Source organism: Synechococcus sp. CCY 0621, assembly GCF_019038465.1.
In the GTDB taxonomy this organism is placed as follows: Bacteria; Cyanobacteriota; Cyanobacteriia; order PCC-6307; family Cyanobiaceae; genus Cyanobium.
On record NZ_JAFKRH010000010.1, the window covers coordinates 53932 to 167652 of the forward strand.

Consider the following 113721-nt stretch of genomic DNA (forward strand, 5'->3'; position numbering starts at 1 on the left):
GGAAGCGGGAAGAACAGGAACATCGCCGTGATCATCACGGGCGTGATCTTGTTGGCCGTGGCCTGCTGGGGGTTGGCGGGCATGCCCATGCCCGAGAGCAGCTGGGAGGCGAACAGGGAGGCGCCGAAGGCTCCCACCAGGATGGCGATGTCCCAGTTGATCGCCCCATCGGTGTAGAAGCCCACCTGGCCGAGGGCCTTGATGAACAGGAAACCGCTGCGTGCCGCCAGGCCTGGAATGCGCGCCTCGACGGTGGCGTCGCCGGGGGCCAGGGCCGTGATGTTGCCCTGGTCATCCACCAGGACCACGCCCTCGCCTTTGGTCACCACCCAGCTGGGGGTGAAGCTGTCGCCGTGCTCCACGGTGCCCAGCAGGGAGGCAAAGCTGGTGCCGTCCTTGCCGTGCAGCTCCACCTTGGTGCTGTCACCGACGCCAAGCTTGGTGCCCCCGTCGAGGCTGGCGATCACGGGAACGTGCTCGGTTTCGCTGATGAAGATGGAGTGGCTGGCGCTGTTGAAGGGCTTGGTTTCCACCGCCGCGATCTCCTCGGCCGGCAGCACCTTGAGGTTGACCGGGTAGGGGACATCGGCGAACGGCGATCCCCGCAGGGTCGCGAACAGGGCGAAGAGGATCGGCATCTGCACCAGCAAGGGCAGACAGCCCGACAGGGGGCTGCCGAACTCCTTCATCAGGCCGCCCAGTTCTTCCTGTTGTTTCTGGGGGTTGTTGGCGTACTTGGCCTTGATTTCCGCCTGGCGCTGCTGCATCACCGGCTGGGCGATGCGCATGCGCCGGGCGCTGCGGATCGAGCCGGCGCTCAATGGGAACAGGGCCAGGCGGATGACCACGGTGAGGGCCACGATCGCGAGCCCATAGCTGGGGACCAATCCGTAGAAGAAGTCGAGGATCGGGAGCAGCAGGTTGTCGGAGATGTAGCCGATCACGGCAGGGGTTCGCTGGGGTGGGGACTCTCGGCAGCCAGTGTGCCCGACCGGGGAGACCGGATGGGGGTCAGGTGCTCAGGCGCTTTCACGGGCCGGGGGGGCGAAGCCGGCCGCACCGGTGCCACCGGGCGTGCGGGGGGCGGCTTTGCTGCGGCTGTCGCGACGCTCTTCGATGTAGGTCTCGAGCTCACGGAAGCGCGGCACCGCACGCATTTCGAGCTTGGCGCCATCGTTGAGGACCAGCACCATGTCGCCCCAGGCGCCGAAGCCCCGTGGGACCGAGCGCACCTCGCGGATCTGGCTGTAGACCACCTGGGTGCGATCACGGCCGAGCCAGCCGCCACTGACGCTGATGCGTCGGCTGGTGATGCGGAACCGCAGCCACAGGGCCCGCACGATGGCTCCAACGGCAAAAGGGATGCCGATCAGCGTCAGGCCGAACAGCAGGTTGATGACCAGGTCGCCCTTGGCGGGTCCTCCTTCGTAGAAGACCGTTTCATTGATCTCAAGCTTGTTCTCCACCCTGTCCTCCGGGGTCAAGGAGCAATCCTGCCTGGCGCAGCAGATGGGTGCATTCTCCCAGCAGCTGGGCCTCGCCGCGTTCCAGGCAACCTGGCTTGAGCGTGATCAGCAGCCAGAGCGGACTGGCCGGTGCCGGGGGGTGGCGCAGCAGCTGGTCGTGAAACAGGCGCCTGAGGCGGTTGCGGCGTACCGCCAGCTTGCTGACCTTGCTGCTGACCACGATCCCGCAGCGCCAGGGGCTGGGGCGTGGCGGTGTGCCGGGCGGGAGCAGGGACGGGTCCGCGGCAAGAATGCGCAGAACCAGGGCCGGGCCCTGGAACCGGCGACCCTGGCGGTAGAGGCGATCAAAAACCCGTCGGCCCCGGAGCCGGTGTTGCTGTGGCAGGGCCATGGCCCCTCACGGTCAGCCTCAGACCGCCAGGCGGGCACGACCCCGGCGACGGCGGGTGCGGATCACGCGACGACCCGTATGGGTGCGCATCCGCACCCGGAACCCGGAAACCCGCTTGCGCTTGCGGCTTGTCCCTTCGAGTGTGCGCTTCGTCATGCTGCTGTCTGCTCAGTGGGTCACCCTATCAGTTGGTGTTGCTTGGCACGATCTGGATCAGCCAGCTGCCCAGGTAGCCGGAGACGGGGATGTCGCCGGGGGCCTGGGCCAGGGCGTTGAACTGATACATGCCGGCGTTGAACGGGTTGAACACGTTCATGTAAACACCGATGGTGTCCTTGTCAGAGACAGGCGTTTCAGGGAAAATGTCGATGGATCTGCCATTCGCCGACACTTCGATCGTGGCAGGGATCGTTTCCAGGCAGCGGGTTCTTTTCAGCATCCCCCCTTCACTCATCCTGCAGAGCTTGACCTGCTTGGGATCGATCTTGGTGTCGAAGTGGCTGGGAACGCTGATGCTCAACTTCAGAATCGCGGTCTTGCGGTCCTTCGGCCGCAGCATCAGGTAGTACTCCGCTCGCTGCATGCGGACCGTGTCGGTGCTGAAGAAGTAAAGCTTGCGGTAATCCTTGTTGTTCTCCCAGCGGAATTCCATCAGCCCAGGCGTGCCCTGGGCGAGGGCCGGAGCAGTGCCGACAGGGGAGAGGGCGGTGGCGGTGGCGACGGCCAGCGCTCCGAGGGCAGCTGTGCCCAGACGGCCGATCAGGCCCGTGGGATGGGACCGCTCAGGCGGAAAGGAGGGCATGGCTTGGAAGAATGTCATGTTGAAAGTCTCAACACGCCGGCGCGTCTGCCGCGCCTTCAGTGGTCGGCGGGGGAGCTGGCTGGGGCCGAAGGCTGGCCCGCCTCGACCCGATCGGGCCTCAGCCGGGCGGCGTCCCGCAGGTAGGGATGGACCACCTCCCGATGGGCGTCCATCCAGGCGTGGGCCAGCAACCGGATGCAGCGGGGCAGGTCCCCGGCCACCGCCATCTGCTGGCAGTCCAGCAGGGCCACCCGTCCCCAGTCGGCCCGGCGCCTGGCGATCGCGGCCGGGAAGCAGGCGTCCAGATCGGCGGTGACGGAGAAGGTGACCGAGAGCACCCGGTCCCCCACCAGGTCGTTGCGGCGCAGCAGCTCCTCGATCAGCTCGGCCACGGCCTCCGCAATCGCGTCGCCGCTGTTGGCGCTGGCGGTGGTGGCTCCCCGCAGGGCCCTCAGCTCGAGACCAGGCTTCATGACGTCAGGGGCGATGGAGCCAGAGGGGCTGGCCGTTCCAGGCCAGTTCCAGGCTCAGGGACTGGGACAGCTGCTGCAGCAGTGTGGCGCCCGGCAGCAGGCCCAGCAGCTTCCTGGGCGGTTTGCCGAAGCTGACGGTGCGGGTTTTCTCCGGATCCAGCCCCGCCAGCTCCGCCGCCAGCAGGCGAGCACTCTCCTCGTCCCCCAGGACGTCCACCAGGCCCAGGGGTAAGGCCTGGGCGCCACTGAAGACCCGGCCGTCGGCGAAGACCCGCACGGCCGCCTCCTCCAGGCCCCGTCCCACGGCGACCGCGGAGACGAACTGGGTGTAGCTGGAATCGATCAGCTCCTGCAGCAGCAGGCGCTCCGCTTCGGAAAGGGCGCGGTCGGGGGAAAGGATGTCCTTGTACAGGCCGCTCTTGACGGTTTCGAAGCGGATGCCGATCCGCTTCAGCAGCCGTGAGAGGTCATTGCCCCGCAGGATCACGCCGATCGAGCCGGTGATGGTGCCGGGGTTGGCGACGATCTTCTCCGCGGCCACCCCCACGTAGACGCCGCCGGAGGCGGAGATGTTGCCGAAGCTGGCCACCACCCGGCAGCCCTTCTGCCGTAGACGCAGCAGGGCCGCATGGATCTCCTGGCTATCGCCCACGGTGCCGCCGGGGCTGTCGATGCGGAGCAGCAGCGCGGGGCACTCCCGCTGCTGCACCTGCTCAATGGCCTTCAGCACCCGGACGCGGGTGCCCCCGGCGATCGGCCCTTCGATGGCGATGCGCGCCAGGGTTCGTCGGGACTTGCGGCGCCAGGGCCAGGGCATTGTGGAGATGCGCGGTGGCTGGATCTTAAAAAGAAGGCCTGGAAAGGCCTGCTGTCAGGCCTCCCACCCCTCCACCTCCACCGACGCCCAGGTCGCACGCCCCATGCCCCGGACCCTGCGCTGGGTGTTGATGCTTCTGCCCTTCGCCCTGTGGGGCACAGCGATGGCGGCAATGAAGCCGTTGCTGGTGGGGGCGTCCCCGGCGATGCTGGCCAGCCTGCGGCTGCTGCCCGCCGGGCTGGTGCTGCTGCTGGCGGCCCGCCTGCTGGGGCGTTCCTGGCGCATCGATCCCGTGGATTGGCCCTGGCTGCTGTTGTTCGCCGCCGTCGACGGCAGCCTGTTCCAGGGGTTGCTGGCCCGGGGACTGGGCCAGACCGGGGCGGGCCTCGGCTCGGTGCTGATCGATTCCCAGCCCCTGCTGGTGGCCCTGCTGGCCCGCACCCTGTTCGGCGAAGCGATCAATCCGGTGGGCTGGCTGGGCCTGTTGATCGGCCTGCTCGGCATCCTCTGCCTGGGCCTGCCGGGGGAGGTGCTGCGCCACTGGTGGCTGCAGGGGCCCCCGGCCCTGCAGGGGCAGGCCTGGAGCCATGGCGAGGCCTGGATGCTGGCGGCGGCGGCGGCGATGGCGGTGGGCACGGTTCTCTGCCGCTATGCCACCCGGCGCAGCGACCCTGTCGCCATCACCGGCTGGCACATGCTGTTCGGCGGCGTTCCCCTGCTGCTGCTGGCCGGCGCCGAATCCCTGCTGCGGCCTGAGGCTGTCGCCTTCTGGCCCCACTGGAGCCTGGGCCAGTGGGGGCTGATGGCCTATGCGGCCCTGTTGGGCAGTGCCCTGGCCTACGGACTGTTCTTCTGGTTCGCCAGCAGCGGTGATCTCACCGGTTTCACCGCCCTCACCTTCCTGACGCCGGTGTTCGCGGTGCTCTGCGGGGTGCTGCTGCTTGAGGAACGGCTGGGCCCCCTGCAATGGCTGGGTGCCGTGCTCGCCCTGATCTCGGTGCTGCTGATCAACCAGCGCGGCCGGCTCTGGCAGGCGAGCGGGAGGACGGAGCCGGCTTCGCCATGACCCGCACACTCCTGTTTGTTCACCAGAACTTCCCTGGCCAGTACCGTCACCTGGCGCCGGCCCTGCAGCGCCGCGGCGACCGGGTGGTCGCCATCGGCGGCCCCACCAGCCAGCCCCTCCCAGGCTTCCCACTGCATCGCTACGACCCACTGCCGGCCGGTGGGGTGCCCCCCTGCCATCCCTGGGCGGCTGATTTCCAGACCAAGGTGCTGCGGGCCGAGGCGGTGGCCCGGTGTCTGGAGCCCCTGCTGCAGGCAGGCCTGCGGCCCGATCTGGTCATCGGCCATCCCGGCTGGGGCGAGCTGCTGGTGGTGAAGGATCTGCTGCCGGACGTCCCGGTCCTGCACCAGGTGGAGTTCATCTATCAGCTGCAGGGGGCAGATGTGGGATTTGACCCGGAGTTCGCCGACTCCGACTGGCGGCTGCGGGCCCGGTTGCGGTTGCGGCGGGCCCCCCAGCTTCTCGCCCTCCAGGATCTGGACTGGGGGCTGGCCCCCACCCCCTGGCAGGCCAGCACCGTGCCAGCTCCCTACCGCCAGCGGCTGAGCGTCATCCATGAGGGCATCGATACCGCCGCCATCGCCCCGCAGGGGCCCGCCCGGCTGCAGCTGCAGCGCGCCGGTCTGAGCTTCACCCCCGGTGACGAACTGGTGAGCTTCGTGGCCCGGAATCTGGAGCCCTACCGCGGCTTCCACACCTTCATGCGCATGCTGCCTCTGCTGCAGCGGCTGCGCCCCAGGGCCCAGGTGGTGATCGTGGGTGGGGAGGGTGTGAGCTACGGCGCGGCGCCCCCCGGTGGTGGCAGCTGGAAGGAACTGATGCTCCAGGAGCTCGGCGACAGCCTCGATCGCTCCCGGATCCATTTCGTCGGCCACGTGCCGCACCCGGTGCTGCATGAGCTGTTCCGGGCCACGGCCTGCCATGTGTATCTCACCGTTCCCTTCGTGCTCAGCTGGAGCCTGCTGGAGGCGATGAGCTGCGGCGCCCTGGTGATCGGCTCGGCCACGGCACCGGTGCAGGACGTGCTCACCGATGGCCACAACGGCCTGCTGGTGGATTTCTTCGACCACCGGGCCCTGGCCGAGCGGTTGGCGGCCGTGCTGGCCGATCCCTCGTCCCACCATGGGCTGCGGCAAGAAGCGCGCCGGACCGTGGTGGAGCGGTTTGATCTGACCCGGGTGTGCCTGCCCCAGCAGCTTGAACTTGTGGACCGGCTGATCGCCTGACGGGCGACACAGGACCTCAGGGGTGGGGAGCGATAGGTTCCCTCCGATTCGCCCCGCCCGTTTGCCCGCCCTGCCCCGCCCCCAGCGCCGCCGGTTGCTGTTGATCACCTTGCTGCTGGGCTTGGTGCTCTACGCCTGGCAACTGGGCAGCACGGGCCTGGTGGATGAAACGCCGCCCCTGTTTGCGGCATCGGCGCGGGCCATGGCGGAAACGGGCGACTGGCTGATCCCGCGGGTCAACGGCCTGCCCCGCTACGACAAGCCGCCCCTGGTGTACTGGCTGATGGGGCTCGTCTACGCCCTGCCCGGCCAGGACCAATGGAATCCCCTGGGCACCTGGGCAGCCCGGTTTCCCTCTGCCCTGGCCGCCATCGGCGTGATGCTGGCCCTGGCGGACACCCTGCTGCGCTGGCCCCAGCCTCCCTGCGCCGGCCGGGTGCCGGATGCGGTGGCCGTGCGGCCGGGGCTGACGGCCCTCACTGCCGCCCTGGCCTTCGGCCTCTCCCCCCTGGCCCTGGCCTGGGGACGCACGGCCGTGAGCGATTCCCTGTTCAGTGGCCTGGTGGCCCTGGCGCTGTTGCTCTGTTGGCAGGCCTATGCCGACCCGGCGCGGCCTTGGTGGCTGCCGTGGCCCGTCCTGGGGCTGGCCGTGCTGACCAAGGGGCCGGTGGCCGTGGTGTTGCTGGCGATCACCCTGCTGCTGTTCGGCTGGCTGCAGGACGACATCGGTGGGCTCTGGCGGCGGCTGCGGCCCCTGCGGGGCCTGGCGCTCACGGCCCTGGTGGCCCCGCCCTGGTATCTGCTGGCACTCCACAGCGAAGGCCGCCCCTTCTGGGACAGTTTCTTCGGCTACCACAACCTGCAGCGATTCACCGAGGTGGTGAACCGCCACCTGCAGCCGTGGTGGTTTTTCCTGCCGGTGATGCTGGTGGCCAGCCTGCCGGTGACGCCGCTGCTGCTGGTGGGGCTGGCCCGGGCCATCGGCCCGCTGCGACGCGCCTGGTGCCCCACCCTGCCGCAGCCCCCTGCCGCCTCGTTGGCCCGCTTCGCCGCTTGCTGGCTCCTGGCGGTGCTGCTGTTCTTCACCGCCGCCGCCACCAAGCTGCCGAGCTACTGGTTGCCGGCCACGCCCGCCGCGGCCCTGCTGGTCGCCCTGGCGGCCCAGACGGCCTGGACCGGCGGTGGCGGCCGCCCCTGGGAGCGCTGGGCCTGGGGCCTGAGCCTGTTGCTGGTCACGGGTCTGGGGCTGGTGTTCCTTGCGGCCCGCCTCTGGCTGCCCCTGATCAACGATCCAGAGATGCCCACGCTGGCGGCGGAGCTCGACGGCAGCCCACTGGTGCCCCTGGTGGCCGCCTGCTGGCTGCTGGCGGCCCTGCTGGGCTGGCTCTGCCGCCGCCGCCGCCCCCCCCTGCGACTGCTGGCCCTGCAACTGCCGCTGGTGCTGTTCGTTCCCACGGCCCTGCTGCCCCTGTGGAGCGTGGGCGATCGCCTGCGGGGCGAGCCCGTGCGCCGGATGGCGGCGGCCCTGCAGCGCGAGGGCCGTGCCGGCGAGCCCGTGGCGATGGTGGGCGTCCTCAAGCCCTCGCTGCACTACTACGGGCGGCGGGTGGTGATCTACGAGGGCATCGGAGTGGAGGGGCCCATCAACCTGGCGGAGCGGCTGCGCCGGGAGCGACGGGTGGGCCAGCAGCCCAGCACACCGGACGCGCAGCCCACCGTCCTGGTGGTGATCGACCAGACCACCGCCCGCGCCCCCTTCTGGCGCCACCTGGGGGCCAGCGAGATCGCCAGTGCCGGGGTGTATCGGCTCTGGCGCCTCGACCGCCGCCGCCTTGAGGCGTCGGTGGCCCATCTGCGCCGTAATGGCATTGCTCCCGACTGGCAGGCGCCCCGGCCGGAGCGGTACTAAGCCGCCGGCAGGTGGATGTGGAAGCGGCTCCCGACCGCGATCTCGCTCTCGACGTCGATGGAGCCCCCCATCGCCTCCACCAATAGCTTCACCACCGACAGGCCCAGCCCTGAGCCCCGCTCATGCTCGATGGCGTTGCGGCCGCGGTGGAAGCGGTCAAACACCTTGGGGATGTCCTCGGGGGCGATGCCGATGCCCTGGTCCTGGACGCTGATGCAGAGCGTCCCTGCGCCCTGGGACAGGTCGAGGTTGATCGGCCGGCCAGGAGGCGAATACTTGTCGGCGTTTTCGATCAGGTTGAGCAGCACCTGCTGCAGGCGGTCGGTTTCGGCCACGGCCTTGATCGGCCCTTCGGCGGCCTCCTTGGGCAGGGTGAGCAGCAGCGGGCGTGACAGCTGGCTGCGGGCCAGGTCGCAGGCGGTGGTGAGCACCTCATCCACCGCCACCGGCGTCAGCACCATCTGCAACTGGCCGGATTCGCTGCGGGAAAGATCCAGCAGGTCGTTGAGCATCCGGGTGATGCGGTGGGTCTCGGCCTCGGTGGTGGCCAGGGCACGCATCTGCTCCGGATCCAGGTTCTGGCCGCGGCGCTGCAGGCGGCGCAGATAGCCGCCGATGATCATCAAGGGGTTGCGCAACTCGTGCGAGACAAGCCCCACGAAGTGCCGCTGCTGACTCCAGGCCAGGGCCAGCCGGTCGAGGAGGTCATTGAAGGACCCTGCCAGTTCCGCCACCTCCAGGGGGGCCCGCTCCAGCTTGAGGTGGCTGGTGGCGAGGCTTTCCGACGTCACACCAGCCGCCATCAGATGGAGATCCCGCAGGGGCTGGAGGAGGCGTCGCGTCAGGATCGAGATCGCCACCAGGGTGAGGACCAGGCACAGGATCCAGACCCCGAGCAGACCCAGCAGGATGGTGCGCAGCGTGGTGATGTTGGGGCTGATGTCCTCGGCCACCCACAGCTGGCTGCCTTCGGCGGAGCGATGCAGGGGATGGCTGAGGTAGCTGTTGCCCTCAAGATCCTTCACCAGCCGGTAGTCCGTCCCGATCAACAGCGGCGTGATGCTGGGCCCGGGCCAGGGGCCCTTGGGCGCCGCCATGGACTGCTCGACGAGCCCTGAAAAGGCAGTGGTCTGGCTGGAACTGGGCCTTGGCACCACCAGGGAGCCGTCGCTGTGCTGCACCCAGAAGAAGCGCTCCTTGACGCTGAGGCGATCCAGTTCCTGGCGCAGGTGGCTGGCATTTCCAGGGGAGGGGTCGCTGCTGCTCTGATCGAGTGAGAGCGTGAGCGATCCCGCCGTCAGCCGTTGCCCCGCCTGTTGCTGGCGCAGCAGGCACTGCTGATTGATCAGCAGGGTGAAAGCAGAAGCGGCGGTGAATCCAAGGAACACCGACGTGAAGGCCGCCAGCCTGAGCTGGCCGAGCAGGCTGCCGAACAGGCGGTGCCGCCAGCGATGGGCAGGTGACCCAGCCTGGGGGGGGACGGGTGGCTGGGTCGTCACAGGGGACTGTTCTCGCTCCGCTTGGGCAGGAGCCGCTCCAGCAGATCGGGCAGCTTGGCGAGAAGTTCGTGTTTCAGCACGTAGTCGTCGGCGCCGGCCTCCTGGGCCTGTCGGCGCCGTTCGGGATCGTTCAAGGAGGTGAAGATCACCACCGGTACGGTGAAACCGTGGGCGCGCAGATCACGCAGGCATTCGATGCCGTCGCAGTCGGGCATCTGCACGTCGAGGATGACGAGATCGATTCCCCCTTCTCCCAGCACCTTCTGAAGGCCCAGGCCATCGGTGAGGGTGCGGACGTCGCAGCCGGCATCCGCCAGCTCTTCGGCCACCATGGCGCGGATGTGGGGGTCATCGTCGACGATCGAGACGGTGGGTCGTTCGGACGTTGGCCGTTCAGGGCAGGTCATGACCTGGGTGGCGGTGGGGACGATCGCCCGCTGTGCCGAACGACCCTGAAGGGAGAGGGGTGAGTTCATGGCGCCTGGAACCGTGCTTCATCTTGGCGTGATCCGAGTCAATCGGCAGGGATGAAAAGTGGCTGAAAAAAACCAGATCATGCCGCCACCGGTTGGGGGCAGAGCTCCTGGTAAAGCTTCTCCAGAGCGTCAATGTTGCCGGTCAGGGTGTAGCGCTCCAGGGCTCTGTTGCGGGCCCGCCGTCCCAGTTCCGCCGTCAGCACCGGTTGGTCCCGCAACACCGGCAGCAGGGTGCGCAGCTGGGTGGTGACACCCTGGGTGCTGATCACGATGCCCGCACCGCCCTCCAGCACCTCCCCATCGGCACCGGCATCGGTGGCCACGCAGGCGGTGCCGCAGGCCATGGCCTCCAGCAGGGCCAGGGAGAGCCCCTCCACGAGTGAGGGCAGCAGGAACACCTCGGCGAGCTGCAGCAGGGCCACTCGCCTGGCCCGGCTGGCCTCGTAGCCCCACCAGATCACGTCGGCCTCCGTTCCGCTCTGCAGGGAGGAGCGCAGGGGGCCGTCCCCCACGATCACGAGCACACAGCCCTGGGGGCGCACCAGCCGCCAGGCCTTCAGCAGGGCCTCAACGTTCTTTTCCGTGGCCACCCGGCCCATGTAGAGGAACACGCGTCGGCCGCCCACCCTCAGGCGCAGCTGGGCCAGTTCGGGTTCGCTGCCCGGGACCGCTGGCGCCCAGGTGTCGGTGTCCACGCCATTGGGAATCACCGCCAGCCGCTCCCGACGCACCCCCAGGCGCACCAACACCTCGGCCTGCAGCTCGGAGAACACGATCACCCGATCGAACTTCGCCAGGGAGGGCGCGTAGAGCTGGTAGGTCAGCTGCTGGGTGCCCGCGGTGAGGTTGCGCAGCCCGGCGTCGAAGGGGGGATGGAAGGTGGCCACCAACGGCAGCCCCAGCTGCTGACAGAGGTCGGGCAGCCGGAAGTCGAGGGGGGAGAGGGTGAGGCTGGCGTGCACGAGATCGGGCCGCTGCCGCTCCAAAGACTCCCGCAACTCCCTCTGGGCGCCAGGGGAGGGAATCGTGTACACCTGCGACTTCACCAGGTAAGGCAGGGCCACCTCGGGGTTCTCGTCCGGGCGCCCGAGCACGCTGAGCTCGCCCGCCCCCGCTTCCGGCCGGCCCAGGGAGGGGGAGGGGGTGTCGAAGTGAATGAAGCTCACCGAGTGGCCGCGTTGCCGCAGAGCTTCGGTGGTGCTCAGGCCGTAGGTGACGTTGCCGCAGAACGGGGATTTCTTTCCCAACCAGGCAATGTGCATCACCTGTATGGCATCACGCAACAGCCGAATTTAGCAGCGCCATGCGAGCCATCAACTGCTGCGCCAGGGGCGTTCACTCAGGGCGGCGATGGCCGCGATGGCCGCCAGCCCCCACAGCACCGGCAGCAGCCCATAGCGGCTGACCACGGTGCCCGCCAGCACCAGGGGCAGGCTGAGGGCGATGTTGATCAGGTTGTTCTGCAGGCCGAACACCCGGCCACGCTGGTTTTCCGGGGTGTCTTCCTGGATTGTGGTCTGGGCGGGGATCGCCAGCAGGGCCGCGCCCACCCCCAGCAGGCCGCAGAGCAGCAGGGTGAACACCAGGTTGCCGCGCAGCTGGCCCAGCAGCACCAGGCACCAGGCGATGGTTCCCAGTCCCGCACTGGCCAGGCCCCGCCGGCTGAAACGTTCGCCCAGCTGGGCCATCGCCAGGGCCCCCACCGCCAACCCCAGCCCGCTCATGGCCAGCAGCACCCCGAAGCGGGTGGGACCCAGCCCGCCGATCGCCGCCGCCAGGCTGATGGCCAGCACGTAGAGGGCCGCGAGCAGGCTGTAGAGCAGCACCAGCTGGATCATGGCGCTGCGCACTTTGGGACGCTCCCGCAGCACCTGCACCCCTTCGCCGATCTCCTCCCAGACGGAGATGGAGCGGGGCTCCCGCGGCGGTTCAGAGATCTCGATGCCGGCGATGGCCACGGCCGCAGCGCCGTAACAGAGCGGCAACAGCACGAATTCGCCGCCGGGGATGCCCACCTGGGCCAGGAGGGTGCGCAGCAGGCGCAGAATCGGATCACCGAGGGCGAAACCGACGATGGTGGCGGCCATGCTGGTGGCCTGGTACACCGAATTGGCGGCGAGCAGCTGGGGATAGCCCACCAGCAGGGGGATGGCCGCCTGCTCGGCCGGCGCGAAGAACTGGGTCAGCACCGATTCAAAGAACGTCATGACCACCAGGGCCCAGTAGCCCCAGCTGAGCCCCAGCCACATCGGCCCCGGCAGCAGGCACAGGGGGGCCAGCATCACCAGAGCCGCACGCAGGCCGTTGGAGGCCACCATCACGGTGCGCTTCGGCCAGCGGTCGGCCCAGACGCCCGCCACCGTCCCCAGCAGCATCGCCGGCACGGTGTTGGCCACGTAGATGCCGGTGGCCAGCAGGGTGATCATCTGGGCCCGGGTCTCGAAGCTCATCCGGAAGGCCGCGGCCGCCTCGGCGAGGGCCGCGTTGCTCTGCGGCGTGTCCGTCACCCAGTACTGGGCGATCAGGAACACCATCAGCACGATGTAGAACTTGTCCGCCAGCTGGGAAAACACCTGGCCGATCCAAAGCCGCCGGAACCCCGGCAGCGCAAGGACTCCGGCCAGTCCCCTTTCGGTCTTGCCGCTCGGGCTCATGCTGGCTCGGACGGTTGGGAGGGCATGGGGTCGCAGGCGGTCCGCAGCAGTCTGAAGGCTCGGGGTCTCTGACCGAGATGCTCCCCGCACCAGGACTCCACCAGATCCAGCAGGTGCAGCCACACCACCTCCGGCCCCATCAGCTGGCCGTCGCGGCGGCGGGGCGGGGCGGGGCGCGTCAGCCGCTGCAGCAGGGCCAGCTCGGAGGGGTTGAGCATCACCCGGGCCCCCGGTATGGCGCCGATCGCCAGCCCCTCGCTGGGCAGCAGGCTGCAGCGCCAGGCCCAGTCGCCGATCGGCGGCAGCAGCGGGGCGCCACTGCGGACGCAGTGCTGCAGGGGCAGGGCGAAGCCCCCGAGGGCCAGCAGGTGGACGCTTCCCTGCACGGCCACCGCCAGGGCCTCCACCCGCTCAGCGCGGTCGGTCACCACCGCCTCCAGACGCCCCAGCTGGAGCAGCAGGTCGGCGAGCACGCCCGGGGCGGGAGCATCGGCGGGAACGAGTTTCAGGCAGAGCTCAGCCAGGGCCTGGGCGGCGGCCAGGGTCTCCAGCCGCTGGGCCAGGCCGCTGTAATTGCGCAGCATCCGCAGCTGGCGCACCCGCCGCAGGCCACTGCCGCCCCCCACCTGAACAAACAGGTGGGCCAGGGGCACCGCCGCCGCCAGGCTGCTCTTCGGACGGCGTGCCCCCGGCACCGCCAGCCGGGTGAGTCCTTCGGCCTCGCTGAGCAGGGTGAGCAGCCGGTCGTGTTCCCCCAGGGGGCGACAGGTGAGCGCCAGTCCCTCGAGGTGGCCTTCAGGCACCGGCGCGCAGGGCCTGCATCAGGGCCACGCCCCGGCTCGTCCCCAGCCGGCTGGCTCCGGCTGCCACCAGGGCCAGCGCCTGCTCCAGATCGGCAATGCCGCCGGAGGCCTTCACCGCGGCGCGGCCCCGGGCCAGGGCCATCAGCTGGCCCACCTGATCGGTCGTCACCGGGGGGCCGAAACCGCTGCCTGTCTTGAGGTAACGCACGCCGGCATCGATGCTGATCTCCACCAGCAGGGCCAGGGCTTCGGGCTCGAGGCGGCCCACCTCCAGGATCACCTTCACCGGCAGTCCGAGATCGGTGATGGCCGCCAGGTCGTCGAGCACGGCGGTGCCATCACCATCGGCGAGGGCGCCGAAATCCGGCACCACGTCCAGTTCGTCAGCACCGGCGGCGGCGGCCCACTCCGCCTCCGCCCGTTTGATCGCCGCAGGGATGGCTCCAAAGGGGAACCCCACCACGGCGATCAGTTTCACCGCCCCGTCGACCGGCAGCCGTTCGCGGGCCAGCGGCAGCCAGCGCGAGGCCAGGCAGACGCCTGCAAAGCCGAAGTGACGGGCCTCATCGCAGCAGCGCAGGATCGCCTCCTGGCCCCGGTGCGGGTCCAGAAGGGCGTGGTCGATCAGGGGCGCGAGATCGGGACGTTCCGCTTGCCGTTCAGGTGTCACGGGCCTGGATGACGCCGAATCCACCGTGGTTGCGTCGGTAGACCACCTGGATCTGGCCCGTGACCGCATCGCGGAACATGTAGAAGTCGTGGTCGATCAGATCCAGCTGGTGCAGGGCCTCCTCCAGCTCCATCGCCGGCATGGCGAAGTACTTGCGACGCACGCCGCGGTGGGGCACGGCGGGCACGAGACCATCGGTGAGCGAGTCCCCGGGATTGGGCAACGTGGCGGCTCCAGCCTCCTCGGCGGCGGCCGAGCGGTGCACCGGTCCCTGGGTGCGCTCCTGCAGACGGTCCTTGTAACGGGTCAGCTGGCGGCTCAGCTTCGTGGCCACCATGTCGATGCTGGCGTAGAGGTTCTCGCTGCGTTCCTGGGCCCGGATCACCACGCCGTTGGCGAAAACAGTGACCTCGGCCGTCTGCTGCGGAACCCTGGGGTTGCGGGCCACCGACAGATGCACGTCGGCTTCCTTGACGATGCCATCGAAGTGGCTGATGGCGCGGTTGAGCTTGGTTTCGGTGTACTCCCTGATCGCTGGTGTGACGTCGAGGTTGCGGCCGTGGATCAGCAGTTTCATTCGGGTGCTCGTCTCCAGAGGAATTCTGGCTCTGGGACGACCCCAGGCTAGGAACGCAGGTGCATGGCCCCCAACACTCCCGCAATTCTTTTTGAAGCCCAGGGCCCGGTGCCGTTCCCGTTGGCCTGGGACTGGCAGCGCCGTCTGCAGCGCCGCCGGCTCGACGACCCCTCCGCTCCCGACGCCCTGCTGCTGCTGCAGCACACCCCCTGCTACACCCTGGGCCGTGGGGCGAGCCTGTCCCACCTCGGTTTCGACCCTGACCACCCGCCCCTGCCCCTTTACCGCATCGATCGGGGCGGGGAAGTCACCCACCACGGGCCCGGCCAGCTGGTGCTCTATCCGGTGCTCGACCTCCAACGCCACGGCGGTGACCTGCACCTTTATCTGAGGGCGCTTGAGGACGTGGTGCTGGCCGTGCTGCAGGAGCTGGGGCTGGAGGGGGAGCGCCTCGAGGGCCTCACCGGCGTGTGGCTCGAGGGCCGCAAGCTGGCGGCGATCGGGGTGGGGGCCCGGCGCTGGATCAGCCAGCACGGCCTGGCCCTGAACGTCAACGGCTCCCTGGAAGGCTTCGACGCCATCGTCCCCTGTGGTCTGGCCAACCGGCCGGTGGGACGGCTGGCGGACTGGCGGACTGGCCTCACCCCCGAGCAGGTGGCACCGCTGCTGCTGGCGGCCTTCGCCCGCCGCTTCGGTCTGACCCTGCGGCCGCCCGCGCCGGAAGAAGACTGGGAGAATCCTGACCATCCGTTGCCCTGCGCCGGCCGCCCATGAACGCCAGAGCCGAGATCCACTGGAGCGGGAGCGACCAGGACCGCCGCGCCCTTGCCAGCCGCCGCGACTGGAGCCAGCTCAAGGGGCTGGAAGGTCTCTGGCCTGAGCTGGAGCGCCTCTATGGCTCCGAGGTGGCGCTGGATGCGCCCCATGGCCGCCATCCGGAAACACTGCGATTCGACGAGCTGCGCCAGGCGATCGATCGGGCCGCAGCGGCCTTCGCCGATCTGGGGGTCGCCAGCGGCGACGTGGTGGCCCTGTTTGCCGAAAACGGCCCCCGCTGGCTCGTGGCCGACCAGGGACTGATGCGGGCCGGAGCGGCCGATGCCGTGCGCGGCAGCGCGGCGCCGGCCGAGGAGCTGCGCTACATCCTCGAGGACGCCGGCGCTGTCGGCCTGGTGCTGGAGTCGGCAGCCCTGCTGGAGCGGCTGGCCCTCGATGGCCCGGCCCTGGAGCGGCTGCGCTTCGTGGTGCTGCTGGAGGGCGAGGCCCCACCACCCCGGTGGCCCTGCCCTGCCTCACCTGGGCGGAGTTCCTCTCCCGTGGTGCCTCCAGCCCCTTGCCGCCCTCCCCCACGGGGGGGCCTGGGCGGCTGGCCACCCTGCTGTACACCTCCGGCACCACGGGCCAGCCCAAGGGGGTGCCCCTCAGCCACGCCAACCTGCTGCACCAGCTGGGCACCCTCGGGGTGGCGGTGTCGCCGAGCCCAGGGGATCACGTGCTTTCGGTGCTGCCGATCTGGCATGCCTACGAGCGCACGGCCGAATACTTCCTGCTGAGCTGCGGCTGCCGCCAGACCTACACCACCCTCAAGCAACTGCGCGCCGACCTGCAGAAGGTGCGTCCCCAGTACCTGATCAGCGTGCCGCGGCTGTGGGAGGCCCTGCTCTCCGGTTTCGAAGACGCCCTGGCGGCCATGCCGGCCTCCCGCCAGCGTCTGCTGCGCAAGGCCCTGGCCGCCAGCCGGTCCTTCCACCGGCGCCAGCGGGTGGCCCTCAATCTCACCCTGACGCAGGAATCTCCTGCCACCAGGCTGGTGGCCGCGGCGGGTGCCCTGCTGATCTGGCCGCTGCATGCCACGGCCGGGGCCCTGCTCTGGCCGAAGGTGCGCGGCCAGCTGGTGGGGGGGCGGCTGCGCACCGCCATCAGCGGCGGTGGGGCCCTGGCCATCCACGTCGATGGCTTCTTCGAGGCCGTCGGCATCGAGCTGCTGGTGGGCTACGGGCTCACCGAGACCAGCCCGGTGCTCGCCTGCCGCAGGCCCTGGAGCAACCGCCGCGGCAGCGCCGGGCTGCCGCTGCCGGACACCAGCCTGAAGGTGGTGGATCCCGCCACCAGGGCCCTGCTGCCGGTGGGCGAGCGGGGGCTGGTGCTGGCGAAGGGGCCCCAGGTGATGGCGGGCTACCACAACAAGCCCGAGGCCACGGCCAAGGTGCTGGATGGCGAAGGCTGGTTCGACACCGGCGATCTGGGGCTGCTGCTGGCCGATGGAACCCTGGTGCTCACCGGCCGCGCCAAGGACACGATCGTGCTCAGCAGCGGCGAGAACATCGAGCCCGGCCCCCTGGAGGAGGCCCTGGTGGCCTCGCCGCTGGTGGAGCAGGTGATGCTGGTGGGCCAGGACCGCAAGCAGCTGGGTGCCCTGGTGGTGCCGAAGGCGGAGACCCTGCAGGCTTTCGCCGCCGAGGCCAATCTCCCGTATCCCAGCGCCGATCCAGCCCTGCTGCGGGCCCTCTGCCGGGAGTGCAATCGTCTGCTGGCGGCCCGTCCCGGGTCCCGCCCGGACGAGCGCCTCAGCGGCGTGACGCTGGTGGAGCCCTTCAGCATCGACAACGGCCTGCTCACCCAGACCCTGAAGCAACGACGGGATCGCATCGCCGACCGGGACCGGGCCGCCATCGCGGCGCTCTACGGGGAGAGCGGATCCCATGGTTGACCGGATCGCCCGTGGCCTGACAGCCTGACGCCTGCACCTGCAGTCCCATGGCCGACGGCAACAGCCTGAACATCAAGCGATCGATCACGGTGCGAGCCGTGGTGACGCCGCGCTGGAAGGAGGATGCCGAGCGGGAGCTCAGCAATGCGCTCACCAATTTCGACCAGCAGCTGGCCCAGCTGGAGCAGGAGGGGCAGCGGCTGATCGACGAGATCCGCCGCCAGAGCGCCAATCCCCTCGATCCCCGGGTGCAGGAGCAGGTGGGCTCGGTGCAGCAGCAGGTGGCGGCCAAGCGGGCCGAGTTTGAGGAGCAGAAGCGCCAGGTGCTGGAACAGCAGCGCCAGGTGCGGGAACTGGAGATGGAGCAGGTGGTGGAGCAGGGGCAGATCGAGAGCTTCTGCGATGTCCAGGTGGGAGACAACCTGGTGCAGAAGCTGCAGGTGTCTGTGCTGGTGCGGGACGGTGTGATCGAGGCGATTGAGGGGGGCTGATCCTTCCGCCGCCTAAAATCCCCCCCATCACAGAGGCAGTCCCCCGTTGGCCACCCACGAAATCTTCATGCCGGCCCTCAGCTCCACCATGACGGAGGGCAAGATCGTGGAGTGGCTCAAGAAGCCCGGTGAGCGCGTCGAACGGGGCGAGTCGGTGCTCGTGGTCGAGTCCGACAAGGCGGACATGGACGTGGAGGCTTTCCAGGAGGGCTTCCTGGCGGCTGTGCTGATGGAGGCGGGCAGCACCGCCCCGGTGGGTGAAACGATCGGCCTGATCGTGGAAACCGAAGCGGAGATCGCGGCGGCCAAGGCGGCCGCTCCCGCACCGGCAGCTGCCGCCGCGGCGGCTCCGGCTCCGGCGGCGCCTGCTGCCGTGCCCCCCACCCCGGCACCAGCGCCGGTGGCCCCAGCGCCCCCGGTGCCTGCCCCCGTCGCCGCTCCCCAGCCAGTGGCCGTGCCGGCCAGGGCCGGCGATGGCCGCGTCGTGGCCACCCCCCGGGCCCGCAAGCTTGCCGCCCAACTGGGGGTGGACCTGGCTGCCGTGCGGGGCAGTGGACCGAATGGCCGGATCCAGGCCGAGGATGTGGAACAGGCCACCGGCCAGCCCGTCAGCGTGCCGCGGGTGGCTGAGGGCACCGCTCCGGCGATGGCGGTCGCTGCGGGCAATGGCGCCGCCGCCGCTCCGGCCGCGCCAGCGGGCCAGGCCTTCGGCCGCGCCGGTGAAACGGTGGCCTTCAACACCCTGCAGCAGGCCGTCGTTCGCAACATGAACGCCAGCCTGGCGGTCCCCTGCTTCCATGTTGGCTACACAATCACCACCGACCGGCTCGACGCCTTCTACAAGCAGGTGAAGGCCAAGGGCGTCACGATGACGGCCCTGCTGGCCAAGGCCGTCGGCCAGACCCTGGCCCGCCACCCCCAGCTCAACGCCTCGGCCAGCGACGCGGGCATGGCCTACCCGGCCTCCGTCAACGTGGCCGTGGCCGTCGCCATGGATGATGGCGGCCTGATCACCCCGGTGCTGGCCGCCGCCGACCGCACCGACCTCTATTCGCTCTCCCGCCAGTGGGCCGATCTGGTGGCCCGCTCCCGCTCCAAGCAGCTCAAGCCGGAGGAGTACACCACCGGCACCTTCACCCTTTCCAACCTGGGCATGTTCGGCGTCGATCGCTTCGACGCGATCCTGCCCCCGGGCACCGGTGCGATCCTGGCGGTCGCCGCCTCCAGGCCCGTCGTCGCCGCCCTCAAGGACGGTTCAATCGCGGTGCGGCGCCAGATGCAGGTGAACCTCACCGCCGATCACCGCGTCATCTACGGCACCCATGCGGCGGCCTTCCTCAAGGATCTGGCCGACCTGATCGAGAACCGCCCCGAAAGTCTGGCCCTCTGATCCATGGCTGTTGTCGAGGCGTTTCCCTCGGCGGATCCGCCTGACGACCAGTTCGCTGATCCGACGATGCAGGCTGGCGAGTCTGGCCCGACGCGGTCCACCCCCGCGCTGTCCGCTGATCTAGATCCGGATCTGCGGCTCTCCAGCTACGACTTCATCCTTCCTGAGGGCGCCATCGCCCAGCGGCCGGTGGAGCCCCGCCATGCCGCGCGGCTGCTGGCCGTCGAGCCCTCTGGAGTACCGGCTCCCGGGGCCCTGCATCGGACCGTCTGGGACCTGCAGCACGAGCTCCACAGTGGCGATCTGCTGGTGGTGAACGACACCCGCGTGCTTCAGGCGCGGCTGACGGCGCGGCGCGCCTCGGGTGGCTCGGTGGAGCTGCTGGTGCTGCAACCCCGGCAGCGAACCGCCAGCGGAGAGGGCGAGGACAGCTGCTGGCTCTGCCTGGCCCGGCCGGCCAGGCGCCTGAGGCCGGGCGACGTGCTCCAGCTGGAGGCGCCTGGTCAGCCGGCGCTTGATCTGCCCGTTGAGGCTATCGATGCGGCCAGCGGCGGCCGGGTGATCCGCTTTCCGCCCGAATGCACCAACGCCGAGCGCATCGAGGGGTTGCTGGCGCGCTACGGCACCATGCCGCTGCCGCCCTACATCCACGAGCACGACGATTCCGACCGCAGCCGCTACCAGACCCGCTATGCCCAGCGCCCCGGGGCGGTGGCCGCCCCCACGGCGGGCTTGCACCTGAGCGATGAGCTGCTGGCGGTCCTGGCCGATCGGGGGGTGACGATCGCCCGGATCACACTGCACGTGGGCCTCGGCACCTTCCGCCCGGTGGAGCAGGAGGACCTCACGGACCTGGAGCTCCATGACGAATGGGTCGAGGTGGGCCCCGAGGTGGTGTCAGCTGTGGAGCGGGCCCGCAGCGGCGGCCATCGGGTGATCGCGATCGGTACCACCAGCGTGCGGGCGCTCGAAGGGGTGGCAGCCCTTCATGGCGGCACGCTGGCCCCCTACATCGGTCCGGTGAGTCTGGTGATTCAGCCCGGCTTCCGCTTCCAGGTGGTGCAGGGGCTGCTCACGAACTTCCACCTGCCCCGCTCCTCACTGCTCCTGCTGGTGAGCGCGATGCTGGGCCGCGAGCGGCTGCTCGCTCTCTACGGCGAGGCGATCGAGAGCGGCTATCGCTTCTTCTCCTACGGCGATGCCATGTGGATTGCACCGAAGGCGGTGCTCAGCTCAGCCGCTCCACCCCCGCAAACAGGCTGAACGCTGGATCGGTCGTCGCGAGGACCAGCTCCTGCTGCGCTGCCTGGGCAGCCAGGATGCGGTCAAACGGATCCCTGTGGTCGACCTGCCAGAGGCCAGCGCGTAGGGCGGCCTCGCCGCTGATCGGCAGTTCGGTGGCGGCCAGGCCATGAATCGCCTGGTGGTAGTTGTGCACGACAGAGGCCGCATGGGCCAGTTTGCCCAACCGCCATTTGGTGGCGATTTCCCAGGCGCTGGCGGCACTGACCAGCAGCTCGTGGCGGCTGTCCTCAAGGGTCCCGCGTAGGTGGGACGAGAGTTTGTGGGGTTCAAGCACGGCCCAAAGCAGCACGTGGGTATCGAGCAGCAGCCTCATACGCCCCAGCTCTGAAGCTCGTCCTCCGGCAGGGGATCGAAGAAGCTCTCATCCACGGACCCCTGCATGAAGCCCAGCTGGCGTCGGGGTTCGGGGTCGAGAGGAATCAGCTGGGCACAGGGTTTGCCATTGCGAGCCAGGACGATTCGCTCGCCGCTGGCCACCCTCGCCAGCAGGGCCGAGAGGTGGGTTTTGGCCTCCTGCACATTCACGGTCCTGACGGCCGCTGTCCTGTTGGCCGCCTGTCTGTCGGTTCGCGGCCGGGAGGCGGGCATGGATATCTGGTCTGGTTTGTCTGACCAGACTAACTTGGCTTCGGGTCGGAACAGGCCCCGGCAGGAGCGGTGCAAGCGCCCTTGGGCTCCTTCATCAGCGTTTGGAAGCCGCCGAAATCCGCGTCGATCCTGTCGACCGGGGAGCCGATGGGATTGACCGGCGCCATCGCTACAACTCCTGAGGAGAAGGCAAGGGGAGCTGGCTGGTGGTGGAGTTAGCTGATGAGGGAGCGATCGATTTTGAGAATGTCGAAGCTGAAGTGCTGCAGGTAGGAGAGGGAGGCGTAGCCGGTGCCGAAGTCGCCGATGGCGATGCGGATTCCATGCTGCTGGAGATTGTTGTCAAATGAAAAGCCCCTGTCCACTGGACAGGGGCCTGAGGAGATGGGTTGGAAAAGAGGCCGTGATCAGGCGGCGGCCAGGTTCGCCGCCACAAAGTCCCAGTTGACCAGCTTGTCGAGGTAGGTGGTCATGTAGTCGGGACGGCGGTTCTGGTAGTCGAGGTAATAGGCGTGCTCCCACACATCCATGGTGAGCAGGGCCTTCTGGCCATGGGCCAGGGGCAGGTCGGCGTTGGCGGTCTTGGTGATCTTCAGGGTGCCACCATCCAGCACCAGCCAGGCCCAGCCGCTGCCGAACTGGGTGGCGCCGGCGGTCTTGAACTGCTCGCTGAAGGCCTCGAAGCTGCCGAAGTCGGCGGCGATCTTGTCGGCCAGGGCGCCGCTGGGGGCGCCGCCGCCACCGGGCTTGATGCACTGCCAGTAGAAGCTGTGGTTCCAGACCTGGGCGGCGTTGTTGAACACGCCCGCCTTGGTGGCGTCACCGGCGACGGCCAGGATCACCTCTTCGAGGCTCTTGGCTTCGAGGTCACCGCCTTCGATCAGCTTGTTGAGGTTGGTGACGTAGGCGGCGTGGTGCTTGCCGTGGTGGAACTCGAGGGTCTGCCGGGAAATGTGGGGCTCGAGTGCGTCGAGGCCGTAGGGCAGTTCGGGCAGCTGGTGAGCCATGGAAAACGTTTGTGGTGTCGAGGCATTGTAACGATCGTCACCCGATGCCTGGCCGCCGGGCGCCGGTGCTCAGCCCTTGATCTCCAGCAGTTCCACCTCGAACACCAGGGTGGCATTGGGGGGGATCACGCCACCGGCGCCACGCTCGCCGTAGGCCAGATCGGGCGGGATGACCAGCTTGCGCTTGCCGCCCACCTTCATCCCGGCCACGCCCTCGTCCCAGCCCCGGATCACACGGCCGGCGCCGAGGGGAAAGCTGAACGGACCACGGCCGTAGCTGCTGTCGAACTCCTTGCCGCTGGTGAGGGTGCCGCGGTAGTTGACCACCACGGTCTGGCCGCTCTTGGCTTCGGGGCCTTCGCCCAGGGCCAGGTCGGTGATGCGCAGCCCGCTGGGGGTGGTGCGCTCGGTGGGGGAGACGAGCTCCCCGCCCAGGGCCGCAGCGCCGCTGGAGGCCATTTCGGCGCTGGAGGAATCTGGGGCCATGGTGAACAGGGTGGGGTTGGGGACGTCGGGGTCGAGTTCAAGGGGCGCCGCCACAGCGGGGCGGGCCTCCGGTGCGGTGGGGGCAGGGCCGGAGCGGGCCAGCGCCTGCTGAACGCCAGCGTCGGCGGGGGCCGGCGCAGCCGCTTCCACCACCGAGGGGGACACCAGCTGGCTCACCAGGGCGAGCATCAGGCAGGCCACACAGACGAACGAGCTGATCAGGATGTCGCGCATGCGGAAAGTCCCTGGATGGGGCGATTCTGCCAGTGCGATCAGTCGCTGCTTTCGCCGTTGTTCTGGCGCTGTCGCAGGGCCTGTTCCAGGCGATCAATGCGGCCACGCAGTTCGTCCAGCTCCCGCTGGCGGGCCAGGCCCAGGTCCTGCAGCAGCTGGTCGCGGTTGCGCTCCAGCTGGCGTTCCGCCTGCTGTTCCACCTCCGGCGTCTCGCCCCGCAGGGCGCGCATCACATCCTCCACCAGCGCGGAGGCGTGGTTGGGGTCGAGGCGGCCGCTGCTCACCCATTCCTGGCTGACGTACTTGAGCCGGTCGGCCACCAGCGAGGTGGTGCCGAGGCCGCGCAGCAGCAGCATCTGCAGCAGATTGCCCTGGTCCATGAAAAAGTTTCCTTGGAGGAACAGCGTCACTGTCTCGACCTTGGCGCCTCCAGCGCCGACTGACCATGGGCAATGACCGTCGTGCCGGTTGGGCCATCGCCGGGGCCGCCGGGCTCCTGGCGGGGGTGGCCTTGCCGCCCCTGGGCTGGCCCTGGTTGCTCTGGCCCGGCCTGATCGTGCTCTGGTCCCTGACGGCGAGTCGCGGTGGCACTGCACCGTCCAGGTTCTGGCGCGGCGGGCTGTGGGGGCTGGCGGCGGTGCTGGTGAGCCACCGCTGGCTGCTCTGGCTCCACCCCCTCGACTGGATTGGCGTTCCCGGCCCGCTGAGCCTGCCGATCTGCCTGGCGCTGTGGCTGGCCATCGGTCTGACCGCCGGTCTGCTGGTGGGGGCCTGGACGGTGCTGGTGGGCCGACTCGAGCCCGCACGGCCCAGCACGGCGCTGCTGGCGGCGACCCTGTGGGGGCTGGCCGAGGTGCTGCTGGCCCGCGGTCCCCTGTTCTGGCTGGGGCTGGGGGTGGCGTCGCTGCCGGGGGATCGGGCCCTGGCGGGTCTGGCGGCCCTGGGGGGAGCCGGGCTGCTTGCAGCGGTTCAGCTGCTGATCAGCTGGGGGCTGTGGCGCACGGTGACGGCGACGGCCCGACCGCTGCGCCGGGCAGGCGTGACCCTGGTCCTGGTTCTGGCGGCCCATCTCCTGGGCCTGGCGCTCCTCGGCGCCGTCGCCGTCGCGGACGGGCCGGTGGAGCGGTGGCTGGTTCTCCAGCCGGCCACCCCCACCCGCCAGAAGTTTCTGCCGGAGCAGCAGCGGCGCTTGCTGCGCCAGCTGGCCGCGGCCCAGCGGCAGGCCCTGCTCCCTGAGGACGCGCCGGCGCCGATGGCGATCACGGGGCTGCTGCTGCCCGAAGGGGCGCTGGCCCTGGGCCAGCCCCTGCCGGAGCCGGCGACCGTGGAGGTGCTCAGTGGCGGCTTCCGCCGTGAGGGTCTCGAGCAGCGCAGCAGCGTGCTGCGCTTCGCGCCCGGCGCGTGGCTGCCCAGCAGCTGGATCGACAAGCACCGGGTGGTGCCGCTCGGGGAGTGGGTGCCGCTGGCGGGGCTGTGGCGCTGGAGCGGATTGTCGGCGGTGGGTGGGATCGAGCCGGGGGCGGCCTCCCGGCTGCTGGACCGTCCGGGCGGGCCGGTGGGGGTGGCCATCTGCTACGAGATCTCCGATGGTGCCGCCCTGGCGGCCGCCAGCAGGGAGGGGGCCCGCTGGCTGCTGGCGACGGCCAATCTGGATCCCTATCCGTTGATGCTGCAGGGGCAGTTCCGGGCGCTGGCCCAGCTGCGGGCGATCGAGACCGGCCGCTGGCTGATCAGTGCGGCCAATACGGGCCCGAGCCTGGTGGTCGATGCCCATGGGCGGATCGGAGACCAGCTGCCGGCCGGCCGGCCTGGCTCCGGGATCCTCACGGTGCGGCAGCGCTCCGCCCTGACGCCCTACGCCAGCTGGGGAGAGTGGCCCCTGCTGGGGATCGCCGCTGTGGCTGGCCTCTGGCGCTGGCGCTTCTGAAGGACCTCAGGACTTCGGCCGAGCTTCAGGCGGCCTGGGCCTGGGCTGTGGCCCGCTCCAGATAGAGGGTCTGGGTGGGATAGGCGAAGGCGATGGCCTGCTCCTCGAAACGGCTGAGGATGCCGAGGTTGATCTTCTGCTGCAGATCGAGAAACAGCACCATGTCGCCATCGGGGACGAAGAACACGAACTCGAATTCCAGGGCGCTGTCGGTGAAGCCGGTGAAGTGGCAGCGGTCGAATTCGGCGGGAGGATGGTCGTTAACGACCCGGGCCACGAGCTCGGGGATGGCGGCCACCTGCTCCACGGGCGTCTGGTAGACCACGCCGATGGTGTGGGCCACCCGCCGCCGTGGCAGGTCACCGAAGTTGCGGATGGTCTGGGTCAGCAGCTCCTCGTTGCTGATCACGATCCGCTCACCGCTCAGGCTGCGGATGATCGAGGAGCGCAGTCCCACCCGTTCCACCGGCCCGAGCACGTCGCCGAAAACGATGAAGTCGCCGATGTGGAAGGGCTCATCCAGCAGGATCGTGATGTAGTTGATGAAGTTGGTGAACGGGCCCCGCAGGGCCAGGCCGAGGCCGATGCCGGCGCCGGCCAGGGAGGCATAGACGGCCCCCAGCTCCACCCCCTGGTTCTGGAAAAACACCAGCAGGCCGATGATCCAGATGATCGTGCGGATCATGGGGGCCAGCCCATTGAGGGTGGCCAGCTGTTCGTGGCGCCCCAGCCGCAGCATCGATCGATTGAGCAGCAGCAGCAGCGTTCTGTTGACCAGCCGCACCACCAGCAGGATCGCCACCAGAAAAACGGCACCCCCCACGAACCGGTGCGGTCCCTGGTCGAACGTCAGGCCGTCCCAGCCCCTGACGACGGTCTGCCAGCCCCAGAAGAACATGGCCAGATACCCGAGGGGGGCGATGGTGCCGAGCACCAGCCGCATCAGGGTGTCGTCGGTGCTGCTGGCGGTGCGGCGGGTGATCCGCCTCAGGAAGCGCCCCAGCAGCATCGTCACCAGCCAGACGACGGCCGAGCCCGCCACAAACTGGATCGTGGCCGTGAGGAACGTGACGCCGAGGGTCGTCATGGGTTCTTGGTCGGCTCTTGACACCTTTGCACAGGCGGTCGGTGGACCGACGCGCCTCAGGCTTCCGCTTCCGGTGGTGGTGGGGACAGGCGCGCGATCAGAGCGTCGGTGATGTCGGCGGGAAAGGCCACCTGGATCTGCTCATTGCGCAGATGCAGATCCCGCTGGGGGAAAGGGATCGTCAGATCGTGGCGGCGCAGCATGGCTTCGATGCGGAAGTTGAGCTCACTGCGGATCTCATACTGGCGCCTTGGCTGGTTGATCCAGACCAGCAGAAGAAAATCGAGGGAGCTCTCACCGAAGCCGTTGAAGAATACCTTCGGCGGTGGTGCCGCGAGAATGTCGGGGAAGCCCTCGCAGGCGTCCAGCAGGGCCTGGCGCACCAGCTGGCAATCGGAGCCGTAGGCCACGCCCACAGGAATTCTCAGGCGCGAGATCGGGCTGCCGTGACTCCAGTTGACAACGCGGGATTCGAGAAACTCCGCATTGGGAACGATGATCGAAATGCGGTCGAGGGTGACCACCTCGGTGCTGCGCAGATTGACACGGGTCACGGTGCCTTGCAGGTCGCCCACTTCGACGAAATCATTCACCTGAATGGGCCGCTCGAACATGATGATCAGGCCGCTGATCAGGTTCTTGGCGATGCCCTGCAGGCCGAGCCCCACCCCCACTCCCAGGACGCTGGCAAACAGGGCGAGGGAGGTGAGATTGAGGCCCCACAGCTGCAGAAGCACCAGCGTTCCGAGGAACAGCAGCCCGTATTGAAGGATGAAGGCGATCGCTTCCTGGGAGCCCGGTTCGATGCCCGTGCGCTGCAGAACGCGGGTGCGGAGCATGCCCGTCAGGAATGCCACCCCGCGCACCAGCACCAGGAAGAGCGCCACCAGGATGACGGCGTCCAGCACCGAATAGCTGCGTCCTCCCAAGGGCAGGAAGGGGGATCCCAGGCTCTCGGTGACCGCCTCGAACAGGCGGCCGATCAGCAACCGGGTGGCTGGAAAGAAACCGGCGATCACCCGGACCGCCGCCACCCAGACCCCGAACTGCAGCACCACCAGCACCCCGTGCAGCAGCCAGTCCATGCCCCGCAGAGGCCGGACACTGCCGGGCTCGCTGGTCAGCGGCTGGGTGAGGGCCGAAGGCAGGAACCGTTGCCACAGCAGCCGCAGCAGCCGCTGCAAAAGGAACGCCAGCCCCAGGATTCCGACGGACACGGGGATCATCCGGGCCACGTAGGTGGGCTGACGCTGGGCCCGTCCCCGGGCGATGGACGACGCGATGGTCCGGCGCCACAGTTCGGCCTGTTGCCCGACGGCCATGCTCTCGGGAGTATCCCGGCGGGTGACCGTGAGGATCACCTCGCCATCGAGGGTGATCACGGGCAGGTTGTTCAGCTCCCTGACGCCGATCTTTCCCGGCTGCTTCGACGCCACGACCTCCTGCAGCAGCCTGTTGGCCCGCTCCACCCGCTGCTTGGCCGAGTAGTCCTTCGAGGCGGTGACCTCGAACAGACGGTGGCCATCCAGCTCCAGGAACGCCGGGATCTCAGGCCGGGCCTGGGCCCTGGCGCCATGCAAGGGTGCCACCACCAGCAGGGTCGCAAGGGCCAGGAGGCTGGCCAGCCTCACCAGACGCCCCCGGCGGCGACCGGACCAGGTGCGCGGTGCCGGGGGGCTCAGGTGAGGGCCGGCAGGGTGCCCAGGCCCGCCGGCCTGGGCACCAGGATCTTGCGCAGGGCCAGGCGAGCGGTCCCATCGGCCTGATCTTCGCGCCCATCGAGGCCGGCACCGTCCTGCTCGGAGCGCAGATGGTGTCCATCCTCCTCGGTGTCCCGGGGGTCGAGCAGATCGATCACGGCCTGGCGCACCCCCGCCAGGCGCCGCTCCATCCTCTGCCGTGCCCGCTGCTCCTGCTCCAGCTCCAGCAGAAGTGCCTGACGCTGGCGTTCGGCGGCCTCCTCCCGCAGGCGGTCCCGCTCCCGCTCGGCCTCCTCCAGGGCCGCCTGCTCCTGCTCGGCGATGGCCAGCTGCTGGCGCACGGCCTCGTGGAAGCTCTCCACCTCCGCTTCGGCCAGGCGTCGGCCCTCCCGAGCCTCGCCCAGTTCGGCCTCAAGCCTTTCCAGCACCAGCCGGGCCTCCTCCTGCTGGGCGGCCACCTCATGGGCCCTGACGGCGGCGGCGGCCTCCAGGTGGCGCCGGAAACGGCGCTCCTGCTCCAGTTCCTCACGCAGGGCGTCGACTTCGGCGGTGGTGGCAGCGATCAGGGTCTGGGCCTGGGCGGTGAGGGCCTCGACCGCCTGGGTGAAGGAGGGGGACATCGGCGTGCGCAGGGGAGAACGGTGATAACCCTCTAAGTCTGCGAGGGGTGCCCTGTCGGTAGCGATCGGCTCTTCGCATGGGTGGCAGCGTTGCTGCAACCCCAGGTGTTGGTGCGCGACCGGCGCAGCAGGACGGAGGGGGCGATGCCGTAGCGCCGCTGAAAGCTGGCGGCGAAGGAGGACATCTGGACGAAGCCGTGGCGGCGGGCGATGGCGGCCACGGTCTCGCCGGGCTGGGCCCGTTGCAGATCGGCGTGCACGGCGCTGAGCCGCTGGCGCTTCACCCACTGCATGGGGCTGCAGCCGAACCGCCGCTGGAACAGATACTGCAGGTTGCGCTGCGAGTAGGCGCTGCGGCGACTGAGCTCCGTAGGGGTGATCGGCGTGTGCAGATGGGCCTGGATCCACTCCAGCAGGTCGTCGAAGGGGCGATCGCCGCGGTGGTCGGGGACAGGCCGATCCGTCCCCCCGACCGCGCCCGGGCAGACGATCGCGGCCACCAGCCGGAACAGCAGATCTTCCAGCTGGCAGGCCCTGAGTCCTCCCACCGACCGCAGCAGCGGGGCCTCCAGCATCCGCAGCGCCAGGTGGAGATGGCGCAGCAACTCGGCCTGCTCCGATGCGGTGCTGCCATCCACCCGCAGGGCGCGCTCGAAGGCCGGCACCCAGGACTCGGCGCTGTCGCCGAATCCCCCCATGGCGGCGGCGGTGTCGACCAGCCGCCGACGATCGAGGCAGATCATCACCTCCTCGAAGGCCCCGGTGCTGGCCGTGAAGGCGGCGCCGGGCAGATAGGCCGCCATCGGGCCGGCCTCGAGCTTCAGCCGCTGGCCGTCGCTTGTCACCTCGCCAACGCCGGACAGCGGCAGGGTGAGGGTGGCGACCGGGGAATCGTCGAAACCGATCTCCAGGGGGGAGTGGCGGCTGCAGGACACCGCGATCTGCCCCACGTGGAGGATGCCGCTGCGATGGAAGAAGCCACCGCTCCGGGGGGACTCCAGGAAGGCGTTGAGGGGGAAGTCCAGCGCCACCCGATCGAGCAGGGCGGCGGGGTCGTCGACCTCCACCGCCCGTGACTCCAGCAGCGTGAGCGGAACCGTGGCCGTCATTCGTTGACGATCGAGGCCGTGACTTCGACTGAGCCGTCGCCGCATTGCACGATCCGGCCGGTCGGATGGGCCAACAGGCTGCCGAGCACGAGCTGGGGGTCCGCTGGACGGATCTGGCCCGGCTGGATGTTCATGCAGATGATCGTCGTGATTTTGGGATTCTGGGTGGGGGTGAGGAAGGCCGCGCCCACGTAGGCATTGAGCTGACCCACCTTGGGCGACTGGGCTGTAATCACATAGCTGTAGGCCGCTTCGGTGGTGGTGCGAACGGCGTCGTTGAAGGACGCCGGCAGGGTGATGCCGAAATCCTGCTGGATGGTCGAGACCGTGGCGGCGGTCTGTACCTCCGCCGCCTCCTGGCCTGGGTCTGATCTTGGGATGAGTCAGCGTGCCACGTTTCACGCCTTTTCTGACAGGATCCGCGCCGCATTTCTGCGCCGCTGCGACAGTCTTGCCGTCCTGCGTTCATGGGCCGCCGCAGCCCGTGCCAACGAGTGTGTCGAAGGTGATCGATGCGACCCTGAACCGCTCATTGACGCCCCCACAATGCGGGCCGTGAGCCATCTGCGGGCCGCAGCGAATCCTTGCTTGTTCATCGTCCAGAGGCTTGGAGCTTTCCGGTGCTGGCCGCCCTGCTGATCCTGGTTCTGGGGATGGGGGTGGTACTGCTGTGGCCCGCTCCCGCCCCGGCGGCGGAGAGCTGCCCGCCGTCGATGGCCCCCATCCCCGGCGGCCATTACCGCATCGGCGCGGCAGGGCGCCTGCCGGAGGAGGCGGAGGCGCCGGTGCGGCTGCAGCCCTTCTGCATCGGCCGCACGGAGGTGACCAACCGCGAGTTCGCCGCCTTCGTGGCCGCCACCGGCTACCGGACCCAGGCGGAGCGGCCCTTGCCCCAGGATCAGTTCCCGGAGCTCTCCGTCGCCGAGCGCCGCCCAGGCTCGGTGGTGTTCCGGCCGCCCTCCCCAGGGGAACCCCTGCAGGAACTCAGCTGGTGGCAGTGGGTGCCGGGGGCCGACTGGCGCCACCCCGAGGGCCCCGGCAGTTCCATCGACGGGCGACTCGACCATCCGGTGGTGCAGGTGTCCCTGGCGGATGCCGAGGCCTACGCGGCCTGGGCCGGCGCCGCCCTCCCCAGCGAGGCCCAGTGGGAGTTCGCCGCCCGGGGCGGCCTGCGGGATCGGGCCTTCAGCTGGGGCGACCGCTGGCGCCCCGGCCTGGCCAACACCTGGCAGGGGGAGTTCCCCGTCAGCAACACCGGCGAGGATGGCTTCACCGGCACCGCTCCGGTGGGCAGCTTCCCCCCCAATGGCTATGGACTTCAGGACATGACCGGCAATGTCTGGGAGTGGACGGCGGACTGGTACCTCCCTGGTCACGATCGCCTCGCCGGCCAGGACGACCCGGTGCTGGCCGACCCGGCCGCCAGCAGCGATCCGCGGGAGCCCGGGGTGGCCAAGCACGTCATCAAGGGGGGCTCCTTCCTGTGCGCCCCGAACTACTGCAGCCGCTACCGGCCGGCGGCACGGGAAGCCGAAAGCCCCGACACCGGCACCTCCCACATCGGATTCCGTCTCGCTTCCCCTGTCCTGACGACCCATGGCTGAGCGTCCCCTGACCCGTCTGAGCGCCGTGCTCGGCCGCCTGCTGCGGCGCCTGGTGCCGGCGGGCCTGGCCCTGGCTCTGTTGGGCTGGTCGTTCGGCGCCGTGCCGGCCCTGGCCCAGCGGATCACCGGCACGCCGGGAGCCCCCAACGCCACCACCACGATCTCCGGCACCCAGCTGCCGGCCCCGGCGCCCCCCTTCGGCGGGGTGATCCAGGACGGCGCCCAGCAATCGAAGCCCTGGTGGGCGCCGCGGATCACGCCGCCGCCGAGCGCGCCCAACGTGCTGCTGATCATCACCGACGACGCCGGTTTCGGGGTGCCCAGCACCTTCGGCGGCGTGATCCCCACCCCGGCCATGGATCGGGTCGCCAAGGCGGGCCTCCGGTACAACCGCATGTTCTCCACGGCGCTGTGCTCCCCCACCCGCGCCGCCCTGATCACCGGCCGCAACCACCACTCCGCCGGTTTCGGAGTGGTCTCGGAGCAGTCCACCGGCTTCCCCGGCTACAACAGCATCATCGAGCGCGACAAGGCCACGATCGGCCGCCTGCTCAAGGACAACGGCTACTCCACGGCATGGTTCGGTAAGGACCACAACACCCCCGCCTTCCAGGCCAGCCAGAGCGGCCCGTTCGATCAGTGGCCCACGGGCATGGGGTTCGAATACTTCTACGGCTTCGTGGGCGGTGACGCCAACCAGTGGCAGCCCAATCTGTTCCGCAACACCACCCAGATCTATCCCTTCGAGGGCAAGGAGCCCGGCAGCTGGAACCTGGTGACGGCGATGGCCGATGACGCCATCGACTACATGGCGCGGATGCACCAGATCAACCCCAGCAAGCCGCTGTTCATCAAGTACGCCCCCGGGGCCACCCATGCGCCCCACCACCCCACCAAGGAGTGGGTGGACAGGATCCATGCGATGCATCTCTTCGATGACGGCTACGAGAAGCTGAGGGAGCGCATCTTCGCCAACCAGAAGAAACTCGGCGTGATTGCCAAGGACGCCAAGCTGGAACCCTGGCCCGCCGACCTGATCACGCCCTGGGACAAATTGAGCCCGGAGGCCCAGAAACTGTTCATCCGCCAGGTGGAGGTGTTCGCCGCCTATGCCGCCTACAGCGACAACGAAATCGGCCGGGTGATCCAGCAGTTCGACGACCTCGGCAAGCTCGACAACACGCTGATCGTCTATATCAACGGCGACAACGGCACCAGCGCCGAAGGCGGGCCGTTGGGCACGCCCAATGAGGTGGCCTGGTTCAACGGCCTCAGCAAGCTGCCGGTTGAGGTGCAGATGAAGTTCTACGACGTGTGGGGCACCGAGTTCACCTACAACCACATGTCGGCGGGCTGGAGCTGGGCCTTCGACACCCCGTTCAGCTGGTTCAAGCAGAACGCCTCCAGGCTCGGTGGCGTCAACCAGAACATGGTGGTGTCGTGGCCGGCGCGCATCAAGGACAAGGGCGGTCTGCGCGAGCAGTTTGTGCACGTGATCGACGTGGTGCCGACGATCCTGGAGGCGGCTGGCCTGAAGGCGCCGGAGGTGGTGGACGGCTTCCCGCAGAAGCCGATCGAGGGCACCAGCTTCCTTTACACCTTCGATTCCAAGAATGCCAAGGTGCCCTCCCGCCACAAGACCCAGTACTTCGAGATGATGGGCCAGTGGGCGCTCTACGACGAGGGCTGGCTGCTGAGCACGAAGGTGAACCGGGCCCCCTGGGACGCCTTTGGCCCGGCCAACCCGGATCCGCTCAACAACCAGACCCTGGAGCTGTACAACCTCAACACTGATTTCAGCCAGACCACCGACCTGGCGGCCCAGAATCCCGGCAAGCTGAAGGAGATGAAGGCGGCGTTCATCGCCGAGGCCAAGAAGTATCAGGTGTTCCCGCTCGATGCCTCAGTGGCGGCGCGGATCGTGGCGCCCCGGCCCAGCATCGCCGCCGGACGCACCGAGTTTGTCTACACCCATCCGATGGTGGGGCTGCCCCAGGGCGCTTCGCCCATGCTGCTCAACACCTCCTACACCGTCACCGCCGACATCGACGTGCCGGCCGGCGGCGCCGAGGGCATGCTGCTCACCTCCGGCGGCCGCTTCGGCGGCTACGGCTTCTACCTGAAGAACAACAAACCAGTGTGGCTGTGGAACATGGTCGATCTGGAGCGCCTCAAGTGGGAGGGCACCGAGCCCCTTACCCCCGGCAAACACAAGGTGGAGTTCGATTTCGTCTACGACGGCAAGGGGGCCGGCACCCTGGCCTTCAACAACTTCAGCGGCGTCGGCCGCCCAGGTACCGGCAGCCTCAAGGTGGACGGCAAGGTGGTGGCCACCAAGACCATGCCCAAGACCCTGCCGATGATCCTGCAGTGGGATGAAAGCTTCGACGTGGGCTCCGACACCCTCACCGGCGTCAACGATGCCGACTACCAGCCGCCCTTCCGCTTCACCGGCAACCTAGAGAAGCTCACCCTCAAGCTGGATCGGCCCAAGCTGTCGCCGGAAGAAATCAGGACCCTGGAGGCGGCGATGCGCACCAAGGCGGCGAGTGAGTGACCCCGACGCCCAGGCTCCTGTGGTGCCTCAATCCGAGGTGCCTCAGGGCCTGGCTGGGCAGAGCCGCCGCCATTCCCCCAGGGCCTCTCCGGCGGCGTAGTACTTGCGCAGGCTTAGTGCCGCGTCGTAGCGCTGCTTCTGCAGCGAGCCGGCCCAGGTGGCGGCGGGGCAGGGCTGGGGTGTGGCTCCAGTCTTGGGCGGCTGTTCGGCTGCATCCACACCCAGCCGCAGGCGGAACAGGCTTTCCTGGCCGTACTGCTGCCGGAAGGCTTCGCGATCGATCGGCGCCAGGGAACCGTTGCCGGGTTCCACGATTCCCTGCGCCCGGCCGACAGACAGGATGACGGGCGGGACAAGCAGCGCCAGGCCCGCCGCGAGGCCGGCGGTCCGACGTCGCCGCCACGGAGCTCGGGGAGTCAAGGGCCAGTGGCAGGGGATTCGGCCATGCTGTTACCCGCCCCGGGGCCGGCCATTTCCAGCTCAGCCAGCTTGCCCACAGCACCATGGCCGGGAGGCGATCACAAAAGCCCCATGGGGCCGTTTGTAAATGAAATGGAGCCAAGCGGATTCGAACCGCTGACCCCCTGCATGCCATGCAGGTTCTCTATCAGCTCAGACCGCTTGCTGCAGCTTGGCTTAGGGTGATCAGTACGCGGCAGCGTGTGCAAAAACGTGTGTAATGTTCTCGCGGTGGTCAAGTCGCGAGCAGATTAAGAAACTACGAGTGGATGCCATTCAAGCTAGGCCAAGTTTCCTTTTCAGATCTGTGGGGATGTTCTTTGCGCCAGCGAGATTTTCCTTGGGAGGCCAGCTCGTTTGTTCATCCCAGCTGACATTGTAAAGATCGGCATTGATTAGAGTGGCGTTCTTCAGCTTGGCACCAGCGAACTTGGCCGAAGTGAGATCGGCTCCGTCTAGAGTGGTATAGATGAGGCGCGCTTCGGTAAAATTGGTCGCGATAAGAACCGCTTCGGTTAGGTTAGACCCAAATAGATTTACCCCACTTAAGTTGGCAAGAGACAGATCGATCTTCTCCAAAGAAACTGCAACAAGCGAGGCCCCCGCTAGGTTGGCTCCACCAAGGTCGATCTTGAGCTTGTCGAGGATGAAACTCTCAATCAAGAAGCGAATCACACTTTCCTTCCGGTTTGGATCATCTGAGAATCTCTGAAGTACAGAAAGAGTTCTTGCTCTAACTATTGCCTGAGCTGATTCCACAAGATGCTTTTCCTGCTCTGACTTCACTTCCTTGGTTGCAATGGCAAGTGATAGCTTCTCAATGAGAAGTTCAGAAAGTCTATCGATGTAGAGCTGGAGAACTTCTTCCTTCTCAGATTCTTCGGCTTTGGCTCTTTGCAGTTTTGCGTCGGCCTCGATCTTATCGCTTAGGAGCTTTGCATCGGCTGCGGACTTATTGCTCTGCAATTCTAGATCGTCTGCGGCTTTCTGTTGCTGAATGCGCTGAAGAGCATAGCCAAGAATGGCAAGAGTAATAGGTACGCCCAGAAGGCTTAACCAATCCCATGCGGTCTTGCCTTGTTCTACCTTGTAACTTCGTTTGATGATGCTTCCTTGCTTATCTTTCTCAATTGTGGATAGCGACTCACCCCCCTGTATCCCGCTCCCTCCAGGAGATATCCATGGGTTGAGGATCATGACTGCAACAATTGCCACGAGGGCGACCACGATAAAAACCTTTCCTCTCTCAGGGCGTGGGGTTAGCTTCTGCATCCTGGCCTCATCGTCAACGTTGCCAACGTTGCCACCATTCTGTACCAGCTGATAGTGCCCTTGCTGCCTGCCGGTGGGATCGCACATACAACTTCTAGTTTTGCATCCTCCGCCAGTGACTCTGCAATCAATGCAGGGAAGGTTGCGCAACCACTATCAAGATCAGCCCTACTCAAAGATGGAAACGGTTTGAGCGCCAGCCGTGGAGTAGCTATGCGATCAGAATGCGCCACTGAGGTGGGTCGCTTTTATTGGACAGACTGGGCCTCTGACATCGTTAACACAGGGCGGGAGGCAGAAACAGGGTCAGTTTTTACCGTAGACATCATGGGTAGTTTTGCCTCCCAAGGAGCTGTTCGGTCTTACATGGCCATACCTCCAGAAGAAGCGGGCCAGGCTGATCTCGCCTTCCCTAGTGACCATCCGGCACCACAGTGATGGCAGAATGATAGTGATCATCCTATAAGTTATAATGCGATCTTGGTTTGACTTTGCTGCCACACCATCCAGCCAGCCAATCGGTTCAGACCGCTACAAAAGCGAAGTGGCTTTGAGGTTAATATCTAATCGGCGACTATGTCGGCCGCTGACGAAGTAGGGATGCAAGTTCAGCTTCGAAGCGTATGAGCTCTGATAGCTGAGCAGCGAGAGCTTGCTTGGCTGGTAGGTGGATCTTTTCTTGCTGGTCGAGCCATTCACTAAAGGTCCCCGTCATCTCTCCCATGCCGGTCTTCGCCTCGTCCTCAACTTCGGCGGCAGCGCCGCGGAGTGCATCGCGGAGCTTCTGCCTCTGATGAGCCTTCTTCTCTGCCTCTATAGCCGAAAGTACGTCACTACCTATGTCATAGAGTAGCGGACCAAGTTGCTCCATGATTGGACCAACGCTGTCTAATGCCTCAGCCCACTTGACATATTTGCTGGCTTTTTTTGCCACTTCTTCAGTCGGAAAGTTCTTGACATTGTGTGCCTTCCGAAACTCATCCCATCCAAGACCCGACTGTTTCCATTCCCTAACGAACTTTGCTGCTTCTTCAAGGGACATGCTTAGGTCCACACGGGCATATGCCTTGAAGCCATCTCGGAAGGCCCGAGAGAACTGGCTGGCGCGCTTCTTGGCCTTCCCTTCTCCACTGGTCTTTGTCGAATCGGATTCGGCCGCGCCCATCTCGAGTATCAGTTCTCTAAGCCGCCTCATAGCAGGACTTCGACCACGCTCGCTGGCCTCTTGGTCTGCTGACGCAGCAAGGTTCTCGAATTCTGCATAGGCTTGTTCGCTCCATTGATCCAACGCTTCAACCAGTCGAGTCTGTAACGCCTCTGCTGCAGATACCGTTCCTATTCTGATTGCGCTCAATAGCTCGTCCTCCATGAGACGGTGGAGGTCTGCTTCGCACTTGCGCCGTAGCGCGTCGAGACTGGTGCGCAAAAGAGCAACGCGCTCGAGCTCGTTCTCGCACGTTGCTATGGCCTCCTCGCGCAATGCTTGCTCGACTTTCACCATCTGAGTGAAGCTGGTGATCGCATGAGATGCAAAGCGGTACCCGGACAATGTCCGCAACTCGGGGACACTTAGCTGAGCTTGTGTAAGCGCTTCTCGAAGCTCCTCCACCCCGTCCCAGCCAGACCCCATTTCGTAGAGGCTGGCATCCGGCTGCTCGTTCCCAACACTCTGGTAGGGGTCAGCGCTAATAGGGTGAACACCCCATCGGGGGCTTGTTGAACCGATCGCGTCCAAGAGAGACTTGAACTCAGCCTGTTTGCGTGAGCATAGACTCCGGAACCCCTCTGGGTTTTCAGAGGGGTCGATACCTGCTTCGTCGATGCGTGAGATGACGGCGAGGAGCGAGTCTGTGACGTGATCTCCCGTAACACCAAATCTTTCACCGGTCACGATCGCGTCGAAGGTTTCTTTGTTACTCGTGACGAGCTGTGGTGGAAGAACCCAAATAAGCAGGTCCGCGAGATCAAGGCTTTCAAGTGCCTTTATGTCGTGCTCATCATTGCCGCCTGCAAAGCCTGGACTGTCGCGGAATGTCCATGTGGATCCTGTGATCTCGTCAACTGAGAACGTTTCACGGCGACCGGACACCGTGATCTCAGAGGGAACAGCTACTCCATCCTCAAACAGCAGGCGCTTGAGAAGAGAGGATTTACCAGCATCATAAGCGCCATAAATTGCGGCTACCGGTTTTTCCCTGGACTGATGGTCTCGCCAAGCAGACTCAAGCTTATCAACTACATCGCCTGTGGGAATATCGCGAAGAGAAGTCCATACCAAATCGATCCATCCATCTCTGTCTAGATTCATCGTTCCTCCCATAGGTGTCCGCCGAGCGATTGCTCGGCGCTATCGCCGAGTACCGCATAGAGTTCTCTTTGCTTCTCAATCGAAGCAATCTCCTGCATTTTGGCAATCTTCTCTGTCTCAAGCTCTATCGAGTAGGAGTTGAGCAGCCCGATGTATTTACCAGCCGCCATGATCAGACCGCACTCTTCGGCGTCGCCATCAGCAATAGCTGCTACGACGCGGGGTACCGTCTGAGCTAGCCATTCCGCGAGCTTTTTCCGATCTTCTTCGCGCCTCTCATGGAGATGCTCCTCCCAGAAAATAAATGCGATATCTAATACTACTCCTACGACTGACATCACGGCTCCAAGTTTTCCGAGAGATCGAGCGACTTTTACTGCTCCCCACGGCTTGAACTTGAATCCAAGTCCTTTTCCAATGCCATATACCACGTCTCTCGATGCTCCACCTGCGAAACGGCTCGTCTTGTCAAAGGCGTCGTGAAACCACGCCTTACCCTTCGAATCGCTGGGCGATGCTGGACCATCTCCGACTGTGGGATCAGGAAAGGCATGGGCAAACTCTGCTGAGGCGAAGCGTCGGTTAATGACTTCCTCTGTCTGGGTTCGCCAAGTTTCGAGTTCCTTCTGTGCGACTTTTCCCCACTGCTCTAATTCGACCGCTAGAGCCTTGTCCTCCCACCACTTTTGTAAGTTCGAGGCCTTCAGCTTGAGCCGCACTGGATCGGTCTCAGAGAGCACTTCATCCCGGAGAGACGCAGCCTGCTCTTCGACCCGCCGGTGCAACCTTGCGCGATGGTCGTCTGCGAGGCGCTTCCCTTCTCCCTTCTGCTCTGTGACGAGGCTGAGGAGCCTCCCTATGGCATCAGCCTGAGCAACAAGCTGATTCATTACTGCGCCTTGTCGTGCGTCGAGACGAGCTAGTCGGGCCAACCCTCCTTCTAGCAGCGATCTGTCAACACCAGTTTGTAGTAACTCGGCCTCGATCTCTCGGTAGGCCCGCGTGAACTGATCGAAGCCATCCCATGAGCGGTTGGAGTCATATGACTCTGATGTTGCATCCCTTCGATCTCCGACTAGACCAAACGGATCGCTCGCCATGCAAAGAATCCGTTTAGGGGACATCGAGATGCCACGGCTCCCAAGCGCCTCGGACAACTCCCGTTGCTTACGCACTGCAAGCTCCCTGTAGCGTGTTGGGTTGTCCACAGGATCGACGCCAAGTTCATCTGAACGGTTCACGATGAAAAATGTCCTTGAAGCTTTCGGGACAAGAAGTTGATCTCGGCTTCCCTTCAAGACGAGTTGCATAGATGCATCGTCACCAGTCAGTAGATTAGGTTGGAAGAGGTAAAGGATCGCCGAGGCGTCAGGGAATGAGCGACGAGCCGCCTCTGTATGGCTCTCGTGCGAGCTCTGGAAACCTGGAGTGTCTACGAGATCGAGACTTCCCCACTCATAGATTATCTCTTTGTCCGTCGTGGGATTTGCACGGATGTGAAGGTCGGCTGGGACAGGCTGCCCGACGTCCAAGAGCAGCCGCTTAATGAAGCTTGACTTACCTGTGTTGTAGTCACCTACTAAGTGTAATCGTGGACGACCACGAACTGCGATGGCATTGAGTTCCGCGAATGCGGTCTTTGCTAAATCATCACCGGTCAGAGCTTGGTTAGCCTGGTCAAGCCACCTTCTACCTGAACCTGGCTTGACGTCGCTCGTCACGTGTGCCCAGACATCTCTGAAGGTGGAGAACAAGCTTTCAAGGACTCCTGGATCGCTGAATGTGCTTCTCTTATGCTCTCCAAGGTGAAAAGCCTGTTGGAGACCCTCGGGGTCATCGATCCACGAGTCACCGAGCCAGTACTTTGAAGAGACGTTGGGATCACCATCCTCCACCGAACGTTCACTGGCTTCTTTCGCTTCCCACAACAGACGTTGCGGATTTGTCTTCTCCGGCAACTCAGCTTTTATTGAATGCGCACGGAGTGCGATCTTCTCGCCTGCAGATCCAAGACTGCGGAGATCAAGCGCTTGGTTGACAGCTGGTAGGACGACCCTTCCGGCAGAAGAGGAAGCAATTTTCTCCGCTTCTTGCGAGACACTATCTTTGAACTCGTCGTAGACGGTGTAAACACTTTGGCGGACGTTCGCGAGCGCCTCCCGGCGGGCTTTGAGCTTCTGCGCCTCGGCACGCTTTCTGGACTCTCCTCCTAGCCATCCCAGCAACCATGCGGCTCCACTTCCCACTACGGCCACACCAGCCGCTGCTCCTGCAGCCCAACCGAGCGGATTCCAGAAGTTCGTGACCGCCATAGTCCCCAACGATGCCGCGATGCCCCCTAGGACGCCTGCTGCCTTCAGACTCCAGGACCCGTATTTCCATCCCGCACCGGCGTCCCCAGTCACATCTTTCGCATCAAGTAACCGTGCCTTCAGGTCTGCAATGCTGTCTTGGTACGCCAACCGTGTACGGCGACTGATGAATTCATGGGCCTCAGCCAAGACAGACTTGGCTGCCGTCTCCATCTCTGAGGTTGATATGCAATTCTTCCGCACCTGCTCTCCGGTGATTCGTTCTCCTCGATCGAAGGCACTTGCAATAGTTTCCTCGGCGGCGTCTAGAGACTTCGACCTCAGTGCTCCTAGCTCTGCTGTCAGGCGCTGTTGGACGAACACCTTGAACTCCCCGACGCTCGGCGCTTGGAATCGTCCTCGAAGTCTTTCCAGAGCTTCGAGACGATCCACCCCTTCGCAGAAGTAAGCCATTCGAGCAGCATCTGTCACGGGGTAGCCCAGGAGACATAGCAGCGGTTCTATGGTCTGGGCCTCCAGGACACTGGACTCAGCGATGGCTTCTTTAGATGTCGCATCCATGTCTTCGCAAAGTGCGTTAAGAACACCGCGAAGCTGATCATGGAGTGCGCCCATGCGGAGCGCAACAGCGTTTTCTTCGATGCAACGAACGAGAAGCCCTTCGAGGATGGGTAAGTTTGACCACAACTCAAGCTTCTTGGCACCATACTTCTGACGGTGCAATTCCAGTGTTTCGCGATCTGGGCCGTGATAGGGCAATGTGGCCCGTGCAAAAAGTGCACGTTTTGATGCGACCGCCACCACTGGAACTCCAAGCATAGATACACTTGCCAGTTCGTCCTGAATATTGCCAGCGTGCTGAGCTACGGTTCTTGAAAGGCTTGCTCTGGCGCTACCGATTGGCACTCGTGGCGGCAGCCGCCATACCGAGTTGCGATTGTTCAAGACAGCGATTACAGGTTTGTTGAACTGATTTACCCACTCAGCGACTTTTGTGAACTCCGAAGCTTGTTGGCTTTGACTGTCAAAGCAAACAAGTACAAAGTCTGCCACCTCTACTGCGTAACGGGCACGCTGTTCAAGGTCGACTCGTTTGTTCATCCGACCCCATCCATTGACCCCCGGTGTGTCGTACACCTTGCACGATTCCCAGTCCTTAGGCTCCACATTGGTTGTCCAGTCGCTCTCACCATGCGAAACGGGTAGTCCATTTCCTCTTGTGAGTGCTTCGATCAGTGTGCTTTTGCCAGTACCTGTCCGTCCGAACAGAACGATGTTGAAGCTTTCGGCCACACCCGCCTGCTTGGCAAACAGCCGCTCAATCTCTGCTGTTCGCTCTTGAATATGACTTATAAATCGACCAGAAGCCTTATCAGGTGTTGAGGAACTGAGCCGAACGATCTGTTCGTTCATGCTGCTGATCAACGACTGGGCCTCTCGCTGTGTTGACGCAAGTGCCTCCCGACTAGCTTTGACGGCCTCCCGAGTCGATTGTTCCAGGCTCTTCATCTTCATCTTACTCATGCACAATTCTGATCTGCAAATTTACTGGGGATGATTTCTACAGTTAGTTGTGGCAGGCATTCATAAATGGCCATCAGGGTGCTAACCCATCATTTTTAGGATGAGGTGCCCATTGGCCACGGTGTTTCTCCCATGTATTGGTTTTGGTGAGTATTGACTCACGCCAGAGTTGCTTGCGGCTCAAGTTGGAGTTGCTCTTGAGGGGCAGCTGGCCCGTATGCTGCCAGCAGTTGCGATTGTGGTTCACATGGTTGGCAACGTCACCCAAACACCAGACGAGTTGCCTGATGGGATTATCGTTGCGATCCAGACTGAGAATCTTATCGAGTACGAGGGCCTTCACGATCTTAGACTGGCCCTCATTAAACAGTTAGTATTGATCGTGACTGTCAGTAACCAGATTGTGCGCCCGATGCAAGGAGTCGAATTGGGCCAGCCGAACAACACGGCAGCTCTCTTGATGGCTCACTGGTCTGCTCCTTCAGTTGGTTCATCAGGAATTTCAAGCGGCAGCGCCGTCAGGATTCCGCTCTCATAGGCCCCAGTATCAATCCCGATGCGGTGGGGAAGGTGGGCCACCTGGTAGTCGCTGCGAAACGTGTGCCCGTGCACCACGGTGTAGGGCAGGCCATGGGGCCTGGAGAGAAAGGGCTGGCGGATCCAGATCAGATCCACGAAGTCCTGCTCCTCCAGCGGAACCCCGGGCCGCACCCCCGCATGCACGAACAGGTAGTTGCCGCGAATCGCGGTGCCCGGCAGCTGCTCGAACCAGTCCCTGCGCTCGGCGGCAAAGGACACGAGCTCCCGATCGCCTCCACTCCACTCCCACAGATCCAAGCCCTCCTCGGGTGCGGGTTGATCCATGGCGTCCAGCAGCATCTGCTCGTGGTTGCCCATCAGCACCGTTACTCCGGCCAGGCCATAGGCCGCCGGGTTGTGTTGCAGCTGCCACACCCGCTCCAGCACCTTGCGATCGCCGTCCGGTTCGGGGGCCCGATCGATCAGATCCCCGAGGAAGATCAGCTCCACGCCCGAATCCAGGTGCGGGGTGAGTTCCAGCTCGAGCAGCGAGGCGCAGCCGTGCACATCCCCGATCGCTACCACATCAGTCCTGCTCATCGTTTTCCTCATAGACGTTGGCGCTGGAGCGCATCGACTCACGGCTGAGGCGCTTGCGGCTGCGGTTGGGATCGCTTTCAAGCAGCTCCAGCTTTTCGCTGAGAAGCTTTCGTTCTCGGCTCACGCTGGGGCTGGCAGGCATGGCCATGAAGCGGGCGTGCAGGGAGCGCAGGCTGGCACCAGCGGCCATGACATCGCCCCGATCGAGTTCCTCGATCACCCGCCTGCGTTCACGGTTGGCCTTGAAGAGGGCCAGTTGTTCAGCCACCGCCTCATCGGGGTCCAGTGCCCCGAGCTCCTCGCTTTCCATCACCGGCAACTGCAGATGCTCGATCAGCGACTGGCGTTCGCTGCTGCCGGGGGCATCCCAGGCCAGGCGCACGCTCAGGATCTCCTGATTGGGTAGCCAGGCGGGGAGCTTGAGCTGCACACCCACGTTCAGCTCCTGGCCGGCGCGCAGGTTGGGGAGCTGGTGATTGCCGGCGCCGGTGGGCTTGAGGTCGTTGAGCAGATCGACCACCTCGGCACCGTGTTTGCCCCGTAGACCGATGCTGACTCGCCGCCCGATGGTGGTGGCCAGGCCCTGAAGCTCGGAGGCGTAGAGATCCGCCAGCTGGCTGGGAGTTTCGATGTGGGCCAGGGTGCCATCACCTGCAGCGGCCATGGCGCCCATCAGGTCCTCGTCAAAGTCATTACCCAGGCCAAAGGCACTGGTGCTGATGCCCCGCTGGGTCAGGCCCGCCACCTTGTCGGCAATCTCCCCTTGATTGGTGAGGCCCTCGTTGGCCTGGCCATCGGAGAGCAGCAGCACTCGGTTGAGCTGGGTGGGATCGACGTGCTCCGCAACCTGGGTGGCTCCGGCCAGCCAGCCATCGAAGAGGGCCGTGCAGCCACCGCTGTGGATCGTGTTGATCGCGGCGATGAAGGGCTGAGGATCGACTACCGGAGCTGAGGGAACGACCACCTTCACCTCGCCGTCGAAGGTGACGATGGCGAGGCGATCACGGCTGGTGAGCTCTCCTGCCAGGAAGCGGGCGGCCTTGCGGGCAAAGCTGAGCTTGGTACCGCTCATCGAGCCGGAGCGGTCTATCACCAGGGCCAGGTTCAGGGGCGGTCGCTGCTGTCGCTGGGGTTCTGCTTCCGAGGCAGGGGGGGTGATGGTGATCAGCAGGTCGAGGGTGGAGGCGCCATCGGCCGCCACCGCCGGGCGAAGGGGCCGGAAGCGCAGGGTGGGATTGGACATGGGGGTTCGTTGGCGGTTGGGTGCTTGGGAAAAGAATTCAGGGGGAGAGTTCGTCGAGCTGGTCGCTGAGGCGTTCGAGCAGGCGTTGCATCCAGATCCGGCGACGGGAGCCGGCGGGGGGGATGGAGACGGACTCGCGCAGGTGCAGTTCGATGCCGGGGGCGAGGGACAGGCGATGCCAGCGGCTATTGGTATCGCTGGAGCGAGAGGAAGATCCCGAGCGGGAGCGGGAGGAGCGGGTGAGGGAAGAAAGGGGTGTACTGAGCATCCCGAGAACGGGGCTCATGGAGCTGTTTTTTCGTGCGAACAACGGGGGCTCGCTGGCTTGAACGTCGGCGTCGCCGGCTGGAGACGACAGATCCCTCAAGTAGTCGAGAGCCTCGTTGCCTGCTGGAGCGGAAGGGACGATGGCCGTCGCCCCATCCCCGTCCAGCTGCTCCAGCTGCTGCTCCAACTCCGCATCGGCCAGAACGCAGAGGGGAGCAATCGCCGAGAGGCTCAGACCGCGCCGGGCCAGGGCGCGCACCAGCATCAGTTGCAGAAGATGGCGGTGGCTATAGACCGCACTGCGTCCCTCCTTGCCGGGGCGATCGATCAACCCCTGGGTGGCATAGAGACGCACGGTGCGGGGTGAGATCTCTTCCCCCAGCAGGTCGCCCGCGGCCGTGAGGAGATCCTCGAGGCCATAGCGGGCGTCAGCGGTAGCGGAGACCTTCGCCATGAACTAAGTATGCACACTTGCAGTGCAGGTGTCAAGCAACTGTGCAAGTGTCTTTATCGCGTCACTGCTTTGCAAAAGTGCCTGGCCATGGAAGCGGGACGGCCCGCGGCCTCTGCGAAGAGGGGCCTCAGGGTGAAGCCCAGCCAGACTTTTGCGATGAATCGCCTTCCTCTGCTGCTCTTGGGTCTGACGCTGGCGACTTGGCTTAGCTGTGCTGCCAGCAGGGCACAATCCATCCGCGCCACGGTGCTCTCGATCGGCGATGGCGACACGATCAGGGTGCAGCAGGGCCAACAGCGGATCACGGTGCGGCTGGCCTGCATCGATGCACCGGAGATGGCGCAGGCTCCCGATGGTGCCAACGCCCGCCGCTATCTGCAGACCCGCTTGCGGCTGGGCTCCAGCGTGACCCTCAGGCCCCAGACGGTAGATCGTTACGGCCGCACGGTAGCGGAGGTGATCGGGGAGGTGAATCTGAACCTGGCGCTGGTGGAGGACGGCATGGCGTTTGCTTACCGGAAGTACCTGGGCCAGTGCGACGCCAGGGAGTATGTGGAGGCCGAGTCCCGGGCTTCCCGCAGCCGCTACGGGGTGTGGAGGGTGCCGGGTGGCATCACCCGCCCCTGGGAGTTTCGACGTGGCAGAACAGCGGGGCGATCAGCCAGCACCGCCGAATCGATTCCTGGTGGCAGGAGGTTACGTTGCCGAGAGATCGGCTCCTTTGCACGCGCCCAGGAGTTACTGCGCCAAGGCCACACCTACCTGGATGGGGACGGTAATGGCGTGGCTTGCGAAAGCCTCCGCTGATGGGGCGGGCAACCGCCCCTTGTCGCTCTGGCCAACATCGGCATGTTCGTTATGGTCGAGCTAATCGATGCTGCACCAACATGGCCCTCACTGGATCTGACCTGCTGACCAAAGTCAAGGAGCAGGGCGATGCCTCCAAGTCCGACCTGGTCCGGGCTGCTGGCTACGTCAGCACCAAGAAAGATGGCAGTGAACGGCTGAACTTTACCGCCTTCTATGAGGCATTGCTGGAGGCCAAGGGGGTGAGTCTCGGAGAGGGTGGCGGTAACGGTAAGGGTCGCGGTGGCCGCAGCCTGAGCTATGTGGCCACGGTGCAGGGCAACGGCAACCTGCTGGTGGGCAAGGCCTACACCGCCATGCTGGATCTCAGGCCCGGCGATGAATTCGAGATCAAGCTGGGTCGCAAGCAGATCCGCCTGGTGCCGGCCGGAGGGGCTGACGAGGAGGAGTGAACCCTCCGGAAGCAGGCGCTTCACGCCGAGGTCACCGCAACGGCTGACACGACACCAGAAACCCGGTGACATGGTCGGGCCACTGGGCCAGCACCAGTAGCTCACGGGGGTCTCGGGCAAAGCCTTTCTGGGAAAGGGCCGCGAATTGGGCCAGGTTGTCGTGGGTGACCAGCGCCCCACGAGCTTCGGCGACCTCGATGGCATCGAGGAACTCCTGGCCTTGTTCGGCAAGGCAGCGTTGGTAGGCCTCCTCGAAGCTCACCCCCTGCTCCTGCAGCCGCACGAAGGCATCGAACTCCGGTGGACTGTGCTCTAGGAAGGCGGGCAAGCTCCTCACCGGACCGATCGTGATGCCTTCCACCTGGGTGTGGATGATCGCCACCGTGGCGTCCAACGACCAGCTGGGAAGGTCGAGCAGCTTGCCCGCGGCGATCTGCAGATGCCAGCGGTAGTCCTCAGCGAGGTCCTGGTGGGTCCGGGCGATGTCAGCCATGGAACAGGGGATCACGACAGAGCCCGGTGACGAGGCCACCGGGCTCTGAAGGATTCTGGTTGGAGGGGCGGAGTGACTGACGTTTGCACCTGGGGCCAGGGTTCCAATGGGGCTTCCCGATGGGTCCGGGGCACCTATGGCGGTGCAATGGACGGCGACGGCTTGACACGCCAGGGAAGCCAGAGATCCGATGAGAGTGTTTGAGCAGGGGCCGGATCGTCAGCGCGCTCCTGACGCGTGCTGAGGTGGGGTGTCGTCCATGCTCTGGAGCCTCCCGGTTGTTGATGCCGTCACCATCGGACGGCCTGGGGACGGGGGCAAGGCCTGGGACGCGATTAACACCCGTCTTCACCGGGGGCAACGGGTCTTCATGGAGGCGACTTCACGGATGAGGAGACGTCCCTCGTGGTGGGTCAGACATCAGCCTCAGCCGCTTCAGACTGGCCTTGCAAAGCTGCTCACACTTCGAGGCATCAGCAGTGCCAGCGATGGTGATCTTGATGGCAAAGCGCCTTATGCGCTGCCCCTGCTGCACCACCCCCTCAAGCCCTGCCCAGCGGGGAGAGATCTCCCTCCCCTTCACCCCATCCCGCACCGAAAAAGGCTCCCCGCAAAGCGGCATCAATACTGTGACCACAGGAGCTAGGCAAGCTCAAGCTCAACGGTCCTCTGCAACGGCATGAACAATGAGCAAAGAGAATGGAACACGCAACGAAGTCGGCCTAGCAGGGGAGTTCTAAGTCCTTGCTCAGTTTTGCTGGCACGGCTACAGCGCTAATCCAACTCTCGGCAACACCAAAGCGATGGACATCCTCGTCGTGGATGAGGAGTCTGGCCACATGCTCAAGGTGGAGAAAAAGAGCGCATCCGATGCCATGCGGGCGCCCACAAAGCGCCCCTGGTGATGTCGGACTGTTGGCAACAGAGCGGAGAAAATTGGGTCTCATAATCTCGTCTACTTCTTCTTTCAGCTAGTAGCGGTCAGCGCCTTACCCCGTATCCCCCTGGTTCAATACGAGGTGGACGTGGTGTACTGTAAAGAAGAGCATATCAAGTTTTTCGAGCAGGCCGCCTGGAGAACTACGGAAGCGGCTCAACACCTGCATCCCAAACTTCTGACTCTACGGCGCCTATTATAGCCAAAGAACGACTAGGGAGTTTCTGAAGTGGAAGCCAGAAAATCTATCCGCATGAGAAGCAGCTTTGACCCCTGCCAGACAACGCCACTCATGACCATCAAAGTATCCACTGCCATGCTCGCGGAGCTGCACCGGCTTGCGGCCTCGGCCGTCGGTCGCCACTGGTCAGTTGACGACGGGACCCGTGATCACGGATAGTTGAAGGGTTGCAAGCGCAACACAGCCTGGCCAAAAGCCCGACTGGGACTGTAGTTCAACCGGTTAGAGCACCGCCCTGTCACGGCGGAAGTTGCGGGTTCGAATCCCGTCAGTCCCGTTCACTCACCAGCTGAAGAGCCTCACGTGCCGGTTGCCGAGCCTGATCGAGTGCTCTTAGAGCCCAGCCCCACCGCCTCAGCCGCAATGACCCTTACTACCTTCTTAAGGGCACCTAGAAAAAGCCAAACATACGCGATTCCCATTTTGGGATTCCTCTAGACTCATTTTGCTGCAGCAAGTCTACTTTCAAGTCTTCCTGGACTAAGCCAATGTCTTGGGTTTTTCGAGGTGCCCTCAAGCCATAAGCGTTAGTAGTCTTGTGTCATGGCCATGAGCAACGTGGGTGCGTCGAAATATCCAATCGAAGGTTGCCCTGTCTAATCCTCAATGACTTGTCAGTCCCGAGGCGGTGACTTTTGCTCTGGAAGCAATGGCCAAGAGACATCCAGGCGCTTTTGAAGGGTCCAGGGCTTGCAAGATCTTTGTGGTGGTTTTTGCATTCTTCAAATCAGATGACTTTCCAAATTGGCTGATGATTTGGTGAAGGCCCTGAGGTTTTGGGCAATTATCCGCCTTCGTCAATGATCTGCAACTAAGCCGACCATGCCCTTGGATTAGTTAAAGACAGGATTACTCCAAAGGCAGGCGCTGTGGATGAATCTAGCAATCAGAGGCTTGAGCATTCCAGCAGGGAAAGTTTCTCAACCGTATTCTGACGCAGCACAATAGTTGTGAATTGGCCAGATATGGGTAGTTCAATTTATGGCAGATCGCCCAAAGGCAAGGCAGGATGACCAGTGTGACGGCCGAGCCTCGAGCCTCTTCACCCCCATGATCCCGCGGCAGCTCCTTCTACTTCATGAACTTAGCCCTGCTCTTCAAGCTCCGACTGGTGGTGGCTGCCTTGGGGGGAAGCCAGCGTCTCGGCTGGTGGAACGCGGACGTTCTGACTAATACTGGCGAGTACCTCTTCAAGCAGGGCTTCCACCGCTCAGCACCCTTTGCCCAGACCAGGGCTGGCTTCCGGGCGGCCCAGCTGGCCTGCGATGAGGCCCTGGCCATCCAGCCCAGCCCAGGCGGACCGATCACCTGCCACCTGTTCCGGCTGACGCCGGTAATAGAAGACGCCTTCGAGAACGAACGCAACCGCTGGATGGATGAGCCCGAGGCCTGGACAGACACCTTCCAGCAGGCCTGGGCGCTCACGCCTGAGCAGTGGCCTCAGGCCCTGATCGATCTGGCGGGTCTCGGAGCCGACAGTCTGGCCTGGGCGCGCGAGCAAACACCGCAAACCGCTAAGGCGCTGCGGCTGGCCGATCGGGCAGAGATCCATCAGGGGCATCTGGAGAAACTGGCCGCCGGGTTCCTCTCCAGCCAACCAGGCCAGCTGGTGGTGCCCTACTTGCAGGTGGCGGACTGATGACCGTGATCAAAACGGTTAGGCCCAAAGCTACCTCTGGCAAAAACATAGCTAGTCAGGAGAAGTCATTGGCTCTGACAGCAACCACTTCGAAATCCAAGCCCAAGGCGAACAGCAAGCCCAATCGCAAAGAGAAAGCCCCTGCCATCTCCCCCTACAGCAGCTACGGGCTGATCAAGGGCGCCTTGATCGACGACACCCTGCAAATGTTCCAGGGTTGGGAGCTGGAAGCGAGCAAGCAGGTCAACCTGGATCAGGTGCGCGCCAGCAACAGCATCGGAGCCTCCACGCAGGCCTGGCTGAAGCAGGTGTGCAGCACGTTCAGCCGCCGCTTCGACCCAAGCGGTCGGGATCGCGCCCTGGCCCTGGCGGTGCTGACCGCCACCGGCCGGCGTCACTGGAAACCTCTACTGCTCTGGCACATGGCCATCAGCGAGGGCCTGTTAGGCGATGGCCTGTCGTGGGCCTGGACGGAGTTCGAAGCCGGTGGTGATCTGCTCCAGACCCCCCAGGCCCTCGACTGGCTGGAGGGCCAAGCCGGGCATGGTCATCCGGAGGTGACCGACTGGAGCGAAGCCACCCGCAAGCGTGTCGCTGGCGGCCTGCTCAAGGCTGGGGTTGACTTCGGGCTGCTGCAGGGCCGGGTGAAACGCCGCTTCACCGCCTACTACTTGGCCGATGAGCCATTGCTCTATGTGCTCCTACAGGCCCTGGCCAGCAATGCCACTACGGCGGCGGCGCTGGCCGACCCCCGCTGGCTGTGGTTCCGCCTGCCGGAGACAGAGCTGGAGCATCGGCTGTTGCAGCTGCACCAGGCCAAGGTGATCAGCTACTACCGTGCCGGCTCGGTGGTGGATCTCAAGCTGCCGGCTAGCTGCGCTGAGGCCCTAGTCCAGAAGGTGTGGACATGAGCGGCATGGGCCAGAAGGAATGGAATCGCTGCCTGGAGCTGCAGCTCGAACCGGTGCTTATTGCGGCTGACTCCGGCGCGGGCCTGAGCACGTACACCGACATGCCCTTCGGGATCTTCCTCTACCCCCCCGACGACGAGTGGGAGCTGCGCCAGGAACTGCGCAACCTGGTGATCCGCCTCGAGAATGCCGGCAAGACCGTGCAGAGGCTGTCGATGGCCCAGCTGTTGGAGCAGGCCCTCGCTGCCGCGGGGCTGTCGATGGAGGAGATCGCCGACGGGGAGAAAACGGTGGGGCTGGAGATGGTGCGCGACACTATCCGCGACGTACTAAGCGGCAAGGCCGCGGGCTCCACCCCGCTTGATGAGCTGGTGGTCCAGGCTGTGGACGCGTCCAAGCCCACCAGCAGCCACATCGTGTTTCTAGAGCGGGTAGGAGTGCTGTTCGATCTTCACCGCCCCTCGGCGCTGCTGGAGAACCTGCGCACGAAGGTTATCCATCCGGTGGTGCTCTTCTACCCGGGGCAGCGGGATGGCCCTGCGGGCCTGCGCTTCATGGATGAAGCAGAAGCCGACCACAACTACCGCCCCAAACTTTTCGCCTGACCATGCCCACCCAAGCCATCCGCCAGCTTTTCCCCCCCGGCCGGATCGACCGCAAGATCGAGGAGGTGATCAAGGTCGACCAGGACGACGTCGCCATCGTGCGCCAGGAGATCGACGACTACATCCTCACCGAATCGATTGAGCGCAACATGCTGCGCGTGTTGGAGGGCTATCGGGAGGCGCCCAACCGTCCGAGCGGTGACATTGCGATCTGGGTGGCGGGCTTCTTCGGGGCGGGCAAATCGAGCTTTGCCAAGTACCTGGGCCTGGCGATCAGCAACCGCGACCTGGGTGGTGAGAGCGCGGGTGATCTACTGGCCCAGAGGGCCAACAGCTTGCAGATCAAGGCCCTGCTCGGCGCCATCAAAGAGCAGATCCCTACAGAGGCGATCATTTTCGACGTGTCGGCCGATCGCAACGTCAACGCCAGTGAGGCGCTCACCAAGATCTTCTACCGCAAGCTACTCGATCACCTTGGCTACTCGAGCAGCCTAGAGGTGGCGGAATTGGAGATTGAGCTGGAGCAGCAGGAAAGAATCCAAGCCTTCCTGGATGGCTTTGCCGAGCTCTATCCCAACGAAGACTGGGCTGTCGCCAAAACACGCCTACTACAAGCGATGCCCAGGGCCAGTGCGGTGATGCACGCCCTGGAACCGCAGACCTATGCCGAGAAGGACAGCTGGCTGAAAAACGCCCGCGAAGAAAACGTGCCGATCACGCCCGCGAGCCTGGCCGAGCGCACGATCGAACTGCTGGAACGCAAGCACCCCGGCAAGCAGCTGATCTTCGTGGTGGATGAGGTCGGCCAGTACGTGGCGCGCGACATCCAGAAAATGCTTGACCTGCAGGCGATCGTGCAGCAGCTAGGCGTGAAGGGTCGAGGCAGGGTGTGGGTGATGGTCACCTCCCAGGAGAGGCTCTCCGATGTGGTCGGAGCCCTCGACGACAACCGCCCGGAACTGGCCCGGCTGCAGGACCGCTTTCCCTACAAGCCGCTGCTGGAGCCCTCTGACATCGCTGAGGTCACCAGCCGGCGGGTGTTGGGTAAGAGCAGCCAGGGAGAAGCAGCACTGCAGGCGCTGTTTCAGCAACACCAGGGCCGCCTGGCCACCCACACAAAGCTCGACACCAAGATCCGTTTGCCGGAGCTCACCGCCAAGGCCTTCGCCGATCTCTACCCGCTATTGCCGTATCAGATCGAGCTGATCATCATGGTGGTGTCGGGCCTGCGGCTCTCCGGCGGCGCCAGCAAGCAGTTCGGTGGTGCTAACCGGGCGATCATCAAGTTGGCCCAGGAGCTGCTCACTAATCCCCAGAGCGGCCTGGCGGACCAGTCCGTGGGCGAACTGGTGACGCTCGATCGGGTCTACGACCTGCAGAGCAACAACATCGACTCCCAGTACCGGGGGAAGATCAGCGACATCGCCACCAAGGCCAGCCACCCGTTGGCGGCGTCGGTGGCCAAGGCGATCTGTCTGCTGCAGTTCGCCGATCAGGTGCCGGTGAGCGAGCGCAACATCGCCGTGGTGCTGCATCCACGGGTGGATGCCGATTCGCTCGAATCAGAGGTTCGGGAAGCCTGTGAACATCTGGTGGATCGCAACCTGATCCGCAAGGCCGATGGCCAATACCGGATCCCCAAGCCTGAAGAAGAAGACTGGGAGCAGGTGCGCAGCCAGCAGGCGCCTTCCGCCCAGGATCGTCATGGGCTACTGGCTGAAGCGCTCAAGCGAATCTGGGAACCAGTGCCGAGCGCTGCCCTGGGCCATGGTGTGAAGACCTTCAAGGCGGGGCTGCTGTTCCGTGGCACGGAGGAGGTCAAGGGCGATGTGCCTGTGCGGGTGGAGCGGGTGGATGGCAGCGAAGACTTCGACAACCGAGTGGAACAGCTGCGCCAGCAAAGCCAGAAAGACGCCAACACCTTCTTCTGGGCGATGCGACCCAGCCCCGAGCTGGAGCGGGCCCTTGGGGAATGGTTCCGCTCCCAGAAGGTGATCGATCTCAAGGGCCGCGATGCCAGCAGCAAGGGCCAGGTGCAGCTGGTGAGTGAGGAGCGCCGCAAGCTCGATGGCTTCCGCCAGCAGGCCTGCCAGCTGGTGGACCAGGCCCTGATCCATGGGGCAATCCTGCTCAACGGAGGCCCCTGCAACGGGCCGGCCAATCCAGCGGCCGCGGTGGTAGTGATGCGCGAGGTTCTGCGGGAGGGGCTGGCGCAGATCTACGGGCGCTTTTGCGATGCGCCGGTGAACCCCAGCGGCGATGAGCTCACCGATCTGCTCAATGCCGACAACCTCAAAGGGCTCACGGGCAGCATCGAAACCCTGAAGTTATGCAAGGAGGAGGGTGGCCAATGGCTGATCGACACCAGTCGCCCCGCGTTGAAGGAGGTGCTCAACCGCATCCGGCTCAAGGGCGGCCAGAGCGGCAAGGAGCTGGTGGAGTGGTTTGGGGATGCCCCCTTCGGCTGGACATTGGATGCCGTGCGGTTTCTGATGGCAGCATTGCAGCACGCCAACCAGCTCAAGGCCACCCACAACGCCCAGAGCTACGTGGGCACGGCCAATCCACAGGTGCGGCCTCTGTTCACCAACAACACCAGCTTTCGGGCCACGGCCTTCGCCATCCATGAGGCCAGCCTCAGCCACCAAGCAGTGCTGGAAGCCAGCCAACTGTTCAACCAGTTCGCTGGCAAAACGGTGCTCGGTATTGCGCCGGGGCCATTGGCCAAGGAGATCCGCAGCTCAACGGTGGCGCTGACTGCCGAGATCAATGCCGTGAGCCGAGCGATGACTCCGTTGGATCTGCCCGGCCGTGAAGCCATCGATAAGGCAATCGAGCAGCTCTCCACGTGGCAGGACAGCGACGACGAGGAGGTGGTGAAGGGCTTCCGTGCCAGTGCTGCTGCGGTGAAGGAACAGTGGCAGCGAGCTCTCGCGATCAAGGAGGTGCTTGAGGCCCGCAGCACCGACCTCAAACGCGCCCGCCACGCACTGAGCGAACAGCTCTGGGGCCAGCTGCAGAAGGAGAGCGATCTGCCCGCTGAGCTGGAAGAGGCCCACGAAGATCTGAGCGATCGGATGAAGGCCCTGAGTTTCTACGAGAAGTTGCCCGAAATCGATCAGCTCACCAAAAAGCTGGAAGTCGCCTACGACGAGCGGCGGGAGCAGGCCCAGCAGGCGCTAGCGACGGGGGTGCAACAGCGCCTCACCGAGCTGGAGCGGACCCCCGGCTTTGCCGCTCTCGATCCCCAGGTGAAGGAGCAGCTGCGCCAACCTTTGCAGAAGAAAGCTAGCGATGGCGAAGGAATGGATCTGGTGCGGCTACGGGATCAACCGGCCATGCTCGAGGGGCTGCTCCGCCAGCAGAAGGACACCGCTCTGAACATCACCTACCCACCGCAGGAGGTGAGCACCGTGAGTGTGCGGGAGCTGTGCAGGGAACCCTTCGATGCAGAGGGATTGGAGGAGGTGCTCGATCGCATCCGCCAGCGCTGCGAAGAGGAGCTCGGCAACGATCGCAAGGTCTTGCTGCAGTGAGAAGGTCCTGAAGCATGGAGAAAGAACAACGCAACAGGCTGCAGAAAGCCACCCAAGATGCCCGCCGTCTGCTTGAAGACGAGTTCCGCAGCCAGTTGCTGCAGACCTACGACATTGATGTGGAGAAGGTGCGCTGGGCGGAGGAGCCCGGTGCGCACCTGCAGGCTGAACAGCGGTTGATCCGCGAAAAGCTTATGGCCTGGATCGGGCACAAGGAAGCGCAGATCAACGACCGCAAGGAGGCTCTGCTGCTGGCCCTTCGGGAGATGGCGTTCACGGCGTTAAACCGATTTGTGGCGCTTAAGCTGATGGAAGCCCGCGAGTTGGTGCGGCCCTGCGTGAGCAGCGGGCTGGAAAGCGAAGGGTTCCAGGAGTTCACCGCTGTGGCCCAGGGACTGCTGGCCGATCAGGAGGGCAGCTACCGGCTTTACCTGGAAACAATCTTTGAGGATGTGAGCCGCGAGCTGCGGGCGCTGTTTGACCCACGGGATCCAGCCAGCCTGCTGTGGCCAAAGCGCTCGGCGCTGTTGGAGCTGCTGGTGATCCTCAACCGGACCGAGCTGGATGAACTTTGGGAAGAAGACGAAACCCTGGGCTGGGTTTACCAGTACTTCAATGGCGACGCCGAGCGCAAGAAGATGCGTGAGGAATCGGCGGCACCGCGAAACAGCCGCGAGCTGGCAGTACGCAACCAGTTCTTCACGCCGCGCTATGTGGTGGAGTTCCTCACCGATAACACCCTGGGCCGGATCTGGCATGAGATGCGGCAGGGCAATTCAGGATTGAAGGATCGCTGCCGCTATCTGGTGCGGCGACCGAATGAGATCTGGTTGCTACCAGGAGAAAAGGCCCCAGCGGGGGCCGTTGCCGACAAAGCCCTTAGCCAGGAAGAACTGCTCCAGCAGCCGGTGCACACCCCCCATCGGCCACTGAAAGACCCGCGGGAGATCCGCATGCTCGATCCAGCCTGCGGATCGATGCACTTTGGCCTCTATGCCTTTGATCTCTATCTGGAGATCTACGCCGAAGCATGGGAGATCGCGCAGGGTTCAGATGAGCAGGCCAAGCAAGGAGAGGCCTTTGCACCCTTTGTTACCTACGCCGCCAGCTTTGCTGACAAGGTCTCTTTCCTGCGAGAAATGCCGCGGCTGATCCTGCAGCACAATATCCACGGCATCGACATTGATCCACGCGCTACCCAGATCGCTCGGCTCACTCTATGGCTGCGAGCACAACGGGCCTGGCAGGAGCAACAGGTTGAGAATGCTGGACCCGGACGCCCACAAATCACCCGCTCCAATGTGGTGTGTGCCGAGCCGATGCCAGGCGAGCGGGAGCTGCTGGCTGATTTTGTTGACCAACAGTTCCCAGAGGAAGAACGAGGCCTTGTTCAGCAGTTGCTGGAGGCGATCTTCGACAAGATGCAGCTTGCGGGAGAAGCCGGATCCCTGCTCAAGATCGAGGAAGAGATCCGTGATGCCATTGATGAGGCGCGCAGGAAATGGCAACAGCTCGCCATCCAGCAAGGGGATCTCTTCAGTCCTGCCGAATTGGCGGCACTGGGCCAGGTCGGATCTTCGCTAAATACTGATCTTCAGAACCTCACAAAAGATTTTTGGGTTGACCTCGAGAGAAGAATCTACAAAGCATTGAGAGATTATGCCTACCAAGCAGAAAGCCAAGGAAATTTCCAGTCTCGACTGTTTGCTGAAGATGCCGCAGCAGGTTTTGCGTTCATTGAAACAAGCCAAATCCGCTATGATGTCGTATTAATGAATCCTCCGTTTGGGGAGGCGGCGGGAAGGTCTGAAAGCCTATTTTCAGACAGCTACGCTTACTGGGCAAAGAATATACTTTGCGCATTTATTGGCCGATGCTCGGGCATGCTTAAAGCTTGCGGAATGCTAGGAGTTATTGCAGACAGGACAGTCGCAATAAAATCTACATATGAGGAGTTCCGCAAAAAAGTAATTTTAGGCGATTTCCGCCTAGAAACTGTCCTTGACCTTGGATGGGGGGTTCTCGATGCCAATGTAGAAACAATATCGATGACGCTATGCAAATACAAAAATCAAGCAAGCGCTATTTGTATTGACAAGCGAGAGTCGCATGTGAAATCTGAATTAGAGCCTATCATTCACGGTCTACTCTCTACTTCGAATCCGGTTAGCGATACGCAAGTCAGGTTTGCGCAAACCGCATTATTTCATCGCCTTCCAAATTCTGTATTGGGTTTTGATTTCCCTGAATTCCTGGTCCGAGCATTTGGGGCTTTCTCATCGCTTGAAGAGACAGGTTTTCGTGCTTACGGAGGCCATTCATTAAAGGCTGATCGACATAACAGGGTTTGGTGGGAACTCTCGCAGGTAAGCCCGCCAGATCAGCTTTGGCCAATGTTTAACGGGTCCGGTTTTTCCCCATACTCAATCTCATTTAGGGAAGTTGCTATATCCCCATGTGCACTGCAAGACTTCCCAATCGACTCTGCAACGGTCCTAAGAAATACTCAGATCCACGGAAGGCATGGACTTTGTTTTGCAAAGAGAGGCGAGTACTTCTGCGCACATGTTGCTCCCGCAGGCCTATTATTCACGCAAGAAGGCAGACCTCTTCCTATTGCTGACAAGAGCAAAGCGTTGCTGCTGCTAGCCTATCTCAATACACCCCTTATAAGATATTCGCTCAACAAGTACTGTGGCCAACATAAGACTTCTGGCTACGTAAACCTTCTTCCTATTGCCCCAGATTTTAGCGAGATCCGGTCGCAGCTTAATAATGTGATGGAAGTCTGCGCGATCGCAACCGATATTAAGGGCTACGACGAAACTTCGATTGAATATTCGAATTTTCTCTCCACTCTTGCCAGAAACGGCATCTCCCCAATTGAAGCGCTAAATTCAAAACTGGCTAAGTACATAAATATGAGCACCTCGCTAGAGCAGGACTGTGAACAGATGATTGAGTCAATGTACTCCGTCAGTAACCAAGAAGCAGAGCTACTTGAGGCGTTTTCGCGCTATCAGCCTAAGCGACTTCTCCCAATAGAAGACTTAGAGCTTGATGCAGTCCCATCTTTTTATTTTAGGTCTTTAATATCTGAAATGCTTGGCCATGCGTTTGGTCGTTGGAATGTCCAGAACAAAGACGAGGATATTGCACCGCAAGAATTCTTTGACCCTTTTGCAGCGTTGCCATTATTGCCGTCAGTTCAATTAATCAACGGCTTGAGATCTCCTGCCATTCCTGACGACTTGCCAGCTGACTACCCCCTGATTGTACCTTGGGAAGGCATCCTCGTGGATGACCCGAGCCATCCCTTGGATATCGAACTACGCATCCGCGAGGTCATCAACATCATTTGGAATAGCAAAGGCGGTGACAATGCTTTTGCTATCACCAACGAGGCCTGCGAAACCCTTGGAGTCGCAACCCTCCGCGACTATTTCCGCCGCCCTACCAACTTCTTCGCCGATCACCTCAAGCGCTATTCCAAGAGCCGCCGCCAGGCCCCCATCTACTGGCAGCTCTCAGCCGGCAGTGGCAGCTATTCCGTCTGGCTTTACTACCACCGATTCACTACTGACACGCTCTATCAAGTCCTCGGCATAGTGAAACTCCGGCTTGAGGAGGCCGAACGAGAGATAAGCGATCTTGGAGCACATGGCGCCCTCTCAGTTGATGCCGCCAACTGCCTCCAAGAGGCTCAATGCCTGCTAGCAGATCTACGGATACTCAAGAGTGAGCTGGATCTCGTTTCCCCGCTCTGGAATCCCTATCTCAACGATGGCGTGATCATCAACCACGCCGTCCTCTGGCGGATTACGCCTTTCACCCCTTGGCAAAAAAAGTGCAAGGAGTGTTGGGACAAGTTGGTCAACGGCGATTACGACTGGGGCCACCTCGCCTTCCACCTCTGGCCCGAGCGGGTGATCAAGAAATGCCAGTCCGATCGCAGCCTCGCCATCGCCCACGGCTTGGAAGAGCGCCTCTGGCAGGAAACCAACAAGGGCAATTGGCTACCGCGTAAGGTGTCGGAGTCCGAGCTGCAGGCCCTGATCGCCGAGCACAGCAAGCCTGCGGTGCAGAACGCTCTGGAGCGCTTCCTGTCTGCACCGCCACCGGTGGCAGCCGCTCGCATCCGCGCCCCACGGGCAGAGAAGTCGTCCTTCAACGGCACGACCCGTCGATCTCGCGGGTCTGCCACACCAATCGATGCGGAAGCCTCCCGCCAGACCCTGCTCGTGCTCACCGCCGCCCCAGCCGAAGGCCTTGGCAGGAATGCCATCGCCGATCTGCTGGATGTGGAGGCCGCCTCGCTCACGGCTGTGATCAAGCAGCTCAAGGAGAGCGGTCAGATCGAGCAGCTCGGGGCTGCAAAGGGCACCAAGTACCGGCTTACGGAGCAGGGGCGGGCGGCTCTTGCAAGCCAGGCTGGAGAGGAAGACTGATGGCAGCAGAAGCGCCCAACAAGCTCCACCGCCGCCTTTGCCAGGAGCTGGCGAAACAGCTCAGAGACCATCGGGTGCTGCTGGTCTTTGATCCGGGTCAGCAGATGCGCCCCTTCCTTGATGACGTCGCCTCGACCCAGCCCAGCGCTGGTGAACCCGGCGCCCTGAACCTGGGCGAACAGCAGCCCCGCTGGCTGGTGGCCGGATCCAGCTTCTACCAGTTGCGCAGCCAGCTGGAACCCTTTGTGGCCAAGGATCTGCCCGATCCCCTGCTCATCTACCTGCCCGATCGCCAGGAAGCCGAGGGGCGCGACGTGCTGCTGGAACTGATCCGGGCGGGCGCTTGCTTCGACATCCAGCTGGTCAATCGTGCCCGGGTCTACCTGCGCGAGGTGCTGGAGCCCGACAAGGTGCAGCAGCTGCTCCAGCGCCCAGACCTCACCTATCGCGACGTCGCCCTAGCCCTGGAGCAATCCGGGGATGGGGGCTTCAGCCAGCTCAAGGCCCTGTTTCAGAAGGAGCTGCAGCGCAACACCTCCCCCGAGAACGCCGAGCTGGCCCGCTTCTGGCTGGCGTCCGATGCGCTCGATGCCGCGATCACTACCAAGGGCCTGCAGAACGAGCTGCAGGATCTGCTCCACAGCCGTTGGGGTCTCGGCTTTCCTGAAGACACATCCCTGGCCGACTGGCGCCAGCGCGCCCAGCGGGCCCTGCTGCTGCATGAGTTCCTGCACGACTGGCACGGCGATGAGCTCACCTCCTTCGCCAGACAATCGCTTCCGGTAGGCAAGGCCGCCGAAGAAAACGGCCTCGCCGATGTGCAAGGCCTGCGCCGCAGTCACGCCGATGTCTACATCGCCATCGCCTCCCGCATCGAAGCCGAACTGGAACTGCCCGAGCTGATCAGCGGTGAGCGGCCCGGCGTGCTCGGCTCGATCGACACCTTCCCCTGCGAAGAGCAGTTTCTGCTGCGCAGCGTTGATGCCTTCATCGCCAAGGGCGAGGTCGCCAAGGCCAAGGAGCTGGTGGCTGCCCGAAATAACAGCTTCTGGTTGGTGGGTCAGCCCACCGACGAACAGCAGTCGAAGCGCCGGCTGCAGTGGGCCTTGGCCAGCACCGCCGCCTACCTCGGCCTGGCGCTCAATCAGGCGCAGGCACAGCTGCCCAAAGCGGCAGCCCCCGTTGAAGCCTGGTTGGCCTATCAGGCGGAGGTCGCTCATCACGTCGATGGCCTGCAGCGACACCTCGAGCAACAGGTGGCTGAGCTCTCGGCCTCAGAGGTGGAGATCGCCCAGGGGCTGGAGCAGCTGCGGGGTCGCTATGAGGCCCTGCTGGAGCAGCAGACCCAGCGCTTCACCGATGCCCTTCAGCAGGCCGGCTGGTTAATCCCCGGCGCCTTCCCCCAAACGCGCACTTGGGCTGAGCGGGTGCAGCCAGGCGCCGGCAGAGCGGTGGTGTTCTGGGTGGATGCCCTGCGCTACGAGATGGGTGCCACCCTGCACGAGCGCTTCAGCGGCTGGAGCCGCGAGCAGCTCACCGACCTCAAGCTGGAGATCGCCCAGGCGGCCCTGCCCTCGATCACGCCCGTCGGCATGGCGGCCCTGCTGCCCGGCGCCGAACGCAGCTTTGCCGTGGAAGACGTAATTGGCTCCCCCTGCTCCGTGGTGGATGGGGTACCGGTGGGCTGGAGCGAAGGCAAGGCCAAACGCTTGGCCCATCTGCAGCAACGGGTGCCTACAGCCGTAGTGATCTCGTTGGTTGATCTGATCCGCAGCAAGGAGGCCGTACTGATCGAGAAGCTGTCCGGTAGCGGTCCGGTGGTGGTCACCAGCGTCGGCATCGACAACGCTGGCGAGCGCGACACCGACGAGAACCTCGCCAACGTGCGCACCGATATGCAGCGCGAGCTCGACACCATCGAGGACGCCGTGCGGCGCCTGTCAGCCCTGCCGCTTGAGCAGCCGCTGGAGCGTTTCGTGATCACGGCGGATCACGGCTTCCTCCATCTGCCCCTGGGCCGTGAGCCGGCCATGCGCATCGATCCGCCCGACGGAAAGCTGTTCAAGTTGGAGCGCCGCTGTTGGCTGGGTCATCCATCTGCCGTGAAGGCCCCCTGTGTGGAGATCCAGCCCGCTGCTCTGGGCTATGGACGAGAGGGTCTCACGGTGGTGGTGCCGCGCTCCTCAGGCGTGCTCAAGGCCGGCGGCAGCCTCTGCTATCACCATGGCGGCAGCAGTATCCAGGAGCTGCTGATCCCGCTACTGAGCTTCCGTTGCCCCCCGGCTGCGGGAGCAGAAGGAGTTGGAACTGCCTCAGCCACCGGCAGCACGGGCAAGTCCAAAAAGCAGAAGCCCTGGCCAGGAACACTGGTGGAGAAGGTCACCAACCGCATCCTGATGGTGCCGATCGAACTGACCGTCGACCTGCTCAACCAGGGCCACACTCGCCAGACAGTGCTCGCCGCCTACGACTGCAAAACGCAAGAGCTGGTGGCAACCCCCATCCAGGCCATCGGCGCCGAGCTCGACCGCGACACCAACCGCCTCACCCTCACCCCCGGCCAGGCCGCCACCATTGGCCTGATGCTGCCCGCCGAGGTGAGCGCTAAGAAGCTCTACCTGGAGCTCCGTGATGCCGCCACCGATCTGGTGCTGTTCAAGAGCCCCGATCTGGCGGTGGATCTGATCGGGTGATGGCCATGAAGCAGGAGCGACAGCCCCCAGGGGCAGAGAGACTTCCAGGCATGACGCCTGAACCTGTTGGGGCGCTCGGTACAGATCCGTAATCCGCAGGCCCTAGAGGCCACATCGCAGCGTTCCCCTTAATCCCCCGCTCCGTCATGATCCCTGCCCGCGACGCTCTCGACGACAAGGTCAATCAGGTCTTCGCGGGTAAATGCGTCCGCAAGGACCTGGTGCGGGCCGTAAAAGTCGGCGCCAACGTGCCGGTGTTCGTGCTCGAGTACCTGCTGGGCAAGTACTGCGCCTCCTCCGATTCCACTGCCATTGAGCTGGGCCTGGCCGTGGTGCGCGACACCCTGGCCAACAACTACATTCGCCCCGACGAGGCCACCAAGGCCCAGAGCAAGGTTAAGCAAAAGGGGCGCTACACCTTCATCGACAAGGTCAAGGTGCGCCTGGTGGGCTCCACCTATGTGGCTGAGTGCGTGAACTTTGGCAGCAGCAACCTTCGCATCGCCGACGAAGACGTCCATTCCTTTGAGCGGCTTCTGACTGGAGGGGTGTGGGCACAGGTGGAGGTGGAGTGGGATGAGAGCGACAGCAAAGCGCCCTTCTCGATCGGTCAGCTCACGCCCATCCAACTGGCCACCTTCAACCTGGAGGAGTACCGAAAGCTGCGGACTCAATTCACCACCGAAGAGTGGATTGATCTGCTGATCCGCTCGATCGGCTATGAGCCAGCGGAAATGAGCCAGCGGCTCAAGCTCCTGTTTCTCCTGCGCCTGATCCCGCTCTGTGAGCGCAATTACAACTTGGTGGAGCTGGGACCCCGTGGCACCGGCAAGAGCTTTGCCGTTCAGGAGCTCTCCCCTTATGCAGCCCTCCTTACAGGCCCTACCACCGTGGCCAACCTCTTCGGCCACATGAGCGGCAAGGTCAAGGGGATGGTGTCGATCTGGGACGTGGTGGGCTTCGACGAGGTGGCTGACCTCCAGAAAATGCCCAAGGAGGTCATCACCACCATGAAGACCTACTGCGAATCCGGGCAGTTTCAACGTGGTGCCGAGAGCTTTGCTGGCGACGCCAGCATCGCCATGTTCGGCAACACCCAGCAGCCGATCGATGTGATGGTGCAGACCGGGCACCTGTTCGCGCCGATGCCCGATGTGATCCGCGATGACATGGCCTTCATTGACCGGCTGCACTGCTACCTGCCGGGCTGGGAAATCCCGAAGATGCGTAATGAGTTCTTCACCGACCACTATGGCTTCGTGATCGACTATCTCGCTGAGGCCCTGCGAGATCTGAGAAAACTCAACTACACCGAGTTGTGCGATACCTACTTCGGTATGGGCACCCACCTCAATACCCGCGATCGCAAGGCTGTACGTCGCACCGTATCGGGACTCGTCAAGATCATCCATCCCCACGGGGCACCTTCCAAGGAAGACCTGGAGGAAATCCTCAAGCTGGCGATCGAGGGCAGACGCCGCGTCAAGGAACAGCTCAAGAAGATGGGGTCGTTCGAGTACAGCCAAACGTCATTCAGTTATTCCGACAACGAGACGGGCGAGGAGCACTTCGTGGGCGTACCCGAGCAGGGCGGTCAGGACCTCATCGCTGCAGAACCCATGGCGCCCGGTTCCATTTACGCCACCTCCGTCACTGGAGACGGCACCGTCGGTCTGTTCCGCTTGGAGGTATCGATTGCGGCTGGCAGCGGCAAGCTCAAACCCGCCGGAGGCATAAGCGGGGCGATGAAGGAGTCGATCACCCGTGCATTTGCCTATCTGCAGGCCAACAAGCATGCGTTCTCGATCGGCCATGAGGCCGACATCTACGACTTCAACGTTGAGGCCATCGACCTACTGGGCAACAAAGTAGAAGCCGAGGTGGGCGTTGCCTTTTTCATCGCGGCTTTCTCCGCTATTCGTCGTGCCCCGGCTCGCGCCGGCATGCTGGTGATCGGAGACATGAGCATCCAGGGCAACATCAAGGCCGCGCGCTCCCTAGTCGAACCGCTTCAGGTTGCGATGGACAATGGGGCCCGTTGTGCCCTTATCCCCGCTGAGAACAAGCGGAGTTTCCTGGAAGTGAGCACGGATGTGATCGACAAGATTGACCCGATCTTTTACAACGATGTGAAGACGGCGACCTTCAAGGCGCTGGAGATGAACTGAATCTTTCAGGGCTGCCTGGTGCCTGGGTAACGGTGCCTGCATGTCAGATCAGTACAATTAGAATCAAGTAGTCTCTACTTCTATCGCCAACTTCTCACACAAGTCTCCTATTGGCCAGTAGCAGTGTCAAGGAGCCTGGCCCCTTTGCGCATGTTTTCCAATGCTGCCAGCACGCGCAGATTGTCCGGATGATGCATGCCGCCAGCAGCTAGTGGCTGAATGTGATCAACGTGGTAGCTAATGCGCCCCTCCGCCTGGTTGAGGGAGTCCCGAAGACCATAGATGTGGTTCAGCCGCACCTTCTCATCCTCCGACAGTGCCGGCGACTGGGCCAGGATGCGCGCCTTTCTCCGCAGAAGACCGGAGACTCCCTTCTGTCGATTAGCCTCATAGACAGCCTTCGGTTGAGGGCAGCTTTCCTGGCTTACATCAACAACTTGTCCGCTCATCATCCACATCTCTTGCCTGAGCTGGTGGGAGCACCATTGATGGAAGCAACTTTGTCCCTGCAGATCAATGACCTCTCGAAATTGTGTCACCTCATAGACAAAGTCCTGCCCTAGGACCTCTCCCGTCCAGCGCGTCCAGCAGCGGGCTAGATAGCGCATTGGCTTCTTGACCCAGATAAAGAGGGTTGGCAGCTCGAGCTGCTCCTCCCCCTTGGCAGGCTTGCGGCGCGCATAGGTTCGATCGCCCACCTTGGTAAGCAAGCCGTGATCATTCGACTGGATCACCCGAAACTTCATGCAGACTCCAGCTTCTGTTCTCGGACCTTGCGAGGCAAGAGTATTCCAAGATCGCTGGCTATCTGCTCGAAACCTTCCTCGTCGCGGAACGCTTGAATCTCATCCTCCAGGCCCTTTAGCAGTACTTTCTGCTAACTTGAGCTGGACTGGTGGTGCTCTTTGATAAAGGCTTGTGGGAGTGTGAAGAACTCGGGCTCTCTGGCGCCGCTGCTGCCATCGTTTTTGCCGTTGTAATTGCCGATGTTCAGAAAGGGCACCACCAGATAGTCAAAGGCGTCGAGACTCTTGTCCTTCACCGGAAAGCTGCGACCGCAGTCGCTGGCGTACCGGCTTTTCACCTGCACCCGGATCTGCGCTTTCTCGTCAGGCCCCGGTTGATGGCGTGCGTCGGGATTTAGGCAGACCAGGTCGTAGCCCTCATTCCCCGGTGGGGCCTTGTAGGTGAGGATGTTGCGTCGCATCAGATGACCCATTACGAGGTACTCCGAGCCAGCCGAGACCACCGGGAGGCGGAGCCAGTCGCGTTCTCCTGCTGCCATCAACCCTCGAGCGCGCTGGTGCGGATGGTGCGATTCTCAGCTTCCTGATTCGGGTCCTCCTTCCGGGCTCGTTGGATATCCACCCGGGTGATGCGAAAACCCCGCCGGCGGGCGGCAACCACCAGTTCCTGCATGGACCGGGAGTGCCTCAGGGCCCGGGGGAGGTCCCTGTCGTTCTCCGCTTCGGCCACCAGCCGCTCCAGTTCACTCCAGCTCATCAGGCCTGACCGGTGAGCCCACACTGCAGCCAGCCGCGATGGCCCGCAAGGTGCCACCCGCAGGTTTCCAATTTCTGCCAGCCTGGCCCGACGAACCACCCGGTCTGAGACAGCGGTCGATGAAATGAACGATGGATGCGCAGGACCACTTAGGTGGAGAGGGCCTCTCCTCACGGCTCCCCCTACCCAGGCGCCTCCGGACAGATCAAATCCGCCGCCTGCCGCGCCTCGCTGAGCACCTGAAACAGCACCCTGCGCGATTCCTTGAGCAGCTCGACCCAATGGCTCAGATAGGCGGCATGGCTCTCGATCTCGCTGCCGATCTCCTCTTAACTGCTAGTTGGGTAGTTGATTCGGCCGCAACGAAAGCCGGACACGCCGCCAGCTGCACTGCAGCCAACTCACCACCAGCCAGACCCGTCAAGGCGGGCGCACCCGGCTCCGAGGCCCGGGGGTTGGTATTGCCCGCCGGACTCCGACATTCCCGGCCGGGCACCACCACTGATGCCCACCACCGAAACCACCGACCTGGCGCTCCTGCTGGCCCTGGTCGTCGCAGCCATCACAGTCGAGGCCGTAGCCCAGCTGCTCCGGCCCCATGGTGGCCCGCAGCGTGAACCTGCTGCTCAGCATCGCCGGCTGGCGTCCATCCAGCTCCAGGCCCTCCTCATGGGTGCTGAAGATGGCCCCAGCACCACCCACCGCCCGAGCCATCCCTCCGGCATCCATCGCTGCCACAGGTGCGCTCGTCGCCCAGCTAGGAGGCTGCTGAAAAACCATCCCAGCTGCGGGAGAATGGCCCAACGGCACTGAGCGAATGCGCGGCTAGCAGGAACGCACCGGCCCCTTGTTCTCGTACATCTCCACAGAAGACCGGATTCCGTCCGGCCATCCCCTGCGCCAGGTCAGGCGGCTGGCGGATCAGGCCTTGGATCGGCTCAACCCCACCTTCTGCAGGCTCTACCCCGAGGGCGGCAGGCCCTCGATCCCGCCGGAGCAACTGCTGCTAGCCCTGTTGCTGCAGGCGATCTACGGCATCCGCTCGGAGCGGATGCTGATGGAACAGCTGGACTACAACCTGCTGTTCCGCTGGTTTGTCGGCCTCAATCCCGACGACGTCGTCTGGCATCCCACGACATTCACCAAGAACCGCGATCGGCTGCTCAACGAGGAGCTCATGGCGAAGTTTCTGGAGCTGCTGCTGGCCTCACCGGAGGTCAAGCCGCTGCTGAGCTCTGAGCACTTCTCGGTCGATGGCACCTTGCTGAGGGCCTGGGCCTCTCACAGCTCACTGGAGCGGATCGAGGGGATCGACGACGATCCACCACCACCCAGTGGCGGCAAGGGGTTCGGTAGCTCAGCCGGCCAGGGGAAGCAGCGAGCCAAGGGTGATTTCAGAGGACTGCTGCTCTCCAACCAGACCCATCGCTCCGTCACCGACGGGGACGCCCGGCTGTTTCGCAAGTCCGGTGGCACTGGGGCATTCCTGAGCTACCTGGACCACTGCCTCACGGAGAACCGCCATGGTCTGGTGGTGGCCAGTGAGGTGACCCCAGCGGATGGCTATGGGGAGCGGGCTGCGGCCGTGCGGATGGCGCGTTCGCTCCCGGGTGCTCACCAGAAGACGCTGGGAGCCGACAAGGGCTACGACACCAGGGATTTCGTGGCCGACATCCGCTTTGCCGGGATCACGCCGCATGTGGCGCAGAACATCCAGGCCCGCCGCCGCTCCGCGATCGATGCCCGCACCGTTCGTCATCAGGGTTACGCCCGCTCGATCAACGCCAGGAAGCGGATCGAGCAGGTGTTTGGCTGGATGAAACAGGCCGCCGGCCTGCGGCAGCTCAAGGCCCGGGGTCGATCACGGGTCGGCGCAGTGTTCAGGCTGCATGTGGTGGCCTACAACCTGATCCGCCTAGCCAACCTGCTCAGCCCGAGGGAGGTCCTGGCATGAAGGTGGTGGAGCGGGCCGAGCGGCGGAGATCGACCAGCTGGGAATCGATACGGACGCCATGAAGGACCGCCGGATTGGCGGAGCAAGCCTCCCGGCAGGAAAGCCACAAGGCCCACAGGGCCCAATCTGCTCTGGAGGGTCTTGGATTGGAGGCTATTTCAGCAGCCTCCTAGGCCGGAGCCGCCCCCGGCGGGGAGTACCCTCCAGTCCTGGACTGCCACAGGTGGCAACCAGTGATCCCGGTGCTTCACCCCCCGGTGATCGAGATGATTGTCCTTTCCGGGAGTTGGCGCCTGGCGCCGTGATGGATTCTCAGGCTGCCCGTTCCTTCCTTCGCGACGACCGGTCGGACGCCCGCAGGAAGGCGGCGAGTCTGCGGATCACGGGCACCGATGTGAGCGGCGAGGCCTCCGGGGCCAGCTGCGTGATCACCACCGACAGCGAGGGCAGGCGCCTGGCGCGCCAGTCGAGCCACGTGCAGTCGATCGAGCTGCGCACCTACGTCTTCCTGGATTCGCTGCAGCCCCAGCTGGCGTCCTACATGGGCACGGTGTCCCATGGCTTCCTGCCGATTCCCGGCGATGCCTGCCTGTGGCTGGAGGTGTCGCCGGGGATGGCGGTGCACCGGGTCACCGACATCGCCCTGAAGGCCAGCACGGTGCGACTCGGCCAGATGGTGGTGGAGCGGGCCTTCGGTTCCCTGGCGCTCTACCACCGGGATCAGAGCAACGTGCTCCACTCCGGTGACGTGGTGCTGGAGGCCATCGGCAGCCGGGTGGAGCTGCGCAGCCGCTGCGAGGTCACCTGGACCGAGATCATCCGGGCGATCACCCCCGATCACGCCGTGCTGATCAACCGCCAGAACCGCCGCGGCTCGATGATCCAGGCCGGCATGAGCATGTTCATCCTCGAGACCGAGCCGGCCGGCTACGTGCTGATCGCCGCCAATGAGGCGGAGAAGGGCTCCAACATCACCGTGGTCGACGTCAAGGCCGTCGGGGCCTTCGGCCGCCTCACCCTGGCGGGCAAGGAGGGCGATGTGGAGGAGGCCGCCGCCGCCGCCATGCGCGCCGTGGCCCAGATCAACGCCGGCGCCCGCGGCTGAGCCTCGGCACCCGGCCGGCTCAGCCCAGGCCCAGCAGACGTTTCAGCCCCGGGGCCATGGCCCGGGCGGCCTTGCCCCGGCTGCCCAGCCGGCTCCTGAGGTGCTCCCCCATCTCCGCATAGCTGCAACCGGCTTCGCGCACATGGAAGAGCGGGTCATAGCCGCCGCCATGGCCCGAGGGCTGCCGCAGGATCAGCCCCCGGCAGAGCCCCTCCGACTCCAGAACCACCGCGCCGGCGGGGTCGGCCAGGGCCATCGCGCTCACGAAAGTGCCGCCGCGGTAGAGGGAATCGCCGAGTTCGTGCAGCAACCGGTGGATCTTCTCGTGGTCGGTGGGGGCATAGCGGGCCGAATGCAGACCCGGGCGGCCATCGAGGGCATCCACCTCCTAGAGGCCTTTCGAGTCCGTGAGCTGCGCCAGCTGGCCCGCACGGCTGGCCACCGCTCCCTGGCCCGCTCCGGCCGCCGTCAGCAGCTGCTGGAGGTGCTCGCGTGACCCGCCCACCCCGCTACCTGCTGGAGGGGATCCCCGGCCTCGGTGGGGCTTCTCCCAAGGAGTGGGACAGGCCCCAGCTGCAGCTGGCTGACCCATCACAGCAGGGGGTCATCCCCTTCTCAGATGGAAGCCACCTGGGACCGCTGTTCAACACCATCACCGCCACCGAGACCACGCCATGACCACCACCACTCGCTCAGCGGCAGTCCCGCAAACGACCGATACCGGCTCACCCGTTCCGGGGCGAGGCCAACCGCGGCAGTGCAGGGGGTCTGCTGTCCCGTAATTCTGTTCTGATTCGGTTGGGGAGCATCCGCCGTTTGCGGAACTGCATAGGGCTTGCATCGGCTACGGCAGGGTCTCCACCGCCGACCAAGACGCCCAGGCTCAGGTGCTCCGGCTGGAGGCGGCCGGCTGCACCCGCACCTTCACCGAGACGATCAGCAGCAGGATCAAGGACCGGCCGCAGCCACCACCTGCCGCTACCAGCCCCTACGGCTGGCCCTCCACCGGCGGGTCGAGGGGGGAGGGCCGGCCGGCGAGGCCCGCCCGGATCACCCGGCTCAGGTTGTCCAACTGCCGCCGCTGGATCTCCGCCGCCTGCACTTCGAGCTGCTCCAGGTACTCACGGCCGCCCGGCATCGCCCGTACCTGCTCCTCAGCACAGGCGACCACCTGGGCGATGTGCACGGCGATCGGGTCAGGAGGTGCCACCTCCGGCGGCTGCAGACCCGCCCGGATGGCTCGGTCTAGATCAGCCCACGGGTCCGGGGTGCTCACTTGCCGGCCTCCTGCTGCTGCTTCCGCACCTGATCGTCAATACCCGCTTTGTGGCCGGCGGACAGCTCTACCAGGGTTCGATGGATGGCCTCCTGAAGAACTATCCCCATGGCACCCAGATCGCCCTGGCACCGCTTCAGCTCCGGCGGCAGCAGCACCGCCATCCGCTGGAAAGCATCCCTGGCCCGGCGGGTTTCCTCGAAGATCATCCTCTTCATGGCCTCCCGGTCCACCAGGGAGCCTTCCAACCTGCGCAGGGCCAGCCCCTCCTTTTCGGCTAGGTAGAACTCACGCCTGGCGCGACTATCGGCCCAAGGTGGGACTTTCTCCCCGGGATGGGGAATATCCTCCAGGTCGTCGGGGGGGAGCTGCTTGCGGGTGGAACTCTCCGCCTCCGCCATCCGATGCAGCCGCTCCACCGTTTCGGCATTGCCCATCTGTTGCCCCACGATCGATAGGTAGCCCTCCACCAGCCCATCGCGGTGGTACACGGTCCGCTCGTTGCGAACCTCCGCCAGGCCAAGGGCCTGCAGCGTCTCGCGATGCCTTCCCAGGCTCCGCTCGGAGATGCCCAGCAGCTTCGCAGCATCACGGCGGGTGAGTTGATTCAAGGGCCAGAAATGCGGCTCGTCTATTATATCTTGATCCGCCTCGTTATTAGGCGCGCTGCCCGCAGATAGTATGGGGGCCTGGGGGTTCCTGTTGCTGCAGTGGGTTTCGCTGCCCACAAGTAGGACACGTTGGCGCGTCTATCCCAGGCGAAAACATGCGACACGGTGGCCACGGAAGGTTATACACCGGGAAGGACCCTGAAACGCCCCCACCGCGTAGCCGTCCCCCTGGCGCGTAGTGTTGCAGGGGTGAATGGTGTTTCACATAAGAGAATGTTTCCCGCCTCTTCTTCCCTGGGCTCAGTGAAGCGAACGAGAGCACAACGCGAGGCGAGCACCTTTCTTCATGTCGTGAGGCTATTCGTCTAGGTCAGAGAATAGATCGGTTGGGTTTCCGGGAAGGTTTTCGTAATCGTTGAGTGTTTCAAGTGAGTCGGGATGACATTGAAGCGCCAACGCCAACACCCGCAATGCGCCCAACACGTCAGGGTGCATTGTGCGTTCTGTTGATCAACCCGACGCATTCGGTCTGGGTTTAATCAGTGAAAACCATACCGCGAACTACGCCGGTCGGGGGTAATTAGTTGGACATGGCCAGCAGTGGGGACTTGGCCGTGGCAGCCCCGCCCCATGTCGGGGGTGGGAGGGTAGGACCGGCGAGCAGGCGTGCCTGGGCGATGGTGTGTTGGGTTGGCAAGGGGGAGGGTGCCGGTAGAATGGAGTATCTAATTGAAGGGGATTAAAGTCATGCAAGAGAAAAAGCCAAGACGAACCTCTTATAGTTTTACGACAGCCGACAAGGTTGATAATATCGAGATAGGAGTAAGAAGCGGAAAAGATGGGACCCTTGAGGTTTGCCCGGTCACTGAGGTAAAAGAAGCTCATGTCACTACTCAATATGAGAGACCGAAGAAACCAAAAATTCTTACCAAAGTTCCCACTGGAGATCGCCCTGCCAAGGTTAATATTAATGAGGCTATCGCAGACTACGATTTGCTATTGGCAGTAGATACCAATACTAAAGAGGTTGCAGGCTATAGACTATCTGTGACGTCTGTGGTTATGGCAAGGCTTGTTCCTACGCCCAACGCTGGCTTGTCATGCAATTATGAGATACCACTGAGTATCGAATTCACATCAATCCACGGAAACCCAGAGCGAATTGGATGGGTTCTTGCACTGAAGGAGCTTTTGCGCTGTAGTCTCATCAATCAAAGTTCTAGGATTGGAATGGTTGTTGATTCAGAGTTGGGCCTGCTTGCAGAGTTTAATAGCCGAAGACAGCCCCTCTTTGGGTGTGACTTTCTTCTTGGCGGTGTTGAACTAATATACGGCGGCTCCGATGGTGGTGCTGAGCTAATTCCAAACAAGCTCATACGGAAGGCTGAAAAAGCTTCAGCCGCTCTACTTAAGGAAATTGTTGCTGGAGCCAAGCATGGCTCACTGAGAACACTTACTCCTAGAAGTGCTTGTACATCTCTTGCTTTTCATTGGAACAGACCTTCTGCTGGGGCAATCCAGCATCAAGATGCAGTGGGCGGCTCCAATCATGCCTGAAGTGTATGCAGGGCGACTGTCCTCCGCTGATCTTGAGCGATGGATGGCACCCCCACAGACGAAGAGCCCCCCCATCGGCTGATGGAGGTACCCCGTCGCGGGTTAGGGGGGCAGGGTCTCAGACCCAGGCACTTCGAATCGGTGAACCACAGCTACGAACTGGAGGCTGCAGACAAAACCCCTTTCAGCAAGATTGCTTCGGCTCTCACCTGCGGTTACTCTCTCTGTGTTTCACGGAAAGGGAGATGAAGATGCCGGCAGCTCTCGGGACTACCTAATCAATTGCGAAAAAGGCTGCCGAGAACACCTGATTAAGAGTCGACTTGGCATCCTGCAATCCGTTTCCCCACGTCTTTGGACAATCATGACTATCGATCCAATGCTCTCTTTGAGCTTTTCAATGAGTGCAAGCCCCGGAGCCTATGCATTGCTTCTGGGATCAGGCATTTCGAGGTCAGCACAAATTCCTACTGGCTGGGAAATTACACTTGAATTAGTAAGGAGGATTGCGGTAGCAAATGGCAGCGAAGAACCGACCAACCCGGACCAATGGTACCAAGAGAAGTTTGGGACAGATCCAAGCTACTCAGAGTTGCTGGACCAATTGGCCAAGACAAGATCTGACCGTAGTGCTTTTCTGCAGCCTTACTTTGAGCCAACAGAGGACGACAGAGCACAGAATATCAAGATGCCTTCAAGGGCGCATAGAGCAATTGCAAATATGGTCTCCAATGGCCACGTCAGAGTTATTGTAACCACAAACTTTGATCGCCTCCTTGAGCAGGCACTTGAAGATGTATCCATTCGATCTGTCGTTATCTCCAACGGCGATCAAGCTATGGGGGCGCCACCATTGGTCCATGCATCTTGCGTTATCCTTAAAGTCAATGGCGACTATCTTGATAGCCGAATTCGGAACACAGAACAGGAGCTGGCAACCTATGAGCAACCAGTAGATGCACTACTTGACCAAATACTTGATGAATTTGGCTTAATTGTCTGCGGCTGGTCTGGCGACTGGGATATAGCGCTACGAGATGCAATAATGCGATGCCCTAGTCGACGCTACATGACTTACTGGGCGGCTAGGGGTTCTCTTGGACAGCGCGGAAGTGAAATCGTCACGCAAAGAGGAGGCATTTCCTTACAAATTCAGGATGCTGATTCTTTCTTTGAGTCCCTTGAGGAGAAGATCAATGCATTAGATCAGTTCAAGAGGCCTCATCCGTTATCAACAGCAGTCCTTATTGAGTCACTCAAAAAGTACATTGTTGATGAAGCTAGTCGAATCAGACTGCACGATTTATTAGTTCAGGTAACAGATAGAACACTTGATGAGCTTGCAATAGAACTCGGAGATGAGTTCCTTAATCTTCCTTTGGATGAAGCTGGTATAGAAAGCTGCCTAAAGCGCATTGACGGTATATGCACTGATCTTACGGCCGCCTTCGCTACAATTGGGAGATGGGGAAGCCAATCTCATATCCAATGGCTGCGTGATTCCATTGTGAAGATTGCCTCTATTGGGGCAGGACCACAGGGTGGATACGATGTGAATCTTAGTATTAGGCATGTTCCTACTCTGTATATGATCTATGCCTGTGGTCTGGCCCTAATCAAAGCTGGCAACTACGGGGCTATAGAGTCGATCGTTAACGTGCCTATCTCCTTGCCTGTTGGCCAAAAGGTTCCTCTGCTCTCGATTAATCCTCATCTGGCGATCTTGAGGTCAAAACTCTTAACAAAGCTCCCAGACTTCAAAAACAAAATAACTCCACTTAGCGACTATCTATACTCGCAATCGAGAGGATCGCTAAAGCCTCTGGTTGTAAATGAAGAAGACTACGATAGCATCTTTGATCGTCTTGAACTATTGCTCTCCATGATTTACATCAGAAATCGCTTGGATGAAGGTAGGGATGAATCTTGGACGATTCCTGGCAGGTGGGTCTGGAAAGACCGCTTTAGCCAAGGAAATGGACCCTTCGATATTCTTTTGGGTGAATTCACTTCCTTCGGAATCCATTGGCAGCCTTTCAATAGTGGCTTCTTTGACGGAAATCCGGTTCGCGTGCACGAAGTAATCGTACCTTTGACTGCATTCTATCAAACGTGGAGACAGAGAAGTTAATGTGTTGGCGCCGTCTACCTTGCGTCAGTTTAGCTGCTTGCGAAATGCTCCTAAGATTGACATTAGCGTGAGCGGCTTCTGAGTTATTCTGTTCGGGCCACTGGGTACGCTATGGCTGGATGATGGCAAGCGCTGGACCCAAAGAATGATTGAGCTAGTCGCTATCCTTGAAGTTTGCATGAACAGAGATGTGCCGCTGACGATGTCCAGCAAATTATTGGCTGAAGTGCCAATTCAAGATAAAGTCAAACTACGGACAGGGTTTTAAAATATAGCTCCACTCCGTTCTGGCCGTATGAGTTTCTCGGCTCAGCGTTGATTGCTTCGTGTCCAAGGAGGTCATAGCTTCCGCCGAAGCCTTACAGGAATCGATGCCTTTCTGGGGGGTGGTACATCACCAGCTTGGAAGGGTGGCCTCGGACTTGCTCTGCCGCTGATCCACAGGTCAGGCAGCCTGAGGGGCTCTCTGCGGGGAGTCGGTGAACATGAGTCGGAGGGGAGGGCGAGGAGGGCGTCTTAACGGGCCGGGAGATCACGCGGTATCCACACGCTTCGGCCACCACGGATCGTCCAGGTCATCGAAGGCGTCAGCGCCGGAGCCGATGGGGACCGTTGGGGCCAACGGACACGGTCCGTTGGGGTCCGATCGCCCTAGTGCCTCGGTACGGAGGTCCGCTGGGTCCGAAGGGTCCGATGGCTGCTGTGACAGGGGAAAGAAGGATGGATTTCGCTCCGGGTCCTCACGCGAGGGGAGGCCATCGGACCCAGAGGACCCAGCGGACCCGCGATCGGGAGCACTAGGGGAATTGCGCACCCGCTTGAAGGCCGCGAGGCCCTCGGTGGTGGGCCAGAACTCGATCACCTTCCCGCCCTGCCCGGGGCGACTCCGCGCCATGGCATGGAGCAGCCCCCTCTTCTCCAGCCCCCGCAGCCGTTTCATCGCCACCCGCTCAGGGTTATTCCCCTCGCCGCCTTGCAGGACAGCCATGTCTGCGGCGGTGACCTTTTCCAGGCAGTCATCCCATCGCTCGCAGACGGTGCAAAGCGCGTCGTACTGCGTGTCATTGAGGGTCTGGGCGGCCTGTGTGGCGTCCTCCTCCCGGCCGACAGCACCTGTGTCCAGCAGTTCCCAGGTGGCTCCGTCCCGCTGGATCACGAGGGCCTGTGGAAGCCCACCCCGCCCCTGGGTGGTGAGGCGGCGGCGGCGGTCCTCATCGTTCGTTGTGAGGGGTGCCAGCTTCAGGATCTGAGAGGCGGTGGCAGGAAGTGCTGTGCTGCCCCGGCTGGCGCTTGTGGCCCCCTCACCAGCGCGTCCCTTGGAGGCGTGATGGATCAGCACCACCGTCGCCCGGTGGGGCTCGAGTTGTTCCATCAGGTCCTTGATCGGTTCGGCGATCTCGGGTGATTCCTCCTTCAGGCCCAGAGGCCCCACGCATTCGCTGAGGCTGTCGATCAGCACCACCAGGCCGGGATGGGTCTGGGCGATCGCGGCGATCCGGTCAATCCCCTCGGGGTCCAGGTGGAGCGGTCGCCCCTTGGTGTAGAGGCCGACCAGGGGGCCGCCGAGCCTGTTGCAGGAGTCGAGCCAGCCCACGGGGCGCAGCATCTTCTCCCAGTCGGCTCCAGGCTGGTCGGTGCCAACGATCAGCACCGGTGGACAGGGGCCGTTCAGGTTGTGATCCAGAAAGGCCAGTTCGTTGCGGTGCCAGGCGGCGAGCCAGGCGATCACCAGCGAGGTCTTCCCTTGCTTCGGGAGGGCGATCAGGAGGTTCAGGCAGGCCCGCAGGATCAGCCCCTCCCAGGCCCACGGTTCGGGCGTCGATTCCAGAACGTCACCAGGGCGCAGCATGGGGTCGTCGCTGCCATGCATGCGCCGCCTTCGCGCCGCCTGAAACATGGCCAGCAGTTCCTGATCGCGGATTTCCACCCGCAGTCGCTTCGCCTCGGCTCGCAGGAGGGGGAGCCGGTCGGCATAGGGGGCCTTGGCCTCCTGAAGCTGGGCGGCCTTGCGTTTAAGGAACTCCAGAGGAGCAACCACCTCGCCAGCAGCAGGCGGTGCCTCCCATGGCATGGGGCCAGAGACAGCAGCAGGAGAGGCGCCAGGCCGGTTGAGTTGCTGGTCGGGGTGGATGTCGATGTAGGGCCGCTCGCGTTCGGTGTGCCACCTGAACAGCGATCTCTCGCCTAGTCCGCCGTGGGTCTCCGTCCGCACATAGGCCCAGAGGCGCCCATCACGCCCTACGTGGGTCTCCCCTGGTTTCTGGTTCAGCGGTGGCGCGAATGTTCCGCCGTGGAAGCACCAAACGCCCATGCCGTCGGCACCGATGCTGCAGGCGCCGCTGTGATCCCTCCCGCAGACCGGGCACGGCCTGGCGGCGCTGCTATCCCTCCAGTCCCCTGGCACGCTCCACGCTGCGCTCGCCGGTCTGGCGGTGGCGGCTGATGATCCCTTGTTCTTCTCGATCGCTTCCTTCAGCAGCAGCAGGGCATCGAGGAAGTCAACCGGGCAATCGACGATCTGCGCCGGGGTGTTAATCCAGCTATAGAAACCGCCTGATTTAGGATGTTCGCCGAGTACGACAACCTGCGTACTTCTTTCCTCGGCCGGGCTGCCGTAGAAGATTTCCAGCGCGCCCAGTTTCTTCTCGCTCGATGGCTGCGGTGCTCCGTTTTCGTCAACACGCAACCGGCTGGTGTAATGCCCCCCAAACCGCTGGTGCTGCTCCGGAGTGAGGCGCACGGCGATCTTGAACCTGTGATCGGCCTCCGAGAAATTGGTGCGCCCGATGCTCCAGGTATTGGCGAGAAGCACCTTCAGGGGTTCGGCGCCATAGATGGACTGGAGGAATCGGCGAGGGCCGAAGCCGTCGACATCGACGATCAGCAGGCCATACTCCCCCGTGCGCATCCCTGCCGCGATGACATGGCCATTCATGGCGGCAAGGTCGGCGGGGCTGTAGGGCGTGCACGTTGGCCAGCCCACGAAACCACGCCCGGTCAGCGGATCAACCGGCCCCTTGCGATCCTGGCCAGCCCCGATGGGGAGTAACGGCAGGCCAGCGAGGTGGGGTAGGAAGGCGCGCCAGTTGGCCCAGTCGGTGGCGGATGCACCCCCCGGAGTGGGATGCTGCTCCGGTGCGGCGGTCATGACTGCGACTCCTGGTGCTGGCGCAGCAGGTAGCCGCGGCCATTGCGAACCTCCAACCCGACCAGATGGCAGAGATGCTGCGACTGGCTATGTGCTGCCAGATCCCCGCTAATCGCAGGGCCTTGGTACGAGCGGACGAACTTCCGCATCGAACGGACAGTGGATGGGCTCAGCCGGCGGGAGCCGCGGACATCGGGGAGGAACGACAGGACGCCATCCGAATGCCGGAATGAAAGGCAAAGCTCCGGCCGGCGTTTCCCACCGCCACTGCGATGGTGCAGCACCAGCTCTCCTGCGTCATGCAGGACCCGCCCGGCGGCGATGTCAGCCGATGCTTCGAGAGAACACTCCAGATGTGTCAGCTCACAACTGATGAGCGCCATCTCGGCCGCGGGCATCTCCGTGTGCAATCGCGTGGCGACGATCAGGTCTGGCAGCGTGTTGAACGCTCCTCGGAGAACGCCGAAGATCGCTTCAGAGGAGCGCCCAAGGCCGTATGTCCGCAGTTCCCGCTGTAGTTCCGGGCGGTGCAGGATCAGCACCAGCCCGCGACGGAGCATCGACCAGTCGATGCGGGTGTGGAGCCTGTTCCGGCACAGAGTCTGGATTGCACAGAAGGCGGTTACTCCCTCATGCGGGATCACTGCAAGCTGATCGAAGACTCGCCTCAGCAGGGCTCGTTCGCGGGCCTTGCCGGTCCCCATGCCAAGAAGCGCGAGCGCCGACTGGCCGGTGGTGTCTTCGCGGGCGAGGCCGGTCAGCGCAACCCGCAGCCAGGTGCCGGCCAGGGCCTCTGTGTTCTGCTTCGGCGAGAGGGCGGCAAGCCGTGCATGGCTCTCAGCCGCCGTCGGGAAGTCCGTGATGCCGAGGACATCACAGAGAACCGATTCGGCTTCGGATCCAGAGGGGCGCAGCCGGACGGGTTCGGCACCGAGGCGGCGGGCCTCGGCCAGTCGGCTCCCCTTCTTGCCGGGGCGTCTCTTCCTCTGGTGCGGGGGCTGGTGCTGGGCGTAGGCGCGGACGGGGGCAGTTCCCGTAGGCTGGTGAGTAGAAGTGCTTACCTCACCCCGCTCGCCCCGGCCAGGGCTGGTGGGGATTTTCATCGCGCCACCATCGGCAGGCGAAGCTCAGCCCGCATCTCCTGCCGGGCTTGGATGCCGCGGTGGTGGAGCACGGCCCTGCAGGCTTCCACGTCCCAACAGATCGGGCTGTTGGCGTAGGGGCCGGCGGCCCAGTGGACGCCAGGGATCAGGAATCCGGTATCCGGATGCCCGTAACGCTTAAGGGTTCGGATAGAGAATCCGAGGGCGCGAGCCGCTTCAGGGCTCGGCAGCCAGTTGCTATGGGTGGACATTGACCCAGGAGGTCTAGCAGCTGACGCGGTGCTTCCTGCACACCGACGCTGCCGCTTCCTTCAGGTTGGATCGGTGCTCCCCTGGCAGCTGCCCAAGCTGCGAACCGGGCCTTTACGGAAAAAACGAAGCACCCTTTTGAGGCCTCCGATCTTCAGTTCCGCTGGTTCCTCTGGTCAGGTGTCGGGTGCGTCGGCGGCTACCTGCGATCAGTCAGGCGACCCGCTGGCTGCACCGCCATAGGTCCTTTAACTCCTCTCCACGCCGCTGAAGGCCCTATGCGTGGAGAAGCTGCAAGAAGGGCTCCTGAAGGGAACTGCTCTGCTTGCAATTACACTACACATGGCGTCCTGCCGTGTCAACGCCTACCGCCGGTGGTGGTGTGGCGAAGCTGAGCAGTAGGTCCGCCTCTGCCGTCCACCTGCCGTAGTGCCGCAGGTGCGTTGCAGGTGAATGCCCCATCACGGCGGCCAGGTCGCGCAGCGGGATCGGCGGCTGCCGGTGTGCCCCCCGCCAGGCAAACCCATGCCGCAAGCCGTACGGGCTGAGCCCCGGTGTCCGCTCCGCCAGGCCCTGCCAGTAGGGCAGCCGATCCAGCAGCTGGCGGAAGGCATCCCCTACCGCCTTGTGCTCTCCGGTGGCGGCAGCGTTGCGGATCGGCAGGGGCAGCCCTACCAGGCCCGCCTCCAGCAGCGCCAGGGCGCGGGCTCCATCATCACGGCCCGCCCCGCTGGGGTCGGTCAGCTCCAGCGGCAGCACCAGCCGATCAGCCTTCGGGGCCGCGGCCGTCCTGCTGTTGCGCTTGACGGCCCCGACATAGAGCCGGCCCCCCCTCGGGTGGAGCACACCCAGCTCGGCCGGCCGGAGGCCATAGCAACCAACCAGCGCAACCGCCAGCCACAGCTCCGGGCGGGTGGCCTCCAGGTGATCGAGCAGGCCGGCCAGGGCCTCGGGGCTGATCGGCATGGTGGGCTCGCCGTGGCTGGTGCGGGCTCCGATCAGCTCTGCCAGGTGGTCCGTTGGTGGGGGCAGCCAGCACACCGGAGCCCCGCGCCTCTCCACTGCCCACCGCAGAAACCTGGCCACATCGAGCAGCTGTCGCTTGCGGCCCTGACCCCCTGGAGGGCAGGCGGCGAAGTGCTGGCGGGCATAGCCCCGCAGCAGCTCCGCCCCATCACGGGGCACCGGACGGCTGGTGAGGGTGGACTGCATGCGCACTAGCCGGGTCTCCAGATCCCGGTAAGTGGTGGTGCGCAGATCGCTGCGGGCCTCCAGGTGCTCTGCCACCAAGGCGGGCCAATCGATCGGGCCGGTTGGTGGGGCCGCGGCCAGCAGCTCGGCCGCGGCCGCCAGGCTGAGGCCCTGCTGCTCCATCCGATCGCGAAGGCTCGCGATGGTGGCGATCACGACCGAGACACACCCCCGCTCCCAGGCGATCGGCAGGGTGCAGGTCGATCGGCTGCCGGCCAGATCACGGCGGGTGAGGCGCACCTGCCCCCGGGATTCGGCGACGCTCCAGCCTCGGCCGTGTTCATGCCTGAGCGCATCGCGCAGGGTGGCGACCCATGCGGGGCTGGGGCGGCTGGTAGGCACCAGGCGTGTGCAAAAGCGTGTGTAAAACACGGTAGAACGTGTGTCCACAGGCTGTGTCAGGAGGGGAGCGCTTTAGCTCTGATCCCTTGTCCTGACTGGAAAAATTGAATGGAGCCAAGCGGATTCGAACCGCTGACCCCCTGCATGCCATGCAGGTGCTCTACCAGCTGAGCTATGGCCCCATTGATGCGCCGGCTGACCGGTGCTTGAGGAGCTTACAACGTGGCCGATCGCCCCCAGGCCCCCTCAGACCTGGCGCCAGACGGCCACCAGGCGACCCTGCACGCTCACCTGGTCGGCTGGCAGGGTGATTGGTGCGTAGGCCGGGTTGGCGGCCTCCAGGCGCACCTGGGATCCCTGGCGGTGGAAGTGCTTGAGGGTGGTGCCGCTGCCCGGCACCAGGGCGCTCACGATCGTGCCTTCCCTCAGGCGGGAGGGGTCGGCCACGGGCTCCATCAGCACCACGTCGCCATCGGCGATGTGGGCGTCCACCATCGAGTCGCCGTTGACGGTGAGGGCGAACAGGCCGCGGGTGTCGAGCACCGGGGCCAGATCGAGGTGCTCCTGGACGTCATCGAAGGTTTCCACCAGCCCGCCGGCGGCCACGGACCCGAGCACAGGAATGCCTGTGGAGGCGTTCCCGAGCAGCTGCAGGGTGCGGGCCTGGCCCTCCTGCCAGGTGATCCAGCCCTTCTGCTGCAGGTGGCGAAGGCGGCTCTGGATCGGCGCCGGCGAGCGCAGGCCCATGGCCTTCATCATCTGGCGGATCGACGGGCTGTGGCGGTGGCTGCCGATGTAGTCGGCGAGCCAGGCATAGAGCTCCCGCTGGGCCTCGGTGAGCTCCTGGTGGGTGGCGACCACGGGCAGTACGGATGAACCAGTCCCTTTCTGCCATCCCGCGCGCGGTTTGTCCAGAGCCGGGCCGGAGGTCGCCAGGGGCGCGCTCAGTCGCTGACGCCCCCCAGCAGGGTGGCCAGCAGGGCCTGCTGCACGTGCAGCCGGTTCTCCGCCTGGTCGAAGACCCGGCTGGCGGCCCCCTCGATCACCCCGGCGCTGATCTCCTCGCCCCGGTGGGCGGGGAGACAGTGCAGCACAATCGCCCGTGGGTCCGCCTCGGCCAGCAGGTCCTCGTCGAGGCACCAGCCGCTGAAGGCCTGCTCCCGTTGGGCCTGCTCCTCCTCCTGGCCCATCGACGCCCACACATCGGTGTAGAGCACATGGGCGCCGCGGGCCGTCGCCACGGGGTCCTGCAGCACCGTGATCGCGCTCCGCCCGCCGGCGAGGGCCCGGGCCTGCTCCACCACGGCAGCACTGGGGGCGAAACCGTCGGGGCTGCCGATGCGCACGTCCATCCCCAGCAGGGCCCCGACGAGCATCAGCGAGTGGGCCATGTTGTTGCCGTCGCCCACGTAGGCCAGGGTGAGGCCGTGCAGATCGGTGGGCCCGTGGCCGAAGCGCTCCTGGATCGTCAGGGCGTCGGCCAGGGCCTGGCAGGGGTGCTCCAGGTCGGTGAGGGCGTTGATCACCGGAATCGAGGCCCAGTGGGCGTAGTCGACCAGGTCCTCCTGGGCGAAGGTGCGGATCGCCAGGGCATCGCAATAGCGGCTCAGCACCCGGGCCGTGTCGGCGATCGGCTCGCCGCGGCCCACCTGGGTGACGGCCGGGTTGAGGTCGATCGTCTGGCCGCCGAGCCTGGCCATGGCGACGATGAAGCTCACCCTGGTGCGTGTGGAGGCTTTGGAGAAGATCAGCCCCAGCACCCGGCCGGCCAGGTCGATGCGGCGCTCGCCGCCCTTCAGCTGGCGCGCCAGCTCCAGCAGGGCGAGGGTCTGGGGACCGTCCAGGTCGGCCGAGGAGAGCAGGTCGCGGCCCTTGAGGGCGGCGAGTGGGGCTGAGGGGGACACCATGGCCCACGTCCCAAACAACCCTTATGCGAGATCGACCCCCCCCACGTCAAGGGCAGGGGCGCAGGCCGTGGCGCGCCGGCTGCACGGAGCTGGTGCGGGGCAGCAGGACGAAGGGGGCGGAGCGCCAGGCCCCGGGGGCCTCCCAGCAGGCCAGATCGGGGTTGGCCGCACGAAGGGCGGAAAGGTCCCTGTAAGCGTTGTGAAAGCCCAGGAACGGTTGCTCGAGGGGCTCGGCAAAGTCCCGTAACGCCTCCGGCGCCTGCTGCAGCTGGCCCGGCTGGACATAAAGGGGGCTGAGGGCCTCCAGCAGCCAGCCGCTACTCCAGCAGCCCTGGTCGCAAATGCCGCTGCGCTCGACGAAGGCGGCCATCAACTTGTAGTTCTGCAGGGGAGCCCGTTTCTCGGCCAACTCCCGCTGGCCCAGCTGCCATTGCAGCAGCAGCCAGACCGCCAGCAGGGTGGCCAGGGCGAGTCGCCGCGCACGGCAGACGTGTTGCGCGAGCTCCCAGCCATCGCCGCAGAGGTAGGCCAGGGCGGGCAGCACGACGATGTAGTACCTGGCCTGGGACAGGGGCTTGACCAGGTCGATCGGCAGCATCAAGGCCACGAAGCCACCGATCGCCAGCAGCAGGAACCTGGCTTCCCCCTGTGCTGGACTTGGCAGCAAGGGATCCAGGGGCTGCGGGCGCCGCCGCACCGCCGTGACGGCGAACACCAGGGCCATGGCCACCCCCAAGGCGCCCAGCAGCAGCCCTTCCTGTCCCGCGCGGCCAGGCGCCAGCAGCGGCAGGGTGCCGCTCAGGAACGCGCTCAGCGTGCCGCTGATCGGTGTCACCTGGATCCAGTCGAGACGCTCCAACTTGGTCGCGAGCGAACTCGACAACAGATGGACCATCGGCCAGGTCAACACGCCCAGGAGCAGGGGCAGCACCTGCCGGCGTTGATGCCATACCAGGCCTTCGACGCCGACCACCGCCAGCACCACCAGGACGAACAGCAGCGAGACGTAGTGGGTGAGGGAGAGCAGCAGGCAGGAAAGGACGAACAGACCCCGCAGGGCAGGCTCGCCCCAGCGCGCCAGCAGGGCGTTGCTGGAGCCACCCAGGCGCCGTTGTCTCAGCTCCATGGCTGCTCCCAGCAGCACGGCCGACAGGGCCAGGGAGGTGGCATAGCTGCGGGATTCCTGGGCGAAAAACAGAAACGCCGGGCTGGTGCCCAGAAAGGCCACGCTCACCAGGCGGCGGCCTGGACCCCGACCCGACGCGAACAGCGCGGTGGCCATCAGTGCGAGGCCGGCCATCAGCAGACTCAAGCTGCGGGTGGCCCTTTCGCCGCTGCCGCCGCTGCCGATCCAGAGCTTGAGCAGGGTTTGGTAGAGGGGGGGATGGGTGTCGGGAATCAGCCAGTCCCGCAGCATCACGCCCCACTCGGCCCGGCTGGCGGACACCGACCAGAGCTCATCCGACCAGTAGGAATAGTTCTCAGCCAGGCCGCGGCTGGCGGCCACAAGAAAAAAGAGGACCAGCGCCGCACAGATGGCGAGCTGAATCCTCTGGTCAATCAACGAAGACCAACTCCGGGGGGAGTGGCGTCGGTGGGGCTGGTCAGGGATCAGGCGACGACTCCCTCCAGTACCGGTGCATCCGGAAGGCGGCTGGAGGCCAGCAGATGCTTCAGCTCGTCGCCCTCGATCACCTCTTTTTCAAGGATCTTGTGGGAGATGGCCTCCAGCAGATCACGGTTGTGGTGCAGGATCGCCAGGGCCCGGTCGTGGGCCCGATCCACCAGGCCGCGCACTTCCTTGTCGATCTCCAGGGCGGTGGCGTCGCTCACGGCCCGGCGGGGGTTGGAGTTACCCCCCAGGAAGCGGCTGCCGCCCTGCTTGTCGTAGGCGAGGGGGCCGAGGGTTTCACTCATGCCGTAGGTGCCGATCATCTGCTCGGCGATGTCGGTGGCCCGCTGCAGGTCGTTGGCGGCGCCGGTGGTGACCTCACCGAAGACCACCTCCTCGGCGGAACGGCCGCCCAGCAGGGTGGCGATCTGGCCTTCGAGATCCTCCTTGGAATTGAGGAAGCGCTCCTCGGTGGGCAGCTGCAGGGTGTAGCCCAGGGCCGCCATGCCGCGGGGCACGATCGAAATTTTCGCCACCTTGCTGCCGCCGGGCATCAGGTGCCCCACGATCGCGTGGCCCACTTCGTGGTAGGCCACCACTTTCTTCTCGTCCGGCTGCAGCACGCGGCTCTTCTTCTCGAGGCCCGCCACCACCCGTTCGATCGCTTCGTTGAGGTCGGCCTGCTCGACCGTGGTGCGGTAGACCCGGGCCGCCAGCAGGGCCGCCTCGTTGACGAGGTTGGCCAGGTCGGCGCCGGCGAAACCGCTGGTGGCCTGGGCGATCTTGTCGAGATCCACGCCCTCGGCCAGCTTCACCTTCTTGCCGTAGATGTCGAGGATCATCTTGCGGCCGGAGAGGTCGGGGCGATCCACCAGCACCTGGCGGTCGAAACGGCCCGGACGCAGCAGGGCGGCATCGAGGGTTTCCGGCTGGTTGGTGGCCGCCAGCACGATCACCGGTTTGTCCTGGGCGGTGAAACCGTCCATTTCGGTCAGCAGCTGGTTGAGGGTCTGCTCCCGTTCATCGTTGCCTCCCACGACGCCCATGGAGCCGGAACGGCTCTTACCGATGGCATCGAGTTCGTCGATGAAGATGATGCAGGGCGCCTTCTTCTTGGCCTCCTCGAACAGGTCGCGCACGCGGGCGGCACCGGCCCCCACGAACAGCTCCACGAATTCGGAACCGGAGATGATGAAGAACGGCACGCTGGCTTCACCGGCCACGGCCTTGGAGAGCAGGGTCTTGCCGGTGCCCGGAGGGCCCACCAGCAGCACGCCCTTGGGGATGCGGGCGCCGATGTCCATGTAGCGCTGGGGCGTCTTGAGGAAATCGACGATCTCGGTGAGTTCGGTTTTGGCTTCGTCGACGCCGGCCACATCGGCGAACGTGACCCGGGACTCCTCATCGGGCACGTAGACCTTCGCCTTCGATTTGGTGAAGCTCAGGGCCCCCTGGGCGCCGCCCCCACCCATGCCGCTGCGGCGGGCGAAGAACTGCAGCACCAGGATGAAGATCAGCGGCGGCACCACCCAGCTCAGGGCCGTGGTGATGAAGCTGGGCCGCTTCGGCGGGGCGGCGGCGAATTCAACACCGTGCTGCTCCAGGCGCTGGGGCAGCTCCATGTCGAAGATCGGGGTGGTGGAGAGCACCGTGGGGGCCCCTTCCTCTGGAGCCTTGGTGAGCTCGTAGCGGATCTGGTCCTGGGTGATGTAGGCCCGTTTGACGTTGTCGTCGTTCACCTGGTCGATGAACAGGGAGTAGGGCACCCGGGGCACCTGGGTGGCGGGATTGGGCAGGAAATTGCTGAACAGCAGCAGGACGCCAAAACCGATCAGGAGCAGATTGACAATTCCGAACCGCCTTGTGGGGCGGTTGTCGTCCTGACGGATGGCCATGCTGCGCAAAACGGCGTATGGGCCCAAGCTAGGTCTGGTCGTCACCGGCCGTTCCACCACCCGGTCGGGAGAACCGAACGCCCGCCCCTTCGGCTCCCCCCTCCCCCATGTGCGGCCGCTACTCCCTGGCCACCCGCCTCGATCGGCTGCTGCCCCGTCTGAAGGGTCCGATGCCGCCGGGATTTGTCGAGCATTACGCCCCCCGGCCCCAGGTGCGGCCCGGCGAACCCGTGCTGCTGCAGCGCCAGGAGCACGGACGCCTGGAGGTGGCCCTGGCCCTGTGGGGGCTGGTGCCGGACTGGTGCCCCGACCCGATGTCCCGCCGCCGGCCGATCAATGCCCGCAGCGAGACGGTGGGGGAGAAACCCTTCTTCCGGGGCGCCTGGCGCCACCGGCGCGCCCTGATCCCCGCCGATGGTTTCTACGAATGGCAGACAAAAACGGTGGAGGGCCGGTCCTTCAAGCAACCCTGGCTGTTCCGTCGCCGTGATCAGCGCCCCTTCTGGCTCGGCGGGCTCTGGGAGCGTTGGCTGGGGGGGGATGGGGGTGAACTTGAGACCTGCGTCGTGCTCACCACCGCCCCCAACGACCTGCTGGCCCGGGTGCACGACCGCATGCCGGTGGTGATCCCCGACGGCCTGGAGGAGGCCTGGTTGGCGGCCGTCGATGGACCGGAGCTGCGGGCCCTTGAGCCGCTGATGGATCCCTGGGATCCGGCGGCCTGGGAGGCGGTGAAGCTGGAGTTGAGCCAGGAGACGGCGGTGCAGCTGGATCTGCTGTCTCGTCCCATGGACGACGCCGTCAATTGACGGTGATCCGATTCATCACCACCAGCTCAGGGCATGCTCAGCCTCTGGTGGGCGAGCTGAATCTGGAGCGCCACGATGACCAGCGTCAGGAACAGACAGAGCCCTCCGCTGAAACGGTCCCGCCAGGAGACGGTCAACAGCCGGCCCAGCAGGATGGTCACCGCCGGAAGGCAGACCAGAAAGTAGTAGGGCGTGGTGAAGGGAATCAGGGCATCGGCGACACAGCCGGCGGCGATAACGGCAGCGTTCAGTGCGACCAGATAGGCAGCATCGGAGCCCAGGAGCGCAACAAGCCGGGCGCGTCTCCCGCTGGGGCGTCGTCCGGTGCCCTGCAGAAGGGGTCTGAGGGAGATCAGGAGCAGAACCAGCGCCAGCACCACGCCGAAGCCGAGCTGGGGCATGCGGGAGATCATCAGCAGCGGGAAGACGCCGGCCAGGAAGTTGTTGACCGTGCTGATCAGGGGAAACACGTTCACCCAGCTGTTCGCTTCTGCCTGTTGGTCCAGCGTGCCGGTCAGGCTCTGCAGCACAGGCCAGGCGCTGATCAGAACGACGAGCATGATTCCCTTCCACGGTGTTCGCTCGATCCTTCGGCTGAGAACGTCGAGGCCGCAGGCCATCAGGACATAGAGGGTGCCGAAATAGTGCGTGAGCCCCAGGAGGAGTGCAGAGCCGTAGTAGAGCCAAGCCCAGACCCGCCGGTCGTCGGAATCCGATGCGGCGAAGCGGCCCATGAACGGGGCTGGCGGCTCAGCCCCGACGGGTTGGCAACGCCTCAGCTGAAGGGCACTCCACGTCATCACGGTGGCCAGGAGAACCACCAGGGAATAGGGCCGAACGGTGGCCGAGAAATAGGTGAGCAGAGGATTGGTGGCGAACAGCACCAGGACAACCGCCATCTCAAAGCGGGGCTGTCTGCGATAGGCCCAGGCAACAAAGAAAAGTGTGCAACAGGTGAACAGAAAAGAGAGCCAGCGAAGATGCGGAATCGTGGCACCAGTCAGTTCGATCCAACCCTTGGACAGCATGTAATACAAGGGAGGATGATTGTCGTTCTTCAGCACGGTCCCCCAGATGAGCTGGCCGGAGCTGGCCAGCAGCTTGTTGATCGTCCAGATCTCGTCCGGGTGCGGCACCCGCTGCAGACGCAGACCGACCGAGACATGGGCCAGCAACAGCAGCAGCAGCAGGACAGCGGAGAGTATCCCTGACTTCACCAGGGTCTTGGCCACGGAGTTGGATAGGGTTGGGTCCGTGGAATCCTGGCAGGAGCAGGACGCTCTGGCCTCCTGTCGCTCAGATTCCTCCCCGTCCTCCATGGCAAGGTGGACAGGGCACTGCCCCTCCGACGGCCCTCCAGCCTTCCCGCCCATGAGCCTCGCTGACCTCGATGCTTTCCTGGCCCACGCGCTAGGGATCCCTGAACTCAACAGACGTCTGCACGATCATCAGCAACCCCTTGATCTGCCCGCCTTCCTCGAAGTGGCGCGTGGCGAAGGATTCGCCCTCAGCGCCGACGACATCCTGGCCGCCCAGCAGCGGGAGGAGGAGCGACTCAGCGAGGGAGAACTCCAGGAGCGTGCCGGGGTGGAGGCAAGACGATTGCGCCACTTCATCCCGGGCTGAAACCACAGTGGCCCAGGAATGGGGGAGAGCCCGATGATGGAGCGTGTCGCTGAGTATCCACGCCCTCCGTTGCTGTTGCCATGTGAACGGCATGTGCGGGTCGAGACCTTCGGCAAAGTGCTCGCCGATACCCGTTGCAGCCTGAGGCTGCTCGAAACCTTCCACCCGCCCACCTATTACCTGCCCCCCGAGGTGATGAACCTGGAGATGCTGGTGCCAGCTCCGGGCCGTTCCTTCTGCGAGTGGAAAGGGGTGGCCCGCTATTTCGATGTGGTGGCCGCCGATGGTCGCCGCCTGGAACGGGCCCTTTGGCAGTACCCCGATCCCTCGCCCCCCTACCAGGCCTTGGCGGGATGGTTCTCCCTTTATCCCGGCAAGATGGAAGGCTGCTGGGTGGACGGGGAACAGGTCACCGCCCAACCCGGGGGCTTCTACGGCGGCTGGATCACCGCCGACGTGGAGGGTCCGTTCAAAGGAGATCTCCGCCACCCGGAGTTGATCTGAAACAGCCCCTGACCGACGTCCTCAAGGCATTGGAGGGTCCCGATGTGTGCCAGAGGGACTGGCCCGGCTGAGGGTCCAGACCAGATCGACGCCGAGCCGTCGCACCGTGTCTTCCTTCCAGGAGGGATCACTCTCGATGCGGCTGAGCCCGAGCTCCCCGAGGGGAGTCCTTGCCGGCAGGCCCCCCAGCAGCTTCGGCGCGATCACGGCCGCCAGCTCCTGCACGCAGAGCTGCCGCAGGGCCGCCGCCGCCAGTTCGGGCCCGCATTCCCAGAGCACCTGGTTGCAACCGCGCTGGGCCAGGGCCTCCAGCAGTGACGCCGGCTCGCAGACGGCCATCTCCAGGCGTTCCACGCCGATGGCGTCGAGCCAAAGCCGGCGGTCGAGGGGCGCTTCCGGGCCATGGGCCACCAAGGTGGCGGCGCCGTCCTGATCCCAGAGGCGGGCGGCTTTCGGCAGATTCAGGCCGCGGCTCAGCACCACACGCAGGGGTTCGGGATGGCGCCGGCCGCGGCTGGTGAGCAGGGGGTCGTCGGCCCGCACAGTGCCGCCTCCCACGATCACCGCATCACAGGCCGCCCGCAGATGGTGAACCCATTCCCGGGCGTTCTGGCTGCTGATCCACTGGCTCTCGCCGTTGGGTAGGGCGGTGCGTCCGTCGAGGCTCATGGCCCACTTCAGGATCCCCAGCGGTCGGCCGGTGTGCACCCGGTGAACGAAAGCCCGGTTGAGTTGGGTCGCCTCCGCCCGGGCCACCCCTTCGATCACCTCAAGGCCAGCCCGGCGCAGGCGGGCCACACCCTCACCGCAGACCCGAGGATCCGGATCAGCCATCGCCACGACGACCCTCTTCAGGCCCGCGGCGATCACCGCATCGCAGCAGGGGGGCGTTCGGCCGTGATGGCAACAGGGTTCCAGAGTCACCACCACCGTCCCATCCCGGGCCCGCTCCCCCGCTTGTCGCAGGGCGACCACCTCGGCATGGGGCGAACCGGCTCGCTTGTGGAAGCCCTCACCCACCAGCTGCCCGGCGGCATCAAGCACCACGGCGCCCACCAGTGGATTCGGACTGGTGCCCCCCCGGCCAAGGCTCGCCAGCTGCAGGGCGCGCCGCATCCAGGGGAGCCAGTGAGGGGCCGCCGAATCGCTCACCGCTGGCCCGGCAGCGCTTCCTGCCAGGTCGGCAGGCTGCGCCATTCCGCCACCACGTAGGGCGGCACCGCCAACTCGCTGAACACCCGCGGCAGCCGTAGCCGCAGGGGACGGTTCTGCTCCAGATCGGCCAGCAGCGGCGTCAGATCGAACTCGGCCGCGGCGGATCGGGTGTCACCGGCGAGGGCTGCGCTGTCGAGCGTCACATCCTCAAGGTCCCAGAGCAGCCGGCCGCTGCGCACCTCCAGGGCCGTGGGATGGTCGAGGCGCACCTTGCCGGGGTAGCCGACGATCCGTAGCCGCAACGGGCCGCCGGGCGGACCCTCCCGGTAGGCCACCACCTGCCAGCTCTGGTCGTCGAGGTCGCGCAGGCTCTCCAGGCTGCGCACCACCGGGGTGCCGTTGCCATCCGGGTGGGCATGCAGTTGCGCCTGGGCCGGCGCCGGGGCCACGGCCAGCACCAGGACCATGAGTGGGACCGCGATCAGAACGAGGATCCCCGCCCGCCACCAGCTTCGGCGGCATGTTTCCACCAACCGGCCGGCTGCGCTCATGGCTGGCGATCGGCCCCGGGGATCGGCTGCCAGCCGGTGTGGGTGGCCCAGAGGGCCCAGATCGCCATGGCCCGCAGGTAGTGGCAGGCGCGGAAGGTGCCGGCGGCGGTGATCGCCTCCGGGGTGCGGAACTGCAGGCCACCCTCATACACCTGGCGCACGACGGCACCTGTGATGGCGAAGGCGGTGCTGCTCTGGCCCATCAGCCGGTAGTAGGCGGCCAGGCCGAAGTTGATGCCGGTCCAGACCTCCAGCGGATGGGTTCCCTCGGGATCGAGGGGAGTGCCATCGCGGCGCAGGCCATTGGCCACCCCCAGACGGCCGCCCTCGAAGGACTCAAAGCAGGCCTGTCGTATCGCCTTGAGGGCCGAGAGGGCGCGCTCGTCGGCCACCACCGGCGGCAGCCCCAGCAGCCGGGCGTAGAAGTCGCCGCAGAGCTGGTCGGCCATTACCACGGGCGTGCCGCTGCCGGCATCGATGGCGTAGTACTCGCCGTTCCAGAGCAGGGCATCGAAATGGCTGCGGGACTGCTCCAGCCAGCCCCCGAAACGCCGCTGCTCCTCGGCGGTGTCGAGCCCCAGTTCCAGCTGCAACTGCTGGCCGATGGCCAGGGCGGCCTCCAGGGCGGCGATCCAGAGGGCGCCGCAATAGGCGCTCACCCCCTGCAGGGGCCAGTCGTCGAAGGTCTGGTCCGGGGCACCGCCGTTGTCGGGGAGCCCGTCGTCGTTCACGTCGAAACGCTTGAGGTAGTCCAGCGCGGTCACCGCCGCCGGCCAGCAGTCCGCCAGGAAACGGATGTCCGGGCCACCGGGGGCCAGCTTGTAGGTGCGCCAGACCTGCAGCACGAAATCGCTGGCCAGGTCCTTCCAGAGGTTGCAGTCCTGGTAGGCGGTGTAATTGGTGGCATCGAAGGGGCGCTCGTTGGGGGCCCCGAGGTCGTGGGGCGTCGCGCCGGCCACCTTGCGGGCCGCCTCCACCCGGCCCCGCCCCTGGGTGAAGTACCAGCCGATCGGCCGCGGCGTCGGATCGGCGGCCGGGATGGCGCGGGCGAAGCTGCGCAGCACGGCCTTGTCGAGTTCGGGCCACAGCTGCAGCAAGGCGAAGGAGCCGTACAGCCGCACGTCGAGGCTCTCGTACCAGGCGTAGTCGAGGCACTCGAGCACCCCGAAGCGGCCCACCGGATCGCCGGGGCTGGCGGCCGTCCAGAGGCTGCCGCCACTGGCCAGGTCGTAGAGCTCATTGAGCAGGGCCATGCGCAGCGGCTCCGCCAGGTCGTGGCGTTGCACCACCGGCGCCTGCCAGGCCGCGATCGCGGCCTGCCAGTCGCGCCAGTCGGCCAGGGCTTCCTCGGCAATGGCGGCGGCGCTGTCGCCTTCGGTGCCGAAGAAGTCGGTGTAGCGGCGCAGGGCCCGGGTGCCGGTGGCGAAGGCCGTCACCGGCAGGTCCCAGCTGATCACCACCGGGATCTCGAGCGAGGCCCCGGGCTCCAACCGGAAGCGCACCGCCAGGGCGGCGCTCAGGGGATCGTCAGCGGTGCTGCGGCGGTCGTTGTCGCTGTCGGGGATCGAGCCGTCGCGGCTGAAGGGTTCCCAGAGTTCCGCTCCGTCGCCGCTGGGATCCCAGCGGCTGCAGCGGAACACCTCCACCCCCGGGTGGTTCAGTGCCGTTTCGTCGGGCACCGCCAGACACCACTGCCCTTCACCCTCGCCCAGGGGCTGGGAGCGCTCCCCCTCCAGCAGCAGGCCCTTGAGGCCGGGGGCATCGACCCAGCGGTTGCGCTGCCCCTTGCCGCGGCCGATCGCCGGCACGTAGTTGTGCTCCGGGCTGCCGTCGTCCCGGAAGTGGACCTCCGCCGCCGGGTCGGTGTTGGTGAACCAGCCGACGGTGTTGCGCCAGCTCAGCAGCAGCGACAGCTCCAGCGGCTGGTTGGTGGGGTTGCTCAGCGTCCAGGCGAAGACGGCGACCGGGTAGCTGGTGCGGCGGTAATCGCCGGGGAGGATCGGGCTGAAGGCCTCGCAGCGCACGTCGGCGCTGAACACGGAGGTGTAGTGGTGGGAGCTGACCGGGTAGCGCACCGCCACGGTGCCGCTCGGTTGCTCGGTGCTGGCGGCGGGGTACCAGCTCCAGGCGGCCAGCGGCGGGCCGGCGTCGGGGCGGGAAGCGTCGCAGACGGGCGTCGTGGCCAGGGCATGGGCCCGTGGGCTCTGGCCGTCGTGCTCAAAGAGGGCGAACTGGCAATCGGGCAGCACGCCGAACCAGTGCTCGCCCCCGTCGAGATGCCAGAGGTTGAAGGCTCCGTCGAGGCCCCGGGCCAGGCAGCCGGCACCGAAGCCCCCCAGGGGCATGCCGTGGTTGGGGCCGTCATCCAGGTTGCTGGCGTAGCGCACCGTGTAGGGCTTGTCCCAGCCCTGGCCGAAGGGCCGCGACCAGCTGGCCTCGGGGGGCTGCCAGGGAGTCCTGCCGCGCCGCAGGTTCTGAAGAGCGGAGAGGCCGAAGGGCGCCATGGGGCCAGTCGAAGTGGGCCCAGCTTGTCAGAGCTGGCCGTCAGAAGGAGCGGACCTTTCGCTCTCTGCCGCGTCAGCAGTGGAACAGATCCCCCATCCGTTGCCTCCACCAGTGAGGAGCGGCCCAGGGCAGCCGTGGAAAAAATCTTTCCAGCTGGGGCTGGTGTTGATGGGCTGTTCCATCCCCCTTCAGCCGGACGTGGAGCCGCCCCCCAGCTGATCGCTGCCCAGTTCCTGCTCGATCAGCGCATCGAGGGTGACGGCGCTGCGCACCAGCGACTGGTAGCGCTGCACCACCCGCCGGTTGCGTTCCAGCCAGCTGCCAGGGTCACCGCCGCCCCCCAGGGGATGGCCGCCCGGTCCGGAGCGCTCGTCCTCGAGCAGCTCGAGATCGCTCTGGTGGGCCAGCAGGGCCAGCACCAGGGAGTGGATCCTCTGGCGTCGATCGCTCATGGGCAGGGGGTGGGGCCAGCACGCGTGGGGAGCATCATGGCCAGCAGTGGCGCAGGGGCACGGCTGGAGGGTTCGCTGCTGGAGGTGCTGGGCACCGATGCCGCCGGCCTGGCGGGCCTCTCCCGCCACTGGCAGGAGCGGATCCTTCGTGCTGATCTGGTGGCGGCCCCCCGGCGGCTGCTGGCGGACCTCGAGGCCTGGCGCGGCGACGCCCCTGCACCGGAGCTGCTGGCCAGCGACCGACCCACCGAACTGCTGCCGCGGCTGCAGCAGGCCCTCGCCGCCGACCAGCGGGTGGTGCTGCTCGCCAGCGGCGATCCGCTCTGGTTCGGGATCGGTCGGCTGCTGCTGCAGCACCTTCCCGCCGAGCGACTCCGCTTCCAACCGGCCCCCACCTCCCTGCAGCTGGCCTTCGCCCGGCTGGGCCGCCCCTGGCAGGACGCCTCCTGGATCAGCCTGCACGGCCGTGATCCCGAGCCCCTGGCGGCGCGGCTGCAGCAGCGGCCCGCCGCCCTGGCGGTGCTGACCGATCCGGCCCGGGGAGGAGCCGCCGAGGTGCGCGGCATCCTGCGGGCTTCGGGGCTGGAGGCCGCCTATCAGGTCTGGCTGGCGGAGCGCCTCGGCCATCCGGCGGAGCGTCTGCAGCGGCTGGCGCCCGCCGACCCCCTGCCGCCGGATCTCGATCCCCTGCACCTGGTGCTGCTGATCGCTGTTCAGCCTGCGGTGCCTCCGCCTAAGGCTCTGCCTCTGTTCGGCATCCCCGATGGGCTCTGGCTGCAACATGCAGACCAGCCGGGGCTGATGACCAAACGGGAGGTGCGCGTCCAGCTGCTGGCCGATCTGGATCTGCCTGAGACGGGCGTGCTGTGGGACATCGGTGCCGGGGTGGGATCGGTGGGGTTGGAGGCGCTGCGGTTGCGCCCCGGGCTGACCCTGTGGGCCGTGGAGCGCCGGGCCGGGGCCGCCGCCCTGATCGGCGCCAATGCGACCCGGCTCGGGGTGCGGCCCACCGGGGTGGTGGAGGCGGAGGCCCCGGCGGCCCTGGCCCAGCTGCCCGACCCCGATCGCGTGCTCATCGGTGGCGGTGGTGCTGGGCGCAGCCTGCTGCTGGAGACGGTGCTGGGCCGGCTGCGGCCCGGTGGGGTGGTGGTGCTGCCCCTGGCCACGGTGGAGGGACTGGCCCTGTGCCGTCCCCTGCTGGAGCAGGCCGGCCTGGGGGTGGCTGTCACCCAGATCCAGGCCTGGCGTGGTGCTCCCCTGGCGGAGGGCACCCGCCTGGCTCCCCTCAATCCCGTGCTGGTGCTGAAGGGGACGCGCCCGGCAGCGGGGTGATCCGCACCGGGGTGCCCACGCTGATGCCGAGCACGGCGGCCTGGCCAGCCGCCAGTTCCAGCACCCCGTCCACTGGCGTGTCGGGGCCGTAGCTGCGGCAGGGCAGGTTCATGCAGGGCGGCACGGCACGCTCGAGGAAAACAACGCGACCGTCGCGGATGAACAGCATGTCGAGGGGTTCCGGGGTTCGGTGCATCCAGAACCTGGCCACCGCGGGGGGGGCGTAGGGGAACCACATGCCGCGCAGGTGGGGCAAGGGTGGGCGAAGCTGCAACCCCATGGCCTGCTGGCGCTCGCCCCGGGGCACCTCCAGCTGGATGCAGCGCGCCGGCGGTGGCCCCTCCAGACACCACTGGGCGGTGATGGGCAGAAACTGTGGTGGCACCTGGGTCAAGCCCGGTCCGCAGCCGCCCAACAGGACCACGCCGGCCAGGGCCCAACGCCGGAGGTTGGAACGGCTCATGGCACGGGCCCCACGGGGGGCCGACCTTCACTGAGGCAGTAGCCACGACCCCGCACGGTGTGGATCAGCCGGGATTCGCCCTCCTGCTCCAGCTTCTGGCGCAGGTAGCGCACGTACACCTCGATCACGTTGCTGGCGCCTCCGCCCTGGTCGGCCCAGATCTCTTCAAGGATGCGCTCCCGGCTCACCACCGATCCCCGGTGGCGCAGCAGCAGCAGCAGCAGTTGATACTCCCGGGCCGTCAGGCTGAGCTGGCGCTGGCCGCGCCACCCCTGGCGGGCCACCGGGTCGATCCGCAGATTCGCCAACGTCAGCAGGGCGGACACCGGCGTGGGGGCCTGCCGCTGGGCCAGGGCCAGGTGCAGCCGCAGCCGGGTGAGCAGATCGCTGGTGCCGAGGCTGGGCAGCCAGAAATCGTCGGCCCCCCACTCCAGGCAATGGCTGCGGCTCTCCACGCTGTCGCTGCTGATGCCGAGCAGCAGGGGGCGGGCCCCCAGCCTGCGGCGCAGTTCCGGAATCCGCTGTTCGCATCCAGGCGACAGGATCACGGCCGCAGGGAGCGCATCGCCAGGCTCCTGCTGCTGGGTGCTGTAGCCGGACACCTCCAGCCGGGGAGCCAGGCCGATGGCCTCCGGGCCCACCAGCAACACCGCGGTCTGGGCAGGGGTGGCGGCGGTGGGTGGCGTCGTCACAGGGGGGCGTCGGCGTGGCTGCTGGAAGGCTTGGCCACGTGCGGCAGGCCCCAGCCCAGCTTGTTGCGCAGCACCTGGAAAAACTCGTGGTCGGCCAACCGCACGAAGCGCACCGGATGTTCGCTGCGCCGCACCAGCACCCGGTCCTCGGGCCAGACGTAACAACCGGCGCTGCCGTCCACCACCATCATCAACCGCTCGGGGGTGGCGGGAAACACCGTCACCGGCTCCTGGTCGCTGAACACCAGGGCCCGGGAGGCGAGGGAATGGGCGGCGATCGGGGTCAGCTGCAGCACCGGACAGTCGGGGGTGATCACCGGCCCTCCGGCGCTGAGGGCGTAGGCGGTGGAGCCGGTGGGGGAGGAGAGGATCACCCCGTCGGCGGCGATGTCGACCGGGGCGTGGCGGCCGATGGCGATCTCGAAGTGACACATGCTGGTGAGCGGCTCCCGGTGCAGGGCCATCTCGTTGAGACAGAGCACCTCCCAGCGCCGTTGCTCGCCGCGCATCACGCTCACGACGAGCATGGAGCGCTCTTCAACGCTCCACTCCCCCGCCACCACCTGGGCCAGGGCCTGGTCCAGGTCCTTCAGGTACGCCTCGGCCAGGAAGCCCAGATGGCCGGTGTTGATCGTCAGGATCGGCACGCCGATCGGGGCGGTCTGGCGGGCGGCGGAGAGCACCGTGCCGTCTCCCCCCAGCACCACCGCCAGGGCCATCTCCTCATCGAAGCTGGCGGGGACGCAGGCGGCGTAGCCCCTGGAGCGCAGGTGCTGGTCGGGATTGGCGAAACCCACCACGCCACCGGAGCTGCTCACCCGCGCCACCTCGAGACCCGCCGCCTTCAGCCGGCTCTCGATCAGGTCGGCGGTGCTGATCGCCAGATCCTTGCCGTCGTTGACGATCAGTCCGACCCGGGGCACCGATCGCAGGCGGGGGAGCCCATCGAGTTTATGGGGGGAGATCAGAACTGCTCCAGGAAGCGCAGATCGCTGCTGAACAGCCTGCGGATGTCGTCAATGCCGTGGCGCACCATGCAGAACCTCTCCACCCCCAGACCGGCGGCAAAACCACTCCAGCGCTCTGGATCGAGGCCCAGACCCTCGAGGACCGCCGGATCCACCATGCCGCAGCCCATCACCTCCAGCCAGCGGCCGCGCCATTGCACGTCCACTTCGGCGGAGGGCTCGGTGAAGGGGAAATAACTGGCCCGGAAGCGAACCGGCAGATCGCCGAAGAACTGCTGCAGGAAGGTGGTGACCGTGCCACGCAGGTGACTGAAATCCAGCCCCTCATCGAGGGCAAGCACCTCCACCTGGTGGAACACCGGGGAATGGGTGGCGTCCACCGCATCGCGCCGATACACCCGGCCGGGGGCGATCACGCGCACCGGCGGCGGGTTGGCCTCCAGGTGGCGGATCTGCACGGGGGAGGTGTGGGTGCGCAGCAGACGGTCCCCACCGAGGTAGAAGGTGTCCTGCATGTCCCGGGCCGGGTGGTGCTCCGGGATATTCAGGGCGGTGAAGTTGTAGTGGTCGGTCTCGATCTCGGGACCCTCCGAGACCCGGTAGCCAAGGCCGGCAAAGATATCGACGATTTCTTCAACGGTGCTCTGCAGGGGATGGCGGTGGCCGGGGGGCACGTAGCTGCAGCCTGCCGTCACATCGATCCGTTCCCGTTCCAACCGCTCCACCATGGCGGCGCTGCGCACGGCCTCGAGCCGGGCGCCGAGCAGGTGCTGCACCTGGTCCTTGAGCCGATTGGCCCGCTGGCCCACCAGGGGGCGCTCCTCACCCGGCAGGCGGCCCATGGCCCCCAGCACCCCCGAGAGCCGACCCTTCTTGCCCAGCAGCCCCACCCGTAGCTCCTCAAGGGCGGCGGCATCGCTGGCGTTGGCGATGGCGGCGGCGGCCTCTGCCTCCAGGTGCTCCAGCTGGTCGGTGAGCTGCTGCAGGCTGACGGTGGCGCTCACGGGACAGATCAGGGAAGGAAGCGACTGTAGGCAGCAGCGTCTAGCTTTCCGGCAGTCCCCGCTGTCGAGGCCGATGGCACCGCTCCGGATCCTGATCAGCAACGACGACGGAGTCTTTGCCGATGGCATCCAGGCCCTGGCGGCTGAGGCGGCCTCCCGAGGTCATGCGGTCACCGTCGTCTGTCCCGACCGGGAGCGCTCCGCCACCGGCCATGGCCTCACCCTGCAAACTCCGCTGCGGGCAGAGCGGGCCGACGAACTCTTCGCTGCAGGTGTCACCGCCTGGGCCTGCAGCGGCACCCCTTCCGACTGCGTCAAGCTGGCCCTGTTCAGGCTGCTGGAGCAGGCCCCCGACCTGGTGCTCTCCGGCATCAACCACGGCCCCAACCTCGGCACCGACGTTCTCTATTCGGGCACTGTGTCGGCGGCCATGGAGGGGACGATCGAGGGCCTGCCCGCCCTGGCGGTGAGCAGCGCCGACTTTCACTGGCGTCGCTTCGAGGCGGCGGCGGCCCTGGCTCTCGATGTGGCCGAGCGCATGCATGCCGGCGGCTGGCCCGAGGGAATGCTGCTCAATCTCAACGTGCCACCGCGGCCCGCCGAGGCCCTCGCTCCCCTGCGCTGGTGCCGCACGGCGGTGCGGCGCTACATCGATCAGTTCGAGAAGCGCACCGATCCCCGCGGCCGCACTTACTACTGGCTGGCTGGCGAGGTGGTGGATGATCTGGAGGGTTCAGGAGCGGGCCCGGCCGACTGGCCCACCGATGTGGCCTGGGTTCAGCAAGGGGGATCGTCCCTGACGCCCCTGCAGCCCGAACTCTTCTGGCGGGGCTCCGTCGCGACATTGCCGGCTCTGGAGGCTCTGGGCCAGGGGGATCAGGTCCTGCGGTAGATCCGCTGCAGCAGCCACAAGCTGATGATCAGCCCGATCAGGTGGGCGAACAGCACCTGGGTGTTGCTGAGCACCGAGAGCATCTCGATCGAGGTGATCGGCAGCCCCACCACCCGGCCGCCGCTGCCCGGGGTCCCCTGCATCTGGGCACCGAAGAAGCCTGGCACCTGCTGGGAGGCCTGCACGAACAGGCTGCCGGCCAGGGCCTGATAGCCCACCGCCGCCAGGGTGAGCCCGCCCAGGTCGGCCAGCAGGCCGCGTTTCACCAGGCGCGTGGTTTCCCCTTTGCTGGGGCGTGCCGGGCTGGCCAGGGCGCGGCCGCAGCGCACCACCAGCCAGGATTGCCACAGACTCCAGAGCAGAACCAGGAACGACAGGGTGGTGAGGGAGAGACCGGGGCCCAGCCCCAGGGCACGGGAGGAGTTGGCCGCCATCTGGCCGCCGATGTTGTTGAAGATCAGCACCCCCACCACCACCACCCCGAGGGCGAGCAGGACCCAGAAGCGCACCCAGCCCATGCGGCGAAGGGCATCGGCCATGCGCTGCAGATCCAGCGGGTCGACCATGGGGGACGGGGCGAAGGCCCCAAACTTGGCATGGGAGGATCGTTTCGGCGAGGGCCCAGGCCGTTGATCCCGCTTCACGACCCCGAGCACGCCCTGCGCCCCACCGCCATCGCCCTTGGCAGCTTCGATGGGCTGCATCGGGGCCATCGGCGTGTGATCAACGCCGTCACCGAAGCGCTGCCATTGGCGCAGCCGCCGGTGGTTCCCACGGTGGTCAGTTTCTGGCCCCACCCCCGGGAGGTGCTCCATGGCGAGACGCGGCTGCGGTTGGATCTGCCCGAGGAGAAGCTGGAGCTGCTGGAACCTCTCGGCATCGAACAGCTGGTGCTGGTGCCCTTCACCCGTGAGCTCTCAGCGCTGACGCCGGAGCGCTTTGTGCAGGAGGTGCTGGCCGAGCGGCTCCAGGCCTGCCGCATCGCCGTGGGCACCAACTTCCGCTTCGGGGTCGACCGCAGCGGCGATGTGGAGGATCTGACCCGCATCGGCGCCGCCCTCGGCATCGATGTGCGGGTGCTGCCGATGCTGTGGGACGGGGCTGAGCGGGTGAGCAGCAGCCGCATCCGGCGTGCCCTGGCGGCTGGCGACATCGAGGAGGCCGGGCGTCTGCTGGAGCGCCCCTACCGCTTCAGCGGCAAGGTGGTGCGGGGCCGTGGCCTGGGCCGCCAGCTGGGCTGGCCCACCGCCAACCTGGCCGTGGATGGGCGCAAGTTCCTGCCGCTGGAAGGGGTGTACGCGGCCCTGGCCTGGCGGGACGGCGAGGACGGCGCGATGGCGGCGGTGATGAACCTTGGCCCCCAGCCCACGGTGGACCCCCTGGCGCCTTCGGCGGTGGAGGTGCACCTGCTGGAGCGAAACCTTGAGCTGGCCGGCTCCCGACTGACCGTCCAGCCCCTGAGGTTGCAGCGGCGCCAGCAGGCGTTTGGGAGTCTCGAGGCCCTCAGTCGCCAGATCCGCCTGGATGCTGACCAGGCCCAGCAGGCGTGCGACTCCTGGTGCGGACCTTCCTCCCCCGCTCCCTTCGCCTGAAGGACCCCTCCCATACCCTGGGGTCCTCACCCGCCCCGGTCCGGTGACGCCTCAGCCCCCAGTTCCGCCATTGACCCTCGGCAGCGAGCGCGCCGCCATCGACCGCTTGCTCGATGCCAACCTGGATCGGGCCCGCGAGGGGCTGCGGGTGCTGGAGGACTGGGCCCGCTTTGCCCTCGACCGCCCAGACCTGGTGGCCCGCTGCAAGGACCAGCGCCAGCGCCTGGGTCGGCTGCACCAGGAGCGCTACAAGCTGGCGCGGCACACCGCCAGCGACCCGGCCGCCGGCATGACCCACCCCGCCCAGGCCGAGCGCCAGGACGGTGCCAGCGTCCTGGCCGCCAATGCGGGCCGGGTGCAGGAGGCCCTGCGGGTGCTGGAGGAGTTCGGCCGGATGGAGGATCCGGCGCTCGCGGCCGAGGCGGCGGCGATCCGCTACGCCCTCTACGACCTGGAGGTGAATCTGATCCAGGCCGGCCGCGGCGGCGACGATCGCCGGGCCCTGCTGCGCCGCTGCCACCTGTATCTGGTCACCAGTCCGGTGGAGGGGCTGGAGGACGTGGTGGCTGCCGCCCTGGCGGCGGGGGTGCGTCTGGTGCAATACCGAGCCAAGGCTGGCGACGTCCCGGATGACCAGTGCCGTTTCGTGCAGGCGAGTGCCCTGCGCCAGCTCTGCCATCGCCATGGGGCCCTGTTTCTCGTCAACGACCGCATCGACCTGGCCCTGGCGGTGGGGGCCGATGGCGTCCACCTCGGCCAGGGCGATCTGCCGCCGGCCGTGGCCCGCCGGCTTCTGGGGCCCGACCGGCTGATCGGTCGCAGCACCCACTGCCTTGAGGACCTGCATCGGGCGGTTGCCGACGGCTGCGACTACGTCGGGGTGGGGCCCGTCAATGCCACGCCCACCAAGCCGGGCCGCGAGCCGGTGGGGCTGGCCTACGTGGGCCAGGCGGCGGCGGCATGCCCCCTGCCCTTCTTCGCCATCGGCGGCATCGACCTGGCCAACCTGGCGGCCGTGCGCCGGGCCGGGGCGGAGCGGGTGGCTGTCGTGCGGGCCATCACCCAGGCAGAGGATCCCGGGGCCGCCGCCGCTGCCTTGCTGGCGGGACTGGAGGCTGGGGCGTGACGGACGCACCTGCAGGCCATGAGCCGGGGGGCCTGCGACTGCGGGTCAACGGCGAAACGCGACCCTGCCCGGCGGGTCTGTGTCTCGATGCGGTGCTGGTCTCCCTGGGTTATCAGCCGCGCCTGGTGGTGGTCGAGTTCAACGGCGAGATCCTGCCCAGGGAGCGCTGGGCCACCCAGTCTGTGGGGGAATCCGATGTGCTGGAAGTGGTCACCATCGTTGGGGGAGGTTCCTAGATTCCCGTCATCAAAAGGTCTCTAGAGATGGGTTCCCGCTTGTTCCGGCGCCTGGCCGGTCTGATGGTCGTCCCTGTCCTGGTGGCGGGCCTTGTGATGGCGGCCCCCCAGCCGGCCCAGGCGGCCAGCGGCGGCCGCATCGGTGGCGGCAGCTTCCGTTCTGCTCCTTCCATGCCCCGTAGCTACGGCGGCGGTGGCGGCGGGTACCGGGGCAGCTATGGAGGGGGCTACGGCGGCGGCTACCGGGGCGGGGGCATGGGCTTTCCGTTCATCGTGCCGATTTTCGGCTTCGGTGGCGGCGGCCTGTTCGGCTTCCTGATCCTGATGGCGGTGGCGGGCGTCGTGGTCAATGCCCTGCGGGGGGGCGGCGGCGGCGGTGGCCCTGCCCTGGGCGGCTCCGGGTCCGACCTGGCCTACAACCCCCGCCCCGATGGTCCTGTGGCGATCGCCCAGATCCAGGTGGGCCTGCTGGCGTCCGCCCGCGACCTTCAGGACGACCTGCGCCGCCTGGCCGGCTCGTCCGATACCTCCAGCAGCTCCGGCCTTCAGAGGGTCCTGCAGGAAACCAGCCTCTCCCTGCTGCGCCATCCCGACCTCTGGGTGTACGCCAATGGCGAGGTGGGCCAGGTGCCCTTCGCCAGCGCCGAATCCACCTTCAATCGCCTCTCCATGCAGGAGCGCAGCAAGCTGGAACGGGAGCTCACCGCCAATGTGGCGGGGCGCCGTTTCAGCGAGCCAGCGACCGTGGCCCCCGGGGCCAGTGACGCGGCCAGCGACTTCATCGTTGTCACCCTGCTGGTGGCCAGCCGCCAGCGACTGGCGATCAAGGGGGCCCGCTCCGCCGAAGATCTGCGCGATTCGCTCCAGAAACTCGGGGCGCTCGGTGCGGATGACCTGCTGGCCCTGGAGGTGATCTGGCAGCCGGAAGGCGCCGGAGAGGTGCTCAGCACCGAACAGGTGATCACCGCCTACCCCGATCTTCAACATCTCTGACCGCTCCGCCTTGCCAGGCCGGGTGGACTACTTCACACTGCGCTGGCGATGCGTCGGGCACCGATGGTTCCTCATCGGATCAGCTGGATCAATACACCTGTCCTGATCGAGGCGATCGAGCGCTACGAGCAAGGCCGTTTGCCCCGCTCCCTGACCCTCTGGCTGCAGACCGTTCTGGAGCTTGAGGGGCCCCCCTCAGGGCCCCTGCTCCCTGGCGGTTGAAGCCACCCCATTGGCCAGCTGCAGGATCCGCAGAGCCGCCATGGCGGCTCCATAGCCATTGTCGATGTTCACCACGGTGAGCCCCGGGGCGCAGCTGGCCAGCATGCCCATCAGGGCCGCCTGCCCCCCGGCGCTCACCCCGTAGCCGACCGCCACCGGCACCCCGATCACCGGTTGGGGCAGCAGGCCCGCCAGCACGGTGGGCAGGGCCCCCTCCATCCCGGCGCAGGCGATCAGCACCCGCGCCCGGCGCAGACCCTCGAGCTCCGCCAGCAGCCGGTGCAGCCCAGCCACGCCCACATCGAGCACCAGGTCGCTGGCCACCCCATGGCAGGCGAGGGCCAGCCGGGCCTCCGAGGCCACGGCCAGGTCGCTGCTGCCGCCGCTGAGCACCGCCACCCGCCCGAAGGCCGGATCTGCGGGCGGCGGTGAGGGCCAGGTGAGGCAGCGGGCCAGGGGATGGTGCTGCAGCGGTGGGTCGGCTCCGCCGCTGCCGAGCTGGTCGGCCAGCAGCCGCTCCACCGCCGCGGCCTTCTCCGCACTGACCCTTGTGACCAGGGCCAGCTCCCCGGCTTGGTGCAGCCCCAGCATCACGGCGCTGATCTGCTCAGCACTCTTGTGCTCGCCCCACACCGCCTCCACCATGCCAAGCCGTTGGCGGCGGCCCAGGTCGAGCCGGGCGTCTTCGTTCACCGAACCTCCACGGCTGCCGCCGCCGGCGTGAGCCCCACCCATTCGAGGGCGCCGGCATCCACCAGGGGAAAGGGGTTGGCTGGGGTCTCGGCGCCCGGGTCAGGGGGATCCAGCGCCAGGGCCCTCCTCGCCGCCGCCTCGAACTGGTCTTGCACCGCTTCGATCTCGCTGACGGGGATGGCCTCCCACTGACGGCGGCTGCTCCAGCGGATCAGCAGGAGGCCTTCCTCCCGTTCAGCGTCCCAGAGCAGATCGCGTCCCAGGAAGCCCTCCTGTCGCCGCAGCCAGTGGCCCCAGGTCTCCTGCTCCGCCTGCAGCCAGGCCTTTCGGGCGCCGGCGGGCACCTTCACCCTCAACTGTTCCACCACAGCCGTGGGGGTTTCGCTCCAGCCAGGGCTGACGAGCGGCGGGCTCAGGGCGCTGGCCCTCGCTGGAAGGCCGGCCAGCACGAGCAGCATCAGGCCGAAGCAGGCCAGCAGACCACCCAGACGGCAGAGAGGGCCGCGGCTCATGGCTGGTGCAGCAACGCCACGGCATGGCAGGCGATGCCCTCCTCCCTCCCGGTGGGCCCGAGTCCCTCGTTGGTGGTTGCCTTGACGCCCACCAGGTCAGGAGCCACGCCCAGGCGGCTGGCGATGGCCTCGCGCATGGCGGCGATGTGGGGCTTGAGCCGGGGACGTTCCGCCACCACCACCGTGTCGACGTTCAGAACCTGCCAGCCCCGTTCCGTCACCAGCTCGATCACCTTCTCGAGCAGCTCCAGGCTGTCGGCCCCTCGCCAGTGCTCGTCCTCCGGCGGAAAGTGGGTGCCGATGTCCCCCAGGCTGAGGGCCCCCAGCAGGGCATCCATCAGGGCGTGCACGAGCACGTCGGCATCGCTGTGTCCCGCCAGCCCCAGGCCTTCGGGATGCTCCAGACGCACGCCGCCCAGGATCAGGGGCCGACCGGGCACGAGCCGGTGGATGTCGTAGCCGTTGCCGATGCGCAGCTGCATGGATGGCGGTGGATGCCGGTCCAGTGTGGCTGCTCAGCGGGTGTGGCCGGGCCTCAGAGGTTCTGCTCCGCCTGCCACAGGGCCAGCAGGTCGGCACGCCGCTCGCGGGTGCGGGAGACCTGCTGCTCCTGGCGCCAGCGGGCAATGGCGCCGTGGTCGCCGCTGCGCAGCACCTCCGGCACCGCCATGCCGCGGAACTCCGCCGGCCGGGTGTAGTGGGGGTGCTCCAGCAGCAGGCCGCTGTGACTCTCGGCTTCGAGGCAATCCGGTGAGCCCACGGTGCCGGGCAGCAGCCGCACCACGCCGCTGATCACCACCAGGGCCGGCAGCTCGCCGCCGGTGAGCACGAAATCGCCCAGGGACACCTCCTCGTCCGCCAGGGGGCGTATGCGCTCATCGAAACCCTCGTAGTGGCCGCAGAGCAGCACCAGCTGTTCGTATCCCGTAGCCCAGCGGCGAAGGTCGCGCTGGTGCAGGGGCTGGCCCTGGGGACTCATCAGCAGCACGCGGCGGCGCGGCAGCACCGGGATGGTCTCGAAGGCGGCGTAGACCGGTTCGGGTTTGAGCACCATGCCGGCGCCGCCCCCGTAGGGCACGTCGTCCACCTTGCGGTAGCGATCGGTGGCGTGGTCGCGGGGGTTGTGGGTGTGGACCTCAGCGATGCCGGCGGCGAAGGCGCGGCCGATCACCCCCAGCCCCAGCAGGGGGGTGAAGGCGTCCGGCACCAGACTGACCACATCGAAACGCATGGCGGGCGGCCTCAGCCGGCGGGTCGGCTGACCCGCCGGATCTCGGAGCTGAAGCTGGCCCGGCCCGGCCGGCCGTCGGGGTGGTGCTCCACGCTGCTGCGCAGGCGCAGGTTGGCCTTGGTGAACCAGATCCTCTCCCGCACCGAGGTGCCGGTCCGCTCACTGCTCAGCTCCAGGCTGCCATCCGGCCAGAGCTGCCAGCGGCCCGTGCTGGCGGTCCCGTCCGGGGCCTGGCCCTGGAAGCCTCCGTCGGGGCGGAAGAGCAGCCGGTGGCGGCCACCGCCGGGTGGCGTGATCTCCAGTCCTCCGGGTTCGCCGCTCTGCTCGGGGGTCAGGTAGGTCACCACCAGTTCCCCCCGCTCGGAGCTGTGCCAGCTGACCTCGTCCGCCTCGGCCTCCCGGGCCGCGTCTGCCGCCTCCTCCAGGCTGAAGCAGCTGCGCAGGGAGAGCCAGTCGCCGGCGCAGAAAGCCAGGAACGCCGCGATCGTCTCGGGCGGAAAAGGAGCGAGCGTGTCTGGGCTGGGGGGCTCGGTCGCGCTGGTCACGGCGGGGCGGCGGGAGATCGGGGCCGGTGGACCCGCTTGGGATCTTCGCAAACCCCAAGCCGGCGCATGCGGTTTGCGTGCGTGCTCAGTCGCCCCGGTAGCCCAGCTCGGCCAGTCGGCCCGGATGGCTGCGCCAGTTGGGTACCACCTTGACGAACAGTTCGAGGTACACCGGACCGTCGAACACCTTCTGCATCTGCAGCCGTGCTCCCTGGCCGATGGCCTTGAGCATCTGGCCCCCCTTGCCGATCAGGATCCCCTTCTGGCTGCTGCGCTCCACCAGCACGGTGGCGAGCACGGCCGTGCGTTCCTTGCCTTTGACGTTGCCCTCGTCCTCCACGATCCGCTCGATCCGCACCGCCACTGAATGGGGCACCTCCTCCCGGGTGAGGGTCAGCACCTGCTCCCGGATCAGCTCCGCCAGCAGCAGCTGCTCCGGCTGGTCACTGACCGTGTCGGCCGGGTACAGCAGAGGCCCTGGAGGCAGGTCGGCGGCCAGGGCTTCCACCAGGGCCTGGCAGCCGTCACCGTTGAGGGCGCTGCAGGGGTGCAGTGGCCAGGACACCGGGCGATCGTCTGCCGCCGCGAGCATCTCCCGGTAGGTGGCCGCCAGATCTTCGGCATCGGCCCCCACCCGGTCGCTCTTGTTGAGGGCCACATGCACCGGAACCCTGGAGTGGCGCAGCAGGTCGACGATGAAGCCGTCGCCACGTCCGGCTGGCTGGCTGGCATCCACCAGCAGCAGCACCACATCCACCTCGCCGATGGCCCCCCGGGCGCTCTGCACCAGACGTTCCCCCAGCAAGTGGTGGGGTTTGTGGATGCCCGGGGTGTCCAGCAGGATCAGCTGGGCGGCAGGGGTGGTCAGGATGGCGCGCAACCGGTTGCGCGTGGTCTGGGCCACGGGGGAGGTGATCGCCACCTTCTGGCCCACCAGCTGGTTGAGCAGGGTGGACTTGCCCACATTGGGTCGTCCGATCAGGGCCACGAAGCCGGAGCGGAAGGGAACCGCTTCGCTGCTGCCGTTGTCCGGCTGGTCTGGGATGGCAGTTGGGGTGCTCGGGTCCATAGCCTCAACACTGCCAGTCCATGGGCCCCGCCGCCCGCCTCTCGCCATGACAGATGCCGCCCGCCTGAACGAGACCGCGGGAACTGAGACCCCGCTGGCGCCGAGCTTTCCCCAGGCGATGGAGATCGCGACGCAGTGGATCGGCCTCTGGGAGGCCGGGGAACTCAGCGACGAGGTGCTGGCTGATCGGGTCGGGGAACTGGTGGCCAGCCGGGATGGGGCCCGCGGCTTCTTCGTGGTGAGCCTCACCGGCGAGGCCCCCTTGCTTGATCGTTTGCCGGAGGCCCTGGTGGCCGCCCTGCGCCAGGCCGGTGCGGGGGTGGTGGATCTCACCGCCCGCAATCTGGCCATGAGCACGGCCATGGTCCTGCACCACCAGCGCTCTGGTGATCAGGAGCACCAGGCCGGTTCGGAGCGGGTGCAGCGACGCAGCACAGAACTGCTGCGGCACCTGGAGCCCATGGCCGTGAAGCAACGCCTGGAGACCCTGCTGGCAGCCGCGACGGACGCGGCTGGAGCTGAGCAGGCCGTGGTGGAGGACCGGGCCTTCCTGGCGCGATGGGGGTATGACGCTGAACAGCTTCATTCGATCGCCGCGGCCATCGAGGCGGTGGCCGACTGAGGCTGAAGCCAACCCGGCCTCAGAACCTCAAGTACAGCAGCGTCATGGCCTGGAGGGCATCGAAGGTGACCCCGTCGGGCAGGAAGACGTAATTGACGTTGAAGCCCAGGGTGACGTTCTGGGTGACGTTGACATCGACGCCACCGGTGAGCATGGCGTTGGTCTGGCCGGTGGAATAGGTGTTGGTGGCGATACCCCCGCCGAGATAGGGGGAGATGACCGAACGGCGGAAGAGGTCGAGGGTGAGGGGAAGTTGGAAAGAGGTCTGGCCGTTGTAACGGCCAACCACATCCCTGTTGCCGAAGACGACGCTTGGTCGCAGGGAGACCGCGAGAGTTTCGTTGAGCTTGTATCCAACCCGACCGGTGAACACACCGCTGTTGGGAAGATCGCTGCCGAAATTGACACCGCCACCGATGCCGTAGATCCCGACATTCTCGATGGGTTTGCCCTGGCGTGGAACGATCGCCATTTCGGCTGGGTTGCGGTTGGCAGGCGCGGGCTGGTAATCGGGCGGCAGGCTGGCGGCTTCTGTCACGGGTTCCCAGCCTGCTGCTGCTGGTTCCGGTGCGACCGGTACCCACGGCGCCAGGCCTGCCGGCAGAGACTGGGCCCGAAGTGGTTGCAGACCCAGGCCCAGGCAGGTGAGGCCCATCAGGGCAAGACCGTGGTGGTGGAGACCCGGGCGCCTCACTGCGGAGCCACCATCGAACCGCCGGTGGCTGCTGGCGTTGGGGCTGCGGCGGGAGCTTCAGCAACTGGAGCCACGGTGGCAGCGGCGGGGACCGGTGGGGGGGCGATCGGGGCGCTCGCCACCGGGGAAGCCTTGGCAGGAGCGGGGGTGGCCCGGACTTCAGCCGGGATCGGCTGCAGGTTCACCACCGTGGGGGTGACCGTTCCTGGGGCCTGGGCCGGCTGGCGGCTCGACCATTCCTTGATGTCCTCGATCACCGCGGGATCATCGGGCTGGCTGAGCACATCCACGGTGCCATCGGCCTGAACGGCCAGCGGCACCTGGGTGGGCTTGCTGACACGGGTGGAAGGCACGTAGATCACCCGACCCTGCTGAAGTTTGGCGGTCTTGGTGGGGGTTGGAGCCGGCAGGGTGCGGATGGCCTGACGCATCGGCTCCCTCAGGCTCTGGGGCAGGGGGGCCATGGGATCTCCGCTGCTGGCCCAGCGGGCTCGCTCGGCCCTGGCCACCGGTGGCATGGCAGGGGCACCCAGGTCCTGGATGGTGAGTACGCCGCCGAGGAGCTCGGAATTTGAGAAATTGCGCTGCAGGAGGGTCTTGGCGCTTCCCAGGCCGGAGGTGCCGAGGGAAGGACCCTCGATGGTGAAGCTGGCCGTGGTGACGGGTGACTTGGCGGTGCGGGCAGGGCTGGTGGTCCTGATGGCAACCGCAGGGCGCCGACCGGGATCGGGCCTGGCCCGTGATGAATTGGAGGGCCCGCTCAGGTCAAGACTGCGTGACAGCGGGGTGTCCAGAAGCGAGCCGATCTTCTCGGAAGCAGAACTCAGCACATGGCCTGTTGTGACACCGAGATCGTCAAGGGGCGACGGGGAGGTCGGTTCGGTGGTGTTGGTGGGTGCCTCAGGCAGCGAAGCGATCGCCTCATCCGGAGCCTTGGGGTCGGCGGGCTGGGGGATGGCCATGTCCTTGACGTTGGCCTGCCAGCGGTCGTGGGCATCGATGGCGAGCAGGGGTAGCCAGATGGACTGACTCAACAAGGCCCAAGCGATGGCTTTGGGGCTGATGGTGGGTTCGCGGTACATGGCTGTCAGGTGAAGTGGCTTTCGGAGGAGGCGCGAGCGGATGGGCGAGCGTCAGCGGAAATTGTTGTTGTTGTTGCCGTTAAATGTATCTCGGAAGAAATAATAGGAGCTGGCGGCCTGACTGAGGGGAACGATGACCTGATTGATGACGTCGAGGGCTTCGGCGTAGAAGGTGCGGTTCACGATGATCGTATCCCGGTCCCTCAGGGGTGGATTCAGACCCTTGGAGACACCGAGCCCATCTCTGTAACTGAAGACTTCACGGGTGGTGGTCCCGTTGCGGTTGAGTCTGACGAGCTGGATGTCGTTCTTGTTGGCTCGCCAGTTCTGTGCGCCACCAGCACGGAAAATGGCTTCAGCCAAAGGGGTGTTGGCGGGCACGCTGATGGTGCCAGGGCTCCTCACTTCACCAATCACCGAAACGGTGATGGTGGCAGGGGCCAGGTTCGTAGCACCGATTTGAAGAACTTCCTCGGGAATCAGATCTTCAGTGCGGGCGATGACAATGGTGTCACCGTCGAAAAGGATGGGGTTCTGGCGCTGGTTGCCCACCTGGAACACTTGGGCCAGATCGAGGACGGTCTGCTTCTGGCTGCCGTCTGGCCCGGCCAGGCGGCGGAGCAACACCTTTCGAATATCCGCGTTGAGGGTCACCCCACCGGCCGTCTGGATGGCGGAAACCGGGGTGGAATAGGAGGGCAAGGGATAAAGACCCGGGCGACCAACCTCACCGATGATGGTGACCTTGACGGGCCGGGGAGAGGTCAGGCTGAGGATGAGTTCAGGCCGTACCAGCTGCTTGGCATAAAGGGAGGTCAGCCAACGGGTGGCCTGACCGATGGTCAGACCTGTCAACTGGACCGATCCCAGCAGGGAAAGAGTGGAGGTTCCGTCAGGAAGGATGACGACCGGACCACCGATGGCGACGGCGGAAGGGTCGGTGAAGGTGAGTTGGAGACCGTCCCCTGGTCCAAGGACGTAAAGATCGTTGTAAACCTCCGTTACCGAGAGGGGAAGCGGAGCCGATGAGGCAGGACCTGAGGCTGGAACAGGGCTGACCGGGACAGCCCCACTCCAGGGGGCCTGCGGGTTGACTCCCTGGGGCACCGAGGCCAACAGGCCGGTTGGGGAGAAGATCAACCCGGTGAGACCCAGCACCCCCAAGGTGGAGAGCCGCCGTCGGCTCGTTCGGCGGCTCAGCCATTGACGGAAAGAGGACCGTTGAACGACGGCAAGCGTCTGGCCTCCGATGGGCCATTGGCGTACAGATGTTCTGGGAGGAGAAGCCACCAACGGACATTGATCGGATTACCACCATAGACGCCCACGTCAAGGGGGCATTCTTCGCCTGTTGCCATTATCATCGGTGTGACTTTCTCCGCAGTTCATAACGTGACAACGACGGGTGTTCCTCCTGAGACCTTTCCGGGTGGAACGCCGCGCCCGCTGTCTCTGCCGCCGTCGACGGGTCAGGGCCCTATCCAGAGCCTCCCCTACGACCCCACGCTCCAGAGTCCCCTGAATCCCACGGGCGACGGACAGTCAGGCTCTGGTGGCCTGGGAGGACTGGTGCGGACCGTCAAGCGCCGCCAATCCATTTTCCTGATCACCTTTGCCGCGGTGACGGGTGTATTGGCGATCAATACCCTGCGGCAACGCATTTTCGATCCCGTCTACCAGGGCGGGTTCCAGATGCAGATCAGTAATCCCTTCGACACCCCCTCCAGCGGCAGCGGCGGCGGTTCGGTCGAAAGCGTCGCCCGTAGTGAAATCGAGACGGACATCCCAAGCCTCATCGTCCTGATGCGCAGCCCGTTGCTGCTGGGGCCGGTTGCCCAGCGACAGGGCATACCTCTTGGGGCCCTCCAGGGCAGCTTGTCCATCAACCAAGAATCGGCAAGCGTCGCTAATGTTCTGAATGTCTCTTTGCGCTGGCCCGATCCAGCCAAAGGCAAAGTGATTCTCCGTCAGCTTGCGAAGGATTACACCGCCTTTTCCCTCACCCAGCGCCAAGCCGCTGTCAATTCAGGTGTCCGATTCCTGGATGAGCAGGCCCCGGCAATCGAGGCCCGGGTTCAGAAGCTCTCCCTGGAGATGCTCAAGTTCCGCGAGCGCAATAATTTCGTCGACCCTGCCACGGCCGCTGGCCAGATCCTCGGAGCCCGCGAAGGGCTTGTCAACCAGTTGCGCACCCTCCAGAACGAGCAGGTGCAGCTCGACAGCCAACTGAAATCGATTCAAACCGGCAAACTCCAGTTCACCCCCAGTGGAGCTCCCACGGCCCTTGAGCAACTGGGTCGTAACAGTGTTCTCGTGCCGGATCGGCCCTCCACTGGAGTAGATGCGGCGCGCGGCGCCGCCACTCCCCTTGATCTGCTCAACCAGTTCGAGCAGGAACTGGCCACCGCCAAAGGTACGTTCAAGGACAACTCCCCCATTGTTAAGTCCCTGTTGGCGAGACGCGACCAGCTGCTGCCAGTGGTCCAGCGCCAGGCTGCCGATGCCGTGAAGGCCAGGCTGCTTTCGAACGTGGCCCAGCAAGATGAACTCAACCGCCAGATCCTTCTTCTCAGCGAGAACTTCCGGAACAATCCGCAGAAGATGTCGGAGTTCGAGAACATCAACCAGCGTCTGGCCATTGCCAGGGAGCAGTACTCCTCCTACATCCAGGCCAGGGAGCGTTACCGGCTGGAGATGGCCCGTTCGATCACACCCTGGGAAGTGATTGGCCCCCCCGATTTCGGCGGCAGTCCAGTAGAGCCCGACATTCAGCGCAATCTCCTGAGGGCGATCATGATCGGCCTGCTGGCCGGGCTCGGTGCAGCCATTCTCAGGGAGAAGACGGACAACGTCTTCCATACCCCCATGGAGGTGGAAAAGGAGCTCCAGCTGCCCGTGTTGGGTCTGATTCCTTACCTTCCCCTGGAGCCTGGTGTCGACATCGCCACCAGCATCTCCAAGATGTCCTCCAGCGAGCGCTTTGCGATCAAGGAGTCCCTGCGCAGCCTGTTCACCACCTTCCGCCTGCTTCGCGCCGACAACAACATTCGCATGGTGGGGATCACGTCCTCTACCCAGGGAGAGGGAAAGTCCACGGCTGTGGCTGTCTTCGCCCGGACCCTTGCTGATCTTGGCTTGAAGGTGCTTGTGGTTGATTCCGACATGCGTCTCCCCATGCAGGCCAGATATCTGGGCGCCGAACAGGGTGAAGGCCTGTCCACACTGTTGTCCGATTCAGCTCGGACGCCCACGGAATTCATTCATTCCATCGTCGAAAACTTGGATGTTCTCCCGGCCGGTCCGAAGCCACCAGATCCTGCCAAGCTTTTGAACTCCAGCCGCTGTAAGGAGATCATGGAAGAGATTCGTGCCCTTCCTGGCTACGACATCATTGTTGTTGACGCCCCTCCCTGCCTGATGCAGGCTGATCCGATCCTGCTCGGAGAGAAGCTGGACGGCATCCTTTTCCTTGTGGGTCTGGGCAAGGTGAGTCGTGAGCTCGCGCCCCAGGCCAGCCGCCGGATCAAGGCCTCGGGGGTTGATGTTTTGGGCATCATCTGCAATCAGGTGAACTTCCCGAGTCGCCTCAACGATTATGGCTACGAATACGGCTATTACTACCACTATGCCTATGCATCGGCTTCTGGGTATGCCAAGAGTGCTGGCGACTCCTCCACAGGTGGTTTTGGCAGTTACGTCCAGCGCTATCGCGACAGCTACATGAAGGGTGCAACCACCAACGCCGCGATCAGCTCTCGCTACAACGATGGAGAGTCAGACGTCAAGACCTACTTCCGCGATGAGGATGGCCAAGCCTCCGAAACCACCGCGTCCAACGGCGGCAACCTCACTGGCATGACCCCCCGCAGCTCCTTGCCTTCCGCCGAAAGGGTCCCATCCCGTCGACATCGCCAAGCCAGCGAGTCTGGAGGCGGTCCCATCGACTGGCTGCGCAGGCGCTTTGGCAACAGGGGCTGAGCGTCAGGCTCAGTCTCCACGGATTGCCTTGGTTCCTGCCTTGTTCGACAGAATTCCCTCCAGCAACACCAAGTGGGAGTAGATGGGCATGGCCATCGGATGACAGCGTCTCACCCAGGCCAGGGCGGCCAGCATGTCGATGCCACGGAGCCGGGCCGTCAGTCCAACGGCCAGCAGCGGTGAGCGTTCAAAGCCCGCCATGCAGTGCAGGTAGACCGGAGCGGCGTCAGCCACCAGGGCTTCCGCCCTCTCCAGGGCCAGGGCAAGCCTCGCTTCCTGCATCGGCTCCTGTTCCCGGTGATCTGGCAGGGAGACCCTGTCACTGGACCATCCAGGCGGCAGGATCAGCCCGGTTTCCTCGTCTGGGTAACAACAGCTGAAGCGACTCCGAACACCGGCCAGCTCCAGTTGTTGCCAGTGTCTGTCTCCGCGCGGCATCGGACCAACCACAAGCCGATTGCTGAGCACCCAGCTGCAAGGTAACGAGCGGTCAAGGATCGGCTGCTCAAGCCGATCCGGCTCCCCCAGGCTCTGCAGAAACCGTCTCAGGGCTCCGACCACTAGCTGTTCACCTGAGCGTTGTTGCGTTGGGCCGTGTGCCTGGTCATCTCGCGATGCTGCTCGGAAGGATCTGGTGGGAGGCGCGTGGAGGCTATGGGGGCGATGACGGAATGGGGCGTCGGGCGAGGTGAAAGGGAAGCGGGTGGGCCGTGGTCCCTGGCTTAGCTCTGCCGGGATCGCAGCACTGGTTCGACCAGGTCGAGAATCTGCTTCCAGAGGCGTTCAGAGGGTGGCTCCCCTTTCGGCCCACGCAAACTGATCAGAGTGCAGGCATACGTGCGATTGGGCTGAAGCCCGATCACCCGCTCGAGAGAGGCGGCCTTGCCGCTGGCCAGACGGTCGGCAATCGCGGAGAGTTGTTCCCGTGTCACGCCAAAAGCATCGTTAAGGTCAGGGTCTGCCAGGAGGCAGGTCTGCAGAACCGGACGATCTTCGG

At 65.2% G+C, this 113721-nt stretch carries 104 protein-coding genes, 2 tRNA genes and 3 pseudogenes (2 of these 109 cut by a window edge); 40 read left to right on the forward strand and 69 right to left on the reverse strand.

Translation table 11 applies throughout. The features are described from left to right. The 7 genes from yidC to sppA all read right to left on the reverse strand — a co-directional run. Positions 1-944, reverse strand: partial view of a membrane protein insertase YidC gene (gene yidC, locus KUG43_RS02300; protein WP_216905638.1) — the 5' portion only. Its footprint begins 190 nt before the window's first position; the window shows 944 of its 1134 coding nt (coding positions 1-944); its start codon is at positions 942-944; its stop codon lies beyond the left edge, outside the window. Between the two features lie 75 nt (positions 945-1019). Continuing rightward, positions 1020-1484 (reverse strand): PH domain-containing protein, encoded by a 465-nt coding sequence (locus KUG43_RS02305; RefSeq protein ID WP_216905640.1) that lies wholly within the window; start codon positions 1482-1484, stop codon positions 1020-1022. Then, positions 1450-1857 carry a ribonuclease P protein component gene (rnpA, locus tag KUG43_RS02310; protein WP_216905642.1) on the reverse strand — a complete coding sequence of 136 codons (408 nt, stop codon included), beginning with the start codon at positions 1855-1857 and terminating at the stop codon, positions 1450-1452. Before rnpA ends, KUG43_RS02305 begins: the two co-directional genes overlap by 35 nt. 18 nt (positions 1858-1875) lie before the next feature. Continuing rightward, positions 1876-2013, reverse strand: coding sequence for a 50S ribosomal protein L34 (gene rpmH, locus KUG43_RS02315; RefSeq protein WP_015108935.1), 138 nt, complete (start codon positions 2011-2013; stop codon positions 1876-1878). A gap of 28 nt (positions 2014-2041) precedes the next feature. Next, positions 2042-2659 carry a DUF2808 domain-containing protein gene (locus KUG43_RS02320; protein ID WP_216905644.1) on the reverse strand — a complete coding sequence of 206 codons (618 nt, stop codon included), beginning with the start codon at positions 2657-2659 and terminating at the stop codon, positions 2042-2044. A 56-nt stretch (positions 2660-2715) separates the two neighbouring features. After that, on the reverse strand, positions 2716-3132 hold the full coding sequence (aroH, locus tag KUG43_RS02325) for a chorismate mutase (RefSeq protein ID WP_216905646.1): 417 nt from the start codon (positions 3130-3132) through the stop codon (positions 2716-2718). Between the two features lie 4 nt (positions 3133-3136). After that, on the reverse strand, positions 3137-3949 hold the full coding sequence (sppA, locus tag KUG43_RS02330) for a signal peptide peptidase SppA (protein WP_216905648.1): 813 nt from the start codon (positions 3947-3949) through the stop codon (positions 3137-3139). Positions 3950-4052: 103 nt separating this feature from the next. Here sppA and KUG43_RS02335 point away from each other — a divergent pair, with 103 nt between their 5' ends. The 3 genes from KUG43_RS02335 to KUG43_RS02345 all read left to right on the forward strand — a co-directional run bounded on the left by KUG43_RS02335 (position 4053) and on the right by KUG43_RS02345 (position 8150). After that, on the forward strand, positions 4053-5015 hold the full coding sequence (locus KUG43_RS02335; RefSeq protein ID WP_216905650.1) for a DMT family transporter: 963 nt from the start codon (positions 4053-4055) through the stop codon (positions 5013-5015). After that, on the forward strand, positions 5012-6241 hold the full coding sequence (locus tag KUG43_RS02340) for a glycosyltransferase (RefSeq protein WP_216905652.1): 1230 nt from the start codon (positions 5012-5014) through the stop codon (positions 6239-6241). Before KUG43_RS02335 ends, KUG43_RS02340 begins: the two co-directional genes overlap by 4 nt. A 61-nt stretch (positions 6242-6302) precedes the next feature. Next, positions 6303-8150, forward strand: coding sequence for an ArnT family glycosyltransferase (locus tag KUG43_RS02345; protein ID WP_216905654.1), 1848 nt, complete (start codon positions 6303-6305; stop codon positions 8148-8150). Here the strand turns inward: KUG43_RS02345 and KUG43_RS17205 are convergent. From KUG43_RS17205 to hpf, 7 genes are all read right to left on the reverse strand, one after another. Further along, positions 8147-9649, reverse strand: a complete 1503-nt coding sequence (locus KUG43_RS17205; protein WP_216905656.1) for a sensor histidine kinase — start codon at positions 9647-9649, stop codon at positions 8147-8149. The two genes, KUG43_RS02345 and KUG43_RS17205, sit on opposite strands and share 4 nt — an antisense overlap. After that, positions 9646-10125: a response regulator transcription factor gene (locus tag KUG43_RS02355; RefSeq protein ID WP_216905658.1), complete on the reverse strand. Its 480-nt coding sequence runs from the start codon at positions 10123-10125 to the stop codon at positions 9646-9648. Before KUG43_RS02355 ends, KUG43_RS17205 begins: the two co-directional genes overlap by 4 nt. A 77-nt stretch (positions 10126-10202) precedes the next feature. Then, on the reverse strand, positions 10203-11390 hold the full coding sequence (locus KUG43_RS02360) for a glycosyltransferase family 4 protein (RefSeq protein ID WP_216905910.1): 1188 nt from the start codon (positions 11388-11390) through the stop codon (positions 10203-10205). Between the two features lie 48 nt (positions 11391-11438). Then, positions 11439-12779 carry an MFS transporter gene (locus KUG43_RS02365; protein ID WP_216905660.1) on the reverse strand — a complete coding sequence of 447 codons (1341 nt, stop codon included), beginning with the start codon at positions 12777-12779 and terminating at the stop codon, positions 11439-11441. Then, complete coding sequence (gene recO, locus KUG43_RS02370; RefSeq protein WP_216905662.1) at positions 12776-13582, reverse strand: DNA repair protein RecO; 807 nt, start codon at positions 13580-13582, stop codon at positions 12776-12778. Before recO ends, KUG43_RS02365 begins: the two co-directional genes overlap by 4 nt. Then, on the reverse strand, positions 13575-14252 hold the full coding sequence (deoC, locus tag KUG43_RS02375; protein ID WP_216905664.1) for a deoxyribose-phosphate aldolase: 678 nt from the start codon (positions 14250-14252) through the stop codon (positions 13575-13577). Before deoC ends, recO begins: the two co-directional genes overlap by 8 nt. Further along, positions 14242-14829 (reverse strand): ribosome hibernation-promoting factor, HPF/YfiA family, encoded by a 588-nt coding sequence (gene hpf / locus KUG43_RS02380; RefSeq protein ID WP_216905666.1) that lies wholly within the window; start codon positions 14827-14829, stop codon positions 14242-14244. Before hpf ends, deoC begins: the two co-directional genes overlap by 11 nt. Positions 14830-14892: 63 nt before the next feature. Here hpf and lipB point away from each other — a divergent pair, with 63 nt between their 5' ends. From lipB to queA, 5 genes and pseudogenes are all read left to right on the forward strand, one after another. Further along, complete coding sequence (gene lipB, locus KUG43_RS02385; protein ID WP_216905668.1) at positions 14893-15603, forward strand: lipoyl(octanoyl) transferase LipB; 711 nt, start codon at positions 14893-14895, stop codon at positions 15601-15603. After that, positions 15600-17539 (forward strand): annotated as a pseudogene (locus tag KUG43_RS02390) (AMP-binding protein). Before lipB ends, KUG43_RS02390 begins: the two are co-directional and overlap by 4 nt. A 47-nt stretch (positions 17540-17586) precedes the next feature. After that, positions 17587-18030: a YlqD family protein gene (locus KUG43_RS02395; RefSeq protein ID WP_216905670.1), complete on the forward strand. Its 444-nt coding sequence runs from the start codon at positions 17587-17589 to the stop codon at positions 18028-18030. Between the two features lie 46 nt (positions 18031-18076). Beyond that, complete coding sequence (locus KUG43_RS02400; protein ID WP_216905672.1) at positions 18077-19420, forward strand: dihydrolipoamide acetyltransferase family protein; 1344 nt, start codon at positions 18077-18079, stop codon at positions 19418-19420. A gap of 66 nt (positions 19421-19486) precedes the next feature. Continuing rightward, positions 19487-20683 (forward strand): tRNA preQ1(34) S-adenosylmethionine ribosyltransferase-isomerase QueA, encoded by a 1197-nt coding sequence (gene queA, locus KUG43_RS02405; RefSeq protein WP_216905911.1) that lies wholly within the window; start codon positions 19487-19489, stop codon positions 20681-20683. On the opposite strand, the gene KUG43_RS02410 is transcribed toward queA, so the two are convergent. From KUG43_RS02410 to KUG43_RS02435, 6 genes and pseudogenes are all read right to left on the reverse strand, one after another. Further along, the gene (locus KUG43_RS02410) at positions 20649-21038 is read right to left on the reverse strand and encodes a type II toxin-antitoxin system VapC family toxin (RefSeq protein ID WP_286194320.1); all 390 of its coding nucleotides are present in this window, start codon (positions 21036-21038) and stop codon (positions 20649-20651) included. The two genes, queA and KUG43_RS02410, sit on opposite strands and share 35 nt — an antisense overlap. Next, positions 21035-21313, reverse strand: coding sequence for a type II toxin-antitoxin system Phd/YefM family antitoxin (locus KUG43_RS02415; protein ID WP_216905674.1), 279 nt, complete (start codon positions 21311-21313; stop codon positions 21035-21037). Before KUG43_RS02415 ends, KUG43_RS02410 begins: the two co-directional genes overlap by 4 nt. A gap of 227 nt (positions 21314-21540) precedes the next feature. Then, a pseudogene (locus tag KUG43_RS02420) lies at positions 21541-21654 on the reverse strand (EAL domain-containing protein); the annotation flags it as partial. A 66-nt stretch (positions 21655-21720) separates the two neighbouring features. Beyond that, positions 21721-22320 (reverse strand): superoxide dismutase, encoded by a 600-nt coding sequence (locus tag KUG43_RS02425; protein ID WP_216905676.1) that lies wholly within the window; start codon positions 22318-22320, stop codon positions 21721-21723. Between the two features lie 69 nt (positions 22321-22389). Next, on the reverse strand, positions 22390-23040 hold the full coding sequence (locus KUG43_RS16870) for an FKBP-type peptidyl-prolyl cis-trans isomerase (RefSeq protein WP_286194321.1): 651 nt from the start codon (positions 23038-23040) through the stop codon (positions 22390-22392). Positions 23041-23078: 38 nt separating this feature from the next. After that, positions 23079-23420 carry a phasin family protein gene (locus KUG43_RS02435; protein ID WP_216905678.1) on the reverse strand — a complete coding sequence of 114 codons (342 nt, stop codon included), beginning with the start codon at positions 23418-23420 and terminating at the stop codon, positions 23079-23081. A 65-nt stretch (positions 23421-23485) separates the two neighbouring features. Here KUG43_RS02435 and KUG43_RS02440 point away from each other — a divergent pair, with 65 nt between their 5' ends. Next, positions 23486-24967, forward strand: coding sequence for an apolipoprotein N-acyltransferase (locus KUG43_RS02440; RefSeq protein WP_216905680.1), 1482 nt, complete (start codon positions 23486-23488; stop codon positions 24965-24967). A gap of 25 nt (positions 24968-24992) precedes the next feature. Here the strand turns inward: KUG43_RS02440 and KUG43_RS02445 are convergent, their stop codons facing one another. The 5 genes from KUG43_RS02445 to KUG43_RS02465 are packed head-to-tail and all read right to left on the reverse strand — an operon-like array spanning position 24993 to position 29863. Beyond that, complete coding sequence (locus KUG43_RS02445) at positions 24993-26054, reverse strand: mechanosensitive ion channel family protein (RefSeq protein WP_216905682.1); 1062 nt, start codon at positions 26052-26054, stop codon at positions 24993-24995. A 56-nt stretch (positions 26055-26110) separates the two neighbouring features. Beyond that, positions 26111-27685: a mechanosensitive ion channel family protein gene (locus KUG43_RS02450; protein WP_353617907.1), complete on the reverse strand. Its 1575-nt coding sequence runs from the start codon at positions 27683-27685 to the stop codon at positions 26111-26113. A gap of 47 nt (positions 27686-27732) precedes the next feature. Beyond that, entirely contained in the window at positions 27733-28374 is a 642-nt protein-coding gene (locus KUG43_RS02455) for a coiled-coil domain-containing protein (protein WP_216905684.1), read from the reverse strand. Between the two features lie 32 nt (positions 28375-28406). Continuing rightward, entirely contained in the window at positions 28407-29483 is a 1077-nt protein-coding gene (locus tag KUG43_RS02460) for a helix-turn-helix domain-containing protein (RefSeq protein WP_216905686.1), read from the reverse strand. Next, entirely contained in the window at positions 29480-29863 is a 384-nt protein-coding gene (locus tag KUG43_RS02465; RefSeq protein WP_353617913.1) for a type IV pilin-like G/H family protein, read from the reverse strand. Before KUG43_RS02465 ends, KUG43_RS02460 begins: the two co-directional genes overlap by 4 nt. A 240-nt stretch (positions 29864-30103) precedes the next feature. On the opposite strand from KUG43_RS02465, the gene KUG43_RS02470 reads away from it, so the two are divergent. Together KUG43_RS02470 and KUG43_RS02475 are read left to right on the forward strand one after the other, a co-directional pair. After that, positions 30104-31087, forward strand: a complete 984-nt coding sequence (locus tag KUG43_RS02470) for a formylglycine-generating enzyme family protein (RefSeq protein ID WP_216905688.1) — start codon at positions 30104-30106, stop codon at positions 31085-31087. Next, positions 31080-33644, forward strand: coding sequence for an arylsulfatase (locus tag KUG43_RS02475; protein WP_216905690.1), 2565 nt, complete (start codon positions 31080-31082; stop codon positions 33642-33644). The genes KUG43_RS02470 and KUG43_RS02475 overlap by 8 nt, the downstream gene beginning before the upstream one ends. A gap of 42 nt (positions 33645-33686) precedes the next feature. On the opposite strand, the gene KUG43_RS02480 is transcribed toward KUG43_RS02475, so the two are convergent. From KUG43_RS02480 to KUG43_RS02510, 7 genes are all read right to left on the reverse strand, one after another. Further along, on the reverse strand, positions 33687-34064 hold the full coding sequence (locus tag KUG43_RS02480; RefSeq protein ID WP_216905692.1) for a hypothetical protein: 378 nt from the start codon (positions 34062-34064) through the stop codon (positions 33687-33689). Between the two features lie 315 nt (positions 34065-34379). Next, entirely contained in the window at positions 34380-35462 is a 1083-nt protein-coding gene (locus KUG43_RS02485; protein ID WP_216905694.1) for a pentapeptide repeat-containing protein, read from the reverse strand. 487 nt (positions 35463-35949) lie between these two features. Continuing rightward, positions 35950-37695, reverse strand: a complete 1746-nt coding sequence (locus KUG43_RS02490) for a GTPase (protein ID WP_216905696.1) — start codon at positions 37693-37695, stop codon at positions 35950-35952. Beyond that, positions 37680-41420 (reverse strand): GTPase, encoded by a 3741-nt coding sequence (locus KUG43_RS02495; protein ID WP_216905698.1) that lies wholly within the window; start codon positions 41418-41420, stop codon positions 37680-37682. The genes KUG43_RS02490 and KUG43_RS02495 overlap by 16 nt, the downstream gene beginning before the upstream one ends. A 564-nt stretch (positions 41421-41984) precedes the next feature. Next, on the reverse strand, positions 41985-42638 hold the full coding sequence (locus KUG43_RS02500) for a metallophosphoesterase family protein (RefSeq protein WP_216905700.1): 654 nt from the start codon (positions 42636-42638) through the stop codon (positions 41985-41987). Continuing rightward, positions 42625-43881: a vWA domain-containing protein gene (locus KUG43_RS02505; protein ID WP_216905702.1), complete on the reverse strand. Its 1257-nt coding sequence runs from the start codon at positions 43879-43881 to the stop codon at positions 42625-42627. The genes KUG43_RS02500 and KUG43_RS02505 overlap by 14 nt, the downstream gene beginning before the upstream one ends. Before the next feature lie 37 nt (positions 43882-43918). Continuing rightward, positions 43919-44602 (reverse strand): MerR family transcriptional regulator, encoded by a 684-nt coding sequence (locus KUG43_RS02510; RefSeq protein ID WP_216905704.1) that lies wholly within the window; start codon positions 44600-44602, stop codon positions 43919-43921. A 156-nt stretch (positions 44603-44758) separates the two neighbouring features. On the opposite strand from KUG43_RS02510, the gene KUG43_RS02515 reads away from it, so the two are divergent. Together KUG43_RS02515 and KUG43_RS02520 are read left to right on the forward strand one after the other, a co-directional pair. After that, on the forward strand, positions 44759-45409 hold the full coding sequence (locus tag KUG43_RS02515) for a thermonuclease family protein (protein WP_216905706.1): 651 nt from the start codon (positions 44759-44761) through the stop codon (positions 45407-45409). A gap of 80 nt (positions 45410-45489) precedes the next feature. Continuing rightward, complete coding sequence (locus KUG43_RS02520) at positions 45490-45861, forward strand: AbrB family transcriptional regulator (protein WP_216905708.1); 372 nt, start codon at positions 45490-45492, stop codon at positions 45859-45861. A gap of 31 nt (positions 45862-45892) precedes the next feature. On the opposite strand, the gene KUG43_RS02525 is transcribed toward KUG43_RS02520, so the two are convergent. Continuing rightward, entirely contained in the window at positions 45893-46354 is a 462-nt protein-coding gene (locus KUG43_RS02525) for a hypothetical protein (RefSeq protein ID WP_216905710.1), read from the reverse strand. Positions 46355-47735: 1381 nt separating this feature from the next. On the opposite strand from KUG43_RS02525, the gene KUG43_RS02530 reads away from it, so the two are divergent. The 8 genes from KUG43_RS02530 (at position 47736) to brxL (ending at position 63532) form a co-directional block, all read left to right on the forward strand. Continuing rightward, positions 47736-47809 (forward strand) — tRNA-Asp (locus KUG43_RS02530). Positions 47810-48610: 801 nt separating this feature from the next. After that, on the forward strand, positions 48611-49171 hold the full coding sequence (locus KUG43_RS02535; protein WP_216905712.1) for a BrxE family protein: 561 nt from the start codon (positions 48611-48613) through the stop codon (positions 49169-49171). Between the two features lie 185 nt (positions 49172-49356). Then, positions 49357-50082, forward strand: coding sequence for a BrxA family protein (locus tag KUG43_RS02540; protein WP_216905714.1), 726 nt, complete (start codon positions 49357-49359; stop codon positions 50080-50082). Beyond that, the gene (locus KUG43_RS02545) at positions 50079-50687 is read left to right on the forward strand and encodes a BREX protein BrxB domain-containing protein (RefSeq protein WP_216905716.1); all 609 of its coding nucleotides are present in this window, start codon (positions 50079-50081) and stop codon (positions 50685-50687) included. Before KUG43_RS02540 ends, KUG43_RS02545 begins: the two co-directional genes overlap by 4 nt. A 2-nt stretch (positions 50688-50689) precedes the next feature. Continuing rightward, positions 50690-54223, forward strand: coding sequence for a BREX system P-loop protein BrxC (gene brxC, locus KUG43_RS02550; RefSeq protein WP_216905718.1), 3534 nt, complete (start codon positions 50690-50692; stop codon positions 54221-54223). Positions 54224-54237: 14 nt separating this feature from the next. Continuing rightward, positions 54238-58671, forward strand: coding sequence for a BREX-1 system adenine-specific DNA-methyltransferase PglX (pglX, locus tag KUG43_RS02555; protein WP_216905720.1), 4434 nt, complete (start codon positions 54238-54240; stop codon positions 58669-58671). Then, the gene (locus KUG43_RS02560) at positions 58671-61364 is read left to right on the forward strand and encodes a PglZ domain-containing protein (protein ID WP_216905722.1); all 2694 of its coding nucleotides are present in this window, start codon (positions 58671-58673) and stop codon (positions 61362-61364) included. The genes pglX and KUG43_RS02560 overlap by 1 nt, the downstream gene beginning before the upstream one ends. 146 nt (positions 61365-61510) lie before the next feature. Then, positions 61511-63532, forward strand: coding sequence for a protease Lon-related BREX system protein BrxL (gene brxL / locus KUG43_RS02565; RefSeq protein ID WP_216905724.1), 2022 nt, complete (start codon positions 61511-61513; stop codon positions 63530-63532). Positions 63533-63639: 107 nt separating this feature from the next. On the opposite strand, the gene KUG43_RS02570 is transcribed toward brxL, so the two are convergent. The 4 genes from KUG43_RS02570 to KUG43_RS02585 all read right to left on the reverse strand — a co-directional run bounded on the left by KUG43_RS02570 (position 63640) and on the right by KUG43_RS02585 (position 65749). After that, the gene (locus KUG43_RS02570; RefSeq protein WP_216905726.1) at positions 63640-64278 is read right to left on the reverse strand and encodes an HNH endonuclease signature motif containing protein; all 639 of its coding nucleotides are present in this window, start codon (positions 64276-64278) and stop codon (positions 63640-63642) included. 131 nt (positions 64279-64409) lie between these two features. Continuing rightward, positions 64410-64739 carry a hypothetical protein gene (locus tag KUG43_RS02575; protein ID WP_216905728.1) on the reverse strand — a complete coding sequence of 110 codons (330 nt, stop codon included), beginning with the start codon at positions 64737-64739 and terminating at the stop codon, positions 64410-64412. A 77-nt stretch (positions 64740-64816) separates the two neighbouring features. Then, positions 64817-65035: a Nif11 family protein gene (locus KUG43_RS02580; RefSeq protein WP_216905730.1), complete on the reverse strand. Its 219-nt coding sequence runs from the start codon at positions 65033-65035 to the stop codon at positions 64817-64819. A gap of 420 nt (positions 65036-65455) precedes the next feature. Beyond that, entirely contained in the window at positions 65456-65749 is a 294-nt protein-coding gene (locus KUG43_RS02585; protein WP_216905732.1) for a hypothetical protein, read from the reverse strand. Positions 65750-65882: 133 nt separating this feature from the next. Here KUG43_RS02585 and KUG43_RS02590 point away from each other — a divergent pair, with 133 nt between their 5' ends. After that, complete coding sequence (locus tag KUG43_RS02590; RefSeq protein ID WP_216905734.1) at positions 65883-66989, forward strand: IS5 family transposase; 1107 nt, start codon at positions 65883-65885, stop codon at positions 66987-66989. Positions 66990-67293: 304 nt separating this feature from the next. Next, positions 67294-68094, forward strand: coding sequence for a BMC domain-containing protein (locus KUG43_RS02595; RefSeq protein ID WP_216905735.1), 801 nt, complete (start codon positions 67294-67296; stop codon positions 68092-68094). 19 nt (positions 68095-68113) lie between these two features. Here the strand turns inward: KUG43_RS02595 and KUG43_RS02600 are convergent, their stop codons facing one another. Continuing rightward, positions 68114-68479 carry a non-canonical purine NTP pyrophosphatase gene (locus KUG43_RS02600; protein WP_353617908.1) on the reverse strand — a complete coding sequence of 122 codons (366 nt, stop codon included), beginning with the start codon at positions 68477-68479 and terminating at the stop codon, positions 68114-68116. Here KUG43_RS02600 and KUG43_RS02605 point away from each other — a divergent pair. From KUG43_RS02605 to KUG43_RS17210, 3 genes and pseudogenes are all read left to right on the forward strand, one after another. Further along, positions 68408-68590 carry a hypothetical protein gene (locus tag KUG43_RS02605; protein WP_216905946.1) on the forward strand — a complete coding sequence of 61 codons (183 nt, stop codon included), beginning with the start codon at positions 68408-68410 and terminating at the stop codon, positions 68588-68590. The genes KUG43_RS02600 and KUG43_RS02605 overlap by 72 nt on opposite strands. Then, positions 68587-68772: a hypothetical protein gene (locus KUG43_RS02610; RefSeq protein ID WP_216905737.1), complete on the forward strand. Its 186-nt coding sequence runs from the start codon at positions 68587-68589 to the stop codon at positions 68770-68772. The genes KUG43_RS02605 and KUG43_RS02610 overlap by 4 nt, the downstream gene beginning before the upstream one ends. Positions 68773-68933: 161 nt before the next feature. Continuing rightward, positions 68934-69047, forward strand: a pseudogene (locus KUG43_RS17210) (recombinase family protein); the annotation flags it as partial. A 35-nt stretch (positions 69048-69082) separates the two neighbouring features. Here the strand turns inward: KUG43_RS17210 and KUG43_RS16875 are convergent. After that, complete coding sequence (locus KUG43_RS16875; RefSeq protein ID WP_286194322.1) at positions 69083-69304, reverse strand: hypothetical protein; 222 nt, start codon at positions 69302-69304, stop codon at positions 69083-69085. 62 nt (positions 69305-69366) lie between these two features. Further along, a complete protein-coding gene (locus KUG43_RS16880; RefSeq protein ID WP_286194323.1) occupies positions 69367-69981 on the reverse strand; it encodes a hypothetical protein in 615 nt (204 codons plus the stop codon). 747 nt (positions 69982-70728) lie between these two features. On the opposite strand from KUG43_RS16880, the gene KUG43_RS02620 reads away from it, so the two are divergent. Both KUG43_RS02620 and KUG43_RS02625 read left to right on the forward strand, forming a co-directional pair. Next, positions 70729-71538 carry a hypothetical protein gene (locus KUG43_RS02620; RefSeq protein ID WP_216905739.1) on the forward strand — a complete coding sequence of 270 codons (810 nt, stop codon included), beginning with the start codon at positions 70729-70731 and terminating at the stop codon, positions 71536-71538. Positions 71539-71902: 364 nt separating this feature from the next. Then, positions 71903-73669, forward strand: coding sequence for an SIR2 family protein (locus tag KUG43_RS02625; RefSeq protein WP_216905741.1), 1767 nt, complete (start codon positions 71903-71905; stop codon positions 73667-73669). Between the two features lie 532 nt (positions 73670-74201). Here the strand turns inward: KUG43_RS02625 and KUG43_RS02630 are convergent. From KUG43_RS02630 to ftsH, 8 genes are all read right to left on the reverse strand, one after another. Beyond that, positions 74202-76817: an AAA family ATPase gene (locus tag KUG43_RS02630; RefSeq protein ID WP_216905743.1), complete on the reverse strand. Its 2616-nt coding sequence runs from the start codon at positions 76815-76817 to the stop codon at positions 74202-74204. Then, on the reverse strand, positions 76814-77920 hold the full coding sequence (locus KUG43_RS02635; RefSeq protein WP_216905744.1) for a hypothetical protein: 1107 nt from the start codon (positions 77918-77920) through the stop codon (positions 76814-76816). The genes KUG43_RS02630 and KUG43_RS02635 overlap by 4 nt, the downstream gene beginning before the upstream one ends. A 585-nt stretch (positions 77921-78505) precedes the next feature. Continuing rightward, entirely contained in the window at positions 78506-79762 is a 1257-nt protein-coding gene (locus KUG43_RS02640) for a site-specific integrase (RefSeq protein ID WP_216905746.1), read from the reverse strand. 109 nt (positions 79763-79871) lie between these two features. Then, a tRNA-Ala gene (locus tag KUG43_RS02645) sits at positions 79872-79944 on the reverse strand. A 64-nt stretch (positions 79945-80008) separates the two neighbouring features. After that, positions 80009-80623, reverse strand: coding sequence for a transcriptional repressor LexA (lexA, locus tag KUG43_RS02650; protein WP_502988570.1), 615 nt, complete (start codon positions 80621-80623; stop codon positions 80009-80011). A gap of 83 nt (positions 80624-80706) precedes the next feature. Beyond that, positions 80707-81669: an ornithine carbamoyltransferase gene (gene argF / locus KUG43_RS02655; protein ID WP_216905748.1), complete on the reverse strand. Its 963-nt coding sequence runs from the start codon at positions 81667-81669 to the stop codon at positions 80707-80709. 46 nt (positions 81670-81715) lie between these two features. Then, positions 81716-83176, reverse strand: a complete 1461-nt coding sequence (locus KUG43_RS02660) for a glycosyltransferase family protein (protein WP_216905750.1) — start codon at positions 83174-83176, stop codon at positions 81716-81718. A 104-nt stretch (positions 83177-83280) separates the two neighbouring features. Next, positions 83281-85176 carry an ATP-dependent zinc metalloprotease FtsH gene (gene ftsH / locus KUG43_RS02665; protein WP_216905752.1) on the reverse strand — a complete coding sequence of 632 codons (1896 nt, stop codon included), beginning with the start codon at positions 85174-85176 and terminating at the stop codon, positions 83281-83283. A gap of 107 nt (positions 85177-85283) precedes the next feature. On the opposite strand from ftsH, the gene KUG43_RS02670 reads away from it, so the two are divergent. After that, positions 85284-85985: an SOS response-associated peptidase gene (locus KUG43_RS02670; protein WP_216905754.1), complete on the forward strand. Its 702-nt coding sequence runs from the start codon at positions 85284-85286 to the stop codon at positions 85983-85985. A 26-nt stretch (positions 85986-86011) separates the two neighbouring features. On the opposite strand, the gene KUG43_RS02675 is transcribed toward KUG43_RS02670, so the two are convergent. Beyond that, positions 86012-87217, reverse strand: coding sequence for a glycosyltransferase family protein (locus KUG43_RS02675; protein WP_216905756.1), 1206 nt, complete (start codon positions 87215-87217; stop codon positions 86012-86014). 139 nt (positions 87218-87356) lie between these two features. Between KUG43_RS02675 and KUG43_RS02680 the strand changes: the two genes are divergently transcribed. Further along, positions 87357-87611 carry a Nif11-like leader peptide family RiPP precursor gene (locus KUG43_RS02680; RefSeq protein WP_216905758.1) on the forward strand — a complete coding sequence of 85 codons (255 nt, stop codon included), beginning with the start codon at positions 87357-87359 and terminating at the stop codon, positions 87609-87611. Between the two features lie 33 nt (positions 87612-87644). Further along, positions 87645-88115: a DUF427 domain-containing protein gene (locus KUG43_RS02685; protein WP_216905760.1), complete on the forward strand. Its 471-nt coding sequence runs from the start codon at positions 87645-87647 to the stop codon at positions 88113-88115. Positions 88116-88136: 21 nt separating this feature from the next. Here KUG43_RS02685 and ribD read toward each other — a convergent pair whose 3' ends face one another. The 4 genes from ribD to KUG43_RS02705 all read right to left on the reverse strand — a co-directional run bounded on the left by ribD (position 88137) and on the right by KUG43_RS02705 (position 92778). Then, on the reverse strand, positions 88137-89231 hold the full coding sequence (gene ribD, locus KUG43_RS02690) for a bifunctional diaminohydroxyphosphoribosylaminopyrimidine deaminase/5-amino-6-(5-phosphoribosylamino)uracil reductase RibD (protein WP_216905924.1): 1095 nt from the start codon (positions 89229-89231) through the stop codon (positions 88137-88139). Positions 89232-89263: 32 nt separating this feature from the next. After that, the gene (locus KUG43_RS02695) at positions 89264-89737 is read right to left on the reverse strand and encodes a DUF3122 domain-containing protein (RefSeq protein ID WP_286194341.1); all 474 of its coding nucleotides are present in this window, start codon (positions 89735-89737) and stop codon (positions 89264-89266) included. Positions 89738-89817: 80 nt separating this feature from the next. Continuing rightward, positions 89818-92325 carry a GH116 family glycosyl hydrolase gene (locus KUG43_RS02700; RefSeq protein ID WP_216905764.1) on the reverse strand — a complete coding sequence of 836 codons (2508 nt, stop codon included), beginning with the start codon at positions 92323-92325 and terminating at the stop codon, positions 89818-89820. A 189-nt stretch (positions 92326-92514) separates the two neighbouring features. After that, positions 92515-92778 carry a DUF8678 family protein gene (locus tag KUG43_RS02705; protein WP_216905766.1) on the reverse strand — a complete coding sequence of 88 codons (264 nt, stop codon included), beginning with the start codon at positions 92776-92778 and terminating at the stop codon, positions 92515-92517. Positions 92779-92814: 36 nt separating this feature from the next. On the opposite strand from KUG43_RS02705, the gene cbiE reads away from it, so the two are divergent. Next, positions 92815-94110 (forward strand): precorrin-6y C5,15-methyltransferase (decarboxylating) subunit CbiE, encoded by a 1296-nt coding sequence (gene cbiE, locus KUG43_RS02710; RefSeq protein ID WP_216905768.1) that lies wholly within the window; start codon positions 92815-92817, stop codon positions 94108-94110. Here cbiE and KUG43_RS02715 read toward each other — a convergent pair. From KUG43_RS02715 to pheS, 4 genes are read right to left on the reverse strand one after another with little or no spacing between them, the layout of a single operon-like run. Then, positions 94064-94573, reverse strand: coding sequence for a DUF192 domain-containing protein (locus KUG43_RS02715; protein ID WP_216905770.1), 510 nt, complete (start codon positions 94571-94573; stop codon positions 94064-94066). The genes cbiE and KUG43_RS02715 overlap by 47 nt on opposite strands. Next, a complete protein-coding gene (locus tag KUG43_RS02720) occupies positions 94570-95265 on the reverse strand; it encodes a winged helix-turn-helix transcriptional regulator (RefSeq protein WP_216905772.1) in 696 nt (231 codons plus the stop codon). The genes KUG43_RS02715 and KUG43_RS02720 overlap by 4 nt, the downstream gene beginning before the upstream one ends. Continuing rightward, a complete protein-coding gene (locus KUG43_RS02725) occupies positions 95262-96188 on the reverse strand; it encodes an NAD(+) kinase (protein WP_216905774.1) in 927 nt (308 codons plus the stop codon). The genes KUG43_RS02720 and KUG43_RS02725 overlap by 4 nt, the downstream gene beginning before the upstream one ends. A gap of 41 nt (positions 96189-96229) precedes the next feature. After that, entirely contained in the window at positions 96230-97237 is a 1008-nt protein-coding gene (gene pheS / locus KUG43_RS02730) for a phenylalanine--tRNA ligase subunit alpha (RefSeq protein ID WP_216905776.1), read from the reverse strand. Between the two features lie 73 nt (positions 97238-97310). Between pheS and surE the strand changes: the two genes are divergently transcribed. Next, positions 97311-98129 carry a 5'/3'-nucleotidase SurE gene (surE, locus tag KUG43_RS02735; protein ID WP_216905778.1) on the forward strand — a complete coding sequence of 273 codons (819 nt, stop codon included), beginning with the start codon at positions 97311-97313 and terminating at the stop codon, positions 98127-98129. Here surE and KUG43_RS02740 read toward each other — a convergent pair. Continuing rightward, positions 98114-98695, reverse strand: coding sequence for a DUF3611 family protein (locus tag KUG43_RS02740; RefSeq protein WP_216905780.1), 582 nt, complete (start codon positions 98693-98695; stop codon positions 98114-98116). The two genes, surE and KUG43_RS02740, sit on opposite strands and share 16 nt — an antisense overlap. A gap of 63 nt (positions 98696-98758) precedes the next feature. Between KUG43_RS02740 and KUG43_RS02745 the strand changes: the two genes are divergently transcribed. From KUG43_RS02745 to KUG43_RS02765, 5 genes are all read left to right on the forward strand, one after another. After that, on the forward strand, positions 98759-99721 hold the full coding sequence (locus KUG43_RS02745; protein ID WP_216905782.1) for a bifunctional riboflavin kinase/FAD synthetase: 963 nt from the start codon (positions 98759-98761) through the stop codon (positions 99719-99721). A 70-nt stretch (positions 99722-99791) separates the two neighbouring features. Further along, complete coding sequence (locus KUG43_RS02750) at positions 99792-100847, forward strand: thiamine phosphate synthase (RefSeq protein WP_286194345.1); 1056 nt, start codon at positions 99792-99794, stop codon at positions 100845-100847. Beyond that, entirely contained in the window at positions 100844-101083 is a 240-nt protein-coding gene (thiS, locus tag KUG43_RS02755) for a sulfur carrier protein ThiS (RefSeq protein ID WP_353617909.1), read from the forward strand. Before KUG43_RS02750 ends, thiS begins: the two co-directional genes overlap by 4 nt. Before the next feature lie 27 nt (positions 101084-101110). After that, complete coding sequence (locus KUG43_RS02760) at positions 101111-102076, forward strand: DUF1517 domain-containing protein (protein WP_216905785.1); 966 nt, start codon at positions 101111-101113, stop codon at positions 102074-102076. 63 nt (positions 102077-102139) lie between these two features. After that, the gene (locus KUG43_RS02765; RefSeq protein ID WP_216905787.1) at positions 102140-102298 is read left to right on the forward strand and encodes a hypothetical protein; all 159 of its coding nucleotides are present in this window, start codon (positions 102140-102142) and stop codon (positions 102296-102298) included. Here KUG43_RS02765 and larB read toward each other — a convergent pair. The 6 genes from larB to era all read right to left on the reverse strand — a co-directional run bounded on the left by larB (position 102272) and on the right by era (position 106348). Beyond that, the gene (gene larB / locus KUG43_RS02770; protein ID WP_353617910.1) at positions 102272-102991 is read right to left on the reverse strand and encodes a nickel pincer cofactor biosynthesis protein LarB; all 720 of its coding nucleotides are present in this window, start codon (positions 102989-102991) and stop codon (positions 102272-102274) included. The two genes, KUG43_RS02765 and larB, sit on opposite strands and share 27 nt — an antisense overlap. Then, a complete protein-coding gene (locus KUG43_RS02775) occupies positions 102988-103503 on the reverse strand; it encodes a TIGR03792 family protein (protein WP_286194324.1) in 516 nt (171 codons plus the stop codon). Before KUG43_RS02775 ends, larB begins: the two co-directional genes overlap by 4 nt. Beyond that, positions 103500-103985, reverse strand: coding sequence for a 2-C-methyl-D-erythritol 2,4-cyclodiphosphate synthase (gene ispF, locus KUG43_RS02780; RefSeq protein ID WP_216905791.1), 486 nt, complete (start codon positions 103983-103985; stop codon positions 103500-103502). Before ispF ends, KUG43_RS02775 begins: the two co-directional genes overlap by 4 nt. A 53-nt stretch (positions 103986-104038) precedes the next feature. Next, complete coding sequence (trmD, locus tag KUG43_RS02785; RefSeq protein ID WP_216905793.1) at positions 104039-104734, reverse strand: tRNA (guanosine(37)-N1)-methyltransferase TrmD; 696 nt, start codon at positions 104732-104734, stop codon at positions 104039-104041. Positions 104735-104745: 11 nt separating this feature from the next. Continuing rightward, the gene (locus tag KUG43_RS02790) at positions 104746-105279 is read right to left on the reverse strand and encodes a phycobiliprotein lyase (RefSeq protein WP_216905795.1); all 534 of its coding nucleotides are present in this window, start codon (positions 105277-105279) and stop codon (positions 104746-104748) included. An 85-nt stretch (positions 105280-105364) separates the two neighbouring features. Next, on the reverse strand, positions 105365-106348 hold the full coding sequence (era, locus tag KUG43_RS02795; protein WP_286194325.1) for a GTPase Era: 984 nt from the start codon (positions 106346-106348) through the stop codon (positions 105365-105367). Between the two features lie 46 nt (positions 106349-106394). Here era and KUG43_RS02800 point away from each other — a divergent pair, with 46 nt between their 5' ends. Then, the gene (locus tag KUG43_RS02800; RefSeq protein WP_216905797.1) at positions 106395-106970 is read left to right on the forward strand and encodes a sll1618 family protein; all 576 of its coding nucleotides are present in this window, start codon (positions 106395-106397) and stop codon (positions 106968-106970) included. A gap of 19 nt (positions 106971-106989) precedes the next feature. Here the strand turns inward: KUG43_RS02800 and KUG43_RS02805 are convergent, their stop codons facing one another. The 3 genes from KUG43_RS02805 to KUG43_RS02815 all read right to left on the reverse strand — a co-directional run bounded on the left by KUG43_RS02805 (position 106990) and on the right by KUG43_RS02815 (position 109904). After that, positions 106990-107508, reverse strand: coding sequence for an outer membrane beta-barrel protein (locus tag KUG43_RS02805; RefSeq protein WP_216905799.1), 519 nt, complete (start codon positions 107506-107508; stop codon positions 106990-106992). 152 nt (positions 107509-107660) lie between these two features. Continuing rightward, complete coding sequence (locus KUG43_RS02810; protein ID WP_216905801.1) at positions 107661-108746, reverse strand: hypothetical protein; 1086 nt, start codon at positions 108744-108746, stop codon at positions 107661-107663. 51 nt (positions 108747-108797) lie between these two features. After that, on the reverse strand, positions 108798-109904 hold the full coding sequence (locus tag KUG43_RS02815) for an SLBB domain-containing protein (protein ID WP_353617914.1): 1107 nt from the start codon (positions 109902-109904) through the stop codon (positions 108798-108800). A gap of 411 nt (positions 109905-110315) precedes the next feature. Here KUG43_RS02815 and KUG43_RS17215 point away from each other — a divergent pair, with 411 nt between their 5' ends. After that, the gene (locus KUG43_RS17215) at positions 110316-112724 is read left to right on the forward strand and encodes a GumC family protein (RefSeq protein WP_216905804.1); all 2409 of its coding nucleotides are present in this window, start codon (positions 110316-110318) and stop codon (positions 112722-112724) included. Positions 112725-112733: 9 nt separating this feature from the next. Here the strand turns inward: KUG43_RS17215 and KUG43_RS02825 are convergent, their stop codons facing one another. After that, positions 112734-113006 (reverse strand): protein-tyrosine phosphatase family protein, encoded by a 273-nt coding sequence (locus KUG43_RS02825; protein ID WP_216905806.1) that lies wholly within the window; start codon positions 113004-113006, stop codon positions 112734-112736. Between the two features lie 440 nt (positions 113007-113446). Beyond that, a protein-coding gene (locus KUG43_RS02830) for a hypothetical protein (RefSeq protein WP_216905808.1) crosses the window boundary here: on the reverse strand, positions 113447-113721 show its 3' portion. The gene runs 163 nt beyond the window's last position; only the last 275 of its 438 coding nucleotides appear in the window; the start codon falls outside the window, past its right edge; the stop codon is at positions 113447-113449.

What these genes read in the sequence shown, in the direction of transcription:
- KUG43_RS02505 (WP_216905702.1), bottom strand. Translation starts at nt 43,881, where the DNA reads ATGTCCAATCCCACCCTGCGCTTCCGGCCCCTTCGCCCGGCGGTGGCG.
- queA (WP_216905911.1), top strand. Translation starts at nt 19,487, where the DNA reads ATGCAGGCTGGCGAGTCTGGCCCGACGCGGTCCACCCCCGCGCTGTCC.
- KUG43_RS02765 (WP_216905787.1), top strand. Translation starts at nt 102,140, where the DNA reads ATGGTTCCTCATCGGATCAGCTGGATCAATACACCTGTCCTGATCGAG.
- pglX (WP_216905720.1), top strand. Translation starts at nt 54,238, where the DNA reads ATGGAGAAAGAACAACGCAACAGGCTGCAGAAAGCCACCCAAGATGCC.
- lipB (WP_216905668.1), top strand. Translation starts at nt 14,893, where the DNA reads ATGGCCCCCAACACTCCCGCAATTCTTTTTGAAGCCCAGGGCCCGGTG.
- KUG43_RS02425 (WP_216905676.1), bottom strand. Translation starts at nt 22,320, where the DNA reads ATGGCTCACCAGCTGCCCGAACTGCCCTACGGCCTCGACGCACTCGAG.
- KUG43_RS02525 (WP_216905710.1), bottom strand. Translation starts at nt 46,354, where the DNA reads ATGGCTGACATCGCCCGGACCCACCAGGACCTCGCTGAGGACTACCGC.
- KUG43_RS02635 (WP_216905744.1), bottom strand. Translation starts at nt 77,920, where the DNA reads ATGAAAATCCCCACCAGCCCTGGCCGGGGCGAGCGGGGTGAGGTAAGC.
- KUG43_RS02630 (WP_216905743.1), bottom strand. Translation starts at nt 76,817, where the DNA reads ATGACCGCCGCACCGGAGCAGCATCCCACTCCGGGGGGTGCATCCGCC.
- KUG43_RS02535 (WP_216905712.1), top strand. Translation starts at nt 48,611, where the DNA reads ATGAACTTAGCCCTGCTCTTCAAGCTCCGACTGGTGGTGGCTGCCTTG.
- aroH (WP_216905646.1), bottom strand. Translation starts at nt 3,132, where the DNA reads ATGAAGCCTGGTCTCGAGCTGAGGGCCCTGCGGGGAGCCACCACCGCC.
- KUG43_RS02760 (WP_216905785.1), top strand. Translation starts at nt 101,111, where the DNA reads ATGGGTTCCCGCTTGTTCCGGCGCCTGGCCGGTCTGATGGTCGTCCCT.
- era (WP_286194325.1), bottom strand. Translation starts at nt 106,348, where the DNA reads ATGGACCCGAGCACCCCAACTGCCATCCCAGACCAGCCGGACAACGGC.
- KUG43_RS02620 (WP_216905739.1), top strand. Translation starts at nt 70,729, where the DNA reads ATGCAAGAGAAAAAGCCAAGACGAACCTCTTATAGTTTTACGACAGCC.
- KUG43_RS02775 (WP_286194324.1), bottom strand. Translation starts at nt 103,503, where the DNA reads ATGAGCCGCGGCCCTCTCTGCCGTCTGGGTGGTCTGCTGGCCTGCTTC.
- KUG43_RS02445 (WP_216905682.1), bottom strand. Translation starts at nt 26,054, where the DNA reads ATGACGACCCTCGGCGTCACGTTCCTCACGGCCACGATCCAGTTTGTG.
- KUG43_RS02705 (WP_216905766.1), bottom strand. Translation starts at nt 92,778, where the DNA reads ATGAGCGATCGACGCCAGAGGATCCACTCCCTGGTGCTGGCCCTGCTG.
- brxC (WP_216905718.1), top strand. Translation starts at nt 50,690, where the DNA reads ATGCCCACCCAAGCCATCCGCCAGCTTTTCCCCCCCGGCCGGATCGAC.
- ribD (WP_216905924.1), bottom strand. Translation starts at nt 89,231, where the DNA reads ATGCGGCGCGCCCTGCAGCTGGCGAGCCTTGGCCGGGGGGGCACCAGT.
- KUG43_RS02520 (WP_216905708.1), top strand. Translation starts at nt 45,490, where the DNA reads ATGGCCCTCACTGGATCTGACCTGCTGACCAAAGTCAAGGAGCAGGGC.
- trmD (WP_216905793.1), bottom strand. Translation starts at nt 104,734, where the DNA reads ATGCGTTTCGATGTGGTCAGTCTGGTGCCGGACGCCTTCACCCCCCTG.
- sppA (WP_216905648.1), bottom strand. Translation starts at nt 3,949, where the DNA reads ATGCCCTGGCCCTGGCGCCGCAAGTCCCGACGAACCCTGGCGCGCATC.
- KUG43_RS16870 (WP_286194321.1), bottom strand. Translation starts at nt 23,040, where the DNA reads ATGCGCGACATCCTGATCAGCTCGTTCGTCTGTGTGGCCTGCCTGATG.
- ftsH (WP_216905752.1), bottom strand. Translation starts at nt 85,176, where the DNA reads ATGGCCATCCGTCAGGACGACAACCGCCCCACAAGGCGGTTCGGAATT.
- KUG43_RS02460 (WP_216905686.1), bottom strand. Translation starts at nt 29,483, where the DNA reads ATGACGGCCACGGTTCCGCTCACGCTGCTGGAGTCACGGGCGGTGGAG.
- KUG43_RS02585 (WP_216905732.1), bottom strand. Translation starts at nt 65,749, where the DNA reads ATGGCTCGGGCGGTGGGTGGTGCTGGGGCCATCTTCAGCACCCATGAG.
- KUG43_RS02485 (WP_216905694.1), bottom strand. Translation starts at nt 35,462, where the DNA reads ATGTGCGATCCCACCGGCAGGCAGCAAGGGCACTATCAGCTGGTACAG.
- KUG43_RS02800 (WP_216905797.1), top strand. Translation starts at nt 106,395, where the DNA reads ATGACAGATGCCGCCCGCCTGAACGAGACCGCGGGAACTGAGACCCCG.
- rnpA (WP_216905642.1), bottom strand. Translation starts at nt 1,857, where the DNA reads ATGGCCCTGCCACAGCAACACCGGCTCCGGGGCCGACGGGTTTTTGAT.
- KUG43_RS02545 (WP_216905716.1), top strand. Translation starts at nt 50,079, where the DNA reads ATGAGCGGCATGGGCCAGAAGGAATGGAATCGCTGCCTGGAGCTGCAG.
- KUG43_RS02440 (WP_216905680.1), top strand. Translation starts at nt 23,486, where the DNA reads ATGGGCAATGACCGTCGTGCCGGTTGGGCCATCGCCGGGGCCGCCGGG.
- KUG43_RS02515 (WP_216905706.1), top strand. Translation starts at nt 44,759, where the DNA reads ATGAATCGCCTTCCTCTGCTGCTCTTGGGTCTGACGCTGGCGACTTGG.
- KUG43_RS02810 (WP_216905801.1), bottom strand. Translation starts at nt 108,746, where the DNA reads ATGTACCGCGAACCCACCATCAGCCCCAAAGCCATCGCTTGGGCCTTG.
- cbiE (WP_216905768.1), top strand. Translation starts at nt 92,815, where the DNA reads ATGGCCAGCAGTGGCGCAGGGGCACGGCTGGAGGGTTCGCTGCTGGAG.
- KUG43_RS02340 (WP_216905652.1), top strand. Translation starts at nt 5,012, where the DNA reads ATGACCCGCACACTCCTGTTTGTTCACCAGAACTTCCCTGGCCAGTAC.
- KUG43_RS02395 (WP_216905670.1), top strand. Translation starts at nt 17,587, where the DNA reads ATGGCCGACGGCAACAGCCTGAACATCAAGCGATCGATCACGGTGCGA.
- KUG43_RS02560 (WP_216905722.1), top strand. Translation starts at nt 58,671, where the DNA reads ATGGCAGCAGAAGCGCCCAACAAGCTCCACCGCCGCCTTTGCCAGGAG.
- KUG43_RS02715 (WP_216905770.1), bottom strand. Translation starts at nt 94,573, where the DNA reads ATGAGCCGTTCCAACCTCCGGCGTTGGGCCCTGGCCGGCGTGGTCCTG.
- KUG43_RS02415 (WP_216905674.1), bottom strand. Translation starts at nt 21,313, where the DNA reads ATGCCCGCCTCCCGGCCGCGAACCGACAGACAGGCGGCCAACAGGACA.
- KUG43_RS02685 (WP_216905760.1), top strand. Translation starts at nt 87,645, where the DNA reads ATGATGGAGCGTGTCGCTGAGTATCCACGCCCTCCGTTGCTGTTGCCA.
- KUG43_RS02625 (WP_216905741.1), top strand. Translation starts at nt 71,903, where the DNA reads ATGACTATCGATCCAATGCTCTCTTTGAGCTTTTCAATGAGTGCAAGC.
- KUG43_RS02595 (WP_216905735.1), top strand. Translation starts at nt 67,294, where the DNA reads ATGGATTCTCAGGCTGCCCGTTCCTTCCTTCGCGACGACCGGTCGGAC.
- KUG43_RS02475 (WP_216905690.1), top strand. Translation starts at nt 31,080, where the DNA reads ATGGCTGAGCGTCCCCTGACCCGTCTGAGCGCCGTGCTCGGCCGCCTG.
- ispF (WP_216905791.1), bottom strand. Translation starts at nt 103,985, where the DNA reads ATGCAGCTGCGCATCGGCAACGGCTACGACATCCACCGGCTCGTGCCC.
- rpmH (WP_015108935.1), bottom strand. Translation starts at nt 2,013, where the DNA reads ATGACGAAGCGCACACTCGAAGGGACAAGCCGCAAGCGCAAGCGGGTT.
- KUG43_RS02455 (WP_216905684.1), bottom strand. Translation starts at nt 28,374, where the DNA reads ATGTCCCCCTCCTTCACCCAGGCGGTCGAGGCCCTCACCGCCCAGGCC.
- KUG43_RS02355 (WP_216905658.1), bottom strand. Translation starts at nt 10,125, where the DNA reads ATGAACTCACCCCTCTCCCTTCAGGGTCGTTCGGCACAGCGGGCGATC.
- KUG43_RS02510 (WP_216905704.1), bottom strand. Translation starts at nt 44,602, where the DNA reads ATGGCGAAGGTCTCCGCTACCGCTGACGCCCGCTATGGCCTCGAGGAT.
- KUG43_RS02740 (WP_216905780.1), bottom strand. Translation starts at nt 98,695, where the DNA reads ATGGTCGACCCGCTGGATCTGCAGCGCATGGCCGATGCCCTTCGCCGC.
- KUG43_RS02500 (WP_216905700.1), bottom strand. Translation starts at nt 42,638, where the DNA reads ATGAGCAGGACTGATGTGGTAGCGATCGGGGATGTGCACGGCTGCGCC.
- KUG43_RS02580 (WP_216905730.1), bottom strand. Translation starts at nt 65,035, where the DNA reads ATGAGCTGGAGTGAACTGGAGCGGCTGGTGGCCGAAGCGGAGAACGAC.
- KUG43_RS02335 (WP_216905650.1), top strand. Translation starts at nt 4,053, where the DNA reads ATGCCCCGGACCCTGCGCTGGGTGTTGATGCTTCTGCCCTTCGCCCTG.
- hpf (WP_216905666.1), bottom strand. Translation starts at nt 14,829, where the DNA reads ATGAAACTGCTGATCCACGGCCGCAACCTCGACGTCACACCAGCGATC.
- KUG43_RS02575 (WP_216905728.1), bottom strand. Translation starts at nt 64,739, where the DNA reads ATGCGACGCAACATCCTCACCTACAAGGCCCCACCGGGGAATGAGGGC.
- surE (WP_216905778.1), top strand. Translation starts at nt 97,311, where the DNA reads ATGGCACCGCTCCGGATCCTGATCAGCAACGACGACGGAGTCTTTGCC.
- KUG43_RS02365 (WP_216905660.1), bottom strand. Translation starts at nt 12,779, where the DNA reads ATGAGCCCGAGCGGCAAGACCGAAAGGGGACTGGCCGGAGTCCTTGCG.
- KUG43_RS02435 (WP_216905678.1), bottom strand. Translation starts at nt 23,420, where the DNA reads ATGGACCAGGGCAATCTGCTGCAGATGCTGCTGCTGCGCGGCCTCGGC.
- KUG43_RS02570 (WP_216905726.1), bottom strand. Translation starts at nt 64,278, where the DNA reads ATGAAGTTTCGGGTGATCCAGTCGAATGATCACGGCTTGCTTACCAAG.
- KUG43_RS02410 (WP_286194320.1), bottom strand. Translation starts at nt 21,038, where the DNA reads ATGAGGCTGCTGCTCGATACCCACGTGCTGCTTTGGGCCGTGCTTGAA.
- KUG43_RS02825 (WP_216905806.1), bottom strand. Translation starts at nt 113,006, where the DNA reads ATGCAGGAAGCGAGGCTTGCCCTGGCCCTGGAGAGGGCGGAAGCCCTG.
- KUG43_RS02490 (WP_216905696.1), bottom strand. Translation starts at nt 37,695, where the DNA reads ATGGGAGGAACGATGAATCTAGACAGAGATGGATGGATCGATTTGGTA.
- argF (WP_216905748.1), bottom strand. Translation starts at nt 81,669, where the DNA reads ATGGTGTCCCCCTCAGCCCCACTCGCCGCCCTCAAGGGCCGCGACCTG.
- KUG43_RS02700 (WP_216905764.1), bottom strand. Translation starts at nt 92,325, where the DNA reads ATGGCGCCCTTCGGCCTCTCCGCTCTTCAGAACCTGCGGCGCGGCAGG.
- KUG43_RS02695 (WP_286194341.1), bottom strand. Translation starts at nt 89,737, where the DNA reads ATGGTCCTGGTGCTGGCCGTGGCCCCGGCGCCGGCCCAGGCGCAACTG.
- brxL (WP_216905724.1), top strand. Translation starts at nt 61,511, where the DNA reads ATGATCCCTGCCCGCGACGCTCTCGACGACAAGGTCAATCAGGTCTTC.
- KUG43_RS02680 (WP_216905758.1), top strand. Translation starts at nt 87,357, where the DNA reads ATGAGCCTCGCTGACCTCGATGCTTTCCTGGCCCACGCGCTAGGGATC.
- KUG43_RS02670 (WP_216905754.1), top strand. Translation starts at nt 85,284, where the DNA reads ATGTGCGGCCGCTACTCCCTGGCCACCCGCCTCGATCGGCTGCTGCCC.
- KUG43_RS02320 (WP_216905644.1), bottom strand. Translation starts at nt 2,659, where the DNA reads ATGCCCTCCTTTCCGCCTGAGCGGTCCCATCCCACGGGCCTGATCGGC.